General features: G+C 60.9%; 100 protein-coding genes (2 of these 100 running past the window's edge). 62 read left to right on the top strand and 38 right to left on the bottom strand.

Translation table 11 applies throughout. The annotated features are described in order from the left end of the window. The 8 genes from LF252_RS16855 to LF252_RS16890 all read right to left on the bottom strand — a co-directional run. Positions 1–139 carry the 5' portion of a hypothetical protein gene (locus tag LF252_RS16855; RefSeq protein ID WP_226270752.1) on the bottom strand. Its footprint begins 1,322 nt before the window's first position, so 139 of the gene's 1,461 nt are visible here — the first part of the coding sequence; its start codon is at positions 137–139; the stop codon falls past the left edge of the window. 135 nt (positions 140–274) lie between these two features. Then, the gene (locus LF252_RS16860; protein WP_226270753.1) at positions 275–1,726 is read right to left on the bottom strand and encodes a hypothetical protein; all 1,452 of its coding nucleotides are present in this window, start codon (positions 1,724–1,726) and stop codon (positions 275–277) included. 128 nt (positions 1,727–1,854) lie between these two features. After that, positions 1,855–5,322, bottom strand: a complete 3,468-nt coding sequence (locus LF252_RS16865) for an acetate and sugar kinases/Hsc70/actin family protein (protein WP_226270754.1) — start codon at positions 5,320–5,322, stop codon at positions 1,855–1,857. A gap of 197 nt (positions 5,323–5,519) precedes the next feature. Then, complete coding sequence (tnpA, locus tag LF252_RS16870; protein WP_226270755.1) at positions 5,520–5,948, bottom strand: IS200/IS605 family transposase; 429 nt, start codon at positions 5,946–5,948, stop codon at positions 5,520–5,522. Between the two features lie 135 nt (positions 5,949–6,083). After that, complete coding sequence (locus tag LF252_RS16875; protein ID WP_226270756.1) at positions 6,084–7,532, bottom strand: hypothetical protein; 1,449 nt, start codon at positions 7,530–7,532, stop codon at positions 6,084–6,086. Positions 7,533–7,634: 102 nt separating this feature from the next. Further along, positions 7,635–8,027 carry a hypothetical protein gene (locus LF252_RS16880; RefSeq protein ID WP_226270757.1) on the bottom strand — a complete coding sequence of 131 codons (393 nt, stop codon included), beginning with the start codon at positions 8,025–8,027 and terminating at the stop codon, positions 7,635–7,637. A 166-nt stretch (positions 8,028–8,193) separates the two neighbouring features. Next, the gene (locus LF252_RS16885) at positions 8,194–9,567 is read right to left on the bottom strand and encodes a hypothetical protein (RefSeq protein WP_226270758.1); all 1,374 of its coding nucleotides are present in this window, start codon (positions 9,565–9,567) and stop codon (positions 8,194–8,196) included. Between the two features lie 126 nt (positions 9,568–9,693). Further along, a complete protein-coding gene (locus LF252_RS16890) occupies positions 9,694–10,695 on the bottom strand; it encodes a sugar phosphate nucleotidyltransferase (protein WP_226270759.1) in 1,002 nt (333 codons plus the stop codon). A 226-nt stretch (positions 10,696–10,921) separates the two neighbouring features. Between LF252_RS16890 and LF252_RS16895 the strand changes: the two genes are divergently transcribed. The 3 genes from LF252_RS16895 (at position 10,922) to LF252_RS16905 (ending at position 12,876) form a co-directional block, all read left to right on the top strand. Continuing rightward, positions 10,922–11,500 carry a LemA family protein gene (locus LF252_RS16895; protein ID WP_226270760.1) on the top strand — a complete coding sequence of 193 codons (579 nt, stop codon included), beginning with the start codon at positions 10,922–10,924 and terminating at the stop codon, positions 11,498–11,500. A gap of 84 nt (positions 11,501–11,584) precedes the next feature. Then, positions 11,585–12,040 (top strand): TPM domain-containing protein, encoded by a 456-nt coding sequence (locus LF252_RS16900; RefSeq protein ID WP_226270761.1) that lies wholly within the window; start codon positions 11,585–11,587, stop codon positions 12,038–12,040. After that, positions 12,037–12,876 carry a TPM domain-containing protein gene (locus LF252_RS16905; RefSeq protein WP_226270762.1) on the top strand — a complete coding sequence of 280 codons (840 nt, stop codon included), beginning with the start codon at positions 12,037–12,039 and terminating at the stop codon, positions 12,874–12,876. Before LF252_RS16900 ends, LF252_RS16905 begins: the two co-directional genes overlap by 4 nt. Before the next feature lie 41 nt (positions 12,877–12,917). Here LF252_RS16905 and LF252_RS16910 read toward each other — a convergent pair whose 3' ends face one another. Then, positions 12,918–13,541: a 3'-5' exonuclease gene (locus LF252_RS16910; RefSeq protein ID WP_226270763.1), complete on the bottom strand. Its 624-nt coding sequence runs from the start codon at positions 13,539–13,541 to the stop codon at positions 12,918–12,920. Between the two features lie 49 nt (positions 13,542–13,590). Then, on the bottom strand, positions 13,591–14,184 hold the full coding sequence (locus LF252_RS16915) for a DUF1684 domain-containing protein (protein ID WP_226270764.1): 594 nt from the start codon (positions 14,182–14,184) through the stop codon (positions 13,591–13,593). Between the two features lie 186 nt (positions 14,185–14,370). Between LF252_RS16915 and polA the strand changes: the two genes are divergently transcribed. From polA to LF252_RS16940, 5 genes are all read left to right on the top strand, one after another. After that, positions 14,371–17,256: a DNA polymerase I gene (polA, locus tag LF252_RS16920; RefSeq protein ID WP_226270765.1), complete on the top strand. Its 2,886-nt coding sequence runs from the start codon at positions 14,371–14,373 to the stop codon at positions 17,254–17,256. 247 nt (positions 17,257–17,503) lie between these two features. After that, positions 17,504–18,484, top strand: a complete 981-nt coding sequence (locus LF252_RS16925) for a serine hydrolase domain-containing protein (protein WP_226270766.1) — start codon at positions 17,504–17,506, stop codon at positions 18,482–18,484. A gap of 101 nt (positions 18,485–18,585) precedes the next feature. Further along, positions 18,586–19,014, top strand: coding sequence for a DoxX family protein (locus LF252_RS16930; RefSeq protein WP_226270767.1), 429 nt, complete (start codon positions 18,586–18,588; stop codon positions 19,012–19,014). A gap of 15 nt (positions 19,015–19,029) precedes the next feature. Then, positions 19,030–19,512, top strand: a complete 483-nt coding sequence (locus tag LF252_RS16935) for a DinB family protein (protein ID WP_226270768.1) — start codon at positions 19,030–19,032, stop codon at positions 19,510–19,512. A 65-nt stretch (positions 19,513–19,577) separates the two neighbouring features. Next, positions 19,578–20,594, top strand: coding sequence for a YpdA family putative bacillithiol disulfide reductase (locus LF252_RS16940; RefSeq protein WP_226270769.1), 1,017 nt, complete (start codon positions 19,578–19,580; stop codon positions 20,592–20,594). Between the two features lie 80 nt (positions 20,595–20,674). Here LF252_RS16940 and LF252_RS16945 read toward each other — a convergent pair whose 3' ends face one another. The 3 genes from LF252_RS16945 to LF252_RS16955 all read right to left on the bottom strand — a co-directional run bounded on the left by LF252_RS16945 (position 20,675) and on the right by LF252_RS16955 (position 24,379). After that, the gene (locus LF252_RS16945; RefSeq protein ID WP_226270770.1) at positions 20,675–22,120 is read right to left on the bottom strand and encodes an SGNH/GDSL hydrolase family protein; all 1,446 of its coding nucleotides are present in this window, start codon (positions 22,118–22,120) and stop codon (positions 20,675–20,677) included. Positions 22,121–22,141: 21 nt separating this feature from the next. Then, a complete protein-coding gene (locus tag LF252_RS16950; protein WP_226270771.1) occupies positions 22,142–23,389 on the bottom strand; it encodes an OmpP1/FadL family transporter in 1,248 nt (415 codons plus the stop codon). A 168-nt stretch (positions 23,390–23,557) separates the two neighbouring features. Next, positions 23,558–24,379, bottom strand: a complete 822-nt coding sequence (locus LF252_RS16955; RefSeq protein WP_226270772.1) for a cyanophycinase — start codon at positions 24,377–24,379, stop codon at positions 23,558–23,560. Positions 24,380–24,641: 262 nt separating this feature from the next. On the opposite strand from LF252_RS16955, the gene mgtE reads away from it, so the two are divergent. Together mgtE and LF252_RS16965 are read left to right on the top strand one after the other, a co-directional pair. After that, positions 24,642–26,021 carry a magnesium transporter gene (mgtE, locus tag LF252_RS16960; RefSeq protein ID WP_226270773.1) on the top strand — a complete coding sequence of 460 codons (1,380 nt, stop codon included), beginning with the start codon at positions 24,642–24,644 and terminating at the stop codon, positions 26,019–26,021. A gap of 107 nt (positions 26,022–26,128) precedes the next feature. Next, positions 26,129–26,836 carry a hypothetical protein gene (locus tag LF252_RS16965; protein ID WP_226270774.1) on the top strand — a complete coding sequence of 236 codons (708 nt, stop codon included), beginning with the start codon at positions 26,129–26,131 and terminating at the stop codon, positions 26,834–26,836. A gap of 70 nt (positions 26,837–26,906) precedes the next feature. Here the strand turns inward: LF252_RS16965 and arfB are convergent, their stop codons facing one another. Both arfB and LF252_RS16975 read right to left on the bottom strand, forming a co-directional pair. Next, the gene (gene arfB, locus LF252_RS16970; protein ID WP_226270775.1) at positions 26,907–27,314 is read right to left on the bottom strand and encodes an alternative ribosome rescue aminoacyl-tRNA hydrolase ArfB; all 408 of its coding nucleotides are present in this window, start codon (positions 27,312–27,314) and stop codon (positions 26,907–26,909) included. 149 nt (positions 27,315–27,463) lie between these two features. Further along, complete coding sequence (locus LF252_RS16975) at positions 27,464–27,901, bottom strand: hypothetical protein (RefSeq protein ID WP_226270776.1); 438 nt, start codon at positions 27,899–27,901, stop codon at positions 27,464–27,466. Between the two features lie 154 nt (positions 27,902–28,055). On the opposite strand from LF252_RS16975, the gene LF252_RS16980 reads away from it, so the two are divergent. Beyond that, a complete protein-coding gene (locus LF252_RS16980; RefSeq protein ID WP_226270777.1) occupies positions 28,056–30,113 on the top strand; it encodes a M13 family metallopeptidase in 2,058 nt (685 codons plus the stop codon). Positions 30,114–30,168: 55 nt separating this feature from the next. Here the strand turns inward: LF252_RS16980 and LF252_RS16985 are convergent, their stop codons facing one another. After that, positions 30,169–30,639: a nuclear transport factor 2 family protein gene (locus tag LF252_RS16985; protein ID WP_226270778.1), complete on the bottom strand. Its 471-nt coding sequence runs from the start codon at positions 30,637–30,639 to the stop codon at positions 30,169–30,171. 120 nt (positions 30,640–30,759) lie between these two features. Here LF252_RS16985 and LF252_RS16990 point away from each other — a divergent pair, with 120 nt between their 5' ends. Further along, positions 30,760–32,151 carry a carbohydrate porin gene (locus tag LF252_RS16990; RefSeq protein ID WP_226270779.1) on the top strand — a complete coding sequence of 464 codons (1,392 nt, stop codon included), beginning with the start codon at positions 30,760–30,762 and terminating at the stop codon, positions 32,149–32,151. Positions 32,152–32,264: 113 nt separating this feature from the next. Further along, positions 32,265–32,972 carry a head GIN domain-containing protein gene (locus LF252_RS16995; protein ID WP_226270780.1) on the top strand — a complete coding sequence of 236 codons (708 nt, stop codon included), beginning with the start codon at positions 32,265–32,267 and terminating at the stop codon, positions 32,970–32,972. Between the two features lie 90 nt (positions 32,973–33,062). Here LF252_RS16995 and LF252_RS17000 read toward each other — a convergent pair whose 3' ends face one another. After that, on the bottom strand, positions 33,063–35,885 hold the full coding sequence (locus LF252_RS17000) for a PA14 domain-containing protein (RefSeq protein ID WP_226270781.1): 2,823 nt from the start codon (positions 35,883–35,885) through the stop codon (positions 33,063–33,065). A gap of 355 nt (positions 35,886–36,240) precedes the next feature. Beyond that, a complete protein-coding gene (locus LF252_RS17005; RefSeq protein WP_226270782.1) occupies positions 36,241–36,813 on the bottom strand; it encodes a hypothetical protein in 573 nt (190 codons plus the stop codon). Positions 36,814–36,973: 160 nt separating this feature from the next. Between LF252_RS17005 and LF252_RS17010 the strand changes: the two genes are divergently transcribed. After that, positions 36,974–37,921 (top strand): 3-oxoacyl-ACP synthase III family protein, encoded by a 948-nt coding sequence (locus LF252_RS17010; protein ID WP_226270783.1) that lies wholly within the window; start codon positions 36,974–36,976, stop codon positions 37,919–37,921. 72 nt (positions 37,922–37,993) lie between these two features. On the opposite strand, the gene LF252_RS17015 is transcribed toward LF252_RS17010, so the two are convergent. After that, entirely contained in the window at positions 37,994–40,093 is a 2,100-nt protein-coding gene (locus LF252_RS17015; RefSeq protein WP_226270784.1) for a matrixin family metalloprotease, read from the bottom strand. A gap of 164 nt (positions 40,094–40,257) precedes the next feature. Between LF252_RS17015 and LF252_RS17020 the strand changes: the two genes are divergently transcribed. Further along, positions 40,258–40,926 carry a hypothetical protein gene (locus LF252_RS17020; RefSeq protein ID WP_226270785.1) on the top strand — a complete coding sequence of 223 codons (669 nt, stop codon included), beginning with the start codon at positions 40,258–40,260 and terminating at the stop codon, positions 40,924–40,926. A gap of 83 nt (positions 40,927–41,009) precedes the next feature. Here the strand turns inward: LF252_RS17020 and LF252_RS17025 are convergent, their stop codons facing one another. Then, positions 41,010–41,924: a DUF72 domain-containing protein gene (locus LF252_RS17025; RefSeq protein ID WP_226270786.1), complete on the bottom strand. Its 915-nt coding sequence runs from the start codon at positions 41,922–41,924 to the stop codon at positions 41,010–41,012. Between the two features lie 383 nt (positions 41,925–42,307). Here LF252_RS17025 and LF252_RS17030 point away from each other — a divergent pair, with 383 nt between their 5' ends. The 4 genes from LF252_RS17030 (at position 42,308) to LF252_RS17045 (ending at position 47,924) form a co-directional block, all read left to right on the top strand. Beyond that, complete coding sequence (locus tag LF252_RS17030) at positions 42,308–43,126, top strand: septal ring lytic transglycosylase RlpA family protein (RefSeq protein WP_226270787.1); 819 nt, start codon at positions 42,308–42,310, stop codon at positions 43,124–43,126. 259 nt (positions 43,127–43,385) lie between these two features. Beyond that, positions 43,386–45,881 carry a penicillin acylase family protein gene (locus LF252_RS17035; RefSeq protein WP_226270788.1) on the top strand — a complete coding sequence of 832 codons (2,496 nt, stop codon included), beginning with the start codon at positions 43,386–43,388 and terminating at the stop codon, positions 45,879–45,881. Between the two features lie 75 nt (positions 45,882–45,956). Further along, positions 45,957–47,528 carry a TonB family protein gene (locus LF252_RS17040; RefSeq protein ID WP_226270789.1) on the top strand — a complete coding sequence of 524 codons (1,572 nt, stop codon included), beginning with the start codon at positions 45,957–45,959 and terminating at the stop codon, positions 47,526–47,528. 21 nt (positions 47,529–47,549) lie between these two features. Next, entirely contained in the window at positions 47,550–47,924 is a 375-nt protein-coding gene (locus LF252_RS17045; RefSeq protein WP_226270790.1) for a hypothetical protein, read from the top strand. Positions 47,925–48,001: 77 nt separating this feature from the next. Here LF252_RS17045 and LF252_RS17050 read toward each other — a convergent pair whose 3' ends face one another. Beyond that, entirely contained in the window at positions 48,002–49,231 is a 1,230-nt protein-coding gene (locus LF252_RS17050; protein ID WP_226270791.1) for an alpha/beta hydrolase family protein, read from the bottom strand. Positions 49,232–49,397: 166 nt separating this feature from the next. Here LF252_RS17050 and LF252_RS17055 point away from each other — a divergent pair, with 166 nt between their 5' ends. The 4 genes from LF252_RS17055 (at position 49,398) to LF252_RS17070 (ending at position 53,458) form a co-directional block, all read left to right on the top strand. After that, positions 49,398–49,820, top strand: coding sequence for a BlaI/MecI/CopY family transcriptional regulator (locus tag LF252_RS17055; RefSeq protein ID WP_226270792.1), 423 nt, complete (start codon positions 49,398–49,400; stop codon positions 49,818–49,820). Continuing rightward, entirely contained in the window at positions 49,786–51,117 is a 1,332-nt protein-coding gene (locus LF252_RS17060; RefSeq protein ID WP_226270793.1) for a M56 family metallopeptidase, read from the top strand. The genes LF252_RS17055 and LF252_RS17060 overlap by 35 nt, the downstream gene beginning before the upstream one ends. A gap of 74 nt (positions 51,118–51,191) precedes the next feature. Next, entirely contained in the window at positions 51,192–52,277 is a 1,086-nt protein-coding gene (locus LF252_RS17065) for a hypothetical protein (protein WP_226270794.1), read from the top strand. 143 nt (positions 52,278–52,420) lie between these two features. Continuing rightward, positions 52,421–53,458 carry a hypothetical protein gene (locus LF252_RS17070; protein ID WP_226270795.1) on the top strand — a complete coding sequence of 346 codons (1,038 nt, stop codon included), beginning with the start codon at positions 52,421–52,423 and terminating at the stop codon, positions 53,456–53,458. A 125-nt stretch (positions 53,459–53,583) separates the two neighbouring features. Here LF252_RS17070 and LF252_RS17075 read toward each other — a convergent pair whose 3' ends face one another. Then, positions 53,584–55,155 (bottom strand): DHA2 family efflux MFS transporter permease subunit, encoded by a 1,572-nt coding sequence (locus LF252_RS17075; RefSeq protein ID WP_226270796.1) that lies wholly within the window; start codon positions 55,153–55,155, stop codon positions 53,584–53,586. Between the two features lie 79 nt (positions 55,156–55,234). Here LF252_RS17075 and LF252_RS17080 point away from each other — a divergent pair, with 79 nt between their 5' ends. Continuing rightward, positions 55,235–55,609 (top strand): four helix bundle protein, encoded by a 375-nt coding sequence (locus LF252_RS17080; protein ID WP_226270797.1) that lies wholly within the window; start codon positions 55,235–55,237, stop codon positions 55,607–55,609. 35 nt (positions 55,610–55,644) lie between these two features. Here LF252_RS17080 and LF252_RS17085 read toward each other — a convergent pair whose 3' ends face one another. From LF252_RS17085 to LF252_RS17095, 3 genes are all read right to left on the bottom strand, one after another. Continuing rightward, on the bottom strand, positions 55,645–56,751 hold the full coding sequence (locus LF252_RS17085) for an HlyD family secretion protein (RefSeq protein ID WP_226270798.1): 1,107 nt from the start codon (positions 56,749–56,751) through the stop codon (positions 55,645–55,647). An 88-nt stretch (positions 56,752–56,839) separates the two neighbouring features. Then, positions 56,840–57,256 carry a universal stress protein gene (locus LF252_RS17090; protein ID WP_226270799.1) on the bottom strand — a complete coding sequence of 139 codons (417 nt, stop codon included), beginning with the start codon at positions 57,254–57,256 and terminating at the stop codon, positions 56,840–56,842. 97 nt (positions 57,257–57,353) lie between these two features. Further along, positions 57,354–58,688 carry a TolC family protein gene (locus LF252_RS17095; protein ID WP_226270800.1) on the bottom strand — a complete coding sequence of 445 codons (1,335 nt, stop codon included), beginning with the start codon at positions 58,686–58,688 and terminating at the stop codon, positions 57,354–57,356. A gap of 249 nt (positions 58,689–58,937) precedes the next feature. On the opposite strand from LF252_RS17095, the gene LF252_RS17100 reads away from it, so the two are divergent. The 8 genes from LF252_RS17100 (at position 58,938) to LF252_RS17130 (ending at position 70,202) form a co-directional block, all read left to right on the top strand. After that, positions 58,938–61,034 (top strand): sigma 54-interacting transcriptional regulator, encoded by a 2,097-nt coding sequence (locus LF252_RS17100; RefSeq protein ID WP_226270801.1) that lies wholly within the window; start codon positions 58,938–58,940, stop codon positions 61,032–61,034. 93 nt (positions 61,035–61,127) lie between these two features. Further along, positions 61,128–61,253: a hypothetical protein gene (locus LF252_RS22895; RefSeq protein WP_262905001.1), complete on the top strand. Its 126-nt coding sequence runs from the start codon at positions 61,128–61,130 to the stop codon at positions 61,251–61,253. A gap of 119 nt (positions 61,254–61,372) precedes the next feature. Beyond that, positions 61,373–62,680: an AAA family ATPase gene (locus LF252_RS17105; RefSeq protein WP_226270802.1), complete on the top strand. Its 1,308-nt coding sequence runs from the start codon at positions 61,373–61,375 to the stop codon at positions 62,678–62,680. Positions 62,681–62,693: 13 nt separating this feature from the next. Further along, positions 62,694–63,725 carry a 5-methylcytosine restriction system specificity protein McrC gene (locus LF252_RS17110; RefSeq protein ID WP_226270803.1) on the top strand — a complete coding sequence of 344 codons (1,032 nt, stop codon included), beginning with the start codon at positions 62,694–62,696 and terminating at the stop codon, positions 63,723–63,725. Between the two features lie 257 nt (positions 63,726–63,982). Further along, complete coding sequence (locus tag LF252_RS17115; RefSeq protein ID WP_226270804.1) at positions 63,983–65,635, top strand: TldD/PmbA family protein; 1,653 nt, start codon at positions 63,983–63,985, stop codon at positions 65,633–65,635. 48 nt (positions 65,636–65,683) lie between these two features. Next, the gene (locus LF252_RS17120; RefSeq protein ID WP_226270805.1) at positions 65,684–67,018 is read left to right on the top strand and encodes a TldD/PmbA family protein; all 1,335 of its coding nucleotides are present in this window, start codon (positions 65,684–65,686) and stop codon (positions 67,016–67,018) included. Between the two features lie 83 nt (positions 67,019–67,101). Next, the gene (locus LF252_RS17125) at positions 67,102–68,754 is read left to right on the top strand and encodes a TldD/PmbA family protein (protein WP_226270806.1); all 1,653 of its coding nucleotides are present in this window, start codon (positions 67,102–67,104) and stop codon (positions 68,752–68,754) included. A gap of 122 nt (positions 68,755–68,876) precedes the next feature. Continuing rightward, positions 68,877–70,202: a TldD/PmbA family protein gene (locus LF252_RS17130; RefSeq protein WP_226270807.1), complete on the top strand. Its 1,326-nt coding sequence runs from the start codon at positions 68,877–68,879 to the stop codon at positions 70,200–70,202. Positions 70,203–70,270: 68 nt separating this feature from the next. On the opposite strand, the gene LF252_RS17135 is transcribed toward LF252_RS17130, so the two are convergent. Beyond that, complete coding sequence (locus tag LF252_RS17135; protein WP_226270808.1) at positions 70,271–70,876, bottom strand: porin family protein; 606 nt, start codon at positions 70,874–70,876, stop codon at positions 70,271–70,273. 149 nt (positions 70,877–71,025) lie between these two features. Next, positions 71,026–71,607, bottom strand: a complete 582-nt coding sequence (locus LF252_RS17140; protein WP_226270809.1) for an outer membrane beta-barrel protein — start codon at positions 71,605–71,607, stop codon at positions 71,026–71,028. A gap of 205 nt (positions 71,608–71,812) precedes the next feature. On the opposite strand from LF252_RS17140, the gene LF252_RS17145 reads away from it, so the two are divergent. Both LF252_RS17145 and LF252_RS17150 read left to right on the top strand, forming a co-directional pair. Continuing rightward, positions 71,813–72,436, top strand: coding sequence for a DUF4159 domain-containing protein (locus tag LF252_RS17145; RefSeq protein WP_226270810.1), 624 nt, complete (start codon positions 71,813–71,815; stop codon positions 72,434–72,436). 12 nt (positions 72,437–72,448) lie between these two features. Next, positions 72,449–73,186, top strand: coding sequence for an outer membrane beta-barrel protein (locus LF252_RS17150; protein ID WP_226270811.1), 738 nt, complete (start codon positions 72,449–72,451; stop codon positions 73,184–73,186). 4 nt (positions 73,187–73,190) lie between these two features. Here LF252_RS17150 and LF252_RS17155 read toward each other — a convergent pair whose 3' ends face one another. Beyond that, a complete protein-coding gene (locus LF252_RS17155) occupies positions 73,191–73,859 on the bottom strand; it encodes a hypothetical protein (protein ID WP_226270812.1) in 669 nt (222 codons plus the stop codon). A gap of 179 nt (positions 73,860–74,038) precedes the next feature. Here LF252_RS17155 and LF252_RS17160 point away from each other — a divergent pair, with 179 nt between their 5' ends. The 6 genes from LF252_RS17160 (at position 74,039) to LF252_RS17185 (ending at position 82,386) form a co-directional block, all read left to right on the top strand. After that, a complete protein-coding gene (locus tag LF252_RS17160) occupies positions 74,039–75,016 on the top strand; it encodes an AAA family ATPase (protein ID WP_226270813.1) in 978 nt (325 codons plus the stop codon). A gap of 72 nt (positions 75,017–75,088) precedes the next feature. Next, positions 75,089–75,961 carry a DUF58 domain-containing protein gene (locus LF252_RS17165; RefSeq protein WP_226270814.1) on the top strand — a complete coding sequence of 291 codons (873 nt, stop codon included), beginning with the start codon at positions 75,089–75,091 and terminating at the stop codon, positions 75,959–75,961. Between the two features lie 58 nt (positions 75,962–76,019). Further along, positions 76,020–76,700: a DUF4468 domain-containing protein gene (locus tag LF252_RS17170; protein WP_226270815.1), complete on the top strand. Its 681-nt coding sequence runs from the start codon at positions 76,020–76,022 to the stop codon at positions 76,698–76,700. A 113-nt stretch (positions 76,701–76,813) separates the two neighbouring features. Then, positions 76,814–78,316, top strand: a complete 1,503-nt coding sequence (locus LF252_RS17175; protein ID WP_226270816.1) for a BatA domain-containing protein — start codon at positions 76,814–76,816, stop codon at positions 78,314–78,316. After that, positions 78,316–80,589, top strand: coding sequence for a DUF4175 domain-containing protein (locus tag LF252_RS17180; protein ID WP_226270817.1), 2,274 nt, complete (start codon positions 78,316–78,318; stop codon positions 80,587–80,589). Before LF252_RS17175 ends, LF252_RS17180 begins: the two co-directional genes overlap by 1 nt. Before the next feature lie 24 nt (positions 80,590–80,613). Then, positions 80,614–82,386 carry a hypothetical protein gene (locus LF252_RS17185; RefSeq protein ID WP_226270818.1) on the top strand — a complete coding sequence of 591 codons (1,773 nt, stop codon included), beginning with the start codon at positions 80,614–80,616 and terminating at the stop codon, positions 82,384–82,386. Between the two features lie 153 nt (positions 82,387–82,539). On the opposite strand, the gene LF252_RS17190 is transcribed toward LF252_RS17185, so the two are convergent. Next, positions 82,540–82,779 (bottom strand): hypothetical protein, encoded by a 240-nt coding sequence (locus LF252_RS17190; protein WP_226270819.1) that lies wholly within the window; start codon positions 82,777–82,779, stop codon positions 82,540–82,542. 134 nt (positions 82,780–82,913) lie between these two features. Here LF252_RS17190 and LF252_RS17195 point away from each other — a divergent pair, with 134 nt between their 5' ends. From LF252_RS17195 to LF252_RS17225, 7 genes are all read left to right on the top strand, one after another. Further along, the gene (locus LF252_RS17195; protein ID WP_226270820.1) at positions 82,914–83,495 is read left to right on the top strand and encodes an RNA polymerase sigma factor; all 582 of its coding nucleotides are present in this window, start codon (positions 82,914–82,916) and stop codon (positions 83,493–83,495) included. Positions 83,496–83,584: 89 nt separating this feature from the next. Beyond that, the gene (locus LF252_RS17200) at positions 83,585–84,778 is read left to right on the top strand and encodes a trypsin-like peptidase domain-containing protein (protein ID WP_226270821.1); all 1,194 of its coding nucleotides are present in this window, start codon (positions 83,585–83,587) and stop codon (positions 84,776–84,778) included. A gap of 264 nt (positions 84,779–85,042) precedes the next feature. Next, complete coding sequence (locus LF252_RS17205) at positions 85,043–86,758, top strand: DUF1800 domain-containing protein (RefSeq protein ID WP_226270822.1); 1,716 nt, start codon at positions 85,043–85,045, stop codon at positions 86,756–86,758. 103 nt (positions 86,759–86,861) lie between these two features. Continuing rightward, a complete protein-coding gene (locus LF252_RS17210; RefSeq protein ID WP_226270823.1) occupies positions 86,862–88,448 on the top strand; it encodes a DUF1501 domain-containing protein in 1,587 nt (528 codons plus the stop codon). A 133-nt stretch (positions 88,449–88,581) separates the two neighbouring features. Next, positions 88,582–88,836 (top strand): hypothetical protein, encoded by a 255-nt coding sequence (locus LF252_RS17215; RefSeq protein ID WP_226270824.1) that lies wholly within the window; start codon positions 88,582–88,584, stop codon positions 88,834–88,836. Positions 88,837–88,972: 136 nt separating this feature from the next. Continuing rightward, positions 88,973–89,164 (top strand): hypothetical protein, encoded by a 192-nt coding sequence (locus LF252_RS17220; RefSeq protein ID WP_226270825.1) that lies wholly within the window; start codon positions 88,973–88,975, stop codon positions 89,162–89,164. A 28-nt stretch (positions 89,165–89,192) separates the two neighbouring features. Beyond that, positions 89,193–89,387: a hypothetical protein gene (locus tag LF252_RS17225; protein WP_226270826.1), complete on the top strand. Its 195-nt coding sequence runs from the start codon at positions 89,193–89,195 to the stop codon at positions 89,385–89,387. Between the two features lie 2 nt (positions 89,388–89,389). On the opposite strand, the gene treF is transcribed toward LF252_RS17225, so the two are convergent. Together treF and LF252_RS17235 are read right to left on the bottom strand one after the other, a co-directional pair. Continuing rightward, complete coding sequence (gene treF / locus LF252_RS17230; RefSeq protein WP_226270827.1) at positions 89,390–90,970, bottom strand: alpha,alpha-trehalase TreF; 1,581 nt, start codon at positions 90,968–90,970, stop codon at positions 89,390–89,392. Positions 90,971–91,028: 58 nt separating this feature from the next. Beyond that, positions 91,029–91,976, bottom strand: coding sequence for a cation diffusion facilitator family transporter (locus LF252_RS17235; protein WP_226270828.1), 948 nt, complete (start codon positions 91,974–91,976; stop codon positions 91,029–91,031). A gap of 605 nt (positions 91,977–92,581) precedes the next feature. Here LF252_RS17235 and LF252_RS17240 point away from each other — a divergent pair. From LF252_RS17240 to LF252_RS17280, 9 genes are all read left to right on the top strand, one after another. Beyond that, a complete protein-coding gene (locus LF252_RS17240) occupies positions 92,582–93,208 on the top strand; it encodes a helix-turn-helix transcriptional regulator (protein WP_226270829.1) in 627 nt (208 codons plus the stop codon). 111 nt (positions 93,209–93,319) lie between these two features. After that, complete coding sequence (locus tag LF252_RS17245; protein WP_226270830.1) at positions 93,320–94,753, top strand: vanadium-dependent haloperoxidase; 1,434 nt, start codon at positions 93,320–93,322, stop codon at positions 94,751–94,753. An 89-nt stretch (positions 94,754–94,842) separates the two neighbouring features. Then, positions 94,843–95,253 (top strand): hypothetical protein, encoded by a 411-nt coding sequence (locus LF252_RS17250; protein WP_226270831.1) that lies wholly within the window; start codon positions 94,843–94,845, stop codon positions 95,251–95,253. Positions 95,254–95,325: 72 nt separating this feature from the next. Then, the gene (locus LF252_RS17255) at positions 95,326–95,580 is read left to right on the top strand and encodes a hypothetical protein (RefSeq protein WP_226270832.1); all 255 of its coding nucleotides are present in this window, start codon (positions 95,326–95,328) and stop codon (positions 95,578–95,580) included. After that, positions 95,577–97,523, top strand: coding sequence for a S8 family peptidase (locus tag LF252_RS17260; RefSeq protein WP_226270833.1), 1,947 nt, complete (start codon positions 95,577–95,579; stop codon positions 97,521–97,523). The genes LF252_RS17255 and LF252_RS17260 overlap by 4 nt, the downstream gene beginning before the upstream one ends. 24 nt (positions 97,524–97,547) lie before the next feature. Next, the gene (locus tag LF252_RS17265; RefSeq protein WP_226270834.1) at positions 97,548–98,498 is read left to right on the top strand and encodes an SGNH/GDSL hydrolase family protein; all 951 of its coding nucleotides are present in this window, start codon (positions 97,548–97,550) and stop codon (positions 98,496–98,498) included. Positions 98,499–98,681: 183 nt separating this feature from the next. Next, on the top strand, positions 98,682–98,897 hold the full coding sequence (locus LF252_RS17270; RefSeq protein WP_226270835.1) for a hypothetical protein: 216 nt from the start codon (positions 98,682–98,684) through the stop codon (positions 98,895–98,897). Positions 98,898–98,909: 12 nt separating this feature from the next. Beyond that, a complete protein-coding gene (locus tag LF252_RS17275) occupies positions 98,910–99,779 on the top strand; it encodes a hypothetical protein (RefSeq protein WP_226270836.1) in 870 nt (289 codons plus the stop codon). 357 nt (positions 99,780–100,136) lie between these two features. Beyond that, positions 100,137–100,847, top strand: a complete 711-nt coding sequence (locus LF252_RS17280) for a hypothetical protein (RefSeq protein ID WP_226270837.1) — start codon at positions 100,137–100,139, stop codon at positions 100,845–100,847. A gap of 100 nt (positions 100,848–100,947) precedes the next feature. On the opposite strand, the gene LF252_RS17285 is transcribed toward LF252_RS17280, so the two are convergent. After that, complete coding sequence (locus tag LF252_RS17285) at positions 100,948–101,895, bottom strand: HNH endonuclease (RefSeq protein WP_226270838.1); 948 nt, start codon at positions 101,893–101,895, stop codon at positions 100,948–100,950. A 132-nt stretch (positions 101,896–102,027) separates the two neighbouring features. Between LF252_RS17285 and LF252_RS17290 the strand changes: the two genes are divergently transcribed. Continuing rightward, positions 102,028–103,650: a Na+/H+ antiporter gene (locus tag LF252_RS17290; protein ID WP_226270839.1), complete on the top strand. Its 1,623-nt coding sequence runs from the start codon at positions 102,028–102,030 to the stop codon at positions 103,648–103,650. A gap of 107 nt (positions 103,651–103,757) precedes the next feature. On the opposite strand, the gene ettA is transcribed toward LF252_RS17290, so the two are convergent. After that, entirely contained in the window at positions 103,758–105,425 is a 1,668-nt protein-coding gene (gene ettA, locus LF252_RS17295; RefSeq protein WP_226270840.1) for an energy-dependent translational throttle protein EttA, read from the bottom strand. 327 nt (positions 105,426–105,752) lie between these two features. Between ettA and LF252_RS17300 the strand changes: the two genes are divergently transcribed. The 3 genes from LF252_RS17300 (at position 105,753) to LF252_RS17310 (ending at position 108,234) form a co-directional block, all read left to right on the top strand. Beyond that, positions 105,753–107,066 (top strand): DUF349 domain-containing protein, encoded by a 1,314-nt coding sequence (locus LF252_RS17300; protein ID WP_226270841.1) that lies wholly within the window; start codon positions 105,753–105,755, stop codon positions 107,064–107,066. Positions 107,067–107,209: 143 nt separating this feature from the next. Next, complete coding sequence (locus tag LF252_RS17305) at positions 107,210–107,431, top strand: DUF2795 domain-containing protein (RefSeq protein WP_019948259.1); 222 nt, start codon at positions 107,210–107,212, stop codon at positions 107,429–107,431. 68 nt (positions 107,432–107,499) lie between these two features. Further along, a complete protein-coding gene (locus tag LF252_RS17310; RefSeq protein WP_226270842.1) occupies positions 107,500–108,234 on the top strand; it encodes an ABC transporter ATP-binding protein in 735 nt (244 codons plus the stop codon). A gap of 8 nt (positions 108,235–108,242) precedes the next feature. Here the strand turns inward: LF252_RS17310 and LF252_RS17315 are convergent, their stop codons facing one another. The 3 genes from LF252_RS17315 to LF252_RS17325 form a co-directional block, all read right to left on the bottom strand. Continuing rightward, the gene (locus LF252_RS17315) at positions 108,243–109,436 is read right to left on the bottom strand and encodes a lycopene cyclase family protein (protein ID WP_226270843.1); all 1,194 of its coding nucleotides are present in this window, start codon (positions 109,434–109,436) and stop codon (positions 108,243–108,245) included. Positions 109,437–109,591: 155 nt separating this feature from the next. Continuing rightward, positions 109,592–110,455: an LOG family protein gene (locus LF252_RS17320; RefSeq protein ID WP_226270844.1), complete on the bottom strand. Its 864-nt coding sequence runs from the start codon at positions 110,453–110,455 to the stop codon at positions 109,592–109,594. Positions 110,456–110,734: 279 nt separating this feature from the next. Beyond that, positions 110,735–111,997 (bottom strand): ABC transporter permease, encoded by a 1,263-nt coding sequence (locus tag LF252_RS17325; protein WP_226270845.1) that lies wholly within the window; start codon positions 111,995–111,997, stop codon positions 110,735–110,737. 143 nt (positions 111,998–112,140) lie between these two features. Between LF252_RS17325 and queA the strand changes: the two genes are divergently transcribed. Then, the gene (gene queA, locus LF252_RS17330) at positions 112,141–113,190 is read left to right on the top strand and encodes a tRNA preQ1(34) S-adenosylmethionine ribosyltransferase-isomerase QueA (RefSeq protein ID WP_226270846.1); all 1,050 of its coding nucleotides are present in this window, start codon (positions 112,141–112,143) and stop codon (positions 113,188–113,190) included. A gap of 129 nt (positions 113,191–113,319) precedes the next feature. After that, the gene (locus tag LF252_RS17335) at positions 113,320–114,027 is read left to right on the top strand and encodes a 2-C-methyl-D-erythritol 4-phosphate cytidylyltransferase (protein WP_226270847.1); all 708 of its coding nucleotides are present in this window, start codon (positions 113,320–113,322) and stop codon (positions 114,025–114,027) included. Positions 114,028–114,106: 79 nt separating this feature from the next. On the opposite strand, the gene LF252_RS17340 is transcribed toward LF252_RS17335, so the two are convergent. Together LF252_RS17340 and LF252_RS17345 are read right to left on the bottom strand one after the other, a co-directional pair. Then, positions 114,107–114,526: a hypothetical protein gene (locus tag LF252_RS17340; protein ID WP_226270848.1), complete on the bottom strand. Its 420-nt coding sequence runs from the start codon at positions 114,524–114,526 to the stop codon at positions 114,107–114,109. A 176-nt stretch (positions 114,527–114,702) separates the two neighbouring features. Continuing rightward, positions 114,703–115,343, bottom strand: the 3' portion of a protein-coding gene (locus tag LF252_RS17345) for a hypothetical protein (protein WP_226270849.1). Its footprint extends 217 nt past the window's final position; only the last 641 of its 858 coding nucleotides appear in the window; the start codon falls outside the window, past its right edge — the gene reads right to left on this strand; the stop codon is at positions 114,703–114,705.

Genomic DNA, 115,343 nt, shown 5'->3' on the forward strand with positions numbered 1-115,343 from the left:
GGTGCTCCACGCGCAGGCTTTCCTTGGGCGGATACAACACGGCCAGCCGGTACGCATTAGCCCGCGTCCGCAGGAACGTGCGAATCTGCAGCCCCACCACAACAGCCACCACCAAAAGTTCGAGAATGATTTCAAGCATAGAACAGTAAAGTACGGCATTCCCACGCTGTCATCCTGACGAAGGAAGGACCTTATCACGTCAGAACGAGCCGGTGTTATAAGGTTCGTTCAAACGTAAAAAGGTCCTTCGCAAGCTCAGGATGACAGACGGTATCTACTCAAACCGGATAGCCGCTTTCTGCTCTATCTGCCAGGAGCCGGCCACTTTGCGCAGCACGCCTTCTTCCTCAGTCACGATGCGCGTGACCGGGCCAGCGGGCTGTTGGTATTTACACGCCTCGCGCAGGGAGTATTGCGCACTCTGGATGGCGTAGGCGTGCACGGCGGGGTTAGAGGTTACACTGAACGTGGCCAAATCGGGCCACTGCGGGTCCAGGTGAATTTCGTAGATGCTGTCGTGCTGTGGCTCGTCGGAGAAGTCAAACTCGCTGAACGCTCCGTTCACGGGCACCTTCACGTAGCGCGTCCGTGGTTGGTCGGCGGCAGGCGCAGCCGAAACCGGCGCGGGTGCGTTGGGCAACTGCACCGGCGGTACGAGGCTGTCAAATTCATCGAGCGGGGCAGCAGCAGGCGGACCGGCGGGAATTGCGGCTGGGGCTTCGGTACGCTGCACCGGGGCCTGCGGAGCGCTAACAACAGGCGGCGTTACCGGAGCTGGGGTCACGGCCACCGGCTGCGGGGCCGGAGCGGGCGGGGCCTGTACCGGAGCTTCCGGAGCCGGAGTAGCTTTCGGCGGCGACTGACGTTTCTGCAATTCCTGCTCTACCCGCTGCTGAATCAGTTGCTCCAGCTCGCGCAGCTGGGCCGGGGAGAAACGGTCGGCCGGTTTGCCACCGCCACTACCGGGGCTGGTTTGTAAGGCGGCAATATCGTCGCGGCGCTTGTCGATGCGGGCGTTGATTTCCTTCCAGGAAGCGCCAATGCTCCGCTTCAGCAGGGCGTACAGCACCAAGCTCAGCAGGGCCAGAATCAGCGCCAGAGGACCGAAAAACTTATTCATTAGGCTCTCCCCTGCTCCGGTAGTTGCTGGCGTAGTGGGAGTAGCCACGCCGGCTTCAGCCAAGCCAGCGTCGCCGGGAGCGGCGGCCGTGACTTCGTCGGTGGTAGCGGTGGTATCAACAGTTTCGGTAGTAGCCGCTTCGGCAGCGGGCAGGTCGCCAATAGGCGTACCCTGGTCGAGGTAGTTCTTCAGAGCTGTTTCCAGCTTCATTACGCCAGCCAGCCGGGCAGCATTGCCCTTGCGGGACGGGGAAGTGCGGAGCCGATTGATGATTTCGCGCACCAGCGTCTGCAGGCGGGAGTTGTCAGAGCCCAGGCCTTTGTACATCACGCCCTGCACCTCCAGCGGCTGGTACAGCGCCGAATACACCCGCTGCTCATCGGCCTTGATGCTTCCAGCAAAGTCTTTGAGCGGCCCGCCGCATTTCAACTGGCTTTTCAGCTCGGGGTGGCCCGTATCTTCATACACGAACTTGGCCGTAGCGCACCAGATCTGCACTTTGCGCTCCTCCAGTGTGGGCTGACCAAGGGGCGTTTGGGCACGGCTGCCGGCCGCCAACAGCAGCAGGCCGGTAAGCAGGGAAGCAACGCGGCGGGAAAGAGTCATAGGGTATTTGGGTAGGAAGGAATCGTAACTGATTCCCAGGGTTGAAACCCTTAGCTAATCAGCGGGAATATAAACCACAGACGCTACATAGCCCAGGGTTTTAACCCTGGGCTACTGCGCCAGTAGCATTACGCCTGCAGCTCGCGGCTGAGGTTATAGAGTGCCTGTTTCAGCGGCAGGAAGAACAGCGTTTCCGGCAGGGTTTCGTCGGCGGAGAGCTGGCGCTGAAACTGGTGCAGGCCCAGGCTCAGGCTGTCCTCGATTTCGCGCTGCAGAATGTCCTTCACGCGCTGACGGTCCACGTCTACACCTACTTCGCGCAGGTAGGGCGCTACTTCGTCGCCTTCGAGTACGAGGGTGAGGTAGTGGCGCACATTTTCCAGCACTTGGTCTTTCAGGGCAGCATCTACCTGGTTCAGCTTCAGACGCTGCTGGTTGAGCTCGGTGCCTTCCACGGCGCCGCTGTACTTCACCGGCTTGATGCTGTCGTAGTCCGAGGTATTGGTTTTCTCCTCGAACAGCACGCCGCCGTTGGTAGTAGCCTCCTTGGGGTTGTCGGCCAGGATAACGCGGAAGTTGTGAGGCGGTTCGGTGCCGGTTACGGCCTGGAAGATGGCCTTCGTAATCTTCTCAATGGCCACCAGGGAGCTGCCACCGGCCAGCAGGCGCAGGTACAGGCTGCCTTTGCCCGAGAAGCAGAGGTAGCGCGGCGTTTTCAGGCCGAGGTGCTTCACCAACTGCGCCGTGTGGTAGATGATGCTGGTGTAGTGCAGGTAGAACAGCACCCGCAGCTGCCGGCCTTTGCCCAAGCCCAGGGCCTGCGTAAAGCGCAGGGCATCATCGTACTTAAACAACAGGCTGGTTACGTCCGCGGAGCCGAAATCGGTGTTGCTGAGGGCAGCGCGCAAGTAGCCTTTGTATTCCTGGTTTTGCTCCGAGTCGGGCAGGCTTTCTACGTGGCCCACGCCGAGGCGCAGGAGGCCATTCTGCTTGGGTGCGCCCTGCACGCGGGCGTACCCGTCGCCCCACAGATCGTCGCCGGCGAAGCGGAATGAGGTGCTGTAAGCTGGTTTCTGGTCGGCGAAGAGCAGTAAGTCGGTGGTGCCGCCGCCGATGTCGATGTTCACCACGTTTTCGTCGCGGTTGGGCACTACCTGGTTGGTGGCCGTGAGGTAGTAGTACGGGGCCACCGACTCGGTGAGGCAGATGGTGGGGCGGCGGGCCTTGAACACTTGCTGGAAGGCCTCATCCCAGACCTGCTGGAACTGGTTGCGCAGGAACCCGTCGAAGCTCAGCGGGGCAAACCACACCACGCGGGTATCTTCCAAAATACCGCCGTGCAACGCCGCTTTGTGGCGCAGCAGCAGCAGAATTTCCTTGAAAAACGCCTCAATGCGCGACACACCCTGCGGGTCCAGCTCCGCCGACCATTTCAGGTTGGTGACGAAACGGTTTTGAGGTAGCTCGGCCGTGGTTTCGGTGTTAATGCTGAAGCCGATGTTGATGTTGCTGAGCACTTTGGCCGGCTCGTTGGCAAACGACGTGGTTTCGCACACGGCCGTCCGAATCGGGAATTCGTAGGCCGAGCCGCCTTCTCCCACGAAGCTGGGTACAAACTCCCGGTTTTGCAGGGTGGCAATGTGCGTCCAGATTTGCCCGGCCCCGGTGCGGTAGCGCTGCGCCGCCGACAGGCCGGCATCGGCCACCGGGGCGTGCAGCCATTCTACCTGCACATCGGCCTCGCCAATGGTGAGAGGGCGCGGGTGGGCCGTGGGTGAATCGGCGTAGGCAATGTGGGTATTAGTGGTACCAAAGTCCACCGCGAAGGTGAAGCGACGGGTACCCCGGTCCAGCTCGCGCCAGCGTGGCACCAGCAGCCCCCGGGCCGGCTCTGCCCCGATGGTGGCGGGCGGGCAGGTCAGCTCGGCCAGGTCGAAGTGGGTGCCGGTGACTTCGTAGTAGGTGCTGCCGGCGGTGGCCATGCTCTTCTGGGTACGCTCGTAGCGGGTGGCACGGCGGGCGGCCCCCTGCTCCGTAATCCGCTCCCCGTTCACGAAGAACGTGAGGTCGTAGCGGCGGTTGAGCATGGTGGGCGCGTTATCGGCGTCCACCAGCATCACCTTGTATAGGTCGTTGTATTCGGGTTGGTAGCGCACCTTGTAGAATGGGAACACGCCCACCCCTACGTTGGCCCGCACAATGCGGCCCTTCTCCAGAATCTCGCGGCCCTGCGCATCCTTGGGGTTTTGGGGGTTCACGTAGTAGCTGCGCTCAAACGTAATGAAGCGCCCCGCCTGCACCGGCACCCGCAGCTGCACACGCACGTGGCTCAGGTCGATGGTGAAGGTGACTAGCTCGGCCAGCTCGTTTTCGGTGAAATACTCAAAAAACGCCTGTTTTAGCGGCAACAGGTAGGGAAACCGGGCGCGGCCCTGCCCGTCGGCCCCGTACTGGAACGTGACTTTGCCGGTGTGGAAGCGCTGGGTATTCAGTTCGTAGGGTAGTTCCACCAGCGAATCTTCCAGCAGGTCGCCCACCGTGAGGTAGGGATACTTGAAGCCTTTGCCGGGCAGCACGCGGCTTTCCAGGGCCAGCTCGTCGTAGTAGGGCACCGGCGTACGGTCGTCCCAGGGCTGACCGTTGAGGTAGTTGGCCCCGGGCATGGTCAGGTTGGGACGCAGCACCAAGGGGCGCGGCCGGCCGCCGATGGCCTCACGGGTGGGCTGGATGAACAGGTCGGAACTGGTAACGGCCGACTGGTCGGCGCGGCCGGGTAGCGGGACGCCTTTCACGCTTACCAGGTTGCCTTGCACGTCGGCCAGGGCCGGGTAGCGGGCGGCAAATTGCTGGGCGCTCCGGTCGCCCTGCATCTGGAGCTGGTTGATTTTGCTCCGGTCGAGGCCAGCGTACACGCTGCCGGCAAACTCGCGGCGCTGCAGCTGCGGATACGCCAAAAACAGCTCGTACACGAACTCCCGGAACTGCGGGTCCCGGTCCTCGAGCAGCACCGTCTGCTTATCGAAGTAGTGCCCGCGGGCTTGGGGCCGCTCGAGGTCCAGCGGCGTAGTGGCCGGACCAGTGAACAGGATGGTCAGCGGCGAAGTACCACCCAGCAGGCGCGTGCCGCCCGCCAGCTCCGGCGACTCATAGTACACCAGGTACATGTCGGTGAAGTCGCGGAACCGCTCGTCCTGCATGTACAGCTGCAGGGTTTCGCCCAGCAGGCGCGTACCCTCGTCCTGCCGCATCCGCCGGATTTCGGCCTCGGCATTCCAGCGGCGCAACGTGATTTTGCGGCCCGCCTGGGTGTAGAGGTGGTAGTTGTAGAGCAACTCCAGCAAATCCCAGAAGTGCGTGGTCAACTCATGGTACACCGAGCCGGGGTTGCGCTGCCCCTCCCGGGCCAGGAAGTCGAAAGCCGTTTCGAACAAGTGCATCCGCGCAAACGGCGTTGGGATGCTCACGGCCAGGTTGCGCGACTTACCGCCGGCAGGGTCCGTGACGGTGTTGATTTCGGTGCTGGTGACGGGGGCGGTTTTCTGCCAGCCCTGCACCTGCTGGGAGCCGTTGTTATGTAAGCGAAGGACTTTGGCCATATCGTTTTCCAGGGTTCCCAGGGTTAAAACCCTGGGCTAGTTAGCGGTTCTGTTCTTAGTTGGCGGAGTGGTACTGGGCAGATGGTTCAGGCGGCGTGGGTGTCCCAGGACTGAAGTCCTGGGCTACGGAGCGGGTTGCTCGGTTTTCGCTGACTAGCCCAGGGCTTCAGCCCTGGGTCGTCCACGCCGCCCACACCTCATGGTACCCGCGCCATCTTTTCCAGCATTTCCATTTCCTGCCAGTAATTCTGCTCTTGGTGGTGCTTTTCCTGATTGCGGATGTAGTTACGCACCCGTTCCACATGCGACGGACTGACGGAAAACGCACCATAGCCATTCTGCCAGCCAAAGGTGAAATCCGTCAGACCCTGCTCATTTACCCAATGCGCGCTTTTGCCTTTGAGCTGTTGCATCACCAAATCCAGCCGGTCAGTGGTGCGCAACGAAAGCAGACAGTGTACATGGTCTTGAACGCCGTTCAAAAAGTTGAGGTGGATGCTGCCGGTTTCTGCAATGTGCCGAATCTGATTAAACAGCACTGGCTTCAATTCCGCCGTGAGCCAAGGCTGCCGGTTTTTGGTAGCCCACGTCACATGCACCCACAACGACTGAAAAACGTGGCTCATACGTCTCGTTCTGGCGGCTCGGCGTCCCAGGGTTGAAACTTGGATTAAGGAGCGTTTTGCAATGAATAATCATCCTCCCACTGACTAGCCCAGGGTTTCAACCCTGGGACACCTGGGACGGCCGGGCCGCGTGGCCTACACCACCTTCACCTTCTCCTCAAACGCCTTGTCTGTTACATCATAAAACAGCTCTAGTAGCTTGCGGAAGCTGTCGGGTTCCTGGATAGACTTTTCGGTTTTGTTGAGCGAGTCGAGCAAGTAATTGTGGCTGAGACCTTTGTTGAAGAAATCGGACCACTTCTTTTCCACCGGCCGGCCCAGAATCATGGCGTTGAAGTCGTCCGTCTGCAGGTCGAAGGGGCGGAAGGCGCGGCGGTTTTGGGCCAGCTCCTGCAGCCATTGGTCAGCGCCCAGGTCTTGGCCGTGCAGGAAGTTGTTCAGCTCCCGGAAGATGGGCTCGTTGCGCAAAGCGTAGTCCAGCTTCAGGTTGTCGGCGTAGGGGGCTTTATCGGTGGGCAGGTGCTGCTTGTGGTAGCGCGTGAAGTACAGGAACTGCGTGAGCTGCTTGGCAATAATTTCACGCGACTCATCGGGCAAGTGGCTGAACTGAATTTCCGGGGCGTCGGTCTGCAGGCCGTACTCATGGAAGTGCGGGCCGCCAGTGCGCAGCTCGGAGGCCGAGTAGCGCATGAAGTCCACGATGCTCAGGGCGGCCAGCAGCTCAATTACGTGGGCCTTGTTTTTCTGCTGGGTACCGCCGGGCTGGTTCTCGTAGGGCGTATCGGGCGTATCGGCTAGGTAGTACAGCGCGTCGAGGCCCTGCAGGTTGTGCTCGTAGTAGCTGAGCGCCGCCTTGGTTTTCGTCAGGAAGTTATTGGAGTCGATGACGGCGTTATCCTCGCTCTGCAGGGCGAAATAGGGCATCACCGTGACGGCTCCGGTGGGCGCGTCGCGCAGGTAGCGGGCGTTGCTGAGGCGGGTGTTCGTGTCCTTCAGGTTTTTCAGCATCAGTGGGAAGCCCGCCGCACCCGTACCGCCGAAGATGCTCGACACGAAAAACACCCGGTCACCATCCTGGAAGTTGTCGGCAAAAAACCGCATTTCGGGGCTTTCTACCAGCTTATTCAGCACAATGCTACCCACATTAGGGGAGCCCCGGAAGCCGATAGTGAGCGGGCTTTCCAGGTTATCTTGCGTGAACAGCAAATCCACCAGTCCCTTCGAGTCCACCGACAGCCCGTCGTAGTGCAGGTACTGCCGGAAGCTCTGGTTGATACCACCAAAATCGAAGATGAAGGTATCCTTCACCGAGCCGTTCACATCCTGTGAAATGCCGCTCAGCGTGCTGATATCGGTCTTGAAGAAGCCTTCTTCGCGGGGGCCGAGGCGCTTGTAAATCTGCTGGTAGGTTTGCAGCAGCTGCACCGTGCGGTTCATGTCGCCGTTGTGGGCGTCGGGGTCGATGATGATGGGCACCACCCGGTCACAGTTGGGCAGATCAACGCCCGCGGCCAGCAGCATGGTCAGGGAGCGAATCACGCGGGAACCCGTGCCGCCAATGCCGAATAAAAAGAGTTTAGCCATGAGGAGTAGTGAGTATTGGGTATTGAGTAGATAGAAGCGGGTTTGAGTTTGCAGCACGGTTGACTTGTCGCCAACTCACTACTCAATACCCAGTACTCAATACTAAAACGGGGTGGTGCTGGCGTTGGTAGAGCCGCGCTTGAACACCAACGAGAAAACGAAAAACCAGATCAGGGCCAGGATGGCATTCCAAGTAGCCAGCCAGTAGATGTAGCTGTGGTCGGTTACCTGTTGGGAATGGGCCTGCCAGATGGTTACCAAGAAGGCAATCAGCGCGTTCAACACCAGGAATACGCTCCAGTGCCGGCCCTTGTTGAAGGTAGCCACGCCCATAGCCCGGTTGATAAGCAAGTAGAAAATCAGCGCCAGCCCGGCGGAAACACCCAAATTCAGCAGCCCCAGGTTCGGGAAAACCACGTCGCGGTACACGGGGGTATCGGCCGGGGGCTGGGGGTTACCGATGAGCTCGTAGAGGAAGCGGAAGAATGCTTTCATGGAAAGAGGTGAGGCCGGACTCCGGGCCGGCAACCCGTGGAACGATGAGAAGGAAACGAAATTGTGAGGCTGGCTATCAGATGCTCCTTGCCATCAAGGAACGAAAACCGTTCCAAATCGACAGACCACCAACCAGTAGCCGAACACAAGCAGCTCAGCCGTAGCGCTATTCGGCTGGCTGTAAGGTTAATGGCAGCTCAAATATTAGACGTGCCGAGCCGCCGGTATCCAGCCCGTCGAGCAGGGAGCTAAGGGCAAAGGTTTTGGGTGCGGGCGTGCCGTCGTTGCGGGTGGTCCACTGCGCCACCCAGGCAGGGCGCTGGTCCTGGAGACGCAGCACCAGCGGGCGGGCCGCCTTGGGCTGCCGGGTCAGGCGCACTTTGGCGAAGTGCGTGTATTTGCTTTGGGGGCCGCTGCTGGCTGTGGTTTGGTCGGTGGCTTCGGTTACTTCCAGCAGCTTGGCGTCAGTATCCACGCCTTCCAGCTTCAGGTTTTGCCGCAGATACGCCACGTCCCGATACTGGCCGGGCAGCTGGCCCAGGTTCAGGCCCACTACAAACTCTACCGGCTGCTGAGCCGAGGCTTCCGATACGGCCACTACCCGGTAACTGCCGGCGGTCCGCTTGCTGGCCCCGGCGTCGCCGTAGTACCAGGCACCTTTGTTCTGAAACTTATCCAACACCGAGTAAGCCGGGCGCGGGTACGTAACGCCGAAGTGCGCCTGCTTGCCGGGGTGTTGTTCCAACAAAGCGGCATCAAAGCGGCGCACAGCATCTGCGGGGCCCAGCACCCAGATGTAGTATGGTATTTCGGTGTCGCAGCAGTTGGTTTTCTTGCCGGCCGCTTTCAGGGCCGGGTAGTAGGTGCCCCGGAAATCCGACAGGTAGCCGTACACCGACACGGCCAGATCGGGCTGCGCGCCGTTGCGCTGCAGAGCGTCGGCAATGTCGGTTTTGATGTAAGGAATAGCCCCGGCGTTTTTGGGGGAATAGATGAAGTCCGAAATCAGCACGCTTACCGAGCCGGGCTGGTAGTAGCGCGTCATCAAGGTATCAAGCACGGCGGGCAGATCGGTGCTTTTGGCCGGCTGCTGAATGCCGCTGCGCACGGTACTGGAAAGACCTTGGTACGTATCCTTATACGGTTTCTCCTTGATGCGGAAATACGCTTTCTGCCGCGCGGCTGAGGTGCGGTTGATTTCCGACAGCAACTGCGCTACGTGCTGCTGAAACTTTGTATTCTCGCCGCTGGCCCCGGTTTTGGGCATGAAGCCTTCCATGGAACCCGACACCTCCAGAAATACATTCACAGCCTGCAGGGGCTGAGCAGCGGCTCCACTTACTACGTCCGAGGCCTCCTCCGGCGCTTCTACGCCGGGCGCTTCGGCGGGGCGCACGTTGTCGGGCAGTTTAGCACCGGGCTTCTCGGTGGTGGTAGCTCCGTCCTCCGACTTCATATCGGAGCGGGAGTAACAGCCGGACAGTAGCAGCGTCAGGCCCAGGGCGGGCAGCAGGCGGGGGAAGGAGGTCAGGTAGCGCATCGGGCTAAAGTAACGACATTCTGCCCTCAGCGGATACATGAACTGTGAATGAGTGGTTGAGTGAATGAGTGAAGTAGCGAAGCTCAACAGCAACTTCACTCACTCGCTCAACTACTCGTTCACCGCTTAGCTGTAGTCGATTTCCGTGTTGTCGCCGATGTTGAGGCTGTGGCGGGTACCTTTAAACAGGGCGTCGGAGCCCACGATGCAGTCGTGCATCACGGCGGAGCGCAACTCACTGTACGAGCCGATGATGGACTCGCTCAGGATAGTGTTCTTGACGATGGTTCGGTCGCCGATGGCCACATTGGGGCCGATGATGGAGCCCGAAATCTGGCAGTCGTGGCCGATGCTGACGGGCGGAATGATGATGGTGTCCGGAAACTCGGGGTACTCGCGGCGCTTTAGGAACTCGGGGCGGTTGAGCAGGCGGGCGTTGGCTTCCAGCAGGCTGTCCTTGCGGCCACAGTCAAACCAGTTGTCAACGGGTGTAGTTACCATATCGGCCCCGTCCTGAATCATGAGCATGAGGGCGTCCGTGAGTTGAAACTCGCCGTGAGTGCGCTGGTCCTGCTCCACAATGCGCTCCAGGGCCGAGGCCAGCCAGTCGGGGTTGGCAATCTTGTACAGCCCTACCAGGGCGTAATTCGATTTCGGAATACGGGGCTTCTCCACCACTTTCGTCACGCGGCCGCCGGTGCCGGTTTCCACCAGGCCAAACAAGGAAGGCGTTTTTACTTCCTTCACGGCCAATACGTTGCCGGGCGTGGTCATCATGGCGGGCAGGTCGATGTCCACAATGGTGTCGCCGAGCAGAATCAGGATGCCGTCCTGCTCGTGGCGGAAATGCTCCCGGGCCAGCCACAGGGCGTGGGCAATACCTTCGCGGGGCTCCTGCACCACAAACGAGCACCGCAACTGCGGGTACTGCTTGCGCACGTAACTCTCCACCTTCTCGCCCAGGTAGCCGATAATGAACACGAATTCCTGCACCCCGGCATCCACCAGCCGGTCGATGATGTGGCCCAGAATAGTGTTGCCGGCCACCGGCACCAGGGTTTTGGGCTGGGTGTGGGTGTGCGGACGGAGGCGGGAGCCGATACCGGCCACGGGAATTACTGCTTTCATCAGGAGAGAAAAATCGGGAAGCACCGAAGCGCAAAATACACAAACCCGCCGGAGCAACCGTACACACAACCGCTGTGGCCTGAATTCGTACTTTGCAGCACGCTGGTTCAGCTGGGTGCTCCTGCTACGAGCGGGCTACGCCGAAGTGCAACAGCCACGGAGGCCACTTGGTTGGCCCAACGTTTTCTCTGACTCTCTCTTCCACTTTTTCCATTCTCCCAATCCTATGAAACGCTTTTTGCTCTATTTCGCCGGCCTTGTGCTGTTGCTCACGCAGTCCTCGTGCGGGTACAACTCCATGGTAACCAAAGACCAAGCCGTGAAGGCTCAGGTGGGTAACGTGCAAAGCGCCTACCAGCGCCGCTCCGACCTGATTCCGAACCTCGTAAATACGGTGAAAGGTGCCGCCAACTTCGAGAAGTCGACGCTGACGGACGTTATCAACGCCCGGGCCAAGGCTACCAGCGTGCAGCTGAATGCCAACGACCTGACGCCCGAAAACCTGAAGCAGTTCCAGGAAGCCCAGTCGCAGGTTAGCGCGGGCCTGGGCCGTTTGCTGGCCGTGTCGGAAAACTATCCCGAGCTGAAGGCCAATGCCAACTTCCAGGAGTTGCAGGCCCAGATTGAGGGTACCGAAAACCGCATCAACGTGGAGCGCAACAAGCTGAACGTGGTAACCAACGACTACAACGGCTACATCAAGAGCTTCCCCAACAACCTGTTTGCCGGCATGTTCGGCTTCAAGGAGAAGCCCTACTTCGAGGCCGACGCTGCCTCGCAGAAAGCCCCGACGGTTCAATTCTAATTTTAGTGCCTAGTGCTTGGTGCCTGGTGCTTAGTTCGTTTCTAAGCACCAGGCACCAAGCACTAGGCACTAAGGCCCTACACTATGACCAACCCTCTCACCCCCGAGCAGGAAGCGGCGCTGGTGGCCGCCATCCGGCAGGCCGAGCTGCGCACTTCCGGCGAAATCCGGGTGCACCTGGAAGACACCTGCCCTACCCCCGAGCCCCTGGACCGAGCGGCGCAGGTGTTTGCCGAATTGGGCATGCACCGCACGGCCCAGCGCAACGGGGTGCTGTTTTACCTGGCCTGGCAGAGCCGGCAGTTTGCCGTTATCGGCGACGCGGGCATCAACTCCGTGGTGCCCGATGACTTCTGGGAAACGGCCAAGGAGAACGTGCTGCAGCATTTCCGGGCCGAGAAGTACGTAAATGGCCTAGAGCAGGGTATCCGGCTGGTGGGCGAGCAACTGCGCCGCTACTTCCCCTACGATGCCGCCACCGACCAGAACGAGCTGGACGATTCCATCTCCTTCGGCGACTCACCGAAATCCCGCTCATGAAGCACCTAGCTACTTTGCGGCTTCAGGCGCGCACCTTCTGGCTCTTGCTCTGCTTGCTATTGGTGCAGCTGACGGTGCAGGCCCAGCAAATTCCACCCCGGCCCACCCCACCCCGCCTCGTGAATGACTTAGCCGGGATGCTGCGCCCCGACGAGGTGGAGCAGCTGGAGCGCAAGCTAGTGGCCTACGACGACAGCACGTCGTCGCAGATTGCTATTGTAACGGTACCCAGCCTGGACGGCGTCGATATTGTGCAGTACGCCCAGCAGCTCGGCGAAACCTGGGGCATTGGCCGGAAAGGGCGCAACAATGGCATCCTGATTCTGGTGGCGCAGCAGGAGCACAAAGCCCGCATCCACACTGGTTACGGCCTCGAAGGGGCTATTCCGGATGCCCTAGGCAAGCGCATCATTTCCAACACCATTGTGCCGGCCTTCAAAGCAGAGCGGTATTATGAAGGGCTTGACCGGGCCACCGACCAACTGATTGCCCTGGCCAAAGGCGAATACAAAGCCGACGCCAGCACCCAAACCCGCGCCCCCCGCCAGTCCAACGACTCCAGCGGCTCGGGTATTTTTTTCTGGGTGATTATTGCCGTGCTTATCCTGTTCATCCTATTCCGCAACCGGGGCGGCGGTGGAGGCGGCGGCTACGGCCGACGCAACCGGGGCTTCGGCGGCGGCATGATCCCGCCCATCATCTTCGGTGACTTCTCGGGTGGCCGCGGCGTCTTCGGCGGCGGTGGCAACTGGGGCGGTGGTGGCGGTGGTGGTGGCGGCTTTGGTGGCTTTGGCGGCGGCAGCTTCGGCGGGGGCGGTGCCTCCGGTGACTGGTAGAATACCCTCACGTATTCTCACATAACGCAACAAGGCCCGGCTTATGCCGGGCCTTGTTGCGTTTCGCCTGCCTGAACTTGCTTGTAAACCGGCAGCTCATAAAAGGGCCGGAGCAGCTGTACCACATCCAGGGCATCGGCCAGGGCCTGGTGGGCCACCGTATCGTCTTCGAAGCCGGCGCGGGCCTTGCAGGTTTGCATGGTGGGGAGGCGCGTATCCTTGCGCCAATTCAGGTAGAATGCGGCCGGGTCGAGCATAGCAGGCTCGGCCCGCACTAGCGTGCCGTAGCCGGGTAGCTGCCGCAGAAAACCCAAGTCGAATACGGCAATGTTCTTGCCGGCCATGGTTACCGTTACGCAGTCTTTTTTATCGGTTTTGAACCCGTGAGTCAGCAGAAACTCGCGCAACTGGGGCAGCAACTCCTCGGGCGTACAAAGCTCAGGGTTGGGCTCTTTGCGCGCCAGTTCTTGCAGCAGGCCGGCGTTTAGGGCCAGGGCCCCGGCCGTGCCTACCAACTCCGGGTGGCGCACCACACGGCGGAAGGCCGGTAGTTCCGGCAGCGGCAACGGGTGCTTGGTATCTTCTACCACGGCCGCCAGTTCTAGAATCTGATGGCGCTGCGGGTTGCCGCCGGTGGTTTCAAGGTCGAGGGAGATGTAGCGCATGCTGTGGGCTTACGCGCCGGGGCGGCCGGGGTTGGCACTGTTCCTGGGTCTAGTGGTCACTCTTTACGCCGGCTTTTACTTCTACTGCCAGCCGGTTTTCGGGCGGTGGTACCGGACAGGCGTAACCGGTTGCATAGGCACAATACGGGTTGTAGGCGCGGTTGAAATCCAACACTAGCTGCTGACCCCGAATCTGGCCCCGGCGTAAGTCAATATACCGCCCGCCCCCGTAGCTGTTGTGTCCGTTGGTGCGGTCAGTGAATGGCAGAAACAGATAGTCGCGGTACTCCGGGTTTCTCAGCAAATCCAGGCTTTGGTACACGTTCAGCTTCTGCGGCTTACCATCCAAGGTAAAGTGCAGCTCGCCGTACTTGCGGTACAGTGGGCGCCGGCTGGTGCTGGTCTGCATCTGAAACGGCGCGCCCAATGAATCGGGCACGAAGCGGGCCACCACGCAGGCACTGTAGTTGGTGGGGTAAAACGGCAGGCCTGTGAAGGAGGCTCGGGCCGAACGGGGCAGTGGTGTGCGGGTAGAGTCCCGGTATTCGGCGTTGAGTTCCTGCTGAAACGCCTGCACCAGTCGGGCATGCTCCGCAGGAGCGGGCGGTACTACGGGGGCCTGTTGCGCGGAAACTGAACTCACGAAACCCGCAACCGCACTCAGAATAAGTAAAATGGATAACTGCACAGGCCCAATAAACAGCAAATTTGCCGGCTCCGTACATTTTTCATGATTGCTCGGCAGCAGCTGCTTAAGTTGCGTAACACCCTTGCCCGGCCACCGGTTACGCTGGCCGGGCCTCCTTGCCTTCCGTACCTTCGCCTTCCTATGACTCCCGATACTACCGCCACCCAGCCCCATAAGCTTTTCCTGCTCGACGCCTTCGCCCTGATTTACCGGGCCCACTTTGCCTTCAGCAAAAACCCGCGCGTGAACTCCAAGGGCCTCAACACCGGCGCTATTCTGGGCTTCACCAACACGCTGGTGGAGGTGCTGCAAAAGGAGAAGCCCACCCACATCGGGGTGGCTTTCGATGCCCAGAAAAAAACCTTTCGCCACGAGCAGTTTGCCGAGTACAAGGCCCAGCGCCAAGCCATGCCCGAGGACATTGGATTGGCCATTCCCTACATCAAAAAGATTATCACGGCCTTCAATATCCCTATTCTGGTGGTGGATGGCTACGAGGCCGACGACGTAATTGGCACCCTGGCCCGCCGGGCCGAAGCCCAGGGTTTTGGGGAGGTGTTTATGATGACGCCCGACAAAGACTACTGCCAGCTGGTAACCGACTGCATCAAGATTTACCGGCCCGCCTTTATGGGCAATGCAGCCGAGGTGCTGGACGTGGCCCACGTGCTACAGCGCTTCGAAATTGAGCGGCCCGAGCAGGTAATTGACATTCTGGGCCTGCAGGGCGACGCCTCCGACAACATTCCGGGCATTCCGGGCATCGGCGAAAAAACGGCCAAAACGCTGATTCAGAAGTACGGCTCCGTTGAAAACCTGATTGCCAACGTGGACGAGCTCAAGGGCAAGCAGCAGGAAAACGTACGCAACTTCGCCGAGCAGGGCCTGATGAGCAAGGAGCTGGCCACCATTCACCTGGATGTGCCCATTGAGTTCCACGAGGAAGGCCTGCGCATGGAAGCCCCCAATGTGGAAGCCCTGCAGCAGCTGTTCGAGGAGCTGGAGTTCCGGCAGTTGGCTACCCGCCTGCTGGGCGGAGGTAGTGCCGCCGGTACCAGCGCCGCCCCTGCGCCGCGTGGCGCCCGTCGCCCAAAAGTGGCTGAGGGCCAGGGCAGCCTGTTTGGGTCCTCCGCCGATGCAGCCGTGGGCATTGCCGCTGAGGAAGGCGAAACCGGCAGCTTCGGGGCGCCGGCCGGCCCGCGCCGCACGCTGCAGGATGTGGCTGTACGCTACCACCTCATCGACACGCCCGAGCTGCGCAAAAGCCTGCTGGAGTTTCTGCTGCAGCAAACCGAAGTCAGCTTCGATACCGAAACCACCGGCCTCGATACCATGACGGCCCGGCTGGTAGGCCTGAGTTTCTGCTGGCTGCCCGGCGAGGCCTACTACGTGCCTGTACCCCACGACGACCACGCCGCCGCGCAGGTCTTGGTGAACGAGTTTTGCCCCTTCTTTGAGGCCCAGCAGATTACCAAAATCGGTCAGAACATCAAGTACGACCTCACCATTCTCAAGCACTACAACGTGCAGGTCAGCGGCCCCCTGTTCGATACTATGCTGGCCCACTACCTGCTGGAGCCCGACATGCGCCACAACATGGACGTGCTGGCCGAAACCTACCTGCACTACACCCCCATCAGCATCATCGAGCTTATCGGTCCCAAGGGCAAGAACCAGAAAACCATGGCCCAAATACCGCCGGCTGAGGTGAAGGATTACGCCTGCGAGGACGCCGACGTGACGCTGCAACTCAAGCACGTATTTGAGCCTATGCTGAAAGAGGTGGGCCTGCTGGACCTGCTGAACGAGGTAGAAAACCCGCTGGTACCGGTGCTGGCCGACATTGAGTACGAGGGCGTGAAAATCGATTCTTCGGCCATGGGCGAGTATTCCGCCGAGCTGCAGGGCTACATTCAGGACATTGAAAAGCAGATTTTCTCGGAAGCCGGCCAGGAATTCAACATTGGCTCGCCTAAGCAATTAGGCGAGGTGCTGTTTGACAAGATGGATCTGGGCCGGGGCAAAATCAAGAAAACTAAAACCGGCCAGTACGCCACCGGCGAGGAAGTACTCAGCCAGCTGGCCGCTGATGCGCCTATTGCCGGACTCATTCTGGAGCACCGCCAGCTCACCAAACTGCGCAGCACCTACGTGGAGGCGTTGCCCCAGCTGGTATGCGAGCTGGACGGCCGCGTGCATACCAGCTTCAACCAGGCCGTAACGGCTACCGGCCGCCTCAGCAGCACCAACCCCAACCTCCAGAACATTCCTATCCGCACCGAGAAGGGCCGGGAAATCCGCAAAGCCTTTGTGCCCCGCGACCAGGACCACGTGCTGCTGGCCGCCGACTACTCCCAGGTGGAGCTGCGCATTATGGCCGACTTCTCGGGTGATAAAACCATGATTGAGGCTTTCCGCCAGGGCCTCGACATTCACACCAGCACCGCCAGCAAGGTATTCCACGTGCCCCTGGACCAAGTGGACAGCGAGATGCGCCGCAAGGCCAAAACTGTCAATTTTGGCATCATCTACGGCATTTCGGCCTTCGGCTTGGCCCAGCGCATCGGCATTTCGCGCAAAGAGGCCACCGAAATTATTGACACCTATTTTGAGGAGTTTGCCTCGGTGAAGCAGTTCATGGATGAGAGCATCAACCGGGCGCGGGAGCTGGAGTACGCCACCACCCTGCTGGGCCGCCGCCGCTACCTGCGCGACATCAACTCCCGCAACGCTACCCTGCGTGGCTACACCGAGCGCAACGCCATTAACGCCCCTATTCAGGGCACCGCGGCCGATATCATCAAGAAGGCCATGATCAACATTCACGAGTGGCTGCGCGCGGAGCGCCTGAAAACCCGCATGATCCTGCAGGTGCACGACGAACTGGTGTTCGACGCCGTAAAAGAGGAAGTAGACTACATCACGCCCAAAATAAAGGAGCTGATGGCCACGGCCCTGCTGCTGCCCCACGGCGTGCCGCTGGAAGTAGAAGTAGGCACCGGCCAGAACTGGCTGCAAGCTCACTAGAACTGCATGTATCAAGGTGAGCACACTAAAAACGGTCTGAGGCTTTCAACCCCTCGGACCGTTTTTTATTTGAGTAGCAGCCGTTAGCCACACCTCTGCAAAGGAGCCATTACTTTTGAGCGTATCCGTTGCCCACGCTCCTAGCTGCTCATCCGTGAAGTATTCGCTTCTTTTTCTACTCTGCCTGCTGGCCGCTATAAGTAGCCCGGCGAAACCCACTCCGACGCGTGACCAATTGCTGGCGCTCATGCAAAAAGTCAACGTGCCGGGCATGCAGCTGGTGTACACGAAAGGGCGTAGTGTTACGTCGTATGCCCTGGGTGTGCGGCAGGCTGGGTCGGAGCCGACCGTAACGGAAGCCACGATTTTCGAGGCGGCTTCACTGGGCAAAGCCGTGCAGGCCTACCTCACGCTTCGCCTCGTGGATCAGGGCGTACTCACCCTCGATAAGCCCTTGCTCAGCTACGCGCCTTATTCTCGCCTGCAGGGCGCCGCGGGGGCCGACCTCATTACGACCCGCATGGTGCTGGCCCACACCAGCGGCCTGCCCAACTGGGCCGCCAACCCGCTCAGTCCCGAATGGACTACTAGCCCGCTCCGTCTGAAGTACGCCCCTGACAGCTGCTGGAATTACTCCGGTGAAGGTTACGTACTGCTGCAGAAAACGCTGGAGCAGCTCACGGGGCAGTCGTTTGAGGCGCTGGCCCAGCGGGAAGTATTTCAGCCGTTGCGCATGACGCACAGTAGCTTTACGTGGCACCCGCAGTGGGCTGCTAATGTAGCGTCAGGTCATGATGGTAGCGGTAAGCCTTTTCCCATTAACCAATTTTCAGTTGGCTACGGGGCGTTCAGCCTACTGAGTACCGCCCAGGATTACAGCCGTTTTCTGCAAGCCCTCATGACGGGCCGGGGGCTACGGCCGACCACCGCTCAATTGCTTCGCACCGCGGCCAGCCCAGCCCTGCGCTGCGGCCATGCCGCTACTACGGCGGATGGGTTTGTTGATTGGGCCTGCGGAGTGGGCTTAGCTACCACCTCCCGCGGGCTGGCGCAGTGGCAGTGGGGTGATAATGGCAATTTCAAAGGCCTGTACTTCACCTTGCCCGATAGCCGGGAAAGCTTGGTGTTTCTCACCAATAGCTCCAACGGTCCGAAAATGGCCCCCGAGCTGCTCCAACAGTTCTTCGGGCCCGGCGAATACCGGGCTTTGCAGTGGCTGGAAGAATAGATTGACAGAACAGACGATAGGTTGAGGACTTGCGCGGGTACCTTTGAGTGGCTCATACCCGTATAGCTGTTGCGCCAGCGTATTCCTGGCGTCCTTCCGCTATGCAACAACCTCCCCACACCACCACGCTCCAAAACGTAGCCCGCTGCCTGCTGGGCACTTTCATGGTAGTAGCCGGCACTGGCCACCTGACGTTCGCCCGGCAAGAATTTCAGGCTCAGGTACCCGATTTTGTACCGCTGGATAAAGACACGACCGTGCTAGCCTCGGGCGTAGTAGAAATTGGCTTAGGACTGGCGTTGTTGGCGTTAAAAGGTCAGAACCGGGTGCGAATGGGCATTGGGCTGGCGGCTTTTTATGCTGCGGTATTTCCCGGCAATATCCACCAGTACACCCACCATATTTCCGCCTTCGGCCTCGACACCGACGCCAAACGATTTGCGCGCTTATTTTTCCAACCTGTCCTGATAGGCTGGGCCCTGTGGAGCACGGGGGCGCTGCAAACCTTCGCCCAGCCGAAAAAACGCTAAGCCTTTTCCGTAAGTATGGATGCGTCAACAAAAGCGGGCATCGTACAGGAGCTCACCAGCTTGCTCACCCAGGGTAATGCCCACGTGACGTTTGCGGAAGCCTGCGCCGGCCTGACCCCTGCCCAGTGGAATCAGCGCGTTTCGAGCGTGCCCTACACCATCTGGCAGATTGTGGAGCACGTGCGCATTGCGCAGTGGGATATTGTGGAGTTTTCGCTTGGTGCCACGCATACGTCGCCGGACTGGCCCACGGGGTACTGGCCGGCGCCAGATTCCGGTGCAGATGAGGCTACCTGGCAACTGACATTGGACCAGATTACTGCCGACCACCACCGTTTCATTGTGTTGTTACAGCGGCCTGATACCAATCTGTTGGCGCGCATTCCGCACGGCACTGGCCAAACTATCCTGCGCGAAGCCATGCTCATTGCCGACCACACGGCTTACCACACCGGCGAAATTATTTTGCTGCGGCGTTTGCTCCATGCGTGGAAATAGCCCCTTACTAAGCATTCTGCCAACCCACGTTAAACTACTCCCCCCTCTGCCGGTAGTACAGGCCTATGACAACCGATTCTGCATTTGACGTGGTAGTAGTGGGGGCCGGGCCGGTGGGGCTGGCCTGCGGGCTGGAAGTGCGCCGTCGGGGCCTCTCGGTAGTAGTGGTGGACAAGGGTGCGCTGGTAAACTCCCTGCTGGGCTACCCTACCAACATGGAGTTCTTTTCTACGCCTGAGCTGCTGGAAATTGGCGGCTACCCCATGACCACCCTGCACTACAAGCCCCTGCGCGAAGACGCCCTCGATTATTACCGCCGGGTAGCCTTTGCCGAGCAACTGCCCCTGCGACTCTACGAGCGGGTTACCAGCCTTGAGGGCGAACAGGAAAACTACACCGTAGTCACTGACAAGGGCCGTATCCGTTGCCGCTACGTAGTTGTAGCCACTGGCTTTTACGACGTGCCCAATTATCTGCAGGTGCCTGGCGAAGAGCTTCCCCATGTAACGCACTACTATAAAGAGCCCTACGCCCACGCCGACCAGGATGTGGTTATCATTGGGGCCAAAAACTCCGCCGCCAAAGCCGCCCTACAGCTGTTGCGGGCCGGAGTCCGCGTAACCATGGTAATTCGGGGTTCCGAAATCAGCCAGTCGGTGAAGTACTGGATTCGGCCTGACTTAGTAAACCGCATCAAGGAAGGTCGTATTCGAGCCTTTTTCAGTACCGCTGTTGAGCGAATTACGCCTACTTCGGTGGAGGTGCGCACACCTCAAGGCCTGCAAATGCTACCGGCACAACACGTCTACGCCCTCACTGGCTACCATCCCGATTTTTCGTTTCTAGCGGCGCTGGGCATTACCTGCGAAGCCGACGCCGCTCAAACCCCCACCCACCACGCCGAAACCCTGGAAACCAACCGCCCCGGCCTGTACTTGGCCGGCACCGTGTGCGGCGGCCTCAACACCAGCCGCTGGTTTATCGAAAATGGCCGCTACCACGCCCAACTCATTGCCGCCCGCCTGGCCGGCGAAAGTCGCCCCGAGCTACCCGCCGTGGTGCAGCCCGTACAGTTCTCCTGATATCCTAATTGCCATTCGGGCAAATAAAAAGCCTCCCCTGCTGAGCAAGGGAGGCTTTTTGTATACTACGTAACTACTACTTACTGCGGGAAACGGACGCCGCGGTAGTTGTTGGGGTTCACCGTTGGTATGGTAGCGCCGTACTTAGCATTGATAGCACGAATCATCTCGTTAGCCACTACAGCATAGCCGCGGGGCGTGGGGTGCACACCATCCAGCGAGAACAAGTTGCCCGAGATAAACGAAGCCGTGTTGTTCACACCATTGGTTACGAAACCTTGGTTAGCCACTTGGCTAAAGAAGGTGTTGGCATCGAAAACAGCCAGTCCTTTCTCGTTGGCTTTAGCCACAATAGCGCTGTTGAAGGCCGTGGTAGCCGTTTTCACGTTGGCCTGCTCCGCATCATCTAGTACCAGTGTGCTGGGAATAGGGTTACCGGCCGAAACGCCGAATGCCTGAGTGGTATCAACACCCTGAATAGCCAGGAAAACACCCAGGGTAACTACAGCCGGCAACGACGGCTTAGCTTGGTTATATACGTCGCGCCAGGCTTTGCCATTGTTAGGACGGCCTACCAACGGCAAGTACGGTGAAGCCGTGAGCGTGAACAGTTGGTTGCCGCTGGCTCCGGTAGCATCCCGGATAGCCGTGGTAGCAATTGTTTTGCGGGTAGCTGGGGTACCAAGCGTAGTGGAGAAGGGGCCCGTAGTTATTACAACACCTGCTACGTTGGCCGCCGTGAGCGTAGCCCGGAAGGCCGGCCCAACGGTGGTGAAGAAGGGAATGTTGGTTACGTCAGGAATGGTAGCCACAATACCCTTGGCCCCATTAGCCGTCAGCACGTTAACAATGCGGTTGTTTTTGAGCGTAAACGTGTCGGTGCGGGTGATAGTAGAGCCTGCGCCACCGCTGGTAGCATAGCCCAGCACGTCGTTGTTGCCCAACCAGTTGGAGAAGAACGTAGCCGTAGCGGCCTCCGCCTTCACGCGCTGGAAGTAGGTTTGCGTAGGCGTAGTAGTAGGCGTAATTCGCTCGAAGTAAGGGTTACCCTGCGTGCTGCCGTAGCCCGGCGTCTGGATGTCCGATAGGCGAATACCGGGCACGCCCAGGTTGTCCACGCGGCCGTCGTAGCGGGTGTAAAGCGTGGGGTTGAGGCCGCGGATAGCCAAGCTGGTGGTTACGTTGGCCGTAGTGGGCGAACCGGTGGCAGTAAAGCCCGTCAGGCGCAGGTAGCCCGAGCCATTCTCTTGGGCTTCCGTGAATAGGGGCTGGTTGAACTCGCCGCCGCCTACTACCATGAACTGCTGAGCCAGAATGCTGGGGTAAGAGTTCAGTTGGCCTTCGCGGTAGAGGCCACCGTCGGAGAAGCCAGCCGTGAGGGAGTTGCCCACGGCAATGTAGCGGGAGAAATCGGCCGAGCCTTTGCTGGCGTCATAGTCGCCTTCCAGGTCGGGCTGGCAGGCCGTGAGGCCCAGGCCGAGCAGAGCGGCGGCCGGGGCAAGCTTACGAAACAGGGACGTATGCATGAGTCAGAAAGCGAAACGCGGTTAGAAAGCGTAATTCAGGCCGATGCCGGGAATTACAATGTTGGTTTTATAAGTACCGGCAATGCGGTCGGTAGTACCGCTGCTGATCAGCTGTGCCTGCGTTTCCGTACGCTTCTGAATGCGCACAAACTGGCTGGAAAGGTCCACGCTGAATTTGCCGAAAGCGTAGGTAGCCCCCAGCGTTCCGCTAATCCGGTCGTTGTCGGGCGTTTCCGGCGTTACGTAGCCGTCTTTCACGGGCGTCTGATCATAGGAGCCACCGGCGCGTACTGTCAGGCCTTCGGTGAGCTTGTACTGACCGCCTAAACGGAACGTGAGGGCATCCTGGTAGAAGCGTTTGGACTCGCTGGTGGTAGAACCATTGATTTGCTGGTCAAAGTCGAAGCGCAGCACGCGGTACTTGCTCCACTGAGCCAAGTTCACGTCGAAACCAATGGTCAGCTTTTCGTTCGGCATGATGCCCAAACCCACGCTGGTAGTAGCAATGAGGGGCAGCGTGGCGCCAAACTTGGTAGCCTGGAAGCGCGAAGTGAAGCTCGACGGAATACCGCTGAACGTTACGTCGCCGTTTTCCACCACCGCGTCGATTTTGGAGCGGTAGTTAATGCCCAACGAGAGTTTTTCGGAGGGCTTGAAGAAGATACCGGCGTTAAAGCCGATTTTGCGTTTGGCTTTGCCGTCCAGCTCGATGTGGCCGTACGAATCGGGCAGCGCGATATCCCGTTGCAGGTTTACGGCACCGTAGGCCAATACCACCAGGCCCGCCCCAACGCTCAGCTGGTCGGTAATGGCGTAGCTCACGGTGGGCTGCACGAAGATGGACTTCAGGTCGATGTCGGTGAGGGCGGTGCGGCCTTCCCAACCTTCGGCGTACTGCAGCTTGCTACCGAAGGGCGTATACACGGCAATACCCGCCCGGAACTTGCCCTCCGCCGGCCCAAAGCCTGCGTAGAAGTTCAGGGGCGTGGTAATGGTGTTGCGCAGTTCGCGCTGCTGGTTGCTGCCCTCGGCCCGGAACGCGTTGCGGGCCATGGTGGCGTTTATGCCTACCTGCACGCCACGGTCCTTCACCATGGCCAGGGCGCCGGGGTTGTAGAACATGGCCGCTTGGTCCAGCGACAATCCTACGCCTACGCCACCCATGCCATTATTCTTCTGCCCGGCCAGCGTTACCTGGTAGCCGCCCGCCGAAGCAGCTGTGCCTGAGAGCAGCGCCCCTCCCACGAGGAGTAGAGATTTTACATTCATACAAAAAAGGGGTGAGTGAGAATTTGTGGGTTATTGCCCTAAATGTAGGGAAAATGCTGTGTTTTTATTCGGCACGCCGAGCAAATTTATCCGGCGCTGCTGCTGAGGTTGGTGAGTACTTCCTCCGCGTGAAAATCCGGCGAATATGCACGTTTCCGGCCTATTGTGCTAGCCCTCGGTTTCGGTAGGCACTTGCCGGGAATGCAAATCCAGCAACTGCCCCGCCACTAGCAGATGCACCTGAAAGTTTTGCCCGCTTACCGGCTCGCCCCGCCCAATCTGGCCCAGGTTGCTGGCCGTGAGGTGGCGGCCGTCCACTACCATCACTACGCCGTCGCCGAATACTTCGGCGTAGCGGCCCTGCCGGATGATTACGCCGGTTTCTTCGGCCAGCCCGATGCCCAGGCACATGGGGTGCGCCAACAGGGCGTGGGCCAGCCGGCCAAACCGGCCCCGCTCCACAAAATGCTGGTCAATAATGAGGCGGGGCAGCAGCCCCAGTCCAGTGCTGGTGAGCATGCCGCCCTTGCGCAAAGCGCGCCAGCCGTAGCCCTGCACAATCATCAACTCGGGCATTACGGCTGCCCCGGCCGAGGTACCGGCAATAATAAAGTCGGGCTCCTGCTGATACCGCTCTAGCAGCACCCGCAGAAACTCGGTACCGTGCAAAAAATCGGTGATACGCTCCTGGTCGCCGCCGCTGAAAAACACTAGGCCGGCTTTGCGCAGGCGGCGCAGGGAGTCGGGCGCATCGGCGGAGTGGTGCTCACTGATGCGCAAGTGCCGGGCCCCGGCGCAGCCCAGCTCACGCAGGGCCCGCTCGTAGGCCCGGGCCGAGCGGGTATCGTCGCGGGAGGCCACGGTGATGATTTCCACGGGCAGGCCGGGCTGCGGCAGCATGTCGCAGAGCAGGGCTAGCAGGGCATCATCGTCGCCGCCGCCAAGGGCAACCAGCGTGCCGAGCGGCTGAACAGTAGATAAATGGGGCATAGGGGAGCGGAAAGGAAGGAGGCCAAATGTACGGGGCCACCGCAATTCGGTGACGAAACGGGACTTTTTCCCGCTGGCGGGGCCGGCTTTTCGGCCGGGTTGCCAGCCGTACGGTTCGGTTTCCCGTACATGCCCCTGTGCCCGGCAGAAAGTTGTGGAGTACGCACGGTTTCCGCCGTTGAAAACCCTACTTTTGCGCGCCGGTTTTTGCCGCCTCACCAATTCCCGTTTGCCTAGCGAAAAAACACCCCTCTTGCAGTTCATGAATCAGCACCCGACTACCGACCACATCACGTCCCTGATTCAGGAGGGCGAGTTTTTTAAACTCAAGGAGGCGCTCAAGTCGTTTGAGCCGAACGAAGTAGTAGAACTGCTGGAGCAGGAAGAGGAACGGGAGCAGCTCATCATCTTCCGGCTGCTGCCCCTGAAGCTGGCTACGGAGGTATTCGAGTACCTCGACCTCGATATTCAGAAGCACTTTCTGGCCAACCTCTCCCAGGATAAAATTACCGACATCCTCAACGAGATGTCGCCCGACGACCGAACGGCGCTGCTGGAGTTCCTGCCCGATGAGCTGGTGCGGGAGCTTATTCAGACCCTCTCGGAGCCGGAACGCAAGGTTACGCTGGAGCTGCTGGGCTATCCCGAGTACTCGGTGGGCCGTCTGATGACACCCGACTACATTGCCATCCGGGAAAACTGGACGGTGCAGCAGGTGCTGGACTACATCCGGCGGCACGGCGGGCAGTCGGAAACGCTGAGCATGCTGTACGTGACTGACGAGCGGGGCGTACTCATCGACGACATTCGCATCCGGGAGTTCCTGCTGGCCGACCCGCAAAAGCGCGTACACGAGCTGATGGACCGCCGCTTTGTGCAGCTCAACACTATGCAGGACCAGGAGGAAGCCATTGAGGTATTCCGCCGCAACGACCGGGTGGCCCTGCCCGTGGTGAACGACGAAGGCGTGCTGTTCGGCATCGTTACCATCGACGACATTCTGGACATCCGGGAGGAAGAAGATACCGAGGATATTCAGAAGCTGGGGGGCTCCGAGGCCCTCGACGAGCCGTACCTGACGATTCCGCTGCAGCGCATGGTGCAGAAGCGGGCCGGCTGGCTGGTGGTGCTGTTTCTGGGCGAGCTGCTGACGGCGTCGGCCATGCAGTTTTTCGAAGGTGAGCTGCAGCGGGCCATTATTTTGGTGCAGTTTATTCCGCTCATTATCAGCTCGGGCGGCAACAGCGGCTCCCAGGCTACGTCGCTCATCATCCGGGCTATGAGTCTGGGCGAGTTTACGCTGAGTGACTGGTGGCTGGTGATGCGCCGCGAAATCCTGTCGGGCCTGATGCTGGGGCTGATTCTGGGGGCCGTCGGATTTGCCCGTATTGCGGTGTGGCAGGCCGTAACGCCCATTTACGGGCCGCACTGGGTGCTTATCGGCCTTACGGTGGCGTTTGCGCTGCTGGGTATTGTGCTGTGGGGGTCCCTGGCGGGCTCCATGCTGCCGCTGCTCCTCAAGCGTCTCGGCCTCGACCCCGCCACGTCTTCCGCCCCGTTTGTGGCCACGCTGGTTGACGTTACCGGGTTGATTATTTATTTTTCAGTAGCGCTAGTATTCCTGAGCGGCACGTTGCTGTAGCAGGTTGGAATACCCAATACAATTTCTGAATACGTCTGGAACGTCATTCCTCGGCTCCGCTCGGAATGATCGGTCAATTAGCTTGCCCACAACCTACCCGAACTATCATGGTGCAGCGCGTTCTGTTGGGGGTTGCCATTCTGCTGGCTTTCAGCAGCTGCGCCCGATTCGCCCAGCTCAGCCAGCTGCCCGACGGGTACTACCGGGTGCGGGCAGTGAGCAACGACACGCTGCGTCAGCAGTTGCGCCAAACTGCGCCAACCTACTACTATGTGCAGCAACGGGCCGATACGCTGCTGTTCACCCCACCGGCTACCTCGGCCGCCATTCCCGCCTCGTGGTTGTACCGGCTGCGCGGCCCTGAGGAAGTGCGGCTGCTGCACCGCAGCTTCGACCTGGATATTTTCTCGATTCCGTTTAAAGCCCTGCCCCCACGCAGCGGGTTTCCGGTGCAGTTGAATACCAACTTCAACGCGGCGTTGTACGTGGGCCGGCGGCTGGACTTTTACCGGCTGCGCAACCGGCGGCTCACGCCGTTTCAGCCCCGGCCGTTCATTCGCAGCAATGGGTTTGGCTACGGGTTATTCGGGGGCCTGGGCTCCAGCATCATCACCGCCGACGTAACCCGCCAACACGCTCTTACCGATTACGAGGGCTTCACGCTACACGGCGGAGCCGCCGCCATCTACGACGCCCGCCTGCTCAATATCGGCTTGGCCGTGGGCGTCGACCACCTGCTGGGCCCTGACGGTTCCTACTGGACCTACCAGAACCGCCCCTGGGTGGGCGTATTGTTTGGCCTGGATTTGAATTAGTGCTTAGTTAGTAGTACTTGGTGATTAGTTTACAAGCACGACCTAGGCACTGCCAACCAAGCACTGAAACCTAATAGTCCACCCGGCCGCGGTTGGCTTTTTTGTCGCCCTGCTTTTTCTTGGATTCCAGGCGCTGACGCACAGCCCCGGCGCTGGGTTTGGTGGCGCGCCGGGCTTTGGGCTTGTGCAGGGCTTTCCGCAGCGTGTCGTGGAATTTGCGCAGGGCGGTTTCCTTGTTGCGCAGCTGGCTCCGGTCTTCCTGGGCGGCAATCAGGAGGTCGCCTTCCGCGGTGAGTTTGGCGGCGAGCTTCTGCAGCAGCGTCTGTTTCTGCTCGTCGGTGAGTAGCTGAGAGTCGGCCACGCGGAAACGCAGCTCCACGCGGCTTTCCACCTTGTTCACGTTCTGGCCGCCCGGCCCGCTGCTGCGGCTGGTCTGGAAACGAAGTTCGGGCAGGAAGGCGTCGGCGGTGGGGAGCATGGGGAGCAGGTTGTAGCGCGAAGCCTTTGCTTCGCGTCTTGCTATTTCGCGTCTTGCTATACGGTGATTGTGGTTCTGACGGCGCGGGGGCACCCGTGCCAAACCATTGTGCAACGATACGCGAAGCAAAGGCTTCGCGCTACATCGCGCTACAAAACCCGCCACAGCAGCCAGCCCAGCAAACCCGTGCGCAGGGTCCATGCCAGGGTGCGGGGCCAGTTGGTGCGCACCAGCCCATCGATGGCCACGTAGTTGTAGCCGTGGGCGCTCAGGCGGTTGTGAAACGGCACCGACAGGCCGAACGTGCCGGCCCAAGCCACCAGTACCAGCAGCAGCTGGCCCCAGCGGGCCGCCCCCCACCAGGCCGGAGCCTGCCAGGCCAGCCACCCGGCCAGTGCCAGCTCCAGCAGCATCGGCCCCATCACCACCCAGCTGATGCGGTTGGCATGTTGCCGGTGAAACACGGGAAATTTGTCGGCCGCTACGTGGGCAAAACCGGGGTAGTGCACCAGCTGCACCGTCCAGATTAACCCGGTGAGGTAAGCGGCCAGGGCGAAGTTGAGCAGGAGCAGGTGCGGAAGTTTCATGGGCAGGCAACGGGCCGGGCAGCGGCCGTGTCTATGGCGCTACGCGAAACAACCGATTCGCGCTACATTCGTCCCGGCCGGGCGGCCCGCGGGGGCAGCTTTGCCGCCGGGCGGGTGCCGTAGCCGGTTTTTGTTGCTTATTTCCTTCCCTCCCATGACCCTCTCCCCTGCCCTGCGCCCCTGGCTGCTGGCGGCCCCGCTGCTGGGCCTCGTATTCACGGCCTGCCAGCCCGGCGGCAACACCGCCGCCACCGGCCCCGACCTCATCCAGGCCAACCTGGATACCACCGTGCGCCCCGGCGACGACTTCTATCGGTACTCCAACGGTACGTGGTTCAAGAACCACCCCATTCCGGCTTCCGAAAGCAACTGGGGCATTGGCAAGGAAGTGCAGAACGAGGTATATGCCCGCCTGCGCAAGCTGAATGAGGACGCCGCCAAGGCCAGCGCCGCCGCCGGCTCGGTGCAGCAGAAAATCGGCGACTTCTGGGCCACGGGCATGGACAGCGTAACCATCAACAAACAGGGCGTAGCGCCGCTGAAAGCCGAGCTGGATCGGCTGCAGGCCATGGCGTCGGTAGAGGATGTGCAGGCCGCCATTGCCCGCCTGCAGCCCCTGGGCGTGAATGCGCTGGTGGGCTACTACGTGGGTCAGGATGCCAAAAACAGCGACAAGATGGCCCTGCAGCTGTGGCAGGCCGGCCTGGGCCTGCCCAACCGGGACTACTACTTCAACAAGGATGCCCGCACCAAGAACATCCGCCAGGAGTACGATAAGCACTTGGTGAAGATGTTCGGGCTGCTGGGCCAGGATGCGGCTACGGCCCAGGCCAGCGCCCAGCGCGTGGTGCAGCTAGAAACCAAGCTGGCCGCCGCCTCGCGCAAGCTGGAAGCCCTGCGCGACCCGTACGCCAACTACAACAAGATGGCCGTATCGGGCCTGGATAAGCTCACGCCCGGCATCAGCTGGAAGCCCTGGCTGGCCCAGATGCAGCTCAGCAAGGTGGACACGGTGATTGTGGGCCAGCCCGAGTTTTACCGGGAAGCCGGCCGCCTGCTCACCTCCGCCCCGCTGGCCGACTGGAAAGCCTACCTGCAGTGGCAGCTGGTGCACGCCTACGCCGGCACCCTCAGCCAGGACTTCGACAACGAAAACTTCCGCTTCTACGGCACCGTGCTGCAGGGCGCCAAGGAGCAGCGCCCCCGCTGGAAACGGGTGCTCGACGCCGAGGAAAACGCCATGGGTGAGGCCCTGGGTCAGCTGTTCGTGAAGGAGTACTTCACCCCTGAAACCAAGAAACGCTACGAAGACCTGACCGAAAACGTGGTGGCCTCCTTCCGGGAGCACATCAACGCCCTGGACTGGATGAGCGACTCCACCAAACAGAAGGCCCTAGTGAAGCTGGGCAAAATCACCCGCAAGGTGGGCTACCCCGATAAGTGGAAAGACTACACGTCGCTGCAGATTGACCGGAGCTCCTACGCCCAGAACGTGATGCACGCCAACGAGTGGCAGTACCGCTACAACCTCAACAAGCTGGGCAAGCCCGTAGACCGTACCGAATGGAGCATGACGCCCCAGACGTACAATGCCTACTACAACCCCTCGAACAACGAAATTGTGCTGCCCGCCGCCATTTTCGCCATTCCGGGCCTGGTAGATGCCAACGCCGACGACGCCATCATCTACGGCTACGCCGGGGCCAGCACCATCGGCCACGAGCTCACCCACGGCTTCGACGACGAGGGCAGCCAGTTCGACGACCGGGGCAACCTGCGCAACTGGTGGACCAAGCAGGACCGCCGGCAATTCCAGCAGCGCGTGAACGGCATCGTGCGCCAGTTCAACGGCTACACCGTGCTGGATTCTTTGCACATCAACGGCAAGGCCACGGCCGGCGAAAACATTGCCGACCTGGGCGGCATCGTCATTGCGCTGGATGCCTTCAAGAAAACCGACCAGTACAAGAAGGGCGAGAAGATTGGCGGCCTCACGCCGCTGCAGCGCTACTTTCTGGGCTACGCCCTGGGCTGGCAGATTCACCAGCGCGACGAGCAGCTGGCCCAGCGCATCATGACGGACGTGCACTCGCCGGCCCAGTTCCGCATCAACGGCCCCTTCGCCGACGTGCCCGAGTTCTACGAGGCGTTCAACGTGAAGCCCGGCCAGAAGCTCTACTTGCCCGATTCGGCCCGGGTGAAAATCTGGTAAACGGAGCCCACCGAAAACAAAAACGGCTTTCTGCATCTTGCAGGAAGCCGTTTTTTTATTGCTTCGGGCGAGCCATGAACTGCTCCAGTCCCTGGCGGGCAGTTTTGCGCACTTTCTGCTGCAGAAAGCCCGACCAGCCCAGCAGCCAGCCCATGGGCCCCAGCGCCTGCCTCGACCAGCGCCAAAAGCTGAAGTTGTCGTGATGGGTGCGGATGAGGCCGTCCTGGAACGTGAAGTGCGCCTGCACGTGGTTGTGCACTTTACGGCGGGTTTTGCTGAAAGTGTAGTGCGCATCCCAGGTGGCGCGGCCCGTGTGCTCGTCGGCCCACACATCGTTGTAGGCCAGGCGCAGGTCGCCGCCCCGCTCGCAGAGCATGCGCCACATCTGCCCGATTTCGGCCCCCTTCAGCTGAAATGCCGCATCCTCGAACGTGGCGTCGGGGTGGTAGCAGGCGGCCATAGCGGCGTGGTCGCGGCGCTGGAGGGCCTGGTAAAAACGGTTGAGCAGATGCTGATGCGGGTGCATAACGACAGAAAAGCGGGCTACGAGGTACGAAAGCTACCGAAAAAGCCCGGGGCAAGCGGCCGTTTTCTTCATAAGAAGCACACGCCCCCGTCGGAGCTTTGCCGGAAAGTACCCTTCCCGATGCTGATTTTCTCCTCCCGAAACGCGGTGGTACTCCTGACGGCACTGGGCGCCGGCACCGCGCAGGCCCAAACCGTGCCCCGCCGCTCGGCCACGCCACTGCCCACCGCCCCCGCGCCCCCCGCCGACACTCACCACGCCGCCCCACCCGATTCGGTGCGCCGCTCGCCGTGGAGCCTGCATTTTCAGCAGACGCTGGTAACGCAGTGGCACCCGTCGTTCCGGGCCCCGTACGCCGCCGACTACAGCCTGGCCCAGCGCGAAAAGGCTAAGACTTCGCTCACCAGCACATTTTTTCTGGGCCGGCGGCTGTGGCGCGGCGGCAGCTTCTTCTTCAACCCCGAGCTGGCCGGCGGCAGCGGGCTAAGTCAGGCCCGCGGTATTGCCGGCTTCCCCAACGGCGAAACCTTCCGCATCGGCGACGCGGCCCCGCACCTGTACGTGGCCCGGGCTTTCTGGCGGCAGGTGTGGGGGCTGGGCTCCGCTACGCAGGTGGTGGATGATGCCCCGAATCAATTGGGGGGCCCCGGCCCGGCCCGGTTTCTGGCCCTGAACCTGGGCAAACTGAGCCTGGCCGATTTCTTCGACCAGAACAGCTACAGCCACGACCCGCGCAGCCAGTTTCTGAACTGGGCCCTGATGAGCAACGGCGGCTGGGACTACCCCGCCAACACCCGGGGCTACACCGTGGCGGCCGTGCTGGAGTATGTGACGCCCCTGGGAGCCGTGCGGGCGTCGTCGGCGCTGGTGCCCACCTACGCCAACGGCCCCACCATCGATTTTCACTACGGCAAGGCGCATTCTGAAACTCTGGAGCTGACGCGCACTTATCACCTGGGCAGCCAGACGGGCACGGTGCGGGCCCTGGGCTTCCGCACGGTGGCGGGCATGGGCGACTACCGCACCGCCGCCCGCCGGCCCGACCTTGACCTGACGGCCACCCGCCAGCCAGGCCGCACCAAAACCGGCTTCGGGCTGAATGTGGAGCAAACTCTGACGCCGGAAGTGGGCCTGTTTGCCCGCCTGAGCTACAACGACGGCCGCCGCGAAACCTGGGCTTTCACCGAAATTGACCACTCCGTGAGCCTGGGGGCCGTGAGTACCGGCACCCGCTGGCACCGCCCCGCCGACCGGCTGGGGCTGGCCGTGGTGGCCAACGGCCTGTCGGAGCCGCACCGGGATTTTCTGGCGGCCGGGGGCCACGGCTTCATGATTGGCGACGGGCAGCTGAACTACGCCCCGGAAATGGCCGCGGAGGCTTACTATAGCTTTAACCTACCCCGGCAGCACGCCACGCTCAGCCCCGATTATCAGGTGATCGTCAACCCCGGCTACAACCACGACCGGGGCCCGGTACAGGTGCTGGGCGGCCGGGTGCACGTGGCATTCTGACTCCTGAGCAGGGCAACACTTAGGCAGCAATTATTTTCCAAACCACCAGGCAACGGTTCAGATGGCGCATCCATCTATATTTCCGGATGTTCCACTCTAACTCATTGCCTTGTATGAAAACGCTCCGGTTTCTGTTGCCCGTTATACTGCTGGCCTTGGTCGTACTATCGGCCTTCCGCCCGGCCGACTCCCGCGAAGTTCGCACCGTTGGGGCCTTTACGGCCGTGAGTTTGGGTGGCTCCATGAAGGTGATAGTGCAGCAGGGAAGCCCGCAAAAAGTGGAGGTAGAAGGCTCAGCCGAAGACCTAGCCCACCTGGAAACCGTGGTGAGCAACAGCAAGCTGCGCATCAATGCCAAGAAGGAAAGCGGCATGAGCTGGTACAACTTCAAAGGCCCCGTAACGGTGTACGTGACCGTGCCTACCATCAAAGCCCTCTCCGTTAGTGGCTCGGGCAGCATGAAAGCCGCTGACCCCATCAAAGCCGCTGATCTGGATTTATCCGTGAGCGGCTCGGGCAGCCTCATCCTGAGCAGCGTTACGGCCGACAAAATCAACTCGTCGCTGGCTGGCTCTGGCTCCATTCAGGCGGCGGGCGTGGCCCCTACGCAGCAAGTTAGCGTGAGCGGCTCGGGCAGCCTGCAGGCCCCCAAGCTGCAAAGCAAAACCTGCAACATCAGCATCAGCGGCTCGGGCGGTTGCCGCGTACAGGCTACGCAGCTGCTAGAAGCCAGCATAGTAGGCTCGGGCGACGTGTACGTAACCGGTAACCCGCAGGTAAAGAGCTCAGTAATAGGCAGTGGCCGCGTGCACCGCGAGTAGCGGTTTGCTTACCTTATCAAAACCAGCTTCCCCCTTCTCAGCAAACAAGCCGCTGGGAAGGGGGAAGCTGATTTTTAGTCTCTAGCCTGGCTACTCGCGCACCAGCCGTTGGGTAAGCACGCCGCTGGCCGAGGTAATGCGGCACAGGTACACGCCCAGCGGCAGCGTGGTGAGGTCCAGGGCTACATCCTGGGTGGTAGCGGCGGCCAACTGGCGGCGCAGCACTACCCCGCCGCGCACGTCCAGCAGTTCCAGCGTGGCCGGGCTGGCGGCCGGTAGCTCCAGCCGCACCGTTACTGCCTCATGGCTGGGGTTGGGCGCCAGCATGGCCCGCGCGCCGGCTGCGGCTTTGCTCACCACCGATACCACTGAAGAATAGCTGGTGGTACCATCCGTATCCACTTGGCGCAGGCGGTAGTACGCAACGCCCGACAGCGGAGCCGCATCCAGGTAAGAATACCGCTGCTGGTGCTGCGTAGTGCCGGCGGCGGCTACTTTTCCCACGGCCTCAAACACGCGGCCATTGGCGGAGCGCTCCAGCACAAAATAGGCACTATTGAGTTCCTGCGCCGTTTCCCAGCTAGCCAGTACGCCCGCATTTTGTGCTACCACCCCAAACCGCGTGAGGGTGACGGGTAGTGGCGCGTTGGAGGCTGTGGTGCACAGGCCACTGGCGGGCACCAGCTGCTGGGCCACGCCCGCGTCGGCGCTGGCGTATTCCAGCCGCAGCACGTTGCCGCTCACGTATTCGCCGTACAGGACCAGCATATCGTGCAGGCCGGCCGAGAGTTGCACGGTGGCGCTTACCGTGGCCACCGAGTGCTGCCCACCGTTCTGGATGGTAGCAGAAGCTACCGTGGGCGTGGTGGCCAGCGCCGCGTTATCCAGCCACAGATACGCCGCATCATCGGAGGTGAGGTAGAAGGTGTAGGTGCCAGCCGTGGCAATGTTGATGCGCCCCCGGAACCGGGCGCTAAATTCGTCGGGGTCTTGGGCGGTACCGCTGGCCGCCCCGCTCAGGTTGCCCCAGCTCTGGGTGCTGGAGAAGTTCAGCACTTGCACGTTGCGGCCTTGTGCCGGAGTAACAGTATTGAAAAACTCAATGTCGTCGTTGAAAAAGCCCGGGAAGAACTCCGCGTACAGGCCCGAGGAGGCAGCCACATCGCCCCCATCGAGGCCGGAACAACCGGCGGGGGGCCGGGCAATAACCTGCACGGTCAGCGCATCGGCAAATACTTTGCTGCCCCCGGCATTGCGGGCCGCCACGTCCAGCTCATAGCTGTTTTCGGGCACTGAGTTACTCACCGATATTTGCCCCGTGGTGGAGTTGATAGCAATACCGGCCGGCAGGGTGCTGGCGTTGGCCAGGGTGTAGAGCGTTACCGGTGAGGCGCTAGATACGGCCGGCATGGCGGAGGCCGCCGAGGTATTCACCACCACCCGCATGCCGCCAGGCGAGTACGACAACGCTGCCACCAAGGGTATAGCCGGCTGCACCGAGCCGCAGAATAGAGCACTGGGCACTACCTGCCGGGCAATACCCAGGCTGGGGCTTTCGTACTCGAGCTGCAGGGCGTTAGCGAGGTTATTATCACCGTACAATAGCAGGAAGTTGTGCAGCCCGGCGCTAAGCGTTACGGTTACGGCTACCGTGGTAGCGGGGTGAAAGCCCCCATTATCAATAGTGGCATCGGTCCGCACGGCGGGCGTTGCCAGGGCCGGGTTATCCAGCCACAGGTAAGCGGCGTCGTCGGCGGTGAGGTAGAAGGTGTAGGTGCCGGCCGTGGCAATGTTCAGGCTGCCCCGCAGCCGCAGGCTAAATCCATCGGGGTTTTGCAGGGTGCCGCCGGCCACGCCCAGCAAATTCCCGAAGCTTTCTGTAGTGGCAAAATTGACAACCGGCTCGGTGCGGGTAAGGCCCGGTGTAGCGTTGGTGAAAAAAGCGGGATTGTCGTTGAAATACCCCGTGAAGTACTCCGCGTACAGACCGGCCGTGGCCGGTTCGCCCCCGGCATCATTGCCCCCGCAACCGGCTGGTAACGGTGCGGTTACCTGAAACCGAAATACGTTGCGGAAGGAGCTGGTACCATTGGCATTGCTCACGGCCACATCTATATCGTATGTACCCTGGGGCACAGTAGCATCTGCCGTGAGCACGCCCGAAGCGGCATCGATAGTAATGCCGGCGGGCAGGCTCCCGGTAGAAGTATCCAGCGCAAAGTTGGTAACGGCGTACCCGCCGTCGTTTACCGTGGGCACACCCGAGCTGCGCGTGCTCCCCTCGGCCAACGCCCGCGCAATCGGGCTGTAGACAATGCTTTTGGGCGCGGGCGGCTGGGGCAATACTGCCGTGCACAATACACTGCTTGGCACTGGCTGCCGGGCAATGCCGGGCCCTTCGTATTCCCACACCATCGTGTTGTCGCAGCAGTCGTCCCCGTACAAAATCAGCACGTTGTGCCGGCCTGCGGGCAGCATGAGTGTTACCGAGCGGGTAACGGGTACGTGCGTGCCACCATTGTCGATAAGGGCGGTAGCAATAGTTGGGGGTGTTGCCAAGGCCGGGTTATCCAGCCACAGGTAGGCAGCGTCGTCGGCGGTGAGGTAGAAGGTGTAGGTGCCGGCCGTGGCAATGTTCAGGCTGCCCCGCAGCCGCAGGCTGAACCGGTCGGGGTTCTGGGCTGTGCCATCGGACAGAGGCAGCAAGTCGCCGAAGCTGTCGGTGGTGGCAAAATTCACGTTAGCCTCGGTGCGAGTGAGGCCTACGGGGTGGTTATTGTCGGAGAAGAACCCTGGGTCATCGTTGAAATAGCCCCGATAATACTCCGCGTACAAGCCACTGGCGGCTGGCTGGCCACCAGGGTCGGAGCCGTTGCAGTCGGTAGTCTGGGCAATAGCTATGTAAGGAAGCACTGCTGCTATTACCATCATCCAAACAACTCCGAGCAAATTTGGCAAAGTGACGAGTTTTTTCATCTTAGGATGATTTTATGTAATAAAGCCAATACAATTCTTACTACTAAAGGTAATCAGTTTTCCAATATTTGCAACTTTATTATTTTTTATTGCATTAAATAAACAAGGCAGATTTGCTTATTCCGAGCCGCTTGCAATCAGTATGCGTGAGTTGACCGGCCACAAGCAGCCTGTTATCCTACTACAGTTACAATACCGCCAGTAAGTACAGCTACGCCAAAGCCCTCCGGCCGGGGCCACATAGGCGCACCAGCCGGAGGGCTTTGGCATACATGACGGGTTACCGCCGCCGCTAAAAATCGAACAGGCCCTTGCGTTTGCCGCCCGAGGACTTACTCTTGGTTTTGCTCTTCTTCTTATCTCCCCCAAACAGCCCGTCGAACATGCCGGACTTGTCTTTGATAAGCACGTACCGCACCGAAAATGCCGCTGGAAACCGGGCCCAATCGGCGGAGTTGATTTCGACGGTGGGCTTGAAATCAAAGCTGAGCACCAGAGGTACGAAGGCCACTTTGTACTCAACCCCGGCCAACGCATCAAAGCCCCCGAAACCGCCGGTGTCCTTATTTTTTCCGAGGTGCCCGCCAGCACCAAAGTAGTAGTTGAGGCTGGGCCCCAGAATACCGAAATGCCGCTCGGCCAGTACCGTACCGCTTACCTCCCGGCTGGAAACCAACGCCAAGCCTTCCAGGGTAGTTTTCTCAAACACCTTTTGCTGCACAGTAAGGCCGAAGTTGTTTTTGCCCAGGCGCAGGCCCGCGGCGGTGCGGTATTTCTGGGCTTGTGCTGGCGTAGCCAGCCACGCCCCGCCCCCTAGTAAAGCCAATGCTAGGCCCCCAGCGCGGAGCAACTTAGTACACGTCATAATCTTGTTAGTTGGGCCCTGAACCCGGCTCCGTACGCCGCGTTGAACGAATTGCGGAAGGTGCAAAGTACGCCCTCCGGCGAATATAGCCGGCTGCTTACCCCAAACCCCGTACCTTGCCGCCCTATTTCTGCTCCCGACTTACCCTTTTTCCGGCACCGTGTACATTCACCACGTGGCGGCGTATTTGCCCGCCAACATCATCACCAACGAACACTTTACTCGCCTGAACGGACTTTCGCACGAGTGGATTATTGAACGCACCGGTATCCGGGCCCGCCGCAAAGCCGGGCCCGGCGAAAATACCAACACCATGGCGCTGGAAGCTACCCGGCGTGCCCTGGCCGAGGGCCCGGCTTTTCCAGTAGCCGACATTGACCTGATTGTGGGCGGCACCTACACCCCCCACGACACCATTTACACCGTAGCCCACGCCGTACAGCGTGAGCTAAACGTATCGGATATTCCGGTGGTGAGCATTTCCTCAGCCTGCTCCTCGCTGCTGAATGCCGTGGAGATTGTGGAGGGTTATTTTGCGCTGGGCAAAGCCCGGCGGGCCTTGGTGGTGGTGAGCGAGCATAACACTGCTTACAACAACGAGCAGGACACTATAGCCGGCCACCTCTGGGGCGACGGCGCGGCGGTGCTGCTCATTTCAAAAGACCGGATTTCAGACCAGGACCTTTCCGTGCAGGCTATTCGCACGGGCGGGGCCGGCAACGTGGGTAAAGCCGACCAGTCGGTAACGCTGAAGCCGGTGGAGCGGGGCATTGTGATGCCTTTCGGGAAAGACGTATTTATGCACGCCTGCACCTACATGACGCGCGTAACCCAGCAAATTCTGGAGCAGAACAGCCTCGGGGTGGATGATGTCACCTACCTGATTCCGCACCAGGCCAACCTGCGCATTACCAAAAACGTGCTGCAGCAGCTTGGGCTTCCTGAAGAGCGGGGCGTATCCAATATCGAAGAACTGGGCAACACGGGTTGCGCCGGGGCGGCCATTGCGCTGGCTACCATCTGGCCACAGCTGCAGCCCGGCAACCACGTGGTGGTTACGGTTTTTGGCGGCGGCTACTCCTACGGCGCTATGCTTTTGCAACGCTAGGCACTTCTTTGAAGAACCGCTCAGCCCGTCAGTCTCTCACGTAAACTTAGAGAGACTGACGGGCTGAGCGGTTTACTCCAACACTACAAAAGGCGTGGTACCGTCGCGGCCGGCGCTGTCCGTCCAGCGCAGCAGGTAGTAGCCGGCGCGCAGCGTGGGTGGCAGCACCTGCAGCGTATTCAGGCCTGGCAGATAACTCAGCTGGGAACCGCCCAGGTAGCGGCCCACCGCATCGTAGAACCGGACTACCAGCGTGCCGTTGGTGGCGCCGCCCACGTATTGCAGCCCAAACGGCTCGCCCGTACGAATGGGGTTTGGGAAGAGGCGTAAGGAGTTGGCCGCCGACGCGTCATCGGTTACGCCCACCGGCACCGTCACATCCGAGGACCCATCCGGCCGGCGCAGGCGCAGGCGGTAGTAGCTCATACCACTGAGCGGTTGCGCATCCGTAGCCCGGTATTGGTTGCCCGTTACGCCAGCCGCCACCGTGGCCACCGTTTGCCAGCCCGCGGTGGTATCGGCGGGGGCTCTTTCCACGGCAAAGCCGCTGAGGTAACATTCGTCGCGGGTGGTCCACTGCACCGTTACGCCGGAGCTAGGCTGCAGGCTGGCGCTTTGGCTGGTGAGCGGAGCGGGTAGCATGGGAGCCCGCCCACACGCTCCGGCCCGGAAGCTTTTAGAGCGCAGCACATAGCGGCCACCGGCAATGTCGCTGTTGGCGGCCAGGGTGCGGCTGCGCTGCCCACGCGCAATGGCGTAGTGCATAACCGCCGTGGGCAGAATCAGGTGGGAAAGCTGTTGAGCGTGGCCCAGCTCGTGCACCGCCACCGATTCAAAATCAATTTGCGTTACGGATGGCGAAGCCGTGCCGAACTGCCAGTTGGTAGCATCATCAAACTGCGTGTCAATTTCCTGCACGAAGAAAAATACGGCCCCACCGGCCTGGTAGCAGCCCCGATAGTAGCTGGTGGTGCGGCCCAGCACCCCGGTGGGCAGCTGCCCGGTACCATCGAAGCCCACGGAGTTTTCCCCATCCTCGCTCACCCCCGATTTGGTGCGCGTGGCACCCAGCGTCCAGTTTACGCCGGTTTGGCACCGCCAGGTAGCCAGGGCCCGCTGCCACGATGCCGCGGCGGCTGCGTTGGCCGCAAAGTCCGGGTCGAAGCGGAACGTCATTCCCCCTGCCCCGTCATCGTTGCGGTGCGCGGGTACGGCCCGCTGGTTGGTGTTGGTATCAAGCACGTTGGTGGCGGCATATACTATCGTCACAACGCCGGGGCTCACGGCCTGTACCTGGTCGGAGGAGGTAACGCGCACGGTACCCGTGCCGGCCGGGTTGCGGCTGGCACTTAATGAGGGCACCCGCACCTGAATCCGGGTATCCGTCCAGCTTACGTAGTCATCGTCATTGACTTTGGTGTAGGTAGCGCCCCCGTCGTCGGCGTTGCGGAACTCCACGCTGCCGTTGCCCCGGACAGTCCCAAAACCCGAACCGTTGATGGTGAGCACCGTGCTGGTGCCTGCCGTAACGCTGGAGGGAGCCAGCGTAGTAATAAGGGGTGCCGCCCCTTTGGCCAGTGCTGGCTGCTGCACGCGCCGGAGGGCAGCCAGCAGCGCCGGGTTAGGCTGCACGTCGCGCGGCGTACTGCGGGCCACTGTGGTGTAAAAGCCGGTATCTGTGAGTTGGTAGTGGCGGAAGGGCTCCGCGGCGGTGGCATCGGAGAGGTTGTAACGAATGAAGCCCTGCTCACTGCCGTATGCCTGCCAGCCGCTGCCCACGGGTACTCCGGCAAAGGCTGTCGGCTCCAGAAAAAACAAACCCTGCTCGCCGGGGGCCAGCGTGAGCGTGTTGGTAAGAGTTTGGCGCTCCAGGCCCAATGTACCGCCTTCGGTTATCAGCGTCAGCGTAGCCTGCTCCAGCCCTTTCAGCTGCCGAAATACCCGCAGCTGGTGCCGGGTAAAAATCCGGCCGTTTTGGCCCCGGAAGCTTACCGCGTCCAGCACCTCCGCCTCCACAATGCGCGTGGCCCGGCTGGCGCGGACCTGCGCATCAAGCGGCAGCAGCAGGCAATGAGTTTCAGGGGCTTCAGGTAGTATCTGTGCCTGCCCAGGCTGGGCGGTCAGCCAGCAGCACAGCAGCACGGGTAGCCAACGAGTAAAGTTTGACTGCATAAAAAAGAGAATACGCCAACGGAGGCCGGTAGTAAGGTACTCCATTTGAGTGGTTCTGGTTAGCGCAGCGGGCGGGCTTTTCTCGGAATCTACCCAAGGTCTGCAACCAGCGGAAGCTCCACGGTATCTACCAGACTGATTATTTACTCCATTCTCTGCTTATTATGCGCAATACATTCTTAGGAGCGGCGGTACTATCTGCTCTGTTTTTTCCGCTAGCAGGTCAATCAGCACAAGCCCAAACTCCCGATTCGGCGGCTACGCGGGCTGCGGTGAGCCAGTCTGCTGGCTCAGGCACTTTGCTCCGGCTCGGTACTGGCCTTACCCGGGGCCTGTACACTGATTACTGGGGGCTGTCGGCGCCGCTCAGCCTTGGGGTTGAGCACCATCTCACCCCCCAGCTTAGCGTGTACGCTAACGGGTTTGCCGGCTTTCGGATAGGGCAGCGCAATTACTTCGAGGGGTCCCGCGTACCGCTTATTGGCACGTACGGTTTTGATGCCGGTGTCCGCTACTATTACAACCAGGTTAAACGCCGGCAGCAGGGCAAGGAAGTTGGACCTTTTGTGGGCAATTATTTAGCTCTGCAGACCACTACCACCTTCAATACTGTGTTTACCAGCCCCTACCAATGCTCTATGCTGATGCTTACCTGGGGCATGCAGCGCCGGCTGGGCCGGTATGGCTGGCTGGATGCGTACGTGGGTGGTGGCATTGGCCGGGAGCCGGGTCGTTCCTATCCTACACCTACGGGCACGGGCTACAACAATCCACGCTGGAGCTTCCGGCCCGAAGTGGGAATTAAATTCAGTCTCGGGCAAGTGGTGAAGTAGTAAGATTGTGCAGGGTGAAGTTGTGAGCGTTCTGCCAGTCGGAACCGTACAATTTTACCCTGCACAACCTCACTAGTTCACTTTTAAAACAAGCTGCCCTGCACGGCCTGCGGAATCACGCGGGGCGGTTGCACTTGCATTCCGGTCAGCTCGTGCAGGCGGCGCAGGAAATGCTCGGCCCAGATAGGGGAATGCAGAATGTCCTTCTGGTGAATGAACACGTAGGCCGTATGCAGCCCGGCTTCCAGCCAGCTGGCCAGGCGGACGGCCCAGTCATCGGCCCGGCGGAAGTCGGAGTCTACCAGGGCGTGTCCGTTGATGCGCAGAAACGCCACGGGCGTGGTCAGACGCAGGTGCAGCACGTCGCGGCGGCCGGCCACGTCGCTCAACACCAGCGGCTTGCCCAGCGCCTCCAGCATAGCCGACACAGAAGTAAGCAGGCCTTTATCCGAAAACCAGGCCGGGTGGCGCAGCTCCACGGCCAGGGGTACATAGCTGGGAAAATCGAGCAGATAGCGCTCCAACCGGGGCAGATGCTCGGGGCCGAAAGTGGGCGGCAGTTGCAGAAACGCGTGGCCCAGCGTGGGTCCCAGCCCCTCGATAGCTCGGCAGAAGCTTTGCGTCAGGTCATCGGCGTTGTACAGAGCCCGGTCGTGGCTGATTACCTGGGGCAGCTTGGGGCAGAAGCGGAAGGTATCGGGCACGGCCGTGCGCCACTTGCGCACCGTGGGCGCATCCGGAATGCGGTAGTGCGTGGTATTCAGTTCAATGCTGTTGAACTGCCGGGCGTAGTAGTGCAGGTAGTCCGCATCCCGGATGCCCTGCGGGAAGTAGCTGCCCAGCCACGCCTTATTGGTCCAGATGGGACAACCCACGTACACGGCCGGCGGAGCGGGCTGCGTGGGCAGGGCGCGGGCCAGCACCCGGGCCGTTTCGGGGTGGTCGGGCGGGAGACGAAAATCAACGTAGCGCAGGTCAGAAAGGCGGCCAAAATCCATACCCGAAGGTACGAGAAAAGGCCGGGGGCGGCTGCGTGAAAACCAGCCCTCTACAGGAGAAGGTTTTCGCGCACACGTCTTAGCATATTTCCGGGATTTTTGCAACCTAGCCCAGGAGTGGTATCGACCTTCAATGACAAAATTTTTTTAGCAGCGGATATTCTAATTTCCAAACTGTCTTACCCAACGTCTAAAAAGAGTGCAAAATCTATCTTAATCAAACACAAAACCGCTTTTTACGGGTTTCCATCTAATTATTTAAATGCAATATTTCTTCGAAAAGATCAATTACTAACAACTGTAGCTACTTTATACGCTGGGTTATTAGTTAGCGGTTTGGAGTCGACTTCTAGATTTGTCCAACTCACCAACCAAGAGACTACATGAAGTTGACTCTACGACTGCATCTCTCGGGCTTGATGATGGGCCTGCTCCTCGTGTTGCTTACGGCCTTCTCGGCCTCAGCTCGCGCCCGGCGGGTAAGTGAAGATGAAAAAGCCCCGGCGGCCGCCACCAAAAAGGCCGCTACCATGCGGGGCCGCGCCTCCTGGTACGGCCGAGAGCATCAGGGTCACCGCACCAGCAACGGGGAGCGGTTTGACCGCAACAAGTACACCTGCGCCCACAAAACCCTACCTTTTGGCACCAAGCTGCGGGTTTCCAACCCCGAGACCGGCAAATCGGTGGTGGTGCGCGTAACCGACCGGGGTCCGTTCCGCCACCAGCGCATTCTGGACTTGTCGGAAATTGCCGCCCGCCCCTTGGGCATTGTTACCCACGGTGCCGTATCGGTAGTGGCGCAGGTAGTGGACGCCGAAACCCCGCTGGGCCCCACGGATGCTCCCGAGAACCTAGCCCTGCTGGCCGCCGATTCTACCATTACGGCCGATATTCACACCAACATCGTGGCCGGCGAAACGGAAGCGACTGACGTAGCCCTTACGCCTGAGCCCGCCGCCACCTACGTAATTCAGGCCGGCACCTTCGGCGACCCGCGCAACGCCCGCGCCGTGATGGACAAGATTCAAAGCGTGGAGCCCAAGCTGCTGGTGACTACCGTGGCGACTACCACCGCCGAGGGCCGGTCCCTGAACCGCGTAGTAGTGGGTCGCTTTGCCACCCAGGCCGAGGCCGATGAAGTTCGCCAGCGGCTGGCCCGCGTGGGCGTGGCCGGCCTGGTAAGGCAGGGTGAGAACCTGTAAACACGAGTTCCGTCAGATTTTTCACTATACTAAACGCTTGAAAGAGCACTTCCTGTCTGCAGGAAGTGCTCTTTTATATTCTTAAGGGCAAGTTGAGTCGTTTGTATGGCATCCTCCCAGGTGCCTTTCCGTCTGGCAAAACGCGCCTGACGCGTGTTTACGGCTTGATAACATGCCTGAGCCCGTAAATTGAGGTGGCCCGTTCTGCCAGAAACCGAAGCATTTACTACCTTCCGCTCCCCGCGAAACTGGTTGGCAAATGCTTCGATTTCTTCCAGGCACCCTGGTGCTCCTTGTTACCCTTACACTTACCTGGGTTCTGAACACCAAGCAGGGCGACGTGCCGCCCGTAGCCCGGCTGCTGAGCCCATACCGGGGCTTCTGGCAGAATGGCGAAACCCCGGCCGATTTCCCGGAGCAGCAAACCCTGCACCTTACCGGTTTGCGCCAGCCCGTGCGGGTGCGGTTTGATGACCGGCGGGTACCGCACATCTTCGCTCTTAACGACCATGACCTGTATTATGCCCAGGGCTACCTCACGGCCCGGGACCGGCTCTGGCAGATGGAGTTTATGACCCGGGTGGCGGCCGGCCGCATTTCGGAGGTGGTGGGCCCCCGGGCCCTGGAGTACGACCGGTTTCAGCGGCGCATGGGCCTGCCGTATGGGGCGCAGAACTCGCTGCAGTCTATGCTGAAAAACGACACCACGCGGCTGGTGCTGGAGTCGTACTCGGCGGGGGTGAATGCCTACATCAGCAGCCTTTCGCCGCGGGAATACCCGTTTGAGTACAAGCTGCTCGAATACGCTCCCGAGCCCTGGCAGCCCCTTAAATGCGCCCTGCTGCTGAAGCTGATGGCCTGGGATTTGAGCGGCCGCTCCGACGATTTGCGCCTGAGCAACATCCTGAGCAAGTATGGACCGAAGGTGGTGAAGGACTTGTTTCCGGATTACCCCTTCCGCGAAGACCCAATTGTGCCGGTGGGTACGCCGCTGGATTTCAAGCCGCTGCCAGTGCCGGCCACACCCCCTTCGTTTACGGCGGCCTTATCGGACAAAGTGCCGCAGCGGGAGCCGGATGCCGAGCTGGGTTCCAACAACTTCGCCGTGGCGGGCAGCCGCTCGGCCTCGGGCCTGCCGCTACTGGCCAACGACCCCCACCTGCAGCTGAACCTGCCCAGCATCTGGTACCAGGTGCAACTGCACGCGCCCGGCCAGAACGTGTACGGCGTAACCATTCCGGGCGCACCGGCCGTTATTATCGGGTTCAACGAGGACGTGGCCTGGGGCGTAACCAACGTGGGCGGCGACGTGCTGGACTGGTACCAGCTTAAATTCCGCGACAACACCAAGCGCGAGTACTGGCACGACGGCCGCTGGAAACCGGTGCGCCGGGTGGTGGAGCGCATTGTAGTGCGCGGCCTTCCCGACCGCCTCGACACAGTAATCTACACCCACCACGGCCCCGTGGTGTACGACCACGACGAGAAACCCTTCAATGCCCAAACGCCCACCCAGCACGCCATGCGCTGGACGGCTCACGAGGGCGCCGACGAGGTGCTGGCCTTCGTGAAGCTCAACCACGCCCGTAATTATCAGGATTACGACCGGGCTTTGCGCACCTACGGCTCCCCGGCCCAGAACTTCATCTTCGCCAGCAACCAGAACGACATTGCCATCCGGCCCAACGGCCGCTACCCGCTGAAGTGGCCGGAGCAGGGCAAGTTTATTCTGGACGGCTCCGACCCGCGCCACGACTGGCAGGGCTGGATTCCGATGACGCAGACGCCGCGGGTGCAGAACCCGGCCCGGGGCTTCGTGTCGTCGGCCAACCAGCACTCCGCCGGGCCCGACTACCCCTACTACATTGGGTGGGACTATGCGCCCTGGGACCGGGGGCACCGCATCAACCAGCAGCTGGCCAAGATGCACCGCGCCACCGCCGACACCTTGCGCGAGCTGCAGAACGACAACCTCGGCATCAACGCCCAAACCATGCTCCCAGGCATGTTGAGCCTGATGCGCGGCAACAAGGTGACGGATCAGTTGTATAGCCCGGTTCCGCCTGATAAGCCAGAATATAAGGCGCTGGAGGTGTTAGGAAAATGGGATTACCACTACACTACCGATGCCGTGGCGGCCACCATCTTCGAGCTGTGGTACCAGGACTTGGTGAAGCGCCTCTGGGAGGATGATTTCAGCAAGCTGGCTACCGGCCTGGAAATGCGCTACCCCTCCCGCGACCGGACCAACCACCTGTTACAGCAGGAGTATGGCGACGCATTCCAGGGATTTAAAGGTGCCAGCCCCTGGATAGACGACCGGCGCACCCCCAAGAAGGAAAACGTGCACGACCTGCTGGCGGCTTCCTTGCATTTCGCCGTAGATTCGCTGACCCGCAAGTTCGGGCCGCTGGGGCCGAAGTGGGGCTGGGCCAACCAGAAAAGCACCGATATCAACCACCTGGCCCAGCTGCCGGGCTTCGGGCACCAGGATATTGTGTGCGCCGGCAGCCCCGGCACCGTGAATGCCACCGGTCCGCGCAACGGCCCTTCCTGGCGCATGGTGGTAGCGCTGGGGCCGCAGGTGCAGGCCTACGGCATCTTCCCCGGCGGACAGAGCGGCAACCCGGCCTCCCGGTACTATGATGATATGCTGGAAAGCTGGCGCGTGGGCAAGCTGGATGAGCTGGTATTTCTACGCGCCGCCGACGAAAACCACCCCCGCCTGCAGGCTGCCTGGCGGCTGGAAAAGTAAGTGTCGGCAGTACCCGTTTCGTGCGTATCTTGCTCAACTGCCCTTATCCTGCCTTCGCCTTTATCTGTTTCAGAAATGTCTTTATCGCGCAGCCGCTTCGCGTGGCATCGGGTAGTACTGGCCGCTTGCCTCACGGGAGCAACCGTGCCGACAGTGCAGGCCCAGCAAACCACTAAAAAGCCCGTTGCCGTTGCCAAGTCAGCACCCGCTGCGCGCGTGTACAGCCTATACGAAGTCCAGACGCGGCCCGAGTACGTGGAAGGCGAGTACGCGCTCCGGCAGTACCTGCGAAACCAGCTGCGCCGGCCCGCTGCCGTGAAAGCCGGTAGGGAGCGGGGCGTGGTAACGGTGAACTTCGTAGTGCAGCCGGATGGCCGACTCACCAATGCCTTTATTGCCCGCGGCCTCAGCGTCGCCAGCAACGCCGAGGCGTTGCGCCTGGTGCAGGCCATGCCCCGCTGGCGCCCCGCCCGCTACCAGGATAAGCCCGTACCCGTGCAGTACCAAATTTCCGTACCGTTTGAGCCGCCGGTTCAAGCGGTGCCTGACTTGTCAGGCTTGCAGGGCGAGGGGAAGGTGGTGGAAGAGGTAGTGGAGAACAAGGTGTACACCTACGTGGAGCAGATGCCGGTATTTCCGGGCGGGCAGGAGTATTTGGTGAAGTACGTGCAGGCCAGCCTACGTTACCCGGCGGCGGCCGTGGCCAACAAGGTAGAGGGCCGGGTATTTGTGCGGTTTGTGGTGCAGCCCACAGGCCAGGTAGACAACGTAGAGGTTATAAAAGGCCTGGGTGCCGGTTGCGACGAAGAGGCGGCGCGCGTCATCAAAGCTCTACCCACCTTCGAGCCCGGCAAGCAGAACGGCCGTCTGGTTGCTGTGCAACACACGCTGCCCGTTATGTTCAGCCTGGATAGTACCCCGGGCGCCCCGGGCGTAGCCATTCCGCCCTTGCCCACGCTACCTAAGCCCGAGGATAAAGTCTACACCTATGTGGAGCAAATGCCGACGCTGGCAGGCACCACTGAAGCAACCATTGCCTCGGCCCTACAGGCGGCCGTAGTGCTGCCCGCAGAGGTAGTGAAAGGCGACACGGAAGGCCGCGTATACCTGAGCTTCGTGGTAAATCGGGACGGCCGAACTGACGAAGCCAAGGTACTGCGGGGGCTGTGCACCGCCTGTGATGCCGCTGCCCTGGCGGCCGTAGCTAAACTACCCCGCCTGGAACCCGGCCGGCAAAACGGCAAGCCGGTGCGGGTACAGCTGACCCACACGGTACAACTGTTCGGCCCCAACCATGTATTCGAGCCCCGCGAGGCGGTGACTCAGGCCAGCTTCAACGGGGGCGGTGTAGCCCTGCGGCAGTATTTCACCGAGAAGCTAAAAGAGCCCAAAGTGCTGGCCCAAGAAAACCTACGCGGGGCCGTGGAGGTACGATTCGTGGTGCAGGCCGACGGTAAGATTGGCGCGGCCGAAGTGGTACGCCCCTTCTGCCGCAGCTGCGACGAAGAAGCCTTACGCTTGGTGCGCGCCATGCCCACCTGGGCCCCCGCCCGCGACGCTTCCGGTCAGCCCATTGCCGTACGCCAAGCCGTGCTCATTCCCATGCCCGCCCCCGAGTTGCCCCGCAAAGTCGGCATCGACAACTAACGAATCTCCATGCTGCTTCCAATGAAAAAAACTGTCCTCTTACTGCTCCTTATATGCGTTGGTAGCGCGTTGCTGCAACTGGTGTTTCCCTGGTGGAGCGTGGTGCCGCTGTGCCTAGCGCTGGTGGCGTGGTTTCGGGTTTCGGGCGGAGGTGCTTTCCTAGCGGGTTTACTAGGCGTGGGACTCAGTTGGTGGCTGCCGGCCGCTTGGCTGAATACCCACGGGGCAAACTTATTGGCCGCGCGCGTAGCTACGCTGCTGCCGCTGGGCGGGCAGTCGTGGCTCCTAGTACTGCTCAGCGGTGTATTGGCCGGATTGGTAGGCGGCTTGGCAGCGCTGAGCGGAGCCTTAGTACGCCGGGCCGCTGCGCCACGCAACGCTGCACCAACTGCATAGCTGTTCACATCCACCTTCACAAAAAGGCCCGTCTGGAACCAGACGGGCCTTTTTGTGAATACAGGAATCTACCTGTACTAATACTGAGAGATGAACGCAAAGGCCTGCAGCGTGTAGGTGGCTACCGAGCTGAAGTGGTTGCCACCCTGGATAGGCCGGAGCGTTGCCTGCGTGGCTCCTTGGGCGCGCATGGCGTTGTAGGCATCCTGGGAGTTGAAGTACGGCACGTAATCGTCGGCGGTACCGTGGAACAGGGCTATGGGCGCCTTGGGCTTCCAGTCGAAGATGTCGTTATCGGTAAGGGAGGCGGTGAGGGCCGCATCGGAATCGGTTAGCACAGCCTGCCGGAAAGTAGGGGCAAACAGCGCACTAGCCTGGGTGGGCACTTCACTGAACGGATTAGCCTGCAGACGGGTGGCGTAGGGTTCTTGGTAGTAGTAGCTGTTGGGCCGGCCTAGCTTATACACGCGGTTATAGGTATCCAGCACCCACACGTAGGTGCTCAGAAAGTTGAGCGGCTGCGTGGAATTCATAATGTACTTGGCAAACGCCGACTTATGATAGGCTCCCGCCCCCGGCGCGCTGGCCGTCACGGGCAGTTCCGCAGGGTATTTCTCCTCCAGGTACTTATGCAATGCCATCGTGGCGTAGCCGCCTTCGGAGTAGCCCAACAGGAAATTCTTCTGGTTCACGCTGATACTCTCCTTTTTGCAGAACTCCCGGGCCGCCCGCAACATATCAGCCGAGGCCGAGGCCAACGACGACGCGTGCTCATAGGGATGCGGCAGGGCTTTACTGGCCCCATAGCCAATGTAATCGGGGGCCGACACCACGTAGCCCGTAGATGCCAGCACCGATACCGCCGACCATAACTCACTGCTCTGGCTGTAATACGACGGCGCCCTACTCTCATCATCGGGGCGAATGGTGCCGTGCTGATAGCTGATAACCGGCAGGGCTGTGGTGCTTACCGGCACTAGCAGCGCCCCGGAGGCCGTTACTGTTTGGCCATCGGTGTTGCGGGTAGTGTAGGTGAGGCGGTACACTTTCACGGAGTAGCGCGCCAGAGAACCTACCAGCGGAACATCCTGCACCCGCGCCGCCAACTGGGCCGGCGTGTATTCGCCCAGCAGGGTGCTGCCCGTGAGTATCGTGGCCGGCACGGTCTTGTCGGGCGTGGTAACCGGTGCGGGGTCGGAGGAGGCGGAGCTCTGGCAGCCAGCCCCCAGTAGTACAGTCGTTATCAGGCCTAGCAGGCCTAGTTTGGGCGTGGGCGCCAGGCGGCGCAACCGGGAAGGTAGTAGCACAAGCAGTTGATTAGCTGAATCCTGAATCTGCCTGTACAACAGGTCAAGCCGCATTCCTTGTTCCGAAAACGGTAATAGTTCTGTACCGTAAAAATATTTCAGCTAAAAAATTAGTTGATTGACTAATAAATTAGTTATACTTGTTTACGACTTCACCCAAATAGCAATGGCCGACAACAATTTTCCGGAGCTGACCCGGGCCGAGGAACAGGTTATGCAGGTATTATGGCAACGCGGACCTTCGTTTGTGAAGGACGTGGTGCCGGAGCTACCGCCACCTGCCCCCGCTACCACCACGGTATCTACCATTATCCGCATCCTGGAGCAGAAGGGATTTGTGGGGCACGAAGCTTTTGGGCGCACCCATCGCTACCACGCTCTGGTGGCCCAGGATGAGTACCGGCGCTTCTCGTTGCGCAAGCTGCTGGGTGGCTACTTCGGGGGCTCGTTCACTCGCCTAGTTTCCTTTTTCGCGCAGGAAGAAAACCTGAATGCGGCCCAGCTTGACGAGCTGATGCGCCACGCCCAGGCCTCCACCCCTACCCCACCCGCCGATGAGCCCGACCCTACTACCGAGCACTACGCCTGAGTTGCTGGGCTGGATGCTCCAAAGCGCCCTCTGCCTGGGAGCCTGTTGGCTCCTGTACCGGTGTGCGCTACAACAGGAGCAGTTTTTCCACTACAACCGTCGCTTCCTGCAGTTCACACCCTGGCTGGCGCTGCTGCTGCCACGGCTAGTAAGCGCGGGTTTAGAATACTGGCCCACCGAGCCCTCTTCGGGTGAAGCCGGGGCGGTATCGAGCGGCGGACTGCTACCCGGCCCCACGGTGCAGGCGGTGGGCAGTGTCCTGTACAGTCTGCCCCAGTGGCTGCCGCTGCTGTACCTGGGCGGCGTGCTGCTGATGCTGGCGCTGCTGGCCAGCCGGGTGCTGCGCCTGTGGCTGCGCACCCGGCACCTGCCGCGGGAAATTCGCAACGGCTACGTGCTAGTGCGCACCGGCGGGCAGTTGCCCACCAGCTCCTTCGGGCGCTGGATTCTCTGGGATGAAACCATACCTCTCACCCCGGCCGAGGCCCAGGCCGTGCTGGCCCACGAAATAGCCCACGTGCAGCAGGGCCACACCGCCGAGAAACTACGCCTGGAGCTGGTGCGGGCGCTGCTGTGGCCGGTGCCATTTGTGCACCTGTTTCCGCGGGCCCTGGCGCAAGTGCAGGAGTTTATGGCCGACTCGGCGGCGTTACGGCTGGCTTCGCCGGTTACGGCCTCGCCTACGGCGTATGCCAGTCTGCTGGCCCGCCTGGCCCTGCGTTCCTACCAACCCGATTTACCGCTTACTCAATCTTTCACCCAATCTCTCACCCTTACCCGTATCCGTATGCTTACTCAATCCTCCACCGCCCGCCGCTGGAAACAGTGGCTGCTCCTGCCCCTGGGCACGGCCCTACTGGCCGGGGTGGCCGCCTGCGAACAAGCCGGCGAGTTGCCTCCCCCCCCGCCGACCACCGTGGCCGAGGCTGCCTTGGCTCCGCCTCCCCCGCCCCCACCGGCTCTCTACGAAGGCGATGCGCAAACGCCTCCCGGCTACCCCGGCGGCATGACCCAACTATTGGCCGATGTGATGAAGCGGGTAAAATACCCCGCCGCCGCTAAGCAGGCCAAAGTAGCCGGGGCCGTTTTCGTGCGGTTTGTCGTGAATGACAAAGGGCTCATTCAGGATGCGGAAGTAATGAAAGCCCCCAGCGGGCCCGAAGCCGCCGTGGAGGCCTTGAAATCAGAAGCTCTGATGGCCGTGAAAACGCTGCCCGGCCGCTGGACTCCGTGCCAGCGCGACGGTAAGGCCGTAGCCGCTCGCTACACTATTCCTATCACTTTCGCGCTGAAATAACTATTCGCACTATCCACTACTCAAACCGCTGCGCACCGTTGGGTGGGCAGCGGTTTTGCGTTTCGGGCCGTATATTGGTTCTCACTGTTCGGCTTACCTGGGCAGTGCAGGCAGTGGCAGTGGTCGATTTTCGGCCCGGTGGTGCAATGAGTGACGTAATGCAGCAGATAGTACCAATATCTTCCGTGAAGTGGCTGGGCCCGCTTGGGGTCAGCCTGAGTATGCTGGCGAGTTGGGCCCTGACTGGGTGCGACGCCACTCCCGGCAAAGCTCCCAGCAAACCCCTGACGGCCGCCGAACAACTCCGCCGCAAGCGGTTGCTAGTGCACCGCGACTCTCTGCGGGCCGACAGTATCGCGCAGGCCGGGGGGCAACTCCCGGGTGCCGTACTGCCCGATAACCGCATTGTGGCCTTCTACGGCAACCCACTGCACAAGAGCATGGGTATTCTGGGCCAGTACCCCAAAGATGAGATGCTGCGCCGCCTGCGGGTGCAAACAACCGAGTGGCAGCAGGCCGATAGCCTGCCCGTGCTGCCCGCCCTGCACATGACGGCCGTTATTGCCCAGCGAGATTCCGGGGCCGACGGTAAATACCGTCTGCCCTTGCCCGACAGTACCATCCGGCGCGTAATTCGCTGGGGGCAGGAGCACAAGACGCTAGTGTTTCTGGATGTGCAGGTGGGACTGTCTGATTTGCAGCACGAACTGCCCCCGCTGGCCCGCTACCTGCGCCTGCCCTTTGTGCACTTGGGCATTGATCCGGAGTTTTCCATGAAATCGGGCCGGCGGCCGGGCACGGAGGTGGGCGAGTTTGATGCCGCCGACATCAACTACGCCCGCCGCTTTCTGGCCCGGCTGGTGAGTGAAAACCAGCTGCCGCCCAAGGTGCTGGTGGTGCACCGCTTCCGGCAGGATATGGTCACGAACTACCAGAACATTGAGTTGGACCCCCGCGTGCAGATTGTAATGCACATGGACGGTTGGGGCACGCCCAGCATCAAGCGCAGCTCCTACCGCAAGTTTATCAAGAAGGAGCCCGTGGAGTACGCCGGTTTCAAACTGTTCTTCCGCAACGACCAGCGCCCCGGCTCCCGGCTCATGAAGCCCCGTGAGGTGGTCAGTCTCTCACCCACGCCATTGTACGTGCAGTACCAGTGAGGGCTTAAACCGATGAGTGCCGGCAGTTGCGCTGGCTAGCACTAAAGCTCGACTGTAGCTTACAATTTCGCTAATTCACTATTTCACCTCTGGGAAACCCGTAACTTCGCTGCGTTTCCCCGACTTCAATTCATTTCCACTCAGTGTCTTATTTCCGGACCCTTACCCGCCTGACGGCCCCCGCGCTGGCCTCCCTGGGCCTCGCCTTTACCCTCACTACCCTGCCCGGCTGCGGCTCCCGTTCCGGCACCGATTCGGAAAACCCCACGGCTGTGGCTGATACCACCAAGCCTGCTGTGGTTGACACGCTGAAGCTGAAAATGGAAGCCATGCGCCGCGACTCGCTCAAGGCCGACTCCATTGCTCGCAAAAATGGGCAACTGCCGGGCGCCATCCTGCCGGGCCACCGCATTGTGGCGTTCTATGGCAACATCCGCTCGAAGGGCATGGGTATTCTGGGCCGGGAACCGAAGGAGCAGATGTTCCGCAAGTTTGCTGGCGTATTGAAGGAATGGCAAGCTGCCGACCCCTCTATTCCGGTGCAGGCCGCGCTGCACAACGTGACCATCACGGCCCAGGGCACCCCTGGCAAGGACGGTAAGTGGCGCCTGATGAACTCCAAAGCCACCATCGAAGAGGTTATTTCGTGGGCCCGGGAGCACAATTGCATTTTGTTTCTGGATGTGCAGCCCGGCCACAGCACCCTGCAAGTGGAGGTGCCCAAGCTGGAGCAGTACCTGAAGCAGCCCGATATTCACCTGGGCATTGACCCCGAATTCTCGCTGGCTACCATGCCCGGCGTTCGGCCCAACCAGCGCATCGGTACCCTCGATGCCAAGGATGTGAACTGGACCATCAATTACCTGTCGCGCCTGGTGAGTGAAAACAAGCTTCCGCCTAAAGTGCTGACGGTACACCGCTTCACGCGGAAGATGATTACCAACTACAAAAACATCAAGCTCGACCCCCGCGTGCAAGTGGTCATGCACATGGACGGTCACGGCAACCCCGTCCTGAAAAAGGACTCGTACCGTGACTACATCCAGGCTGAGCCGGTGCAGTACACGGGCTTCAAGCTGTTCTACGAGTACGATGGCCGTCCCGCTCCCCACCACATCATGACACCCAAGGAGGTTCTAACGGAGCTGACACCCAAGCCGCTGTACATTCAGTACCAGTAGTAGGTAGGGATAATAGGTAGGCGTTTTCTACCTCCAAACCTGCTCTCCATAAACAATAAAAAAGCCCCGACCGGAATCCGGTTGGGGCTTTTTTATTGACCAAGACTTCTAAACTCACACCGAATTTAGTGTGCGGCGTTCAGGTCCACCTTCTCGCCCGGTTTAGGGCGCTGCACCAGCAGAATCAGGGGCAGGCAGAGAAGGAAGAAGGTACCAATCATCAGGAACGTTTGAGCGTAGGTGACAATGGAAGTCTGCTTCATAATCATGCCGCTGAGAGCGGCGAAAGCCTGCTGCTGGGCATCAATAAAGCTGGCACCTTTGCTCATGAAGCTGGCCGTGAGACCCTGCAGGCGCTGCTGGGTTTCAGGGTCGTAGAGCGAGACATTGGTGGCAATGCCTACCCGGTTCTGGGCAATGGAGCGCTCCAGGTAGGTACCCACCAAAGCCACCCCGAAAGAACCACCCAGCTGACGAATCATACCGGTGAGGCCGGCGGCCTGGCCCGCATCCTTCCCGCTGATGCCGCTCAGCGACATGGTAGTGATGGGCAGGAACAACAGCGCCAATCCGAAACCACGCAGAATCAGCGGCCAGAAAAAGTCACTTTCACCGGCGGTGGGCGAAATCTGGGTACTCATCCAGTAAGAGAAGATGAAGAAGATGGTAAAGCCCACCGGCAGGATGTACTTCTGCGGGATACCGCCCTGAATCATCTTACCTACCACTGGCATCATAAAGCCCGAAAGCAATGCTCCTGGTAGCAAGAGGTAACCGGTTTGCTCGGCCGTAAAGCCCAGAATCCGCTGGCAGAAAATGGGGAATACGAACACTGAGGCAAACAGCCCGAAGCCCAGAATGAACGACAGGAACGCCCCAATAGCCAGGTTTCGGCTGCGCGTGAGCACCCGCAAGTCCACAATGGGTTGCTTGGCCGTGAGTTCGCGCCAGATAAAGCCCACCATGCCCACCACAGCCATCAGGGTGAAGAAGTTAATGTACAGGCTCTCAAACCAGTCTTCGGTTTCGCCCTGCTCCAGTACCAGCTGCAACGAGCCCACGCCCAGAATCAGCAGGAAAATACCAGCCCAGTCAATTTCGCGCAAAGGCCGCGGAATGGCATTTTTGATGCGCTCCGGGTCCCGAATGAACAGCACGGTGAAGATGCTGGCCAGAATACCTACCGGCACGTTCACGTAGAAAATCCAGGGCCAGTCGTAGTTATCCACAATGAAGCCACCCAGCGTAGGGCCAATGGTGGGGCCGATAATTACGCCCATCCCGAACAGGGCCTGCCCCAGGGGGAGCTGCTTGGGCGGGAAGGTATCAATAAGAATAGCTTGGGAAGTGGCCATTAGAGCGCCACCGCCAATACCTTGCACAAAGCGAAATGCCACCAGTTCCCAAATATTGGTACTCTGTCCGCACAGCATCGACGCAATGGTGAACAGAATTACCGAGAACAGATAGTAATTCTTACGGCCGAACTGCTCGGCCAGGAAGCCCGTCATCGGAATGACGATTACGTTGGCAATGCCATAGGAGGCCACCACCCAGCTTACTTCCTGCTGCGTGGCCGAGAGGTTACCCATCATCTGGGTAAGGGCCACGTTTACAATGCTGGTATCAATGAGTTCCAGCAAGCAGCACATCACCACCGTAATGACGATGATCCACTTGGTAAATCCGGTTTCCATGCGGTGAATGAGTAAATGAGTGATTGAGTGAAGTATTTTCAGAACTTCCTTTTCACCTCATATAAGTAATATGGACAATGTGAGTAAAGCCGATTTTAACCAGGAATTTCGTTCCCGTACTAAAGCCGCTTCATTGCGAATTATCCGGTTGTATCAGCAACTACCTCATACAGGCGAGTCCCAGGTAATTGGCAAGCAATTGCTACGCTCTGCCACATCTGTGGCCGCAAATTATCGGGCTGCTTGTCGAGGGCGTTCAGGTGCCGAATGGTATGCCAAAGTTTCCATCTGCGTTGAAGAAGCCGATGAAACACAGTTTTGGCTGGAGCTGCTCGGCGACGCTGGAATTATTTCCAAGACCCGCTTAAAAAGTCTGGAAGGAGAGTATCTTCAGATTGTTTCTGTGCTAGCCACAGCTCGGAAATCGTATGACCGGCGTAAGAATGGCGAATGAGTGAAGCTCTTTCACTTCACTCACCCACTCATTCACTATTTCACCTTCACCGTGGCCGTTACGCTCATACCGGCGCGCAGGGGGTGCTCGGGGTCTGCTTTGTCGAGTACCACTTTCACGGGTACGCGCTGGGTTACTTTCACGAAGTTGCCGGAGGCGTTGTCGGGGGGCAGCAGGGCAAAACGGGCGCCGGTTGCGGCCGACAGTGACTCAATGTGGCCCTTGAACTCCTCGTTGGGGTAGGCATCTACTTCCACTTCCACCGGCTGGCCCACTTTCATGTTTTCCAGCTGGGTTTCTTTGAAGTTGGCAATAATCCAAGTATCGCCGCTGGCTACCAAGCCCATCAGTTGCTGGTTGGGGCTTACCAGCTGGCCGGGCTGCACATTTTTCTTGCTCACTACCCCGTTGGTGGGCGCCACAATGGTGGTATAGCTCAGTTGCAGCTTGGCGTTGTCGAGGTCAGCCTGGCGCTGTTTCACCACGGCTTCGGCCACGGCTACCTGCTGCTGAGCGGCGGCTACCTGCTGCTGGGCCACACGCACCTGCTGTTGGGCCGTAGCCCGCTGGGCGGTAGTCGATTTCAGGTTGGCCTGCACGGCATCGTACTCGCTTTGCGGGATGATGTCCTCTTTGCGCAGAAACTGGCTGCGTTTCAGGTCTTTTTCGAGGCGGGAGCGGGTAGCGTCGCTGACGCCAATGGCCGTTTGGGCCGAGCTGACATTGGCCGAAGCCGTACCCACGGCGGCGCGGGCCGCTACTACATTGGCCTGGGCAGCAGCCAGGGCAGCTTCCGCGGCATTCACGCGCTGCTGGTAGTCGGCGGGGTCTACGGTCAGCAGCACGTCACCTTTTTTCACGGGCTGGTTGTCCTGCACCTTTACTTCCATTACCGGACCCGAAACCCGGGGCAGAATGGGGTATACGTCGCCTTCTACCTGGGCGTCGTCGGTTTCTTCGTGGGTCTGGCCAAACTGGTAACGCTGCCAGCCGAAGTAGCCGCCTACCAGCAGTACCAGCGCCAGAATAACGAAAATAATCGGGCGCTTCGAGCGGCCCTCGGGCTGCTCGTCCACTACCGGCTCGTAAGCCGCAGATTGCGTGGGAGCCACAGCCGGATCATGTTGAACGGGAGTTGCCATAAGGAGTACTTGGTTGTTCGTTGCTTGAGAGTTGAAGAAGTTGGCGGCCGTGTCAGGAACCCAGCCACCAGACTTGGGGAATTGCAGTTTATGCCGACTGGCGGTACGCCTGCTGGCAGCCGGGCTTCACCAGCAGCGTAACGCAGGGCGCGGTGCGCACTACGGTTTCGGCGGTGCTGCCCATCAGAAAGCGCGTGAGGCCCGTTTGGCCGTGCGCGCCAATAACAATGATTTCGGCGGGATGACGCCGGGCTTCTTCTACGATTTCGTGGGCAGCATCACCGGAAATCAACGCGGTAGTTACTTGTGCCCCAGCGGCCAGCGCCGCCTCCCGATGCCGGGCCATTTGTTGAGCCAGTACCACGTCATTAACCGATGCACCAGATTCCAGCTCCAATACGTGCAGCAACCGGAGTTCGGCTCCCGTACCTGCCGCCAGCGCGGCTGAGTACGTCACCAACGCCTGGGTAGCCGCCGAGAAATCAATTGGACACAGGATGGTCATATGAGTGAACTGGTGAATGAGTAACTGAGCGAGTGAGTTATATGGAGGAGAGTCAAGAATCAGGAAAACCCGATTCACTCAGTTTCTCATGCACCGCTTACCAAATCTGCTCGCCGGTGGCGCGGCGGAGCTGGTACTGGCCGAGAGTGTAGTTGTAGATGGATTGCAGGCGCGACAGGCGGGACTGGGCCAATTGGGTTTCAGCATCTAGCACATCGAGGTTGGAGCCTACACCGTAGCGGTAGCGGGCCTTAGCCCGGGTTAAGGCATCGGTGGCCTGCGAAATCTGCACCTGCGAGTTGTCGTAGCGGGCCGTGCTGGTTTGCATGTTGTTTACGGCCTGCAGCACATCGGCGCGCACTTGCTCCTGGGTATCCTGGGTACGGGCCTGGGCCCCTTTGATGGCTGATTGAGCCGTGGCGCGCTGGTACTTGTTCCGGTCCCCATCGTAGATAGGGATGCTGAGCTGGGCGCCAGCTACCGTGTTAAAGCGGAACCGCTCCAGATTAGGTACGATATAACCGTTTTTGCCGCCGGCCTGGGCTACCAGGTTCAGGGTGGGCTTGTTACCTACTTCAGCTACCCGTAACTGGGCCGCCGCCGATTCTTCGGCATCCTTTGCCAGCTTTACCTCGGGACGATTGGTGGCGGCGCGGGCCAGGGCGTCCTGCACATCCACGCTCTGGGGGCTGTACTCGAACCGGCCCCGTACGGGCGTTACTTCATTTTCGGGGCGATGCAGCAGACGGGCCAGTTGAATCTCCTGGTTGCGCAGCTGGTTCTGCAGGTCGATGCGGCGGTCCTGAGCCTGGGCGATACGCACCTGGGTAGTCGTTACGTCGAAGTTGGTGCTTACACCCCCTTCTACCCGCTTCTCCATCTCGCGCTGGTGCTGCTTGAGAGAGGCAATCTGAGCGTCCTGCACCCGAATAGCTTCGCGGGCAAACAGGATGCTGTAGTAGCTCTGGGCGGCGGCGTACGCCAGGTCGCGGCGGGTTACGTTAATCTGGTCGGCAGCGGTAAGCGCGCGGGTTTTGGCCGCGTTGATGGCCGCGTTGGCCCGGCCAAAATCCAGCACCGTGTAGCGGGCCGTTACGTGCGTATCGTAATTGTTGGCCGGAGCCAGCTGGAAGGTAGCGTCGCCCAGCGGAATCTTCACCACGGGGTCAATGCGCGTGTAGCTGGCCGTACCATCTACCACCGGCTTCAGGTAGGTGCGGGTTTCGTCGAGGCGGCTCTGGGCCTGGTTTACTTCTTCCTGCAGTGCGTTGATGGCCGGGTTGGCATCCAGCACCGAGCGAACAGTTGTTTCCAGCGACAGGGAGTCGCCGGCAGTAGCAGCGGCAATGGGCACCTGCGCGTGGGCCGCGCTGCCCACCAGCAACCCAAGAGTTGCCAGTAGCGGCGCAGTATGTTGAGGTCGGAAAAGCATATCTAAAACAGCTTATGAATGTCCGCCTTTTACCTAACCACGTGCCAACCCGTTAAAATTCTTTTAATCTGATTCAAAAACCTTCTTTATACACTGCAAAGGCAGATTATTTTTTTCACAAGGCAATTATTGCACTTTCACTATACTTGCTTTTATTCCTGATATTTGAGAAAATTCTATTTTCTATTCCTGATATTTAAGAAAAACAGAGTATTGCCTGTTATCCTATTCCTCTACCTGTTTTGCCGTATGCCAGACCAAGACGACTCTCTGCTACTGTACCTAAACGATGCTATTGCGACTACCCGCAACAAGGAAGACCTGTTCCGAAGCGTTACCAGCAAGCTGCGGCTGATTTTTCCGTTTGATGCCATCACCATCCTGACGTTGGATGCGGAACACCAGTACCGCCGGGTATTTCTGCGCGACTACTTGGGTGAAGTGCTCCTGCCCGACCAGCTTGGGCGTAAATCGCCCGGCCGCACGCCCATTGAGGGCACGCCCGTGGAGCAGTTTGTGCGCCAGCCCCATCTGCACCAGTATGATCTGCAGGAGCTACTCACGCAGTACCCCGAGTACCAGCCGTTTGAGGCCTTGCTTGACAGGGGCATGCGGTACTTTATCGTGGTGCCGCTGCGCACTGGAGGGCACCTGATGGGGTTGCTGTCGTTGGTAGCGCGGCGGCGGCCCAACTTTTCAGTTAACGACGTTGACCTGCTGGAAAAGATTGGGAGCCTGGTAGCCGTAGCCGTAACCAATACGCTGGCGTTTGAGGATATTGCCCGTCGAGAACAGGAAAAATCCATGCAGTTGGCGCTCAACAACGCGTTGCTCAGCATTAAGGAGCGGGGCGAGCTGTTCCGGGCCATTGCCACCGAAATCAGCCGCGTGGTGCCCTGCGACTACTTTGGGGTACGGGTGCGCAAACCTAATTCGCCGGTGCGGGCGCTGGCCGAGTTCAACCGCCAGCCCGATGGCAGCTTTGCCCCCATGGATGAGCACCGCCACGATGCGCTGCCCGAGTGGGCCTCCAACCAAGAAGCGGCGCTGAAGCTGTTTGCCGCCCCAGGCGTGTACGTAGGCGAGGAGTTCAAGGAGCTGACTCGGCGCTTTGAGTTGCTGCGCTTTATTCATCAGGAACGCGGCACCCAGTCGCTGCTATGTGCCCCCCTGAAAACCGGTGACGAACCCACGGCGGCCCTTATTCTATCCAGCCGGCAGCCGTTTGCCTTCACTGATGAAAACCTGGAGCTGATTCAGACTCTGGTGCCACAAATCCGACTGGCTATTCAGAACGTGCTGGCCTTCGAGCAGATTGACGCCCTGCGCACTCAGCTGGAGCAGGAGCGAACCTACCTTATCGACGAAATCAACACCACCGCCGCCGCCCGCCTCGACGACTTTGTGGGCGGCAGCGCCGTGATGCAGCAGGTATATACTCGCCTGGCCCAGGTAGCCCCCACCGATACCACTGTGCTGATAACCGGCGAAACCGGCACCGGCAAGGAGCTGGTGGCCCGGGCCCTGCACAACCTGTCGCCCCGTAAGGAGCGGGCCCTCATCAAAATCAACTGCGCGGCCCTGCCCGCTCAACTAATCGAGAGTGAGTTATTCGGCCACGAGAAGGGCGCTTTCACCGGGGCCCACGACCGGCGCATTGGCAAGTTTGAGCTGGCCGACGGCGGCACCATTTTCCTGGATGAGGTGGGCGAGTTGCCGCTGGATTTGCAGGCCAAGCTGCTGCGGGTGCTGCAAGAAAAGGAGTTTGAGCGCATTGGTGGCCGCCGCGTCATCAGCACCGATGTGCGGGTAATTACGGCTACCAACCGGGTACTGGAGGAAGAAGTAGCCGCCGGCCGCTTCCGAGCCGATTTATACTACCGCCTCAACGTGTTTCCTATCCGGCTGCCGGCGTTGCGGGAGCGGCCCGAGGATGTGGAGCCGCTGATGCGCTACTTCCTGGAGCGCTTCACCAAGCAGATGGGCAAGCCCGTGCGCGGCCTGCGCGAACGGGATTTGCGGGCCCTGCAGCAGTACGGATGGCCCGGCAACGTGCGCGAGCTGGAGCACGTGGTGGAGCAGGCCGTTATTGTGAGCCAGGGGCCGTTTCTGGAGTTTCAGGGGTTTGCCGCCGCGGCTCAGGCAGCCCCCGCGCCTACGGAGGCGGGCGGCCCCGTGAAAACGCTGCGTGAGCAGGAGCGGGACCATATTCTGCTGGCTCTGCGGCGCACCGGTGGCCGCGTGAGCGGCCCCAACGGCGCCGCCCTGCTACTCGATATCAACCCCAAAACGCTGGAAGCCCGCATGAAAAAGCTGGGTATTCAGCGCACCATTACGGCGGGGTAGCAGCGGACATTTCTATTGAATGCTCCGTTGCTTGTTACCCGTTGTGCTTTAGGGCTCGTATACCAAGGCTGTTCACTTTTATCCCAAACACCCATGGCCCAAACGACCAGCACCCCCAAGCATACTGACCCCACCACCAAGCGCGACGAGAAAAAGAACGAGGAAACCAAAACCGACAAGCCCGACGGCAAGCAGAAAACCACGCAGAAAGGCTCCTGATCAGCCTTCCGCCAACTCACAGCAGCCGGGCCGACAGTGCGTCGGCCCGGCTTTTTTGGGCCAATGCCGCGGGACCTTTTTGGCAGGATTCGGCTGTTTTGCCCGTACTTTAGAACTGCATGCTCACTCCTCCGCCCGCGCCGCCCCACCTCACCCGCGAACAAGTACTGCAAGCCCTGCGTCAGCTTGACCGGGAAGGGCCGCGCATGCCCCTGAGCACCGTGTATGATTTGGTGTACCGGGGCAAGCGGTACGCGCCCCGGGCGGTGGCCCAGCTGGCGTACCGCCTGGCGTTGGGGCAGCCAGAGGCGGCCTGGCCCCTGCCGGCCGGGGCCCCTACCAACCGCGTGCTGGAGCAGCTCAGCTTCACTATTGCCACCAAGCGTCCCACCCTAGAAAACTCGGCGGTGCTGGATGGTGACGTAGCGGCCCAGGAGCAGATGCAGGAACTCTACACCGGCCCGGCCCGGGAGCCGGTAGTAGTAAAAAGCCGTAAACACTCAGCCGCGCAGGTGCAGGAGCCTATTCCGGCTTATGAGCCGACTGCTCCGGCCATGCCTTACACCCAGGCCGATGCGCTGCGGGAGCTGTTCATGAGTGAGGCGGAGCTAACGGCGGCGCAGGCGGCCCTGCACCGCCGCCGCAACGTGCTGTTGCAGGGCCCGCCCGGCACCGGCAAAACGTTTCTGGCCCGGCGGCTGGCCTGGCTGGAGCTGGGGGCCACGGATGCGAGCCGGGTGGAGTTAGTGCAGTTTCACCCCAGCTATAGCTACGAGGATTTTGTGCAGGGCTTCCGGCCTGATGGAGCCGGGGCGTTTCAGCTGCAGGATGGCATTATGGTCTCGTTCTGCCAGCGCGCCGCCCAGGACCCCGGTCGGCCGTATTTTCTGCTGATTGACGAGCTGAACCGGGGCCACGTAGCCCGTATTTTCGGGGAGTTGCTGCTGCTGCTGGAAGCCGACAAGCGCGGGCCGGCCCACGCCGTGCGCCTGCCCTATGCCCCGGCGGGTAGCCCGCCGTTCTTCGTGCCCGACAACGTGTACGTCATCGGCACCATGAACCTGGCCGACCGGAGCCTGACTCCCCTAGATTATGCCCTGCGCCGACGCTTTGCCTTCGTGTCGCTACACCCGGAGTTTGGCTTGCCGCTACAGCAGTTTCTGGCGGCGGCTGAGGTTCCGGCACCCGTCATTCAGCAGTTGACTTCGCGCCTTATTCAGCTCAACCAAACCATTGCCGAAGACCCCGATTTAGGCCCTGATTTCTGCATTGGGCATAGCTACTTCTGCCAGCCGCCAACGAACCCGGCCGAAGCCACCGACTGGCTGCAGCTGATTCTGGAGCAGGAAATTGCGCCCTTGCTGGATGAGTACTGGCTGGACCAGCCTGCCAAAGCAGCCCAGCAGAGAAAACGGCTGCTGGCCTGAACCAGGCACCCGTATGATTCCCGTTCAAAACCTCTACTACCTGCTCTGTTACGCCTGGAACCGTCTTCCGGAGCCAAGCGAACTGCAGAGTGTGAGCGAGCAGGAGTTCCACCGCCCCCTGGAGCTGCTCACCTACGTGCTGTTGCAAGCCACCCTCCGTCAGTTGCGCCGGGGCCTGCCGGCAGCGTACTCCGAGAACACCGCTGAGCTACCCGAGTTGCGGGGCCGGGTATTGCTCACGCCTACGCTGCGTCAGGATTTGCTGCGGCGGGGCCGGGCCGTGTGCACGTTTGATGAGCTGGATACCAACACCCTGCTGGCCAGCCTGCTGCTGGGCACCCTGCAACGCCTGGGCCGCACTGCCAGTCTGCCTACCACGCTCCGCCACGAGGTACGGGCCTTGGTGCGGCAATTTCCGGCGGCCGTGGTACCGCAGCTGCCCACGCGCGCCGGGCTGCTGGCTGCCCGGCGGCAGCGCCCAGCCGGGGCCTGGGCTTTTCTGCTGAACGTGTGTGAACTGGTGCAGGCCAGTGCCCTACCCGAGCCGGACGCCGCCGGCCCCACCCGCTTCCGTGACTTCCGCCGCGACGAAGTGCTGATGGCCCGCTTGTTTGAGCAGTTTGTGCGCAACTTCTACCGGCTGGAGCAGCGCCGCTACCGGGTGCTCAGCGAAACCATTCAATGGCAGGCCCACGCGGAAGACGAGGCCGGCTTAGCGCTGTTGCCCGCCATGATTACGGATACCACGCTGGAAAGCCCGGATCGGAAAATTATTCTGGATACCAAGTACTACGCCTCGGCGCTGCGCCAGCGCTACAATCAGCAAAAGCTGATTGCGCCACACTTGTACCAGCTGTACGCCTACCTGCAAAACCAAACTGCACCTCCGGGGCAGCAGCTGGAGGGCATTTTGCTCTACCCCGCCGCCACGCAGGCTGTGAATATGCGCTACACACTCGGCGGCCACCCCGTGCGCATCGTCACCATCGACCTGGCTCAACCCTGGCCCCAGATTGCTGCTGATTTGCTGACGCTGGTTCAGTAGCGCGCAGCTTCGCTTCGCGCACGAACGGAGCGAGTACCGAGCGTGTAGTGCTTACGCTCCGGGAACTCGCCTGCAACTCGTGCGCAAGGCGGAGCTAGGTACTGCTCACAGTCATTACAAAATTTGTAATAATTACCGGGCTAGGAGCGGAGAGATGCAGCCCCAATACGGCTTTTTTGTCCGTAGGTTGCAATTGCAGCGGCTTCTGGCTAACATTCCTGCAAATTCCTCCTCCACTCACCAAAATCCTCATTTCCTTGAACAGACGCGACTTTGTAGGCCTGACGGGCCTGGCGGCTGGCGCCCTGTGGCTACCAACGGTGCCCGCCCTCGGCGGCTCTCTGGTTGACCCCGCCCGCCTGCTGGAGCCCGGCCTCGACCCCGCCGTGAAAAAACGCCTGGCCGACGCGGCCCTGAACGCCGCCAAGTCGGTGGGGGCTACTTACGCCGATGTGCGCATTGGTCGTTACCTCAACCAAAGCGTGTTTACCCGCGAAAAGCAGGTGCAGAACATTGCCAGCGGGGAGAGTTTCGGGGCGGGTATCCGGGTAATTGCCAATGGCACCTGGGGCTTTGCCTCTACCAACCAGGTAACGGAGGCCGGCATGGCCAAAGCCGCCCAGCTGGCCGTGCAGATTGCTAAGGCCAACGCCAAAGTGCAGAAGGAGCCCGTGAAACTGGCTCCCCAGCAGGGCTACGGCGAGGTTTCCTGGAAGACACCCATTCAGGTAAACGCCTTCGAAGTACCGGTGAAGGACAAAGTGGACCTGCTGCTGGCCGCCAACGCCAAGGCCCTGGAAAACGGCGCGTCCTTCGTGAATTCGGCCCTGTTCCAGATCAACGAGCAGAAGTACTTCGCCAGCACCGACGGCTCCTATATCGACCAGGACATTCACCGCATCTGGCCCAACTTCTCGGTAACGGCCATCGACCGGGCTTCGGGCAAGTTCCGCACCCGGGAGGCCCTCAGCTCGCCCATGGGTATGGGCTACGAGTACCTGCAGCCCAAAGCCCAGGACAAAATTGCCGGTCCGGCCGGCACTGGCTTGGTAGGCTACAAGTACAGCTACGATATCCTGGAAGACGCTGCCCTGGCCGCCAAACAAGCCAAGGAAAAACTCACGGCCAAGAGCGTAGTACCCGGCAAATACGACCTGGTACTGGACCCCAACCACCTGGGCCTGACCATCCACGAAAGCATCGGCCACGCCACCGAGCTGGACCGCGTGCTGGGCTACGAGGCCAACTACGCCGGCACCAGCTTCGCTACGCTGGAGTGGAAAGCCAAGAATCAGCCTTACGGCTCCAAGCTGGTGAACATTGTGGCCGATAAAACCCAGCCCGGCTCTCTGGGTGCGGTGGGCTTTGATGATGAAGGCGTAAAAACCGGCCAGTGGGACATCATCAAGGATGGCAAGCTGGTGGACTATCAGAAAATCCGGGACCAGGCGCACATTGTGGGCCAGAACAAGTCAGACGGGTGCTGCTACTCCCAGTCGTGGCAGGATGTGCAGTTTCAGCGCATGGCCAACATCAGCCTGCAGCCCGGCAAGGAAAAGCTGAGCGTGGACCAGATGATTTCGGGCGTGGACAAGGGCATTTACATTGCCGGACGCGGCTCGTTTAGCATCGACCAGCAGCGATACAACTCCCAGTTTGGCGGCACGGTGTTCTACGCCATTGAGAAAGGTAAAATTGCCGGTATCCTCGAAGACGTAGCCTACCAGACCAACACGGTAGAGTTCTGGAATTCGTGCGCGGCCATCTGCGACCAGTCAGATTACCGCTTGTTCGGCTCTTTCTTCGATGGCAAAGGCCAGCCCAGCCAGGTATCGGCCGTAAGCCACGGCTCGGCGCACACCCGCTTCAACTCGGTGAACGTCATCAACACGGCCCGCAAAATCGGCTAGGCAGTTGTCAGGCCTCCTTCTTCCCTAGATATCAGCACTTCAACTTATATGGCCATTCTTTCCCAATCCGAAGCTGAGGGCATCCTGCAAAAGGTGATGAGCTTCAGCAAAGCCGACGAGTGCGAAGCCACGCTCAGCGGCCAGACGGGCGGCAACGTGCGCTCAGCCCGCAATGCCATCAGCACCAGCGGCGCAGTAGACAACGTGAACCTGACGGTGGAAGCCCGCTTCGGCAAACGCTCGGGCGTGGCTACCTGCAACCAGTTCGACGATGCCACGCTGCGGAGCTGCGTGCAGCGGGCCGAGGAAATTGCCCGCCTCGCCCCGGAAAGCCCCGAGTACATGCCCCTGCTGGGCCCCCAGAAGTACCTGCCCAGCACCAATAGCTTCGCCAAAGCCACTGCCGACATCACGCCCGACTACCGGGCCACGCAGGTGGGGGCCAGCATGAAGCTCTGCGACGAGAAAAAGCTGACCTCGGCGGCCTTCCTCAACGACGGGGCCGGTTTCGTAGCCAAGCGCAACAACAAGGGCCTGGAAGCCTACCAGCAAACTTCGGGGCTGGATTTCAGTATCACGGTGCGCACGCCCGACGGTACCGGCTCGGGATACGCCACGGCCGACTACACCGACGCCGGCAAGTTTGACGCCCGCCGCCTCACCCAGATTGCCGCCGACAAAGCCACCGGCTCGCGCAACGCCCAGGCCCTGGAACCCGGCAAGTACACCGTTATTCTGGAGCCCGCCGCTCTGGTAGCCAACTCCGACGCCTCCTTGATGGCGGCCCTGATGGGGGCCCTCGATGCCCGCTCGGCCGATGAAGGCCGCTCGTTCCTGAGCAAGAAGGGTGGTGGCAACCGCAAGGGAGAGAAGATGTTCGATGAGCGGGTAACCATCTACTCCGACCCCACCCACCCCGAGCTGGGCGACCTGACCTTCTCCGGTGACGGCCGCCCCCAGCAGAAAATCACCTGGATTGAGAAGGGCGTGGTGAAAAACCTGTACACCTCGCGCTACTGGGCCCAGAAAGCCGGCATTCCGGACATTCCGCGCCCCGGCGGCTGGATTATGGAAGGCGGCACCCAAAGCACCGCCGACCTCATTAAAGGCACCCAGCGCGGCATTCTGGTTACGCGCCTGTGGTACATCCGCCCCGTCGACCCGCAGACGCTGCTTTACACGGGCCTGACCCGGGACGGAACGTTCTACATCGAAAACGGCAAAATCAAGCACCCGGTGAAGAACTTCCGCTTCAACGAGTCGCCCGTGATTATGCTCAACAACCTGGAAGCCATTGGCAAACCGGTGCGCGTGAACGGCAACCTCGTGCCCCCACTCAAAATTCGGGACTTCACCTTCACCTCCCTTTCCGACGCGGTGTAAGCTGGTAGCGCGGGGCCGCAGGGCTCTGCGCTACACTTTTTTTACTTCTGGTTTTTCTCTCCTGAATTTCAACTTCTACCCTTGTGAATAGACGTGATTTTGTGGGCGTAACCGGCCTGGCTGCCGGTGCCCTGTGGCTACCCTCCCTGCCCAGCTTTGGCGGTGATATTGTGGACCCGATGCGTTTGCTGGAGCCCGGCCTTGACGTAGCCCAGAAAAAACGCTTGTCTGACGTGGCCCTGAACGCCGCCAAGTCGGCGGGGGCCACCTACGCCGATGTGCGCATTGGTCGTTACCTCAATCAGGGAGTGTTCACGCGCGAGAAGCAGGTGCAGAACATCGTTAGCTCCGAGAGCTTCGGGGCGGGTATCCGGGTAATTGCCAACGGCACCTGGGGCTTCGCCTCTACCAACCAGGTAACGGAAGCTGGTCTGGCCAAAGCCGCCCAGCTGGCCGTGCAGATTGCCAAGGCCAACTCCAAGGTGCAGAAGGAGCAAGTGAAACTGGCCCCGCAGAAAGGCTACGGTGAGGTTTCCTGGAAAGCCCCTATCAAGCAGAACGCCTTCGAGGTACCCATCAAGGACAAGGTAGACCTGCTGTTGGCCACGAATGCCAAGGCGCTGGAAAATGGTGCCTCGTTTGTGAATTCGGTGCTCTTCCAGGTGAATGAGCAGAAGTACTTTGCCAGCACCGACGGCTCTTACATCGACCAGGACATCCACCGCATCTTCCCCACGTTTGGCGTAACGGTGGTAGACCGGGCTTCGGGCAAGTTCCGCAGCCGGCAGGCGCTCAGCTCGCCCATGGGCATGGGTTACGAGTACCTCACGCCTCGGGCCGAGGATAAAGTGGCCGGCCCTCAGGGCTCGGGCGTTATCGGCTATAAATACAGCTACGATATGCTGGAAGACGCCGCCCTGGCCGCCCGCCAGGCCAAGGAAAAGCTTACCTGCAAGAGCGTGGTACCCGGCAAGTACGACCTGGTGCTGGACCCCCACCACCTGGGTCTAACCATTCACGAATCGGTGGGGCACCCGCTGGAGCTGGACCGCGTGCTGGGCTACGAGGCCAACTACGCCGGTACCTCGTTCGCCACGCTGGAGTGGAAAGCCAAGGGCCAGCCCTACGGCTCCAAGCAGGTAAATATCGTGGCCGATAAGTTGCAGCCCGGCTCCCTGGGCGCGGTGGGCTACGACGACGAAGGCGTGAAAACCAAGGAGTGGAACCTCATCAAGGACGGTATTCTGGTGGACTACGAGAAGATTCGGGACCAGGCGCACATTGTGGGTCAGCAGGAATCGGACGGGTGCTGCTATTCTCAGTCGTGGCAGGATGTGCAGTTCCAGCGCATGCCCAACGTAAGCCTGAAGCCCGGCGCGGCCAAGCTCAGCGTGGACGATATGGTGAAGAACGTGGAGAAAGGCATATACATTGCCGGCAACGGCTCCTTCTCCATCGACCAGCAGCGCTACAACTCCCAGTTTGGCGGCCAGGTGTTCTACGCCATCGAAAAAGGCAAAATCACGGGCATGCTCGAGGACGTGGCGTACCAGACCAATACCCTGGAGTTCTGGAACTCCTGCGCGGCCGTGTGCGACCAGTCGGACTACCGGTTCGCGGGCTTCTTCAACGACGGCAAAGGCCAGCCCAGCCAGTCGTCGGCCGTGAGCCACGGCTCCAGCACCACCCGTTTCAACTCGGTAAACGTCATCAACACGGCCCGCAAAATCGGCTAGTGCTAATGTGAGAAATGTGCAGAATGTGGCCCCTGTGGGAAAACCCTTCACCTGCGCGGTAACCTCCCCCTGTCCATTCTGCACATTCTCCACATTCCCTCCACATTCTGCACATTAACTACATGGCTATTCTCTCCAAAGATGAGTCCCAGGCTATTCTGAAGAAGGTTATCGGGTTCAGCACCGCCGATGAATGTCAGGCCAGCCTGGATGGGCGCACCATTGGCAACGTGCGCTACGCCCGTAACTCGGTAAGCACTGCCGGGGCCTCCGACAACGTACGCCTGATAGTAGAGTCGCGCTTCGGCAAACGCTCGGGCGTGGCCACCTGCAATGAGTTCGACGACGCGACGCTGCGACGCTGCGTGCAGCGGGCCGAGGAAATTGCCCGCCTCGCCCCCGAAGACCCCGAGTACATGCCCCTGCTGGGCCCGCAGCAGTACCTCACGCCCGTGAGCTACGCTGCCAGCACCGCCGCCATTACCCCCGACTACCGGGCCCAGGCCGCCGGTGACAGTATTGCCCTGTGCTCGGCCAAGGGCCTCACAGCGGCCGGCTACCTCGAAGACGGCGCCTACTTCCAGGCCCTGCGCAACAACAAAGGGCTGGAGGCTTACCAGCAAAGCACCAGCATCGACTTCTCGGTGACGGTGCGCACGCCCGACGGCACCGGCTCGGGCTACGCCGTGGCCGATTACACCGATGTGAGCAAGTTCAACGCCAAGGCCCTTACGCAAACCGCCGCCGACAAGGCAGCCGGCTCGCGCAACGCCAAGGCGCTGGAACCCGGCAAGTACACCGTTATTCTGGAACCGGCCGCCCTGGTATCCGACGAGGGGCTGCTCAACAACCTGATGTACAGCCTCGGGGCCCGGGAGGCCGACGAGGGCCGCTCCTTCCTGAGCAAAAAAGGCGGCGGCAACCGCATGGGCGAAAAGCTGTTCGACCCGCGCATTACCATCTACTCCGACCCGCTGAATGCACAAGCACCCAGCGGCGTGTTTGACGGGGAAGGCATGCCCGTGAAGCGCATGAACTGGGTGGAGAAAGGCGTGGTGAAAAACCTGTACTACTCCCGCTACTGGGCCCAGAAAACCGGTAAGCAGGCCACCCCATTTCCCGGTAACTTTATTATGGAGGGAGGTACCCAGAGCGTGCAGGACCTGATCAAGAGCACTGAGAAGGGTATTCTGGTCACGCGCCTGTGGTACATCCGCGACGTGGACCCACAGACGCTGCTGTTCACGGGCCTCACCCGGGATGGAACGTTCTACATCGAGAACGGCAAAATCAAGTTCCCTATCAAGAACTTCCGCTTCAACGAGTCACCCGTTATTATGCTCAACAACGTGGAGGCCATTGGCAAGCCCGTGCGGCTGGGCGGCAATCTGGTGCCTCCGCTGAAGATTCGGGACTTCACCTTCACCTCCCTTTCCGACGCGGTGTAAGGCCTGAAAGAAAAAGAAACGCCCCCGTTTGCTGAAGACGGGGGCGTTTCTTTTATAGCAATGCCCAGTTATTTCTTCCCGAACAAATACCCAACAGTCACCTGAGCGCCGCGGTTGTGGAGTCCACCGATACCCAATTGCCGCCGAAACTGCCGCTCGGCCGGGTCGTCGTTGATGTCGGAGAGGCCGTAGTTCAGGCGGGCATCCAGCACCAGGCCGCCTTTAGTTTCCAAGCCTACTCCGCCCACAATGGCCCCGTCTATGGGCTTGTACTGGCCGGTGCCACTGCCCAAGTGTATTCCCAGTTGCGGCCCCACGTTCACGTACAGCAGTTGCCCGATATACTGGCGTAGCAGTATGGGGACGTTGAAATAATATGTGTCGCGCTTAATGGTTTCGGTGCCGGTGTCCAGATTAGCGCCCTGTGCGCTGAACAAGCCTTCAATCTGCAGTCCGAAACCTTGTTTGCTGGGGTTCAGCCGCAGCACCGGCCCCAGCACGAGGCCGGCCCGGGTTTTGGGCGTGGCGTTCAGCACCCCATCGAGGGTGGTGATAGAAACGCCCGCTTTAAAGCCCACGCGGGTACCGGTTACAGCTTGGGCAAACCCAGTGTGAGCAGTTAGGCTCAGCAGCGCACAGCTACCGACAATCAGTAGTTTTTTTGGAGAATACATAAGGAGAATGAGCATACAAATACCGCCGAAAAGTACGGGCATTTGCGCTCCATCCGCTCATTCCCACCATCTTCCGTTACGCAGTTTTTAAGCAAAAAAATTGACAAAAGTCAAGAAGTCAGCTTCCGCAGTACCAGGGATACTACGCCTCAGTCGTCGCCGAACTGATAGGCCACGTAGCCCTGAATCACGCGGTTTTTGAAGCGGGGGTCGTTGAGGCCGCTGATGTCCCGGGTGTTGTTAATGTCGTTGAGGCCAGCGTTGAAGCGGGCCCCCAGCAGCAGATTTCCCAGCTTGAGTCCGCCACCGGCCGCCACCGTAAAATCGGTGCGCTTGAAGTTGTAGCTGCTGGGGCCGCCCACCACGTTATCATCCTGCCTCGAGACCATAAAGCCCACTTGCGGCCCGGCTTCCACGAATACCGGCCCCACGGTTAGCTTGGCCAGCACCGGCAGGTTGAGGTAGTGCAGCTTGGCGTCGTAGTTGCCAATGGCGGTGCGAATGGAACTGCCCTGCAAGGAGTACAGCAGTTCCGGCTGAATGGATATCGGCCCCAGCACTTTGGCTTCGTACAGAATGCCCGCGTGGTAGTAGGTTTTGTACTTGGTGGAGGTGGAACCCAGGTTTTCACCGTCGAGCACGGCGGCGTTGATACCGGCCTTTATCCCAAATTGGGCGTGGGCGGCGGCGGCCAGCAGCAGTGCCGGCAGTAGAAGCAACAGGCGTTTCATAGCACAGGTAGTGAGGTAGTTGTCAAGAAATTTACAGTTCCTTTAACGCCCGGCCACGATGCCGGGGTATGCGGAGCGGGCACAAACTTTGTCGGTTTCGCACGGAAGGGCAAAATTCCTGTTTCTTCGTAGCTGCCGAGTAAGCCACCTTTCGCGCGTTGCTGGTGTCTTTCGCCTGTCTTTTCCCGCTTATCCGTTGTTGCCTATGCCCGCTCCTTTCACCTTCGTGCGCCTGCAATACCATTCCGGCGACTGGGATGCGGTGGACGAGCGGATGCCGGCCAACCTGCTGCACTCCCTGGTGCAGTACACCAAAGTACCGGTGAACCCCAAGGAAAAGGTAGTGGCGCTGGACTCACCGGAGCTGTTTCGGTACCCGTTCTGCTACCTCTCGGGGCACCGGCTGGTGCAGTTTTCGGCCCAGGAGCGGAAGAATTTTGAGCAGTATGTGCGCGGTGGAGGCTTCGTATTCGTGGACGACTGCAACCACGACATCGACGGGCTGTTTGCCCGCTCCTTTGAGGAGCAGATGCGCGTGTGCTTTGGGGCCGGGGCGCTGAAAAAGCTGCCGAAGCAGCACCCGATTTACTCGCAGTTTTTTAAGTTTCCGGACGGCCCGCCCAACACCGGCTTCGAGCTGAACGGCTGGGGCGACGACCTGGTGCACGACTACTTGAAAGGCATCGAAATCAACGGTCGTTTGGCGGTGCTGTACTCCAACAAAGACTACGGCTGCGAGTGGGACTATGACTTCCGCAACAAGCGTTTTTTAGCCGAAGACAACACTAAATTTGGCGTTAATATTATCCTGTATGCCCTCACTGTCTAATCTCCTCCTTACATGTTGAAAGTAGTACTACCCGCTGCCCTGCTCTTCGCTGGTTTAACGTATTCTGCCCAGGCCCAGGTGCAGGTGAAGTTTGAGTCTCTGCAACCGGCCAAGTTCAGTTACGGACTGCGCGCGGGTGGGCACGTAATGGGGCTGCATCCGCTTGCGTATGACCGCCTGCACGAAGCTCCCCAGACCGGATTATGGGGCGGTAATGCCGGCTTGACGGCGGAGGTGTCGTGGGGGTGGCTGGCCGTGCAGCCGGCAGTGCTATTCACGCAAAAAGGCTTTCGCACCCAGGACTCCTGGACGGAAACGCACAACGGAAAAACGTTGGCACTCAACAGCCTTACCCGCCTGCGCTTAAACTACTTGGAAGTACCCGTGAACCTGGTAGCTACAGTACACGGTTTTCAACTGCTGGCCGGCCCGTACGTGAGCGTAGGCCTCAACGGCCGCTTCCACGATGAAGCCACCTTGCCTATGGGCTCGGAGTATGGCCGCGACTATACCACCTACCAGATTTTCCGGGACGAAAAGGTATACTTCTCGGAGAAGGGCCGGAATTACGATGACATTGTGGTTAGGCGGGTGGATGCGGGGTTGAACGTGGGGCTCGGCTACCGCTACAAAGGCTGGCAACTGCAGCCCACCTACAGTCGGGGCATCCGCTACACTGGCTATGGCTACCAGACCAAGAATTGGAACGCTCAGCTGAACCTGACCCGCTTCTTCGGCGCAGGAGCATAGCAACTTAGAAGCGGTAGCCCAGGCTGAGGCGGCCATCGAACACGGCCTTATTTCTTTCCAGGTACGTTTTTTCGTCATAATAGGCTGGCGCAAGGTTGTACTCGGCGGGCGGGGTATCCAGCCGTTTCCACCACATCACTCCACCCGATACATCCAGCACAAGACGGCCCTTGGCGGCCACCGGAAACTGGGCCCCGAGCAACGTACCTGCTCCACCCAGTTTACGCCGCTGCTCCTCCAACCAGTATCGGGACTGCTGCCGCACGGCGCGGTAGCTGAGCGTAGGTGCCACGTAGAAGCCTGCCAGCCCGGTTTGCCGACCCTGGTAGAAATAGTAACGGCCCTGCAGTGCCGCGCCCGTCATTTTTTCGTCGGGCTGGCCGCCGTTCAGCAGCACCTCCACGTTGCCGCTTGTATTCTTGCCTAACCGGTGCTCATACCCCAGCAGCACGGGCAGCAGTGTTTGCGGATTATTGTTGAGCATGTTGTAAGCCAGATTCCGCGCCAGCACGCCGCCCACATCCAGGCGCAGCGCATTTGAGAAACCAGTGCGGGCGTGGGTCACCGTATCGGGGGTGGTTTGGGTTTGGGCTTGAGCTGCAGAGACAAGGCCGGTGCTCAGTAGCAGCGCGGCGGCGCAGGAGTGAAGAATGCGGGAGGAGTTGCGTATCATGGCTCGAAGTAGCAGCTTGCCGGGGCCCGCCGCAAACCACTCGACTACCAAATCAGACTTTACTATTGCGGGAAAATTTATCAAAAGCAGCCCGCTGTAAGCAGCCTTAGCCCGCTTCATCTGACTTTATTACAAGAGTAGCCTTCCCTGAACTTTCTGACTTTTCAACGCCGCTTTTTGTGACTGAACAAGACGTAACTCGCTTGCTGCAGAAGATACCCCAGCTTAAACAGGAAATCGGGAAGGTGATTGTGGGCCAGCAGGAGGTGCTGGAAGAAGTATTAGTGGCGTTGCTGGCCGGGGGGCACGCCCTGCTGGAAGGGGTGCCCGGCTTGGCCAAAACCCTGCTGGTACGCACCCTGGCCCAGGCTACCGACCTACCGTTCCGCCGCATCCAGTTCACCCCCGACCTGATGCCCACTGATATTCTGGGCACTGAAATTCTGGAGGAGGACCACGGCACCGGCCGCCGCTCGTTTAAGTTCAACCCCGGCCCCATCTTCGCCAGCCTGGTACTGGCCGACGAAATCAACCGCACGCCGCCTAAAACCCAGGCGGCGCTGCTGGAAGCCATGCAGGAAGGCCACGTAACCTACGCCGGCCAGGAGCATGCGCTGCCCAAGCCGTTCTTCCTGCTGGCCACCCAAAACCCCATTGAGCAGAGCGGCACCTACCCCCTGCCCGAGGCTCAGCTCGACCGGTTTCTGCTGTACGTGCGTATCGGCTACCCCACCGAGCAGGAGGAGCTGGCCGTATTGAGCGGCACCACCGGCACCGGCCGCCAGCAGGTGCAGCCCGTGCTGGGCGGCGAGGAAGTACGGCAGCTGCAATTGCTCACCCGGCAGGTCAGCATCAGCGACGAGTTGCTGAGCCTGGTAAACCGCCTAGTACGGGCCACGCGGCCGGCAACCTCGGAGGTGAAATTCATTCGGGACTACGGCCGCTGGGGTGCGGGCCCCCGGGCCGGACAAGCCCTGATTTTGTGCGCCAAGGCCCGGGCGCTACTGCACGGTCGCTTCGCCGCCACGCTGGAAGATGTGCACGCCCTAGCCCCCGCCGTACTGCGCCACCGCGTGCTGCTGAACTTCAACGCCGAAGCCGAAAACCTCACCCCCGATGACGCCGTGCGGGAGCTGCTAAAGGCGGTTCGGATTTAGAAGTTTCTGGTTGCTGGTTGCTAGTTTTTAGTTGCCAGAAACCAGCAACCAGCAACTAGTAACTTATTCCTCATGCTCACCCCCGAATACCTGCATGCCCTACACAACCTGCCGCTGGCGGCCCGTCGTGCGGCCGAGGGCGTACTGCACGGGGCCCACGCCAGTCGGCGCAAAGGGGCAGGCATGGAGTTTAGTCAGTACCGACCCTACCAGCCCGGCGACGACCTGCGCCGCCTCGACTGGCGCCTGGCGGCCCGCTCGGACCGGTATTACCTGCGCGAGTCGGAAATTGATACCAGCCTGGTAGTGCACCTGGTGCTGGATGCCACTGCCAGCATGAACCACCAGGACGACAATGGCCTGACTAAGCTGCAGTACGCCCGCTTGCTGTGCGCAGCCCTGGCCTACGTAGCCACCCAACAGGGCGATGCTGTGGCCCTCACCGTGCTGCACCCCGCTGGCCTGCAACACTTGCCGCCCCGCGCCGATGCCCGCCAGCTCCCCCGCCTCTACCACCTGCTGGAACACCTGGAAGCTGCCGGCCGCTTCCCCGACGCCGCCACGCTGGCCCCCCTCACAGCCCGCCGCCAGCCCGCCCTGACGGTGTGCGTAAGTGATTTGTACGAAGAAACCGGTGAGATTGAGCAGTTGCTCACGCGCCTGCGCGCTGCCACCGGCGAGGTGCTGCTCCTGCATCTGCTGGCCCGCAACGAGCTGGAATTCACCTACCGCGGCGCCGTGACCTTTGAGGACCTGGAAACCGGCCAGCAGCTGCAGCTGGATGCCGCCCAGCAGCGCCGCTTGTGGCAACAGCAGTTGCAGCAGTGGCTCCGCGAGACGGCCCAGCGCGCCCGCACCCACGGCTTCGACTATCAGCAGCTGACCATTGATGAGCCGCTGACCCAGGCCCTGCGCGAGTTTCTGCGGCGGCGGGCCCGGGGATGAGCCGCTTGGGCCCGATAGTTGCGCGAGCCAAGAAGTCCCTTCTATTTCTGGCTTCTCTATGCGCTACGCTCTACTTCTTGCCGCTCTGTTACTAGCCGCCCCGTTGGCGGGCACTGCCCAAACGGCACCGCCCACTACCTATTACCGGCCCCTGCCAGTGGTGCCCGTTGATTCCGTGACGCGCCAGATTGTGTATCGGGGTGTGCTGCCCGCGGCCGGCCTGCCCCAGGCCGAAGTGTACGGCCGCGCCCAGGAGTGGCTGGCCCGGCAGTTTGAGGATTACTCGGCGGTAGTGCAACTGGCCGATGCGGGTCGGGGCGTACTCATCGGGCAGGCCATTGTGCAAGCGGTAGGCCCGGCTCAGAAAAACCAGGATGCCCGCCGTTTTAACTTGGTATTCCGGTTTCGGCTGCGCGCTCAGCCGGGGGCGTTGTCTTATGAGTTAACCGATATCAGTTACCCCAACTATCCCGATACCAACTACAGCCGCACCGACATTCCCGGCCACGCCGCCGATGGGCTGGCGCAGTGGCAGCGGGCCGACGATTTTTCCCGCATCAGCACCACCGAAGCCCAAAACCGCCGGGTACCAGTGGAGCCAGACCTGCGCGACTATGACCACTATACCTCCGAGGGCAAGCCTAAACCGCGGCTCCTGCAAGTTTGCCTGGGCATTCAAAGCAGTATGACGGGGCTGGTAGCTTCATTGAGCCAAGAGTTGCGGCAGCCGCTGCCGTAAGCAAAACAGTGCCGACCGAGGCCAAGTGCCGCAACGCCAGCGGGGAAAGTTGTGTCTGTAGCGTGGCCTGCGTAGGTTGAAGGCCAGACTGTACCTCCAAGCTCCCGCACTGTTTGTTTCCCGTCGTTTTTTCGCACTCCGCCACGGGCTGGCTTACCCTGCTGGGGCTGGCCGTGCCGCTAGCCATTTACCTCTGGAACCGGCGGCCGGGCCGGGTGGTGCGCGTGGGCAGCGTGCGGTGGCTGGAAGCTGCTGCCAACCGCCGTCTGCGGAGCCTGCGCCCCGAGCAGCTGGGCCTGTTTCTGCTGCGCGTAGCAGTGGTAGCCCTGTTGGCCGCAGCCGTGGCCGAGCCTGCCCAGTTGCTACCTGTGCCTCCGGCCCGCGGGCAGGTGCTGCTAGCTCCCGGGCTAACTAGGGCTGAATTAGCGCCGCTGCGGCCGGCCTTGGACTCGTTGCGGCAGCAGGGCTACCAACTCCGGCAGCTCCACGGCCGCCTTCCCCTGGGTGCCCCGTTGGCCTGGACCAGCCTGGGCTTGGGTGATACCACCACCGCTGCCCGTTTTCAGCCGGATACCGTACCGAGCGCCAACCTCTGGCAGCTTGTAAGGGCGGCCGCCGACTCAGTGCCGGGTCGGCCGCTAGTGGTAGCGGCCCCGCTTGCTTTATCGTCTTTCACGGGTAGCCGGCCGCCGCTGCCCGCCGCCGTGCGCTGGCTGCCCGTTCCCCCGCCCGATTCCGTCCGCTGGGTGGTAAGTGCCTGGCAAACCCAGCCTGACAGCCTGGTAGCGCTGGTAGCCACCAGCCAGGAAACCGGCACCCGCTTTCAGAAAATCCGGCAGGCATGGCCGGCAGCCAACGGCTCTGTGCGCATCGGGGGCGTAGCCGCGCAGTTTGATGCCCAGCAGCAGGCTTTGCGCCAGGGCGTCCGACGGATACCGCTTTACACCCATGCCCCACGCTGGCACGTGAGTTCCGACGCCGACCACGCTGCTTCGGCGCGGGTATTACTGGCGGCTTTGCGGGCTGTGGGCAGCGTACTGCCGGTGTCGCCGCGCATCACTAATGGAGCTACTCTGCCACCTGATTCGCTGGATTGGCTGTTCTGGCTACAGAATGCGCCGACCCCAGCCCACCTGCCCCGTACGCAGGTGTGGGAAGAAGCCCGCACGGCTACGAGTGTACGCACTGCGTTTCAGCCCGTCGGTACTCCCCGCCCCATTCCACTACTGCGGCTTGATACCACGCGGTTACGCAACGGCTTTCCGCACTGGCTCACGGCCAGTGGACAGCCGCTGCTTAGCCGCCGGTCCCCTTCGCACTGGTACCTGCACACCCGCCTGGCAACGGGTTGGAGTGAGCTGGCCGACAGCCCCGCGCTGCCAACCTTACTGCTGACGCTGCTGAATCCTCCAGCCACCAACCAGCCGGATATCCGTCAGCTACCGGCCTCCCAACTTACTGCACCTCGGCTAGCGGCCGTTTCCGGCGTAGCTCCCACGGCTCCGCGCCGCCCGCTTGCGCCCTGGCTGGTATTGGCCGCTGGAATTCTGTTTGCCGCCGAGCGGCTGTGGGCCAGTCGCCGGGCCGCTGTTTCACCCTCAACCGCCACTGCCTGATGCCTGTTCTGGTTGCTTCCCCCATTTCCCCGGCAGTGCCCGTGCAGGCGGCGGCCCGCGCCTGGGCCCTGCGGCGCACGGCCGCGCTGGGCCTACTGCTGCTGGGCGGGGCTCTGCTGCTGGGCGCCATAGCCAGCAGCTGGCCGGCCGCCCGAGGCGCCGTGTACGTGGCTGGCGGAGTTGGGCTGGTAGCGGCTGGCTGGTGGCTGTGGCGCATCTGGCAGCAGCCTCTCACTGCTACTGCCCAGCGACTTAACCGCCAACACCCCACTTTGGAGGATAGTACTGCGCTACTACTCCGCCCCGCTTCCGACCTCAACCTACTGGAACAACTGCAGCAGCAACGGCTGCTCGCGCGCCTGCCGGAACTGGCCGCTGCCGGCCCGCTGCTGCCCATGCAGTGGCGGCCCTACTGGCTGGCGCTGGCGGGGTTGGCGGGGTTGGCAGCTGGTATCCGGTGGTTCCGGCCGGCGGAGGCCGCAGGCCCGGTAGCGGCAGCGTCGCCCGTGGCCCTGCGCTTCACCGAAACTCCGGCCCAACCGGCCGCTGCGCCGCGCATCACCCAAACCCGCTTGCAGGTGCAGCCCCCGGCTTACACGCGCCGCGCCGCCTTCTCGCCCGCTACTCCTTCCTTCCAGTGCCCCTGGCAAAGCCGCGTGCAGTGGATGGTTACGTTGAGCCGGCCCTCCCAGACGCCGCCTATCCTGGAGCTGGGTACTCGCCGGATTCCGCTGCGGGCGGTGCCCAATGAGCCCACGCAATTCACCACCGGGCAGGTGCTCACGGCATCGGTGCTATACCGGCTGCGCTTGGGGGCGCAGGTTTCGGATGAATACGCCGTGGAAGTACTGCCCGACCACGCCCCCACCATCCGCCTGATTACGCCCAAAGCCTACACGCTGGTGGAGTTTGGCCGGCCACCCCAGGTAGCCATCCAGGCCCAGTTGCGCGACGACTACGGCCTCACCCGCGCCCGGCTGGTAGCCACCGTGGCTCAGGGACAAGGCGAAGCTGTGAAATTCCGGGAAGTGGTAACGGATTTGAGCACTGCCCTGGCCGGGCAGCCAGCCGCTGCCACTGTGCGGCCCGTGTTGCGCCTGCCCGCTCTCGGGCTCACCTACGGCGACGAGGTATACTTCTACCTGCAGGCCTGGGACAACCAACAGCACGTCACGCGCTCCGATACTTACTTGGTACAGTGGGAAGACACCACCGTACAGGAGAGTACCATGGATGTATCGTTGGGGGTGAATACTGCTCCCGCCTACTTCCGCAGCCAGCGTCAGATTATCATTGACACCGAAAAACTACTGGCCGAGCAACGCGGACTGGCCCCGGCTACTTTGCAGGAGCGCTCCAACGCCATTGGCTTCGACCAGAAAGTACTGCGCATGCGCTACGGCAAGTTTTTGGGTGAGGAAGCCGACGAAACTATCGGGGCCGCGCCCACGGGTCCGCCCACGGCCGATACTCCGGCTGAAGAACCCGGCCTGGGCTCGGTAGTGGCCGAAGACCACACCGAAGCCGAAGCCAAACCCGAGCAGCACTCCGCCGACGACGGCCACGACCACCATACCACCCCACCCGCCGGTGCCACCGACTACGAAACCCGCACCGCCGAGCTGATGGACCCCTACATCCACCACCACGACGACGCCGAAACAGCCGACTTCCTGGAGCCCGCCGTGAAAGCCAAGCTCCAAGCCGTGCTCAGCCAGATGTGGGAGTCGGAGCTACGCCTGCGCACCGGGCGTCCCCGCGAGGCGCTGCCCTTTGAGTACCGGGCCCTGCGCCTGCTTAAACAGGTGCAGCAGCAAACCCGGGCCTACGTGAAAAAAGCCGGCTTCACCCCGCCGCCCATGCCCGAGGCCACTACCCGCCTCACCGGCCACCTGGCCGGCGCGGCCGCCCCCAGCCGCCGCCAGCAGCTACCCGCGCCCAGCCAGCAGCCTGCCGTGCGGGCCGCCCTGGGGGCCTTGGCACAGCTGCGGCAGCACGCACCAGTTCCGGGAGTTGCGGTTAAGCTGGAGCAGGGCGGGCAGCAGCTGGCCCAGGCCGCATTGCGCCAGCCAAGCACTTACCTCGGCGCCCTGCAGGAGCTACGGCAACTGACGGCTGCCCTCCGCGCCGGCCAGCCAACGCAACGCTACAATCTGCCGCTGATTGAGCGGGCTTTTACCCGGCTGCTTCCGGCTCCCCAGCCGGCCCCGGCCCAGCAAATCCGGTCGGGCTCCAAACTTACCCAACGCTATTTCCAGGAACTCAGCCGCTAAGCCCGTTTCTGCCGCCTCCTGCTTATGCTCTACGCTGTTGCCCTGTGCTCATTACTCCTTGTGCTGCTAACGGTGCTGGCCGTGCGCCGCCCCGATACCCGGCGGCGGGGGCTGCGCGTGGGAGCCGGCCTGCTAGCCACCATTGGGCTGGGGCTAACGGCGTTTCCGCCCAGTAGCACCACCACCCAACCCGTCGCCTCGGCCGCTATTTTGCTCACCGATGGCTACTCGCCCGATACCCTGCGGGCGTTACAGCGGCAGTTGGGCAGCCCCGCGGCGGTGTGGCGCTACGCCACTACTGCAGCGGCCGACACACCTACTCTGAGTACGGCAGCAGCCCTGCAGCAGCAACTACCCGGCATCTCGCAGCTGCACCTGTTGGGGCGGGGCCTACCCGAGGCCGATTTGGCAGTGTTGCCGGAAGTGCCGCTCCATGTGCACGCCGATGCTCCCGGCCTAGGCTTTACCACGGCCACCTGGCCCCAACAACCGGAACTGGGCCAACCGTGGGCCGTGGAGGGCACCTTTCTGGCGTCTGAGAAGGGGCCTGTGTGGGTGCGCCTGGTAGCAGCCGGAGCCCCGCGCGACTCCGTGCAGTTACCGGCTGGCCGGGGCTCGTTCCGGCTACAGTTCACTCCCCGGCTGGCGGGCGTGGCCGTGTACCAGGTGCAGGCTTACCAGGCTGGCCGGCAGTTGGCCCAAGAGGCGGTACCGGTAGAAGTATTGCCCACCCAGCCTGTGCGGATACTCATGCTGGCGGCCGCGCCTTCGTTTGAAATCCGGTTTCTGAAAGATGAGTTGGCGGCCCGGCAACACAAAGTTGCCCTGCGCATCGGGGTAAGCCGGGGGCTGACGCAAACCGAGTTTCTGAACCTGCCCACGCAACTTCCCCTTAGTCGCCTCACACCCCGCCTCCTCACCCAGTTTGATGTGCTGCTGCTGGATGCTGGCACCCTCGCCAGCCTCGCTTCCGATGAGAGCCGCAACCTGGCGCAGGCCGTGCAGAACGGCACTTGCAACGTACTGCTGCTGGCCGATGGCTCCACTATTCCGCGGCAGCTGCCCGGTGGCAGCGCCTTCCGGCTGTCACCCCGTCCGGCTAATGCGGCCAGCCTGCCTTTGAGCGGGCTGCGCAACGGCGCACTGGTAGCGGCTCCCGCCAGCTATGCGCTGCCGGCCACGGCCGCCATCCGCCCGCTGTTCAGCACTGCCGGGCAGTCTGTTGGGACTGCCACCCGCCGGGTGGGCCTGGGCCAGGTTGCCGTTACCACCATCACCGAAACGTTTCCCTGGCTACTGCAGCAGCAGACGGCCGTGTATCACGCCTACTGGAGCCAATTGCTCACCGCAGTACGGCCCGCCCGGTCTGCTGCTTCCCTGCGCATCCTGTCTCCCTGGCCAGTACCCAACGCCCCCGTGCTCGTGCAAAGTGAAGGCCTGCCCACCACGGCTTCACTTACAATTACTGGGCCCACCGATAAAGCAAGCCTGGCCCTGCGCCAGGATGCCACCGTGCCGGAGTGGGCTACGGCACCTTATTGGCCCGCTGCTTCGGGCTGGCATGAAGCCCGCGTTGGGGCAGTCACCCACCCTTTTTACGTGTACGATGCCACTGGCTGGGCAGCGGCCCGGCAACTGGTATGGCAACAGGCGGCCCGGCTCCGGCAGCCCAGCCGCCCGGTTGCACCGGCTCTGGCCGAGGCCGGCCTTACCACTACAGCTACCTGGCCCCGGTGGCTGGGCGTGGCGCTGTTCATCCTGGGTGCGGGCTTGCTGTGGCTTGAGGAGAAACTGTAGTGCATGCTCGTATCGGCGCTCAATGGGCTTCGGCGGCTAACGGCCGAGGTAAATCCTCGTATCTTTCGCCTTGGCCCGGACGCAAAAAACCCGGGCCCCGCCATAGCGGAACCCGGGTTTCTGCAAAAACGTACCGGCCGAGCCGGCGCGTAATTACTTAACTTCGGTGGTGGTAGTGGTGGTAGCTTCCGTGGTAGCGGGAGCAGCCGTAGTAGCAGCAGCGGTGTCAGCCGTAGCGGGAGCAGCAACCGTGGTGTCGGTGGTAGCCGTGGTAGCTTCGGTGGTCGTAGCTTCCGTGGTCGTGGTGGTTTCTTCTACTTTCTTCTCGCCGCAAGAAGCGAGGGTAGCAGCGAATACAACGGCCAGAGCGGATACCTTAATCAGGTTTTTCATGGTACTAGTAGGTTTGAAAAATTTTTGTCCAAAAACGCCCTTCATACCGGTATCCAGAAATGGTAACCCAGTTTCTAAAAATATTTTTTCGGCGGGTTACCCGGCCGCTTACAACGTATTAACCAACAAAGCGAATGGGTAAGGGACAACCTTCCTACACCGATGAGGAGTTTGTGGCGGCCATCCGCCGCGACGACGACCGGGCGCTGGCGCAGCTCTATCGGCTGCACTTCCCTATGATTTCGCACTACGTGCTGCAGAACAGCGGCACCGAAGACGAAGCCAAGGATGTGTACCAGGAGGGCGTGATGGTATTCTATGAAAAGGTGCGCGACGGCTCTTTGGAGCTCAGCTGCCAAATCAAAACCTACCTCTACGCCGTGTGCCGCCGCCTGTGGCTCAAACGGCTCACCGACAAAACCCGCTTCGGCGGCCGCCTCGATGACCACGAGCCCTACCTCGAAACCGGGGCCGAGGCCGACTTGGAGGAGGCCGAGGAACGGGACCGGCGCTTGGGCACCATGGCCCAGGCTCTGGACCGCATTGGGGAGCCATGCCGCTCGCTTTTAGAAGGATTTTACCTGCTCGACAAGTCGATGCAGCAGCTTACCTCGGAGTTTGGCTACACCAACGCCGACAACGCCAAAAACCAGAAATACAAGTGCCTGGTACGCCTGAAAAAGCTCTTTTTCAACCAGTACCAGGAGCAGATATAGAGTTTAGTTGATAGTGCTTAGTGCCTGGAGCTTAGTTGAACAGACTAAGCACCAAGCATCAAGCTCCAAGCACTAATCACTACCAAAGCATGAAAACCGAAGCCGACTATTACGCCTTATTTGACGCCTACCGCTCCGGCGGACTAGCCGAGGATGAGCGCACTGCCCTGGAGCACCGCCTCGCCGCCGACCCCGAGCTGGCCCGGCGGCTGCAGGAGTTTGAGGAACTAACGGGTACGCTTACGGCCTACGGCCGCCGGCTGGCCCTGCGCCGCAAGCTTCACGCCATCCACGCCGATATGGATGCCGAGCGGGCCGTGCGCCTCACCCCGCTGGCCAAAGCCGCCGAGGAGGATGAGCGCCACGAGCAGTTTGCCACTGGCCGCGCCCCACGGCCGGCCCTGCGCATTTCGCGCACCGAGGAAAAGCTGCGCCAGTTCTGGCACGGCCACCGCGCCACCATGATGGTGGCCGCCGCCGTGGCCGTGCTGGCCGTATTCACCACGCTGCTGGGCATGGAAATGTACCGGGCCTCGCAGAAACCTTCCCTGTACGGCTACACCGTGCTGCGGCGGGAGGTGGAGCGCATCAAGCGCAACCAGCGCAGCATGAACCGCACCCTCAACCAGATTGACGCTTCGGCCACTCCGGAGAAGGTGAATCCGGGCAAGTTCAGCGGCACGGGCTTTGCCCTCACAGCCGATGGCTACCTGGTAACCAGCTACCACGTTATTCAGGGAGCCGACTCGCTGCTGATTGAAAGCCGCGGCCGCCAGCGCTACCGCGCCGAGCCGGTGTTTACCGACGTAGCCCACGACCTGGCGATTCTGCAGATCAAGGACAAGAATTTCAAAGGCTTTGGCCGCCTGCCTTACTCGTTCAAGCGGGGCCAGTCGGACCTGGGTGAGCGGGTGTACACGCTGGGCTACCCGCGCGAGGACCTCGTGTTCAACGACGGCTCACTAAGCGCCCGCTCGGGCTTCGAGGGCGATACGGGTTTCTATCAGATCAGCATTCCGGTAAACCCCGGCAACTCGGGCGGCCCGTTGCTCGACGACCGGGGCAACCTTATCGGCATCATCAGCGGCCGGCAGATGGACGTGCAGAGTGCCGCCTTTGCCACCAAGTCGTCGTACCTGATGCGGTTGGTGGATTCGCTCGGCACGGCCGGGGCCGGCAAGCCCTACAACATGCCGCGCACCAACCAGCTCACCGGTACCTCGCGGCCCCAACAAATTCGCAAGCTCCAAGACTACGTGTTCGTGGTGAAGGTGTACGAATAACCGCTCCGCCCGACCCGCACTCCCCAAAGCCCCGCCCTCCCCGGCGGGGCTTTTTTATGGTCTTTTCTCTGGTGCGGGCGTTGTCTGCACATAGTCTTACAAGGCAAATAAAGCGTCGCCATCAAGCTCCACAGTACCCCGCGCTGGCTGGTTTCAACTTCTTGATGCACACTCATTAAACCTTCATTATCTTGGAGAGTCATTGGAAGTGCACTCCCCTCATTTTTTGCTGATCTGCCTTCGCACCACAACTACTTCTGCCTGATGAACCGCCGAGCCTTCCTGCGCAAGCCCGCTATTGGGTTGCCGCTTGCCCCCGCCATTGCTCCTGACGTGGCGCTGGCCGCCGGCGACGACGAAACCATCAGTCGGTACGCTAATAAACAGTTGCCCCGCACGGCCCGCACCACGGCGGGGCTCAGCCCCTACACCGGCCCCTGGGGCTACGCGCAGGCGGCCCACCTGCTGCGGCGCTGCCTGTTCGGGCCCACTCGCCCCGAGATTCTGGCGGCGGCCGGCCAGTCGCTCACGCAAGTGCTCAATGGCCTGCTCACGGCGGCCCCGACTCCGGCTCCGCCCCTGAACGTATCGGCCACCGACACGAGCGTGCCGATTGGCCAGACCTGGGTGACACAACCCTTCGACCAAAATGTGGAGGGCGTGCGCCGGGCCTCGCTGCGGGCGTGGTGGCTGGGCCAGCTGCAGCAGCAGGGCGTGTCGCTTACCGAGAAGATGACCCTGTTCTGGCACAATCACTTTGTGGTGGAACTGGACGACATCAACGATGCCCGCTACGGCTACGAGTACTGCCGCCTGCTGCGCCAGCACGCGTTGGGCAACGTGCGGCAGCTAGCCAAGGACGTGACCATCACGCCGGCCATGCTTCGCTACCTCAACGGTAACCAGAGCACGGCCGGTGCCCCCAACGAAAACTACGGCCGCGAGCTGCTGGAGCTGTTTACCATCGGCAAAGGCCCGCTGATTGGCCCCGGCAACTACACCACCTACACCGAAGACGACGTGAAGGCCGCCGCCCGGGTGCTCACCGGCTGGCGCGACAACGCCACCACCTTGCAGGGCTATTTCACGGCCAGCCGCCACGACACCGGCAGCAAGCAGTTCAGCAGCGCCTTCGCGAGCCGCGTTATCAGCAACGGCGCCGACCAGGAGTATGCCACGCTGATTGACCTGATTTTTGGGCAGGCTGATACGGCCCGGTTTCTGTGCCGAAAGCTGTACCGCTGGTTTGTGTATTACGTGATTGACGCCACCACCGAGCAGAACGTCATCGAGCCCCTGGCCCAGTTGCTTATCCGGAGCAACTACGAGGTGGCCCCGGTGCTGCGGGCGTTGCTGGGCAGTGAGCATTTCTTTGACGTGGTAAATCAGGGCTGCCTGATTAAGAGCCCGCTTGATTTCACGCTGACCGTGGGCCGGCAGCTGCAGATGGCCTACCCCACCAGTGCCGCCCTCACCACCCAGTACAGCGTGTGGGACTACATCAACTCCATCACCAACGTGCAGCAGCAGCTCCTCGGCGACCCGCCCAACGTGGCCGGCTGGCCCGCGTACTGGCAGACCCCGCAGTACTACGAGCTGTGGATTAACGCCGTAACCCTGCCCCGCCGCAACCAGATTACTGATGCCCTCATCAGCACCAGCGGCGTCACCCGCAGCGGCTTTGTGCTGCGCATTGATGCGGTAGCGCTGGTGCAGACGTTGCCCGCCGCCACTGCCGCCGATGCCAACCTGCTCATTGCCGAGCTGGCCCGCCTGCTGTTCCCAATTGCGCTGACCGCCAACCAACTCAACTACCTCAACGACGTGCTGCTGCCCGGCCTGCCCGATTTTGAGTGGACGGTGGAGTGGCAGGACTACCTGGCCAACCCCACCAATACGGCCAAGAAAACCGCCGTGCAAACCAAGCTGCAAGCGCTACTGCGCACCATGATGGGCCTGGCTGAATACCACCTCAGTTAAATCAATGAACGAATGAATAAATGGGTGAATGAGCAGACTGTCTAGCCTGCCAGAACCCAATCATTCACTTAATCACCCATTCACTCATTCATCCATTGAGTCAATGAACCGCAGACATTTCCTCCAGACGACGGCCGCCGCTACTGTGCTTCCCACGCTGCTGGGCGGCTTGCCCATCGGGGCCTACGGCTTTTCGCCGGAGCTGTACGAGCTGACGGGCGGGGCCACCCAAACCGACCATGTGCTGGTGCTGATTCAGCTGAACGGCGGCAACGACGGCCTGAACATGGTGCTACCTCTCGACCAATATTCGGCCCTGATGAACGCCCGGGCCGATATTGCCATTCCCGAAGCCCAGGCCCTGCGCCTCACCAGCCTCACCGGCCTGCACCCAGCCATGACGGGCCTCAAAAGCCTCTATGATAATGCCCAGCTGGGCGTGGTGCAGAGCGTGGGCTACCCCAACCCCAACTTCAGCCACTTCCGCGCCACCGACATCTGGACCTCTGGCTCCGACTCCAACGTCACCATCACCTCGGGCTGGGCCGGGCGCTACCTCAATGGCGAGTACCCCGGCTACCCGGCCGGCTACCCCAGCACCCAAAACCCCGACCCGCTGGCTATCAGCATTGGCTCGGTGGTGAGCAACTGCGTGCAGGGCCCCAGCGTGAATATGGGCATGGCCATTGCCAGCACCTCCTCGTTTTACCAGCTGCTGAGCGGGGTGGTAGATACGGCCCCCAACACCCCGGCTGGCCACGAACTCACGTTTATCCGGCAAGTGGTACAGCAGACGCAAGTGTACACCACCACCCTGCAAGCCGCCGCCGCTAGGGCCCGCAACCTCTCGCCCCTGTACCCCGCCGCCGGCCAGAACTCCCTGGCCGACCAGCTCAAAATTGTGGCCCAGCTGATTGCCGGGGGCCTGCAAACCCGCGTGTACGTGTGCAACCTCGGCGGCTTCGATACCCACGTAAACCAGGTGCCCACCACCGGCAGCACCACTGCCGGCACCCACGCCACCCTGCTGGGCAAGATATCGGAGGCCGTGGCCGCGTTTCAGGACGATGTGCGGCGGCTAGGCGTGCAGGACCGGGTGGTGGGCATGACGTTTTCGGAGTTTGGGCGGCGCATCAAGGCCAACTCGGGCCGCGGCACCGACCACGGCGCGGCGGCCCCGCTATTCGTGTTTGGCACCAGCGTGAACCCGCGCATCCACGGCACCAACCCGCAGCTGCCCGCCACGGCCGGCGTGAACGACAACGTACTTATGCAGTTCGACTTCCGGGCCATTTACGCCAGTATTCTGAAAGACTGGTTCCAAGTGCCGCAGAGTACCCTGAACGCGCTGCTGCCCTCGGCGGGCGGGGCGTTTTCGTATGTGCCGGTTATCCGGCCCGGCGTTGTCAACGGCACCACCCCGGCCAGCCTGAGCGTGCCGGGCTTCCGGGTGTTCCCGAACCCTGTGCGCGACGGGCGGGCTACGCTGGAGTTTGAAGCTCAAGGCGGCCACGTGCAAGTGGTAGTAGTGGACGTGCTGGGCCGGGAAGTGGCCCGGGTGCTCGACCGCGCCGTACCCGCCGGTCCCCGGCAGCTACCGCTTGAGTTACATGGCCTGGCCCCCGGTGCCTACCACTGCCTCATTCAGGAAGGCAGCCGCAGTAGTGCCCAGCTATTGGCCGTGGAGTAAGGTCAACGGTAAAAGTAGATGGCGCTGGCTAGCTGAAAAATGGTGGTATCAAAACTCAGGCAACCTCCGTACAGAGGCTTCGGAGTCGTCAGGCTCCCATTTCCATCCCTCACTTATTCTGCCTTTTCTTGCCATGAGCAGCCAACTCCCTAAAGAAGTCGAAAAGATTGTTCCTGAAGACATTATCAACACCTTACAAAGCGCCTACCACGTGTTTAAAGGGGAGCAGGACCAGTTGGATGATCTGCTGAAGAACGGCAGCGCCCTGTTGCGCAAAGCTTCGCAGCGCTTCACTACCACCCAGCTCATCATTGGCATTGCGGTGCTGGCCAGTGTAGCAGTATTCGCCACGGCTAAAATTGCCGAAGCAGCTTCCGACGACAACTAGCAGTAACTCGCCAAACAAAGCAGGCCTCTCCCCTCTCGGGGCGGGGCTTTTTTGTGCAAGATTTTGATTTATAATTTTCACAATAATTTATTTGACTTATACTTGCACAAAGACAACCAAATCACTCTTTAGATCTATGTACGCATTCCTACTCGGCCTACTGACCGCGCCTGTCTTGTCGTCACCCGCTGCCTCACTACCTGCTGTGGCTCCTGCAGCCAGCGTTACCCTTGTTGCTGAGCGTCCCGCTACCACGTCGGAATTGCCTTCGTGGTTCAAGCGCAAAAAGCGCCACGTGCCCGCCTACCGCCGGTTGCGCCGTCGGTAGCCCTATCCATCTTCTATACCCGCTACCGATGAAAACGTTCGTTGTGCTGTTGTTGCTGGCTGGTACAGCTGGCGTTGGAGCCCCGCAGGCCCAAGCTGGCCCTGGGCCCGCTCCCAAAACTGCCAAAGTGACCAAAACCAAAGGCCTGGCTAAGCTTTTCGCCCCACGCCAGCGCGAGTCGGCGTACGCGAAGGCAATACGCCGCAACGAGCTGTTTCGGTAGGCTCAGGGGGTACTGCCCGCGCGTACGTACGCCAGGAAATCCAGCAGCACGCCGTTTGTCCAGCCAAAGCCATCCTGCAACGGATACTCGCCGCCTCCACCCGGGGCGGCGGGGTTCATCACGTTGTATTTCTCCATCAGTTTGCCCGTTTGCTGGAATACCTGCTCGTTGAGCGCAATCCAGCGGGTGGCTACAATGCGCGCCTCCTCGTGCTGCCCGTAGTGACGGAGTCCTTCCACGGCCATCCACTGGAGCGGAGCCCAGGCATTAGGAGCGTCCCACTGCTCACCGGTAGAGGCCAGAGTAGTTACGAGCCCGCCGGGTTTCAGAAAATCCTTTTCCAGCCCCTCAGCAACGTGACGCGCCTGCGTTTTGGTGGCAATGCCCACCGTTAGAGGGTACACGCCCGCCAGCGTGCGCACGGCCGCCGGCTGCTGGCGAACCCAATCATAGTCCACAAACCATTTGTGCTGGGCGTCCCAGCAGTAGCGCAACAATGCCTTGCGGCGGGCAGTGGCGCGCTGCTCCAGCTGTTTGGCCAAGGCTGTTCCTTTGCGAAGACGCGCCAGACGGGCCAGCTGCACTTCATTTTCGTAGAGCAAGCAGTTCAAGTCTACCGGCACCAACTGGGTGGTACGGATAGATTCCAAGCCCTGCCCGGCTTCCAGCCACCGGCTGCTAAAATCCCACCCCGAGGCGGCGGCGGCCCGAATGTCCCGGTAAAACTCGGCAGCGGGGCGGCTACCCCGGCCTGCAGCGGCCACATCTTCTTGGTACGACTCTTCCCTGGGCTCGGCACTCTGGTCCCAATAGCGGTTCAGCAGGGTGCCATCGGGCAGGCGCACTACGCCTCCCTCGGCTTGGCCGGGTGTAATGGAGTCGGCCGCAGCCATCCAGAACTGGTACTCGCGCAGCAAAGCCGGGTAATAGCGCTGCCGCACAGCATCTCCGCCCTGCATCTCCGCCAGCAACTCCACCATCCGACCAAAAAACGGGGGCTGGGAGCGGGTGAGGTAGTAGGTGCGGTTGCCGTTGGGGATGAAGCCGTAGCGGCTGATCAGGTACGCAAAGTTATCCACCATGTCCCGGAGCAGCTCCGGCTGGTGGCTGGCCCGCAGGCCCAGCATGGTGAAGTAAGAATCCCAGTAGTACACCTCCCGGAAACGGCCGCCCGGCACTACGTAGGCGTGGGGCAAGGGCAGTAGCGAGGCATAGTGCCCCACCGAGTCCTGCCCCGGCCGGCGCAGTACCATCCAGAGCGTATCCAGGTGATGCAGTAGGCCGGCCGGCACGTGGGTACGGTACTCGGGCCCACTGGCGGCGGGTAGTCGGAAATAGGTTTCTACAAACTGCTGCAGGTTGAAGCCGGGCTGCCGGCGCATTTGCTCGTAGGCCGCCAGAATAACGGCGGGCTGCTCGCGCGGCTCTGCATCCACGAACGTCTTATTGTCGGGGAACACGCGGCCGAGCTGCACGGCTTCAAACAGCCCCGGAAACAGCTGCCGGGGAGTGGCCGGTTGCCCCGGCTGGGCCTGGAGGCCGGGAGTAGCGCCGCACAAGAGCGTCAATAGCAGGTTCTTCATATATCTGGGGTAGTACCTCATCCGTAGCGAAATAGATACGCCGCCGGCTGAAAAGCCGCTACGGGACGGGCTTGACGGCCGCATCCGCTACCGGCTCAATATACAGGTGGTGAATCTCGGGGTGGGCCGCCTGCACAGTCGCCCGGAGCCGGGCAATGGCCGCCGCCTGCTCCGGCCCCGAAAGGTGCCCGGCAAACTCCACCCGCACCAGCACCAGCAGCTCGTGCGGGCTCAGATACGACGACAGCAGCGGCGCCACAGATTGCACGGCCTCATCGGCCCGGAGCAGGTCGGTAATAGCTTGCCGAAGCGGGGCCTCAGCCGGCTCGCCCAGGAGCAGGCTGCGGTTTTCGCGCAGCAGCAGCCCGGCTACCACCACCAGAATCAGGCCAATCAGCACGGAGGTAGCACCATCGAGGTATGGGTTATGGAGTTGATGGCTGAGAAATACGCCTAGAAACGCCACTACCAGCCCCAGCACATCGGCCGCATCCTCAAACAGCACCACGAAAGTGGAGGGGTCTTTGCTACCCCGGAACGCCCGCCAGAACGACTGCCGCCCGCGCTGGGCATTGAAGGTGCGCCGGGCCACCCAGAACGAAGCCCCGTCGAACACCAGCGCGCAGCCCAGCACCACGTAGTTCCAGGTAGGGTCGCGCAACGGAGCCGGGTGCCGCAGGTGCTCAATGCCTTCGTAGATGGAAATGCCGCCCCCAATGCCGAAGATGCAGATGGACACTATAAACGACCAAAAATACAGCTCCTTACCGTAGCCAAACGGCCGGTCCTCGTTGGCCGGGCGCTGGCTGCGGCGCAGCCCCAGCAACAGCAGCCACTCGTTGATAGTGTCTACCAGGGAGTGAATACCCTCGGCCACCATAGCGGAGCTACCCGTGAAGGCCGCCGCTACAAATTTGATAACGGCAATAGCCAGGTTAGCGGCCAGCGCGGTGATGATGGCGACTTTAGACGAAGGAGCTTCAGAGGCGGCAGAGGTTTCAGACACCGGCAAATGGAGTAAATGACCAAGCAGGAAGCCGGCCCGGCCAGCGGCGGCCGTGCACCTAGTACGGCCGCTTTCTATCTTGGGTACACCTACTTAGCAGCGGGCATTCCAGCTCTCTTGTTCCTGCTATCAGGCACGCTTACGTGCTTTTCCGTACGGTCTTCGAGAGCCACGTTAGGGAGTGACACCGCTGCAGCGGCAGTAGTTCAAGCTCTGCTTAACGGCCAGTTTATCGGGTGGTAGCCGCTGGGCCACCCCCTCGGCTGGAGAAGTGAGCTGTTGACGCAGGTTTTGCTGCCCCCAGCGTACCAAACTGGTCATCATGGTTGCGGAAGCTGCGCGTGTGCCTGCACGGGCCGGGCAAGCGGTAACGACAGATGTGCCGTTGTGAATTGGCTCATTTACTTGCTGAAATAATAAATTATCTAGCAAAATCACTTTCTCAATAACTCGATTATTTACTATTATTTATATAAATTATTATGTATATTTCAAATATTATCGTGTTAGCTCCCTGCCGGGCCTCTGCCCCGGCTCTTCGTCCGCCCTCCTATTGCTCATTACAGGTAGTGTAGCATGTCGTATTCATCTTACGCCAGGAGGTTATGTATGTCCCGTTACATGAGGTATTGCTGGTAGCGCCGCCCACTCTGTACCGGCAGGGAGTAGAGGCCATTCTGCGCGCCACGTGGCCGGGCCTGGGCATTCTGCTGCTTACCGACAGCCGATGCGTGCCGCAGCTGTTGTATCAGCGGCCTTTTGCCGTAGTCATTCTGGATAGTGAGCTGCTGGACGGCCTGCCCGATTTGTACCTGAGCCAGCTGCGGGCCATTCGTAGCAACCAGCCACTGCTGCTATTCACGGGCCCGCGCCCGACTCCGGACTTGCGGCGGTACCTAGCCCAGGCGGGGCCGTGGCTGACCTGGCTGCCCCGCCACGTGGCCCCCGCGGCGGTGGTAGCGGGGCTCCGTCCTTACCTGGCGGGCACCATCTGCCCGGAAGCCGCCGGCCGGCGGGCGGCCAGTAATCCGGCTACGGCATTTAGCCGCCGGGAGCTGGAAGTACTGCGCCTAGTGGTGCAGGATTACTGCAACCAGGAAATAGCCGAGCAGCTATGCCTGAGCGTGCGCACCGTGGAAAGCCACCGTCGGGCCCTGCTCCAGAAAGCCGGAGCCCGCACGCTGGTGGGGCTGGTGGTGCAGGCCATGCGCGAAGGCTGGGTGGGCGTATAAAATTCAGTGGTGGTACGGTGAGAAGCCGCTCCCGGAAACCGCAACTTAGCTGACGTACTTCAGCCCGGCTGGCGGCCTGCGGTTTCCACTCACCCTTTTGCCTTTTCGCCCATGCCTGCTACCAATCCTCCCGGCGGTCTTATTATCTCGTGGAACAACGTGTACCTGGATCTGGTGCGCCGGGTGGGTGGGGCTCCGGGCCCGCTGGCCTACATCGGTGGGCTGATGCACTTGGCCATGTTTGAAACCATTAATCTAGTGAGTGACGGGCCCTATCCCCGGTTCACAACGGTGGCCCCGCCCACCGGCCCTGCCGATGCGACGGTGGCCGCTGCCCACGCTGCCCGGCAGGTTTTAGAAACGCTTTTTCCGGAGTATATCAAAAGCAGCCTGGGGGCCCAAGGCGGGGTAGCCAGCCCTTTCAGCAGCTTTCAGGTAGCTACTGAGGCCGCGGCCCTAGTTGCCACCTTGCCATCTTCCCTCAGCCCACTGACCGATGACGTCGATAAAGGCTCGCAAACCACCGGCCAAAAGGTAGCGCAGGCGTTGCTGGCAAAGTATCCGATGGCTGCCGGGCTGGCAGCTGCTGTAACGCCTCCCTTCCGGTTTGACCTACCCGGCGAGTGGCGGCCCACCGGCTCGGGGGCTCCGCTTACGCCGCAGTGGGGCAAGCTACCGCTGGTGGTCCTCCCACCCCGGAAGCCTACCCAATATCAGCCTTCAAAGGCCGTTATTCCGGAAAATCTACGCTCCTACGAAGCCCTGTTGGCCTCGGATTTATACACCGAGCAGGTGCAGCAGGTACGCAGACTGGGGGCCGTGGGCAGCACCCGCCGGACCCTTGACCAAACGGCCGTGGCGTTCTTCTGGGCCAACGATCTGAACGGCACTTCCAAGCCTCCCGGCCAGCTATACACCATTACGCAGGCGGTAGCCCAGCAGCAAGGTACGCTCGGCTCCCTTTCCGCAAGTGACGGAACAGTGGCGCTGGCTGGCCCGCCCAACCCCTTGCTGGAAACCGCCCGGCTCTTTGCCATGGTAGGCGTGGCCATGCTGAATGCCGGGATTTTGGCCTGGCAAGTGAAATATTTCTGGCCAACTCCGGATACTCCACTGCGGTTGTGGCGGCCGGAATCAGCCATCCGGCAGGCTAATACCGACGGCAACGCCCGGCTCGTGTCAGACCGGGACTGGCAGCCACTGTCGGCTATGCGTAGCGGCCTGCGGTTCTCTCCCAACTTTCCGGCCTTCATTTCGGGCCACTCTACGTTTGGGGCGGCCCACGCGGCGGCTATGGAAACGTTTTACGGGACGGATGACATTGCCTTCACCGCCACCACCGAAGACCCCCACGCAACCCGCGACGTGAACGGCGTGCCGCTGCCCCGGTACTTCGAGTCCTTTTCTCAGGCGGCCCTGGAGAACGGTCGGAGCCGCATCTACCTGGGCGTGCATTACCAGTTTGATGCCGATGGGGGCTACGAAATCGGCACCGCTGTGGGCCAGGATACCGCCCAGAAGTTTGCCCTGCCCAAACCCGGCTAATCACTTGCTGGCCAAGCCCGCAACCACGTACGGCACGCCATCTTGTAGCAGCTGACTCACTCTCCCATTCACCCTGTCTTATCTTCCGCATGGAACCCACCTCACCATCTCCTACTCCCGCTACGCCGCCGACGCTGTCGGATACGCGCGTGCAGTCGGCCCTGATTATTGCCGTGGTTGGCCTGCTGATACCGGCCGTGCTGATTCTGTGGCTCAATCGGGCCAGCAAAGATGGTACGACTTGGAGCGCCGCCGAAATTACGGCCGCCGCGGGCCTGTTTACCAGCGTGGTGGGCACCCTGGTGGGGGCCTTCCTGGGCGTACAGGTGGGGGCGGCCGGCAAGCAGCAGTCCGACGAGCGGGCTACTCAGGCGGAGCAACGGGCTACTCAGGCGGAGCAGCAGCGCGCCGCCGCCCAGGATACCGCCATGCGCGCGGCTGGCCTGCTCGACCCCGGCCAGGCGGCGGCCCTGTTCGCCCCCCGGCCTTCCGCACGTTAGTGCCGCATCGTCGCCCTGGATTTTTCCGGGGGCCTAGCGTATATAGCAGGCCGTTCCTGATAACACCTGCTTATGCCCATCATCACCCTGCGTCTGCCCCAGCTTCTTTCCTTCGAGCAAGTGCAGCAGTTGCCTGGCCTGCGCGACCTGCCCCTCGATACCGGCTACGGGCTGGTATGCATCAGCCCGCGCACCCACGAGTACGTCGTGCGCACTGCCGCCCGCGTCGGTAACCTGCCGGCGCGCCAGCGCCTGAGTCCCGAAATAGACGGTGAGTGGAGCGACCCACTCGCCAGCACTACTAAGCCTGACCCCAGCCCCCCATGAAAGACCCCCAACGTGTCATTATTCAGCTGCGCGCCGCTTCAAATCTGGCAGCGGCCGCATTCGGGCCGGTGCCCGCCGCCCCTGCCGTTTCCATTGGTCAGCAGCCCGGCGTAGCCCTTGATGCTGCTTACTCACCAGTGCCGCTGCCGGTGGCCTACGGGACCGAAGCCAACTTCGACCTGGGCGTGGGGGCCGATTTTGCCGGCGAGCAGACCTACATCGTCCGGGCCTCCATTGAGGGCGGGGCCGAGGAAGCGTTTCTGGCGGCCGCCCGCGCCGACCCCCAAGTAGTGGGCGTGTTCGTTGACGCGCAGATTGAGCCCATTGGGGTCGTGTGCCCGCCCGGTCCCATCGGCACCGACTACGACGTGGCTGCGCGCCTGCTGGCGGCGCGGCTCGGGGCCGAGGGGTATTCCGGCGCGGGCGTGAAAGTCGCCATTGTGGATACCGGCGTCAACCTTCAGTACCTGGCCCTCCACGGCAAACGCCCCGGCTTCGATGCTTCACTGAGCTGGGGACCCATTCCGGGCCAGCCGTTAGGGGCCATGCCGGTGGGCCACGGCACTATGTGCGCCTACGACGTGTGTATTGCCGCCCCCGACTGCACCCTGCTGGATTTACCGGTGCTCACGTCCCGTACCCTAGGCGGCTCGGCCATGGATGGCCTGCTCAGCGACGCCATTCGCGCGTACAGCACCTTGCTCACCTACATGCTGCGGGCGGCCGGGCCTTTTCAGGGCGACTTTCTGCCCCGCACGCTCGTCGTCAGCAACAGCTGGGGTATGTTTCACCCATCATGGGACCGGCCGGTGGGCGAGGTGGGCAACTACAGCGACAACCCGCGGCACCCGTTTCACCGCATTGTGCAGAGCCTGGAGGAAGCCGGGGCCGATATTCTGTTCGCGGCCGGCAACTGCGGGAGCGAGTGTCCCGATGGCCGCTGCCAGGGCGTAACTAATGTGGGCATCTACGGAGCCAACTCCTCGCCCTACGTAACCTGCGTGGCCGGGGCCAGTGTGCAGGGCCAGCGGCTGGGCTATTCCACGAAAGGACCGGGCCGGCTGGATAAGCAGAAACCCGATATTACCTGCTACACGCATTTCGCCGGCTCGGGGGTGTACGCGGCCGATGGCGGCACCTCGGCGGCTACGCCCGTGGCGGCCGGGGTGGTGGCCGCTATCCGGCGCCGCTACCCGGCCAGCGTGGTGTCGCCGGCCCGACTGCGGGAGCTGCTGCGCCAGACGGCTACGCCCGCCAGCGACCCGAACTCCGCCCGCCCCGCCGGGGGTACTGATGACTTCAACTACGATTATGGCTATGGGATTCTCAACGTGGAAGCGCTGCTGGACGCGCTGGAGCGGGAGGTGCCCCAACTGGCGACGAACCCAGCCGTAGCCGCCGACCTAACGCAACCAGCCGCCAACGCCGGCGACGACAGTGAGGCCGCCGCCGAGTGGGCCGCCGCCGAGCCACCGTTACCCACCGAGCCCGATGTGACTCTGGCCCCGCGTCCCTGGCGCGTGGCCAATGCCCTCCTGACGCTACGCAACCAGCTTAACCAGCGCTACCCCAACCGCAACAAGGCGTACGACGGTACCATCGGTGATACGGCGCACAGCCAGCGGCCCTCCGACCATAATCCGAACATTATCGACGGGCAGTATGGCGTGGTGACGGCCCTGGATATCACCCACGACCCGGCCCACGGCTGCGACGCCGGCCGCCTAGCGCAGCTGCTGGTGAACAGCCGCGACCCGCGCATCAAGTATGTGATTTGGAACCGGCGCATTATCAACGCCAGCCCGATTGGGGATGCCCCCGCCTGGACTTGGCGGCCCTACGGTGGCACCAACCCCCACGACCACCACATGCACCTCTCCGTGCAGGCCGACAAAGCCCGCTACGACGATGCCACCTCGTGGGCGCTGTCGGCCACCGCCTGAGTATTCACCCCATTTTCTGCACGTATGGCCCGGAAAACCAGCCTCGCCGCCGCCGCGCTTGCCCAGGGCAAGCAACAAGCCCGGCGCGTACTCATCCAACGTACCGCCGCCCTCGAAACCCGTCAGCAAGCCCTGGAGCAACGGGCACAGGTGGCCGGACTGGTGGCCATGACGGTCCCCGTTCTGACGCCCCAGCGCTTGGCGCAGCTGGGTAGCCCGGTCAGCGCCGGGGTACTCATTGCCGAAGGGGACTCGTGGTTTGATTACCCACTGACCGATGTGCTTACTCAGCTCGAAGACGCTCACGGCTACGACGTGGAATCGGTAGCGCACAAGGGCGACCGGGTAGAAAGCATGGCCTACGACGACGGGCAGCTGGCCGACTTCACCCGCCGCCTCGATAAGCTGTTGCGCCGCGGGGTGGTGCCACGGGCTATACTGCTCTCGGGTGGGGGCAACGACGTGGCCGGCGCGGAGTTTCACATGCTGCTCGACCACGCCGACTCGGCCGCCCCCGGCCTGAACGACGACGTGGTGAAAGGCATTCTGCACCAGCGGGTGTACTTGGCCTATCTGCGCATTCTGCAGGCCGTTACCGACGTGTGCCGGCAGCGCATCGGGCGCGTGGTACCGGTGCTGGTACACGGCTACGACTACCCGGTGCCCGATGGCCGCGGCTACCTAGGCGGCTGGTGGCTGCTGCCCGGCCCCTGGCTGGCCCCCGGTTTCCAGGCCAAAGGCTACGCGAACCTGGCGCAGCGCAAGCAACTGGCCCAGGAGCTGATTGACCGCTTCAACGACATGCTGCAAACGGTGGCGGCCCGGTTCGCGCACGTGCATTACGTGGATTTACGCCAAACCCTTTCAACCGGTGCCGATTATGAGGATTGGTGGGCCAACGAGCTACATCCCACGAAAGCCGGCTTTGCCAAGGTGGCCGAGCGGTTCGGGACGGTGCTGGGGGCGCTGCCGTAGCGCCCTGCTCGGGAAGGGCCCTGCCTCCGTTCAGGCCCCTGTCTGATAGTCTCAAGTGGTCCGGTTACCAAGGCCAGGCGGGTGCTATCGGATATGCCCTGGGAAGTACTTGTTTTCTCTTCGTATGTCCCTGCCTGCTACAAAGTAGTATTGATGCTCATTTCTACTTAACTCTTTTTTCTCATGGTATACCCCATACTTTCCTACGAGCTGGTGTTTGAAGCAGCACACGGGGTGGGAAGCATCTACCTAGTATTAGGCGACCAGCAACGTAGCCGAGTACCGCTTCAAGGATTACCGGCCGCTGCCTTTAATGGTATTGTGACGGTACTAGCCAGCGGCGGAGCCGGGTACGATCCGCAGGCCCGCCTGATAAAGTCGCGTCCTATCAACGCATAAACCTGCTCTGCGATGCGACACTTTCGTTATGCTACGCTATGGCCTCTTTGGGGCCTACTAGGCTTTACCAGCGCCTGCATTAATACCCGCAAGCTGGGCACCGCGTACATCTACCCCGGCCAGCAGCTTACCCGCAATGAATACGTCGTCGCCGGTGATGCGTCGACCGGCTCCCGGCTGGTGACGTACACATTACGTCAGGGGGTCGAAGGAAAAATAAAGCAGCAGGATACCTCTCTCGACATTACCCCACTCCAACCCCTCACGGCACAGGTTGCCACCGCAACGCCCAGAGCGGTGGGTACTGAAGCTGCCAGCCCCACTACCCGGCCGGATTATTTCTTCGATTCCAGACCGGTAGGAGAAGCCAGCACCGGTCGGTACGTGCGAGGCAAAAGCCTGAAATACTTGGAAATCAGCCCGGCCGTGCAGGCCACCACTATCCCCATCAAAGTTCGCCCTGGTCTCACTAATAAAAGCGCCTACTCGGCCAGCGGCTCCTTCAATGTGGGCGTGAGTTATGGACTGAAGTTTACCCACAATGTGTATCGTAGTTACTACTCCGTGAGTAAGAGCGACAAAGACCAGCCCGTTGCCAAAGACTTTCTGAATAGCCGAACCAATAAGTTTACGTTCATGCCTGGCCTGTTCGTCGGCCCCTCCTTGGTGGAACTCACCCCGGCGAATACCCAAAACGCGGTGGAAAAGGACCGTACTGTTGTGGGCCTGACTACCGGCATCGTTGGGGTGGTAGCTATTAATCAGTTCAGCCTGGGAGCGGCTATGGGCTGGGACTATGGGCTTGGCTCGCCTGCCACGCAGTGGAACTACCACCGGAAGAGGTGGTATGGTATCGTATTAGGGCTTGACTTTATCAAGTAAGCGATATTACAGTCCTGCAGAGAGGTACCTGACGTTACGGTGCAACTCACCCGGCGTCAGCGGGAAGCGTTGCCGCCACGGCGGGAAGGTGGGCAGCGCTTCCGGAAATCCTATTGGCGGGCGCGGGAAGCAGGGCGGCGTAAGCGGAAAACGGGCTGGCGGGCGCGGGAAAAACGGCGACGCAAGCGGGAAACCTGGCCGTCACGGCGGGAAACGGGCCGTCGGGGCCGGAAAACCCGTCCACGAAACCGGAAAACCCGGTGGCGGGAGCGGGAAGGTGGCAATCCTTGGAAATACCACTACGGTTGGGCATCTTCCTGGAGTAATCCAATTTCTTCCCACTTATCCTTTTTTCCTATGGACCGCAAACAGTCCGCCCAGGTATTGCGCCACCGCAAGGTAGCTGAAGTATTAGACGAGTATCCGCAGCAGGTGCAGGAGGTAGAGGCCTTTGCCGAGGTAGCGGAGGAGTTCCGGCAGAAGCTGGCCCTGGTGGCGGGCATGGCCCCGCGCCGCAAATCGGAAGGGGCCACGGAGCAGAAAAGCCAGCACCGCGACGAACTGACGGCCGCGCTGGTGAAGGCCGCCAATGCCCTGTACCTGCTCTACCGCCGGGAGGGCAACCTGGAAGCGGCCCGCACCCTGCCCCGCACCCGCAGCGACTTCCGCAACCTGGCGGCGCTGGAGTTTGCGGCCCAGGCCGGGGCCGTGAGCTGGGCCGCCACCCAGCGCGCCGCCGACCTGATCCGCTACAACCTGCCCGCCGCCGCTGTGCAGCAGCTCTCCGACCTGGCCGCCGCGTACGACCAGAGCATCGACCGGCCCAAAACCACCACCGAGGCCGGCAAGGTAACTACCGCCACCACCGCCCAACTGGTGCAGGAGCTGAACCGCTTCCTCCAGGACGACCTGCGGCCTGCCACCGAGCTGCTCTCGGACACGCACCCGCTGCTGTACGCCCGCCTGCGCGAAGCCATGCGCGTAGACGACGCCAGCTACGGCCGCAGTGCCGCCGCCAAAGCCCGTAAAGCGGCCAAACAAGCCGGCAGCAGCACTACCCCAGCCTAAGCGTAGGGTAGCACTGGGGTAGCGTGCTGCTACCGTAAAAACCAGCAGCCCCGTCCGCAGTAGTGCGGGCGGGGCTGTTGATTTTGGGTTCAGCCATTACTTATCGTCCTACCAAGGCCTCAAGTCGGGGCCACCATTCGGGGCGCTCCGGTAGCCGCAGCCGCTGGCCGTCGAACTGCTGCAGGCCGTGTTCGGCACCGCGCAGCTCCCGGATGGAGCCGCTCACCCGCACGCGGTAGTTGGCATCCACCCGGAGAAGGTGCCGGTCGAAGGCGCGGTGCAGGGTGGGCGTAAGGGCCAGGCCGTTGCCAATGGTATCATCGTGGGTGAGGGCCCAGGGAATGATGTGGCAGGCGTCCAGCAGCGGAGCTACAGCCGTGGTGCCGGTGCTGATGAGCTGCAAACCCGAAATGGCGCAGGTGTAGTTGTAGGCTCGCAGCACCTCGCGCTTGAATACGGCGCTGCGCACGGCCGTTTCTACCTCATCGGTCAGGTCGAGGTGGGTTTGGTACACGGCGGCAGGCTCTTCCAGCATCTGCTGGCCCAGCGTCTGCAGTGTTTCGGGGCCGGCGTGGGGGCGGTAGCGGAAGCGGGTTTGCGGGAAATACCGGTCCAGCAGCGCCTCCCGAAACAGCTGGCGCGTGGCCGCATCCAGCAGCAGCACCCACAGCGGCTCATCAAAAGCAGCAAATGCCACGGCCGCCCGCAGGTGGGTCAGGCTGCGCGGCGAGCCGGACGAGGTGAGCAGCAGCGGCTGCCCCGAGTAGGTGCGCAGGTGCCAAAACCCTTCACCCGTGAGGTGATAAAACGGCAGGGCGAAGTTGTTGGCCCGAAACCGGCCCGATACGCTCAGGTCGCGGCAGTTACTCTGGAAAGCGGCTAGCAGTTCCGGCGTGATGCTGATGTGATTATCCAGGATGCTGCCCTGCTCAATGCCTTCCAGCACCGCCAGCAGCAGCGCCGGCTTGTACGGCGCTTCCTTCCCGGCCAAACGGCTGGTCCGGAGCTTACGGAAACGGGTGAGGTACTGCGCCAGCGGGGAGGTCATGCGGGGCGCAAAATACGCGGCTGATGCTAAAGCCGGCTCATTCGCTACTATAGCTCACTCTCTAGCCCTGCAGCCTACTTCCTGAGCAGCTTGCTTATCTTTTCCGGCGAAATACGCCAACCGCCTTTGCCAATGCACGACACAGATTTACACGGAACCATTCTGCTGGTGCTGGGGCTGCTGTTTGCCATGCTGCTGCTGGTGATGCTGAGCCAAAAGCTGCGCATCTCCTACCCCATTTTTCTGGTGCTGGCGGGGCTGGCACTCAGCTTCGTGCCGCACCTGCCGCCCGTCGTCATCGACCCCAACCTGATATTCCTGATTTTCCTACCCCCACTGCTGTACCAAGCCGCCTGGGATACGTCGTGGCAGGATTTCTGGCGCTGGAAGCGGCCTATTGCCCTGTTAGCCTTTGGGCTGGTATTCTTCACCGCTACTATTGTGGCCTACGTCAGCCAGGCCATGATTCCGGGCTTTACTTTGGCCCTCGGGTTTCTGCTGGGCGGTATCATTTCGCCCCCCGATGCCGTGGCGGCTACGTCCGTGCTCAAAGGTATTAAGGTGCCCCGGCGGGTAACCAGCATTCTGGAGGGTGAAAGCCTGATTAACGATGCCAGCAGCCTGATTGTGTTCCGGTTTGCGCTGGCGGCGGTAGTATCGGGCACGTTTTCGTGGCATCAGGCCATTACCAGCTTTTTGCTGGCCAGCGGCATGGGCCTGGCCATCGGGCTGCTGGTGGGCTACGGCTTTTACCTGATTCATAAATACCTGCCCACCACGCCCAGCATCAACACGGTACTCACCTTCCTGGCCCCCTACGTGATGTACCTGCTGGCCGAGGAATTTCACTTTTCGGGCGTGTTGGCGGTGGTAAGCGGGGGGCTGATGCTGTCCTACCATTCCCACCGGATATTTGATGCCGATACCCGTATACAAGCCACCAGTGTGTGGAGCAGTGTGGGGTTTGCCCTCAACGGACTGGTATTCATTCTGATTGGGCTGGAGCTGCCGGTGGCGGTGCAGGGCCTGGGCAATTACTCCTTGCAGCAGGCCATTACTTACGGCCTCATCATCAGCGGTATTGTTATTCTGATTCGGCTGGTGTGGATGTTTCCGGCGGCCTTTGTACCCCGCTGGCTGTTCCGCAACATCCGTACCCAGGAAGCCAGCCCCGGCTGGCAGGGACCGGTTATTATTGGCTGGGCCGGCATGCGGGGGGTGGTGTCGTTGGCCTCGGCCCTGTCGGTACCGCTGCTGCTCACTAACGGCGACGCCTTCCCGCAGCGGAACCTCATCCTGTTTATCACCTTCGTGGTAATTCTGGTTACGCTGGTGTTTCAGGGCCTCACGCTGCCGGCCATCATTCGCTTCACGGGCGTGGCCAACCACGAGGAGCGCATGCCCACCGATGCCCAGGAAGCGGGCATCCGGCTGCGCCTGCGCCACGTGGCGCTGGCTCACCTGGCCCGCCACTACCCCGAGGACATCCAGAACAATGAAATGATTAACGCCCTGCAGCACCGCATGCAGGCCGAAGCCCAGCGCACCGGCAACCTGCTGGAAGCCCTCGACTACGACGAATCCAAGCGTCAGGCCCTGCAACGCTACCACCAGGTATTGCTGGACGTGCTGCAGGTGCAGCGGGAGGAGCTATTCGTGCTGCGCCGCGAGGATGTGTTCGAGGAAGAAATGCTCCGCCACCAGGAAGCCCAGCTGGACCTCGACGAAGCCAAAATCAGCCACATGCCGCATTAAGAAACAGATGACGTTCTGTTTTTCTGACTTGCTTTCTTCTCTCCCAAAACCAAAACGTCCTCTCCCAGCCGAAGCCAGGAGAGGACGTTTTTATTGTAACAAACTGCCTAGTTCAGGCTGCGGTAGCGCACCCGCTTGGGCTCTACGTCGCCGAGGCGCTTCTTCTTGGCTTCCTCATAGTCGGAGAAATTCCCCTCGAACCACACCACTTCCGAGTCGCCCTCGAAGGCCAGGATGTGGGTGGCTAGGCGGTCCAGGAACCACCGGTCGTGGCTGATGATAACGGCGCAGCCGGCGAAGTTCTCCAACGCGTCTTCCAGAGCCCGGATGGCATTCACGTCCAGGTCGTTGGTCGGTTCGTCAAGCAGCAGCAGGTTGGCACCCTGCTTGAGCGTGGTAGCCAGGTGCACCCGGTTCCGCTCCCCGCCCGAGAGTGAGCCGACTTTCTTCTCCTGGTCGCCGCCGCGGAAGTTGAAGTTGCTCACGAAAGCCCGCGAGTTTACCTGCCGGCCGGCCAGCAGCATGGTTTCGGTGCCGCCCGAAATAGTTTCGAACACCGATTTGTTGGGGTCCAGCGTGTCGTGCTGCTGGTCTACGTAGGCCGTTTGCACGGTGGGTCCCACCACAAAGGTGCCGGCATCGGGCTGCATCTGGTCGGTGATGAGGCGGAACAGGGTGGTTTTACCCGCGCCGTTCGGACCGATGATGCCCACAATACCGCCCTGGGGCAGCGAGAAGCTCAGGTTGTCGAACAGCAGCTTGTCGCCGAAGGCTTTGCGCAGCCCTTCCGCCTCAATTACCTGGGCACCCAGGCGCGGGCCGTCGGGGATGAACAGTTCCAGCTTCTGCTCTTTCTCCTTGGCGTCCTCGTTCACCATCTTGTCGTAGCCGGCGAGGCGGGCCTTGCTCTTGGCCTGGCGCGCTTTCGGAGCCATGCGCACCCACTCCAGCTCGCGCTGCAGGGTTTTCTGGCGCTTGCTCTCGGTTTTTTCTTCCTGGGCCAGGCGGTTGGATTTCTGCTCCAGCCACGACGAGTAGTTGCCTTTCCACGGAATACCCTCGCCGCGGTCCAGCTCCAGAATCCAGCCGGCCACGTTATCCAGGAAGTACCGGTCGTGGGTTACGGCAATAACGGTGCCTTTGTACTGCTGCAGGTGCTGCTCCAGCCACAGCACACTTTCCGCGTCCAGGTGGTTGGTCGGTTCGTCGAGCAGCAGCACGTCGGGCTCCTGCAGCAGCAGGCGGCACAGGGCCACGCGGCGCTTCTCCCCGCCCGAGAGGTTCCCGATGATGGCATCTTCGGGGGGCGTCCGCAGGGCGTCCATGGCGCGCTCCAGCTTGTTGTCGAGGTTCCAGGCGTCGAGCTGGTCGAGGCGCTCCTGCACGGTGCCCTGGCGCTCCAGCAGCTTGTCGAAATCGGCGTCCTCGGCCCCGAAAGCCTCGTTGATTTCGTCGAATTCCTTGAGCAGGGCCACGGTTTCGGCCACGCCTTCCTCAATTACCTGGCGCACGGTTTTGGTGGCGTCCAGCTGGGGCTCCTGCTCCAGGTAGCCCACCGAGTAGCCCGGCGACCATACCACCTCACCCTGGAACTGCTTGTCTACGCCGGCAATAATCTTCAGCAGCGAAGATTTACCCGAGCCGTTGAGGCCGAGCACACCAATTTTGGCGCCGTAGAAGAAGGAGAGGTAAATGTTCTTAAGAACCTGTTTCTGGGGCGGGTACACCTTGGTTACCCCCGCCATGGAGAAAATAATGGTGGGTTGGTCAGACATCGTTCAGTTGAGGGTTTGCCGGGCCGGACTTGCCGGTTAGCCGGGGGTTTCTATTTTGCACATTCGTACGCGCCACACGCGGGCAAATGGCCCGCTCGGCGCGTAGGGGTTGTTCCGGCCCCGGCTGCGGGGTATAACCACGGCGGCAACTACCGCGTAGCTTCCCTGCGGCGGCCGGTTGCAGCCCTTAGGCCAAAGGTAGGCAGCCGGCGCTAACATTCCGAAGTCCGGGCCAGACAGCGGAATTACCCAACAACCCGTAAACTTGTACATCTTTCCGGCCCACACTCCGTCCTTTCCACCTATTCGCTCCCCCGCTATCTGATTATGGAATCACAAGACCACTTACTGGCCGAAGCCCGCCGTTATGGCTATGTTGAGGGCGACCAGGTGTGGCTTCGCCCGCTCCTTTCCCACCCCGCCCGCCAGGTTGGCCAAGTCAAAGAATCCGCCGACGCCTCGCTGCTGTACTTTGCCCAGCGCTTCCAGCTGTTTCGCCGCAAGGTGGAGGAACTGCTGCAGAAGATTGAGGAATCCGACAACAAGGGTTCGTACCTGATGAAGGCGCTGCACCTGAAAGAGCAGGTCGGCAGCTACGACGCCCTCGGCGACTTTGAGAGCCTCTACCACCGCCTCACCGAGGCCGAGGAGTCCATCAAAGTCACCATCAACCGCAACCGGGAGAAAAACCTAGCCACCAAAATTGGTCTGATTCAGGAAGCCGAAGCCCTGCACGACACCATCGACTGGCAAGCCGGCAGCGACAAGCTCAAGGATTTGCGCCAGGGCTGGATTAAAACCGGCCCAGTAGAGAAGCACTTGGCCGATGAGCTGGAAACCCGCTTCCAGGCCGCCGTGGATGCTTTCTTCGCCCGCAAAAAGGAATTTCTGGCCGAGAAAAAGGCCATGACCAACCGGGTGTACGACCAGTACAAGGACCTCATCCACAAATCGGAAGCCCTGCAGAACTCCAACGAGTTTGAGGAAACTACCCGCAAGCTCAAAGTGCTGCAGCAGCAGTGGAAGGAGATTGACGGCACCTTGCCCCGCAAGCAGGCCAACGACCTCTGGACGCGCTTCCGGGCGGCCCACAACCACTTTTTTGAGCGCCTGAAGGTACACATTGAGAGCAAGCGCCAGGAGCAGAACTACACCAGCAGCGGCAACTCCGGCGAGGACAACCTTAGCCGCAAGCGGGCGTTGGTAGCCGAGGCCCAGGCCCTGCTGCAGCGCCCCATGCAGGAAGCCGTGGCCCGCGCCAAGGAGTTGCAGGCCGCCTGGAAAAAGGTGGGCCCCGTGCGCGGCGAGGAATCGGACCGGGTGTGGGAGCAGTTTATCCTGGCCTGCGACAAGGTGTTTGAGATGAGCGCCCTGGAGCACTATATGCGCAAGCGCCCGGTTCCGGCAGAGGCGGTTTCGCCCCAAAACCAGGCAACTCAGCGTATTCAGGCGTTGCAGGAGTTCATCAAGTACGACCAGCAGGAGCAGGACGTGCTGACCGAAAACCTGGGCAAGCTCAACGATTCGCCCGGTAACGACGCCTTTCGCACCATGCTGCAGGGAAAAATCCGCGCTTTCGACCGAAAAATTCGCACGAAAAATGAGCTGATTGCCATGTTCCGGCAACAGCAGGTTGGCTAGGCCAACCCTAACCCGTATTTTACGTTGTCGTCAGCAACCTGCGCAACGCCGAACCGGTAATGGTGTCAGTCCCCACCCAACGGCCGGATTTTTGCTGTCGGCATTTCACCTTTTGACCACTTTTTTTAGTAGCACACACAACTATGTACTGGACTCTAGAACTTGCCTCGTACCTGGAAGATGCTCCCTGGCCTGCCACCAAGGATGAGCTCATTGATTACTCTATCCGCTCGGGTGCGCCCATGGAAGTGGTAGAAAACCTGCAAGCTCTGGAAGACGACGGGCAACCCTACGAGAACATCGAAGAAGTGTGGCCGGATTATCCGACCAAAGAAGACTTCATGTTCAACGAAGACGAGTACTAGTGCCTAGTGCTTGGTGATTAGTGCCTAGCACTATCATAATGCTCTTTTTTGCTTAAGCACCAAGCACTATGCACCAAGCACTAACTATTGATAACCTGATTGCGGGGTATGGACCACGAGTCCTGCTCCGCAATTTGCGTTTTACGGTGACCCAGCCGGCTTTGGTGGCTATTATTGGGCACAACGGCTGCGGCAAAACCACCCTATTTCGGGCGCTTACCGGGCGCATTCCGTACCAGGGTAGCGTGCTGGTGCAGGGCCAGGAACTGCGCACCGTCAGGCAGCCGGCCGCCAGTGGGCTACTGGCGCACCTACCCCAGCGGGCCAGCGTGGAGTTTTCTATTTCGGTGCGGGAATTGGTGGTGATGGGCCGCTTCCGCCACCACCGCTTTCTGGGTGCCTACACCGCGCACGATTACAACTTGGCTGATGCCGCTTTGGTCCGCGTGGGGGCCGCCCACTTGGCCAAGCAGGATTTTACGCTGCTCTCGGGCGGGGAACAGCAACTGGTATGGCTGGCTCAGCTCAGCCTGCAGGATGCCGATTTATACCTGCTCGACGAGCCCACCCAGCAACTCGACGTGTACTACCGCCGCCGGGTATTTGCCCTGCTGGAAAGCTGGGTACAGGAACAGGGCAAAACCATCCTCTGCATCACCCATGACCTGGAAAACCTGGCGGAGCTACCGGGCTATCTGCTCAATCTTTCCCGCCCTACTCCCACCCTGCTTCCCCTTTCTCCAGGGGTAGTGCAAGCGGAACGGGCTTTTCTGGAAAGTGAAGAAAGCCTGGTGGTGAAATAGCAAGCCGCTCACCGCTTGCCCGGCCGGCCCCGCAGCACATGCAATATAGAGCGCAGGAAAGGCCAAGGCGTTACGGAATTCATGATCTGGAAATTCTGCCACGGCGTGGTGCGCTCATCCAGAAAATCAAAAATCCGCTCAATGGGGTTGCGCTTGAATAGCTCGGTGAAGATCTCCCGGGTACGTTCCCCCTGGCGCTGCATGATATCCAGCAGCAGTGTATCAAACAGCCGGAACTGCCACTGGTCGCCGGTGAGGTTGCGGGGCGGGTGGTCGGTAGCGGCTAGGGCTTCCGTGAGCCGGGCCGAGTGCTCCTGAATCCGTTTGAAGGCGTAGCCGGTGCTGGCCTTGGCCCGTCCGGCCCGGGTGCCTAGGTTGATAATGTGTGCTCCTTGATTGGCCGGCAGCGGGTGGTCCGTCATCGGGATGGCGCCTACTTCCTCAGCTGTAATGCGGTAGGCATGGTTACCCAACAGGCTCTGCAAGTACCGGCGTAGCGCTGTCTCGTACTGCTCTTTCGGCAGCCTTTCCGCCGAGAACAGCGTGTACTCCACCAGGGCCTGACGCCGGCCGGTAGGTAGCACGTAAATGAACCGCGCCTCTTGGTACTGCTCATCCCGGAAATCCATAAACTCCGCCGTTTCCGGGTCGAAAGTGTCCTCCTCAGTTTCTACCTCCCAGCCCACAAAATGCTGTAACAGGTACCGGTACCGCTCCGGCTGCTTTAGCCTGGCCAGTTCCGGCGGACGGCTATCAAAGGCATATTTCCCCCGAAACTCGCCGGCCGTGGTATATGCTACGGCTCCGGTGCTGGTATTTCGCAAGTCCGTCACGGAGGATTTCACCCACGTGACCTGCGGATTTACGGCCAGCGCCTGTTGCACGAAGCGGTAAAAATCCAGGCCCCGAATCATCTTGTAGCGGTGGCGCGTCAGCGGAATTATCCGCTCGAACGTGGGGCTGCGGAAGGCTATCTGCGTCCACTCCTTTGCCACAATGCTGTCGAAGAGAGTGGGCCCATCAGCCCAGAACGACCAAGTTCGGTCATTCTGGTTTTTAGCCTCGGGCTCCAGTAGTAACACCCGTTTATCTGCGAGCCGAGGCTCTTGGCTGATGTGGTAGGCCAAGCTCAGCCCGGCCGCGCCGCCCCCCACAATCAGGTAATCAAACTCACGGGTTGAATCGAAAACGTCAGATTTCACGGCTGCGGACACGGGGCGGATGTAAGATGGCGGCACTAAACAACAAGAAAAAAGCCGCTTCGTTGGAAGCGGCTTTCTCATACGGGCATTCGGCTTGTTCATCAGTTATACCCGACCGAATTCGGGCCAGCTGATAAATCCAGCTGTACCCGAGCTTAGAAGTTCGGCGACAGCAGGTACTTGCTGTAGAAGTCGTCGATGATTTTCACGGCCGACTCAGCGTCGTCCACCAGCTGCACCAGGTTCATGTCTTCGGGCGAGATGTTGTGCTCGTCCTCCAGCATTACCTGCTTAATCCAGTCAAACATGCCCTGCCAGTACTTCGTACCCACCAGCACGATGGGGAAACGGCCGATTTTCTTGGTCTGAATCAGGGTAATAGCCTCGAACAGCTCGTCGAGGGTGCCGAAGCCGCCGGGCATGCCAATGAAGCCCTGCGCGTACTTCACGAACATCACCTTGCGCACGAAGAAGTAGTCGAAGTTAATCACCTTGTCGGGGTCGATGTAGGCGTTGTGGAACTGCTCAAAGGGCAGCTCAATGTTCAGGCCTACCGACTTACCGCCCTCTTTGTGGGCCCCTTTGTTACCGGCTTCCATGATGCCAGGACCACCACCCGTAATTACGCCGTAGCCGTGGCGCACCAGTTTGGCGGCAATTTCCTCGGCCATCTGGTAGTAGGGGTTGTCGGGCTTGGTGCGGGCCGAGCCGAAGATGGACACGCAGGGCCCAATCTTGGTCATTTTTTCGAAGCCCTCCACAAACTCGGCCATCACCTTGAAAATCTGCCAGGAGTCGGCAATCTTGATTTCGTTCCAGTCCTTATCCACGAAGGCCTTGCGGATGCGCTGCTCATCATCGAGCTGCACCGTCCGCTCGCCGTGCGTCTGCTCGCGGATATCACTGATGGTCTTAACCTTATTGTCGTTGACGTTGGGCTGAACAATCGTCTGGCCGCTGCCAGCGTTCAGTACTTCATCCGCCACTTTCGTGCGGCTGGTTTTTTTGAGCTTCGCCATAGGAGCTACTAGGAAAATTAGGTGCAGAAGCTGCCTACGCCAAGGCACAAGCAGTTACTGTGGGAATTTTTTCCGCACCGGGGTAAACAATGAAAAAAGGCAAAAAGAAAGCCGCCCCCACGGAAGAAGAGGGCGACCCAAGGTAGCGTCGGCAAGTTAACAATTTGTTAACATCACGCTAAGAAATGGCTATCCTGAACGCAGAAATTGTGCTGCCCGCCAGAACTGTGAAATACTTGTCGGTATTTCCCATTTCCCCGGCCTTACCCAAGTAGCCGCCTACTGTGCCCGAATGGCAATAACCGGGTCAAGGTTGGAGGCCAGCACTGCCGGGATGATGCCGGCCAGCACCCCAATGACCACCGAAACGGTGAGCCCCAGCGAAATGTTACCCACCGATAAAAACAGCGGCAGCGCATCCTGGGGCAGCAGCGTAATCAGGAACACCAGCAGGATGCCGGCCCCGCCGCCCAACAAGCATAGGAACACAGCTTCAAACAGAAACTGAAATAGCACAAAGTAGTTCTTGGCCCCCAGTGACTTCTGAATGCCGATGATGTTGGTGCGCTCCTTCACCGACACGAACATGATGTTGGCAATACCGAAGCCGCCCACCAGCATGGCAAAGCCTCCTATCACCCACCCGGCAATACCGATCACCGAGAACAGCTGGGTAATAGCATTGGCCAGCATCTCGGGCCGGTTTAGGGCGAAGGAGTCGTCCTCGCGCGGTTTCAGGCCCCGGATAACGCGCATAGTACCCTGCACCTCGGCCTCCAGGTTCAGCAGGCCCGGGTCGTCGTCGCGGCCTTTAATGGCAATGGTGGCTTGTGCCCCGCCCATGCCGTTGGTACTCATCTGAAAGATTTTGGTGAAGGCGGCAAAGGGAATGTAGCAGTTGGTGTCGTTGCTGGGCGTATCCAGCAGCTTTTTGCCTTCCTTCTGCATCACTCCAATAATAGTGAAGCGCTGCCCCCGAGCTTTAAATTCCTGCCCAACGGCGGAGCCGTTCGGAAAGAGATTGTGCGCAATGGTATACCCTACAATGGCCACGTTGCGGGCCGAATTCATTTCCTGCTGGGTGAAATACCGCCCCTCTACCACCGGCACATCCGAAACGCGACGGTACTCGTAGCTCACCCCCTGAATGGCACAGTCGCTTACCGAGTTAGAGCCCACTTTAAGCGTATTGCCGCCGGAAGCCGCAAAAATGGCAATACCGTTGTGGCTGGCTGGGCTAAGCAGGCGCTGCATCTCCCGAAACTCGCGCACGGTGGGTACCGGGCGGTTAAAGTACTTCCACCACGGGTATTCGCCTCCAAAGGCCCAGGGCCATTTCTGTACGTAAATCACCTTATCGCCCACAAAATTCATACTGTCGCGAATATTCTTTTCCAGCGAATCGACGACGGTGAAAACGGCAATAATGGCAAAAATGCCTACCGTAACGCCCAGCAACGACAGAATAGTGCGCAAGAGGTTGGACTTGAGAGCTTGCCACGCGAAGCGGAAGCTTTCCAAGGTCAGGCGTATTGCTTTCATAAGAGGGCGCTGAATCTGCAAAGGGCGTGGAAAGGGCAATTAGCAGATTTCAGGCGAAAAGTAAGGATTCTTCGGAGGAATGTGCGTAATTTCGCGGCTCAATTTTTTCTATTAGGTTCCCCACCTATTGCCCTGTCTGGCCCATGAAGCTTTCTGAGTTCAAATTTGACCTGCCTGAAAACCTGTTGGCACAGCACCCCGCCAAGAACCGTGACGAGTCGCGTCTGATGGTGCTGCACCGTGACAGCGGCAAAATAGAGCACCGTACGTTCAAGGATATTCTGGAATATTTCAACGACGGCGACGTGTTTGTGGTGAACGACACGAAGGTGTTTCCGGCCCGCCTGTACGGCAACAAGGAAAAAACCGGCGCCCAGATTGAGGTGTTCCTGCTGCGCGAGCTGAACAAGGAAATTCACTTGTGGGACGTGCTGGTTGATCCGGCCCGTAAAATCCGGGTAGGCAACAAGCTGTACTTCGGCGAGTCGGATATGGTGGCTGAAGTGATTGACAACACCACTTCCCGCGGCCGCACCATCAAGTTCCTGTTCGATGGCACGGACGAGGAGTTCTACAAAGCCCTGCACGATTTGGGCGAGACGCCCATTCCGAAGGAGTTTATCACCCGCGAAACGGAGGCGGCCGATAAGGAGCGGTACCAGACGATTTACGCCAAGCACACCGGTGCCGTGGCGGCACCCTCGGCGGGCTTGCACTTCACCCGGGAAATTATGAAACGCCTGGAAATCAAAGGCGTGGATGTGGTACCGGTAACGCTGCATGTAGGCCTGGGCACCTTCCGCACGGTTGATGTGGAAGACCTGACCAAGCACAAGATGGACTCGGAGAACTTCATCGTGCCCGAGGATTCGGCCAAGGTGGTGAACCGGGCCCTCGATGCCAAAAAGCGGGTGTGCGCTATTGGGACTACCTCTATGCGAGCCATGGAGTCGTCGGTATCGGCTAACTCCCGCCTGAAGCCCACCGAGGGTTGGACCGACAAGTTCATTTTCCCTCCCTACGATTTCAAAATTGCCAATAGCTTGCTCACGAACTTCCACACTCCGGAAAGCACGCTGATGATGATGGCCTCGGCCTTTGCGGGCCACGAGCTGCTGATTGAGGCCTACCAAACGGCTATCAAGGAGAAGTACAAGTTCTTCAGCTACGGCGACGCTATGCTGATTCTGTAAGCTTCTGCTTGCTGCTTTAGTAAAAGCCCGGCCTCGTTACTGAGGTCGGGCTTTTACTTTTACGCTTAATTCACCTCGGCTGGCAGTGTGCACTTGCGGCCGGTAATATCTACTTTCCTCGTTCCGCACATGGCAGCATCTACTTCTTCCCCCTCAGCCTCGCGCTTTGCTATTCTAGTGGCGGGCGGCAGCGGCACCCGCATGGGTGCCGACCGGCCCAAGCAGTTTCTGGAATTGGCCGGGGAGCCGGTGCTGCTGCACACACTCCGGCGGTTTGCCGACCCCAGCCTTGCCGTGCAGGAAATTGTGCTGGTGCTGCCCGCTGATCAGTTTGCCACGTGGGAGCAGCTATGCCAGCAATACGCCATTACGGTACCGCACCATGTGGTGGCGGGGGGAGCTACGCGCTGGGCCTCTGTGCGCAACGGACTGCAACACTTGGCAGGTGTTGAGCAGGGCGTAGTAGCCGTGCATGACGGGGTGCGGCCACTCACGCCGCTTTCTGTTATTGAGGCTACCTACCAGGCCGCTTACAACCACGGAGCGGCCGTAGCGGCCGTAGTGCCCAAGGACTCAGTGCGGGGCCTCAACCAACAGGGCTCCTACGCGCTAAACCGCAGCCGCCTGCGGTTGGTACAAACTCCTCAGTGCTTTGAACTAGGCCTGCTGCGCCGGGCTTACCAACTGCCGGAATTAACCACCTTCACGGATGATGCCAGCGTAGTGGAAGACCTGCACCCCATTCATCTGGTAGATGGGGACTACCGCAACCTGAAGATTACCACGCCGGAGGACTTGGTATTAGCAGAGGCTCTACTGCAACCCAAAGAAAAATAAAGTCCTACCCGATGCCCACCCACATACATTGATACCTGGGCGAGCACCGGATAGGACTCTATGCTGGTAGATTGACTACTTACAGGTTAATGTAATCCATATCAATCTGTCCGGTGTTTGCATCGTAGCGGCCACCAACCCAGCTTTCTACGCCGTCTTGCGTTCTGAACTCCAGGCTAAACGGGTAGATGCCGTTACAGCCCTCGGTACCGATGATTACGTTCAGTGGCTCCCAGCCGCGGCCATAGGCATAGAGCCTAGCTTCGCGCGTGATTCGGGATTTGATGGTGCTGGAAGGAGCTACGCAGGTGGTACCACCGCCACCGCCCGTGCCGCCACCACCGCCAGGAGGGCAGTTGCCATCCGGACAGATGGGAGCTTCGTTGTTGGCGGATTGCTTGGCCGACAGAGGCTCTACATTTTCAGGCGTTAAGGAGCAGCTGCTTAGTAGCAAAGAACCGGCCAGTGCTAGTCCCTGAAAAACTGGGTGCTTTTTCATAGTACGAGTGAGAGGTGGAAGGATGCACCAAATAGAGCCCCATCTTGCTCGGCTGTCAAGGCATAGTACGGCTGATTTGTGACATCCTCATCAACCTATATTCACTCAGAAACATTACCGCCCTGCCGACACACAAGGTCAGCAGGGCGGTAGCTTTAGCATAACAAGCGCGGCGTCTACAGCCGCCCGCCTACCCGAATGGTACGGGTTACGCCGTTCACGGTGATGCTGGCAATATTGTCGCAGGCCTGGGTGCCGGTGGGGTCGTAGTTTAGCAGCAGTTCTTTCTCTTTCGAGGTGAGCACCTTTACTGTACCGGCCACAAAGGTACGGGCGCAGCCGGCCTGGAACTTCTTGATAAGGGGCTGCTGAATGGTAGCCGTGTAGCTGACGCCTTTGCGGTTGGTACCGGAGGTCTGACCCGTTACGCTGTATTCATCATCCGTAATAGTGCGGGTACCGAAACCGGCCGTTCGGGTGTATATCCGTTGCGAAGCCCAGGAATGGGTACCTGCGGTAGTGGTAATGCTGGCATTCTGCACGTCCAGGCTCCAGGAGCCCTGGCCCAGGTTGGTGATAGTGCGGGTACCAGTATGCAGGTTGTCGTTGCGGTAGTAGTTTACCAGATTGATTGTAACAGTGGAGCCCGCCTGCCGGTATGGCCCGCTGAATACGGCTACAATTTTGCCCCGCCGGGCTACGCCGTTTGGCCCTACGCAGTTGGTTGAGCCGAAATCCAGGGTAAGGGTGCGGGTGGCAGCATCGTAGGTGCGGGTAAGGCAGGAGCCTGCCACGCGGCCCAGGTCGGCCGACTCCC

It is taken from the genome of Hymenobacter pini (assembly GCF_020421205.1).
GTDB classification, from domain to species: domain Bacteria; phylum Bacteroidota; class Bacteroidia; order Cytophagales; family Hymenobacteraceae; genus Hymenobacter; species Hymenobacter pini.

Excerpts from the sequence above, each read along its gene's own strand:
- LF252_RS16860 (WP_226270753.1), bottom strand. The coding sequence starts at position 1,726 with ATGACTCTTTCCCGCCGCGTTGCTTCCCTGCTTACCGGCCTGCTGCTG.
- LF252_RS16865 (WP_226270754.1), bottom strand. The coding sequence starts at position 5,322 with ATGGCCAAAGTCCTTCGCTTACATAACAACGGCTCCCAGCAGGTGCAG.
- tnpA (WP_226270755.1), bottom strand. The coding sequence starts at position 5,948 with ATGAGCCACGTTTTTCAGTCGTTGTGGGTGCATGTGACGTGGGCTACC.
- LF252_RS16875 (WP_226270756.1), bottom strand. The coding sequence starts at position 7,532 with ATGGCTAAACTCTTTTTATTCGGCATTGGCGGCACGGGTTCCCGCGTG.
- LF252_RS16880 (WP_226270757.1), bottom strand. The coding sequence starts at position 8,027 with ATGAAAGCATTCTTCCGCTTCCTCTACGAGCTCATCGGTAACCCCCAG.
- LF252_RS16885 (WP_226270758.1), bottom strand. The coding sequence starts at position 9,567 with ATGCGCTACCTGACCTCCTTCCCCCGCCTGCTGCCCGCCCTGGGCCTG.
- LF252_RS16890 (WP_226270759.1), bottom strand. The coding sequence starts at position 10,695 with ATGAAAGCAGTAATTCCCGTGGCCGGTATCGGCTCCCGCCTCCGTCCG.
- LF252_RS16895 (WP_226270760.1), top strand. The coding sequence starts at position 10,922 with ATGAAACGCTTTTTGCTCTATTTCGCCGGCCTTGTGCTGTTGCTCACG.
- LF252_RS16900 (WP_226270761.1), top strand. The coding sequence starts at position 11,585 with ATGACCAACCCTCTCACCCCCGAGCAGGAAGCGGCGCTGGTGGCCGCC.
- LF252_RS16905 (WP_226270762.1), top strand. The coding sequence starts at position 12,037 with ATGAAGCACCTAGCTACTTTGCGGCTTCAGGCGCGCACCTTCTGGCTC.
- LF252_RS16910 (WP_226270763.1), bottom strand. The coding sequence starts at position 13,541 with ATGCGCTACATCTCCCTCGACCTTGAAACCACCGGCGGCAACCCGCAG.
- polA (WP_226270765.1), top strand. The coding sequence starts at position 14,371 with ATGACTCCCGATACTACCGCCACCCAGCCCCATAAGCTTTTCCTGCTC.
- LF252_RS16925 (WP_226270766.1), top strand. The coding sequence starts at position 17,504 with ATGCAAAAAGTCAACGTGCCGGGCATGCAGCTGGTGTACACGAAAGGG.
- LF252_RS16930 (WP_226270767.1), top strand. The coding sequence starts at position 18,586 with ATGCAACAACCTCCCCACACCACCACGCTCCAAAACGTAGCCCGCTGC.
- LF252_RS16935 (WP_226270768.1), top strand. The coding sequence starts at position 19,030 with ATGGATGCGTCAACAAAAGCGGGCATCGTACAGGAGCTCACCAGCTTG.
- LF252_RS16940 (WP_226270769.1), top strand. The coding sequence starts at position 19,578 with ATGACAACCGATTCTGCATTTGACGTGGTAGTAGTGGGGGCCGGGCCG.
- LF252_RS16945 (WP_226270770.1), bottom strand. The coding sequence starts at position 22,120 with ATGCATACGTCCCTGTTTCGTAAGCTTGCCCCGGCCGCCGCTCTGCTC.
- LF252_RS16950 (WP_226270771.1), bottom strand. The coding sequence starts at position 23,389 with ATGAATGTAAAATCTCTACTCCTCGTGGGAGGGGCGCTGCTCTCAGGC.
- LF252_RS16955 (WP_226270772.1), bottom strand. The coding sequence starts at position 24,379 with ATGCCCCATTTATCTACTGTTCAGCCGCTCGGCACGCTGGTTGCCCTT.
- mgtE (WP_226270773.1), top strand. The coding sequence starts at position 24,642 with ATGAATCAGCACCCGACTACCGACCACATCACGTCCCTGATTCAGGAG.
- LF252_RS16965 (WP_226270774.1), top strand. The coding sequence starts at position 26,129 with ATGGTGCAGCGCGTTCTGTTGGGGGTTGCCATTCTGCTGGCTTTCAGC.
- arfB (WP_226270775.1), bottom strand. The coding sequence starts at position 27,314 with ATGCTCCCCACCGCCGACGCCTTCCTGCCCGAACTTCGTTTCCAGACC.
- LF252_RS16975 (WP_226270776.1), bottom strand. The coding sequence starts at position 27,901 with ATGAAACTTCCGCACCTGCTCCTGCTCAACTTCGCCCTGGCCGCTTAC.
- LF252_RS16980 (WP_226270777.1), top strand. The coding sequence starts at position 28,056 with ATGACCCTCTCCCCTGCCCTGCGCCCCTGGCTGCTGGCGGCCCCGCTG.
- LF252_RS16985 (WP_226270778.1), bottom strand. The coding sequence starts at position 30,639 with ATGCACCCGCATCAGCATCTGCTCAACCGTTTTTACCAGGCCCTCCAG.
- LF252_RS16990 (WP_226270779.1), top strand. The coding sequence starts at position 30,760 with ATGCTGATTTTCTCCTCCCGAAACGCGGTGGTACTCCTGACGGCACTG.
- LF252_RS16995 (WP_226270780.1), top strand. The coding sequence starts at position 32,265 with ATGAAAACGCTCCGGTTTCTGTTGCCCGTTATACTGCTGGCCTTGGTC.
- LF252_RS17005 (WP_226270782.1), bottom strand. The coding sequence starts at position 36,813 with ATGACGTGTACTAAGTTGCTCCGCGCTGGGGGCCTAGCATTGGCTTTA.
- LF252_RS17015 (WP_226270784.1), bottom strand. The coding sequence starts at position 40,093 with ATGCAGTCAAACTTTACTCGTTGGCTACCCGTGCTGCTGTGCTGCTGG.
- LF252_RS17020 (WP_226270785.1), top strand. The coding sequence starts at position 40,258 with ATGCGCAATACATTCTTAGGAGCGGCGGTACTATCTGCTCTGTTTTTT.
- LF252_RS17025 (WP_226270786.1), bottom strand. The coding sequence starts at position 41,924 with ATGGATTTTGGCCGCCTTTCTGACCTGCGCTACGTTGATTTTCGTCTC.
- LF252_RS17030 (WP_226270787.1), top strand. The coding sequence starts at position 42,308 with ATGAAGTTGACTCTACGACTGCATCTCTCGGGCTTGATGATGGGCCTG.
- LF252_RS17035 (WP_226270788.1), top strand. The coding sequence starts at position 43,386 with ATGCTTCGATTTCTTCCAGGCACCCTGGTGCTCCTTGTTACCCTTACA.
- LF252_RS17040 (WP_226270789.1), top strand. The coding sequence starts at position 45,957 with ATGTCTTTATCGCGCAGCCGCTTCGCGTGGCATCGGGTAGTACTGGCC.
- LF252_RS17045 (WP_226270790.1), top strand. The coding sequence starts at position 47,550 with ATGAAAAAAACTGTCCTCTTACTGCTCCTTATATGCGTTGGTAGCGCG.
- LF252_RS17055 (WP_226270792.1), top strand. The coding sequence starts at position 49,398 with ATGGCCGACAACAATTTTCCGGAGCTGACCCGGGCCGAGGAACAGGTT.
- LF252_RS17060 (WP_226270793.1), top strand. The coding sequence starts at position 49,786 with ATGAGCCCGACCCTACTACCGAGCACTACGCCTGAGTTGCTGGGCTGG.
- LF252_RS17075 (WP_226270796.1), bottom strand. The coding sequence starts at position 55,155 with ATGGAAACCGGATTTACCAAGTGGATCATCGTCATTACGGTGGTGATG.
- LF252_RS17085 (WP_226270798.1), bottom strand. The coding sequence starts at position 56,751 with ATGGCAACTCCCGTTCAACATGATCCGGCTGTGGCTCCCACGCAATCT.
- LF252_RS17090 (WP_226270799.1), bottom strand. The coding sequence starts at position 57,256 with ATGACCATCCTGTGTCCAATTGATTTCTCGGCGGCTACCCAGGCGTTG.
- LF252_RS17095 (WP_226270800.1), bottom strand. The coding sequence starts at position 58,688 with ATGCTTTTCCGACCTCAACATACTGCGCCGCTACTGGCAACTCTTGGG.
- LF252_RS17100 (WP_226270801.1), top strand. The coding sequence starts at position 58,938 with ATGCCAGACCAAGACGACTCTCTGCTACTGTACCTAAACGATGCTATT.
- LF252_RS22895 (WP_262905001.1), top strand. The coding sequence starts at position 61,128 with ATGGCCCAAACGACCAGCACCCCCAAGCATACTGACCCCACCACCAAG.
- LF252_RS17105 (WP_226270802.1), top strand. The coding sequence starts at position 61,373 with ATGCTCACTCCTCCGCCCGCGCCGCCCCACCTCACCCGCGAACAAGTA.
- LF252_RS17110 (WP_226270803.1), top strand. The coding sequence starts at position 62,694 with ATGATTCCCGTTCAAAACCTCTACTACCTGCTCTGTTACGCCTGGAAC.
- LF252_RS17120 (WP_226270805.1), top strand. The coding sequence starts at position 65,684 with ATGGCCATTCTTTCCCAATCCGAAGCTGAGGGCATCCTGCAAAAGGTG.
- LF252_RS17130 (WP_226270807.1), top strand. The coding sequence starts at position 68,877 with ATGGCTATTCTCTCCAAAGATGAGTCCCAGGCTATTCTGAAGAAGGTT.
- LF252_RS17135 (WP_226270808.1), bottom strand. The coding sequence starts at position 70,876 with ATGTATTCTCCAAAAAAACTACTGATTGTCGGTAGCTGTGCGCTGCTG.
- LF252_RS17140 (WP_226270809.1), bottom strand. The coding sequence starts at position 71,607 with ATGAAACGCCTGTTGCTTCTACTGCCGGCACTGCTGCTGGCCGCCGCC.
- LF252_RS17145 (WP_226270810.1), top strand. The coding sequence starts at position 71,813 with ATGCCCGCTCCTTTCACCTTCGTGCGCCTGCAATACCATTCCGGCGAC.
- LF252_RS17150 (WP_226270811.1), top strand. The coding sequence starts at position 72,449 with ATGTTGAAAGTAGTACTACCCGCTGCCCTGCTCTTCGCTGGTTTAACG.
- LF252_RS17155 (WP_226270812.1), bottom strand. The coding sequence starts at position 73,859 with ATGATACGCAACTCCTCCCGCATTCTTCACTCCTGCGCCGCCGCGCTG.
- LF252_RS17165 (WP_226270814.1), top strand. The coding sequence starts at position 75,089 with ATGCTCACCCCCGAATACCTGCATGCCCTACACAACCTGCCGCTGGCG.
- LF252_RS17170 (WP_226270815.1), top strand. The coding sequence starts at position 76,020 with ATGCGCTACGCTCTACTTCTTGCCGCTCTGTTACTAGCCGCCCCGTTG.
- LF252_RS17180 (WP_226270817.1), top strand. The coding sequence starts at position 78,316 with ATGCCTGTTCTGGTTGCTTCCCCCATTTCCCCGGCAGTGCCCGTGCAG.
- LF252_RS17185 (WP_226270818.1), top strand. The coding sequence starts at position 80,614 with ATGCTCTACGCTGTTGCCCTGTGCTCATTACTCCTTGTGCTGCTAACG.
- LF252_RS17190 (WP_226270819.1), bottom strand. The coding sequence starts at position 82,779 with ATGAAAAACCTGATTAAGGTATCCGCTCTGGCCGTTGTATTCGCTGCT.
- LF252_RS17195 (WP_226270820.1), top strand. The coding sequence starts at position 82,914 with ATGGGTAAGGGACAACCTTCCTACACCGATGAGGAGTTTGTGGCGGCC.
- LF252_RS17200 (WP_226270821.1), top strand. The coding sequence starts at position 83,585 with ATGAAAACCGAAGCCGACTATTACGCCTTATTTGACGCCTACCGCTCC.
- LF252_RS17205 (WP_226270822.1), top strand. The coding sequence starts at position 85,043 with ATGAACCGCCGAGCCTTCCTGCGCAAGCCCGCTATTGGGTTGCCGCTT.
- LF252_RS17210 (WP_226270823.1), top strand. The coding sequence starts at position 86,862 with ATGAACCGCAGACATTTCCTCCAGACGACGGCCGCCGCTACTGTGCTT.
- LF252_RS17215 (WP_226270824.1), top strand. The coding sequence starts at position 88,582 with ATGAGCAGCCAACTCCCTAAAGAAGTCGAAAAGATTGTTCCTGAAGAC.
- LF252_RS17220 (WP_226270825.1), top strand. The coding sequence starts at position 88,973 with ATGTACGCATTCCTACTCGGCCTACTGACCGCGCCTGTCTTGTCGTCA.
- LF252_RS17225 (WP_226270826.1), top strand. The coding sequence starts at position 89,193 with ATGAAAACGTTCGTTGTGCTGTTGTTGCTGGCTGGTACAGCTGGCGTT.
- treF (WP_226270827.1), bottom strand. The coding sequence starts at position 90,970 with ATGAAGAACCTGCTATTGACGCTCTTGTGCGGCGCTACTCCCGGCCTC.
- LF252_RS17240 (WP_226270829.1), top strand. The coding sequence starts at position 92,582 with ATGTATGTCCCGTTACATGAGGTATTGCTGGTAGCGCCGCCCACTCTG.
- LF252_RS17245 (WP_226270830.1), top strand. The coding sequence starts at position 93,320 with ATGCCTGCTACCAATCCTCCCGGCGGTCTTATTATCTCGTGGAACAAC.
- LF252_RS17250 (WP_226270831.1), top strand. The coding sequence starts at position 94,843 with ATGGAACCCACCTCACCATCTCCTACTCCCGCTACGCCGCCGACGCTG.
- LF252_RS17255 (WP_226270832.1), top strand. The coding sequence starts at position 95,326 with ATGCCCATCATCACCCTGCGTCTGCCCCAGCTTCTTTCCTTCGAGCAA.
- LF252_RS17260 (WP_226270833.1), top strand. The coding sequence starts at position 95,577 with ATGAAAGACCCCCAACGTGTCATTATTCAGCTGCGCGCCGCTTCAAAT.
- LF252_RS17265 (WP_226270834.1), top strand. The coding sequence starts at position 97,548 with ATGGCCCGGAAAACCAGCCTCGCCGCCGCCGCGCTTGCCCAGGGCAAG.
- LF252_RS17270 (WP_226270835.1), top strand. The coding sequence starts at position 98,682 with ATGGTATACCCCATACTTTCCTACGAGCTGGTGTTTGAAGCAGCACAC.
- LF252_RS17275 (WP_226270836.1), top strand. The coding sequence starts at position 98,910 with ATGCGACACTTTCGTTATGCTACGCTATGGCCTCTTTGGGGCCTACTA.
- LF252_RS17280 (WP_226270837.1), top strand. The coding sequence starts at position 100,137 with ATGGACCGCAAACAGTCCGCCCAGGTATTGCGCCACCGCAAGGTAGCT.
- LF252_RS17285 (WP_226270838.1), bottom strand. The coding sequence starts at position 101,895 with ATGACCTCCCCGCTGGCGCAGTACCTCACCCGTTTCCGTAAGCTCCGG.
- LF252_RS17290 (WP_226270839.1), top strand. The coding sequence starts at position 102,028 with ATGCACGACACAGATTTACACGGAACCATTCTGCTGGTGCTGGGGCTG.
- ettA (WP_226270840.1), bottom strand. The coding sequence starts at position 105,425 with ATGTCTGACCAACCCACCATTATTTTCTCCATGGCGGGGGTAACCAAG.
- LF252_RS17300 (WP_226270841.1), top strand. The coding sequence starts at position 105,753 with ATGGAATCACAAGACCACTTACTGGCCGAAGCCCGCCGTTATGGCTAT.
- LF252_RS17305 (WP_019948259.1), top strand. The coding sequence starts at position 107,210 with ATGTACTGGACTCTAGAACTTGCCTCGTACCTGGAAGATGCTCCCTGG.
- LF252_RS17310 (WP_226270842.1), top strand. The coding sequence starts at position 107,500 with ATGCACCAAGCACTAACTATTGATAACCTGATTGCGGGGTATGGACCA.
- LF252_RS17320 (WP_226270844.1), bottom strand. The coding sequence starts at position 110,455 with ATGGCGAAGCTCAAAAAAACCAGCCGCACGAAAGTGGCGGATGAAGTA.
- LF252_RS17325 (WP_226270845.1), bottom strand. The coding sequence starts at position 111,997 with ATGAAAGCAATACGCCTGACCTTGGAAAGCTTCCGCTTCGCGTGGCAA.
- queA (WP_226270846.1), top strand. The coding sequence starts at position 112,141 with ATGAAGCTTTCTGAGTTCAAATTTGACCTGCCTGAAAACCTGTTGGCA.
- LF252_RS17335 (WP_226270847.1), top strand. The coding sequence starts at position 113,320 with ATGGCAGCATCTACTTCTTCCCCCTCAGCCTCGCGCTTTGCTATTCTA.
- LF252_RS17340 (WP_226270848.1), bottom strand. The coding sequence starts at position 114,526 with ATGAAAAAGCACCCAGTTTTTCAGGGACTAGCACTGGCCGGTTCTTTG.